The 112,708-nt window shown below is 62.2% G+C and carries 106 protein-coding genes, 2 tRNA genes and 3 pseudogenes (1 of these 111 running past the window's edge); 46 read left to right on the forward strand and 65 right to left on the reverse strand.

Translation table 11 applies throughout. The annotated features are described in order from the left end of the window. Nucleotides 1–53 precede the first annotated feature (53 nt). The 3 genes from FMA36_RS12850 to FMA36_RS12860 all read right to left on the reverse strand — a co-directional run bounded on the left by FMA36_RS12850 (nt 54) and on the right by FMA36_RS12860 (nt 3,432). On the reverse strand, nt 54–434 hold the full coding sequence (locus FMA36_RS12850; protein ID WP_159262753.1) for a hypothetical protein: 381 nt from the start codon (nt 432–434) through the stop codon (nt 54–56). A 111-nt stretch (nt 435–545) separates the two neighbouring features. Then, a complete protein-coding gene (locus FMA36_RS12855) occupies nt 546–2,432 on the reverse strand; it encodes a hypothetical protein (RefSeq protein WP_159262754.1) in 1,887 nt (628 codons plus the stop codon). A 40-nt stretch (nt 2,433–2,472) separates the two neighbouring features. Next, nucleotides 2,473–3,432: a mitochondrial fission ELM1 family protein gene (locus FMA36_RS12860; protein ID WP_159262755.1), complete on the reverse strand. Its 960-nt coding sequence runs from the start codon at nt 3,430–3,432 to the stop codon at nt 2,473–2,475. A gap of 111 nt (nt 3,433–3,543) precedes the next feature. Between FMA36_RS12860 and FMA36_RS12865 the strand changes: the two genes are divergently transcribed. Together FMA36_RS12865 and FMA36_RS12870 are read left to right on the forward strand one after the other, a co-directional pair. After that, entirely contained in the window at nt 3,544–4,659 is a 1,116-nt protein-coding gene (locus FMA36_RS12865; RefSeq protein WP_159263933.1) for a DEAD/DEAH box helicase, read from the forward strand. Between the two features lie 162 nt (nt 4,660–4,821). After that, the gene (locus FMA36_RS12870) at nt 4,822–5,847 is read left to right on the forward strand and encodes a M14 family metallopeptidase (RefSeq protein ID WP_159262756.1); all 1,026 of its coding nucleotides are present in this window, start codon (nt 4,822–4,824) and stop codon (nt 5,845–5,847) included. 36 nt (nt 5,848–5,883) lie between these two features. On the opposite strand, the gene glyA is transcribed toward FMA36_RS12870, so the two are convergent. Continuing rightward, complete coding sequence (gene glyA, locus FMA36_RS12875) at nt 5,884–7,173, reverse strand: serine hydroxymethyltransferase (RefSeq protein ID WP_206065321.1); 1,290 nt, start codon at nt 7,171–7,173, stop codon at nt 5,884–5,886. Between the two features lie 200 nt (nt 7,174–7,373). Between glyA and FMA36_RS12880 the strand changes: the two genes are divergently transcribed. From FMA36_RS12880 to FMA36_RS12890, 3 genes are all read left to right on the forward strand, one after another. Continuing rightward, on the forward strand, nt 7,374–8,843 hold the full coding sequence (locus FMA36_RS12880) for an amino acid permease (protein ID WP_167518033.1): 1,470 nt from the start codon (nt 7,374–7,376) through the stop codon (nt 8,841–8,843). Between the two features lie 80 nt (nt 8,844–8,923). Next, nucleotides 8,924–9,916: a porphobilinogen synthase gene (hemB, locus tag FMA36_RS12885; RefSeq protein ID WP_159262757.1), complete on the forward strand. Its 993-nt coding sequence runs from the start codon at nt 8,924–8,926 to the stop codon at nt 9,914–9,916. 145 nt (nt 9,917–10,061) lie between these two features. Continuing rightward, nucleotides 10,062–10,871, forward strand: a complete 810-nt coding sequence (locus FMA36_RS12890; protein WP_159262758.1) for an arginyltransferase — start codon at nt 10,062–10,064, stop codon at nt 10,869–10,871. A gap of 86 nt (nt 10,872–10,957) precedes the next feature. Here FMA36_RS12890 and parC read toward each other — a convergent pair whose 3' ends face one another. The 4 genes from parC to rpsB all read right to left on the reverse strand — a co-directional run bounded on the left by parC (nt 10,958) and on the right by rpsB (nt 15,870). After that, entirely contained in the window at nt 10,958–13,174 is a 2,217-nt protein-coding gene (gene parC / locus FMA36_RS12895; RefSeq protein WP_159262759.1) for a DNA topoisomerase IV subunit A, read from the reverse strand. A 59-nt stretch (nt 13,175–13,233) separates the two neighbouring features. Next, entirely contained in the window at nt 13,234–14,025 is a 792-nt protein-coding gene (recO, locus tag FMA36_RS12900) for a DNA repair protein RecO (protein WP_159262760.1), read from the reverse strand. A 48-nt stretch (nt 14,026–14,073) separates the two neighbouring features. After that, the gene (tsf, locus tag FMA36_RS12905; protein ID WP_159262761.1) at nt 14,074–14,979 is read right to left on the reverse strand and encodes a translation elongation factor Ts; all 906 of its coding nucleotides are present in this window, start codon (nt 14,977–14,979) and stop codon (nt 14,074–14,076) included. Between the two features lie 105 nt (nt 14,980–15,084). Further along, a complete protein-coding gene (rpsB, locus tag FMA36_RS12910; RefSeq protein WP_061271752.1) occupies nt 15,085–15,870 on the reverse strand; it encodes a 30S ribosomal protein S2 in 786 nt (261 codons plus the stop codon). A 273-nt stretch (nt 15,871–16,143) separates the two neighbouring features. Here rpsB and FMA36_RS12915 point away from each other — a divergent pair, with 273 nt between their 5' ends. Further along, on the forward strand, nt 16,144–16,575 hold the full coding sequence (locus FMA36_RS12915) for an OsmC family protein (RefSeq protein WP_159262762.1): 432 nt from the start codon (nt 16,144–16,146) through the stop codon (nt 16,573–16,575). Between the two features lie 18 nt (nt 16,576–16,593). Here FMA36_RS12915 and aroC read toward each other — a convergent pair whose 3' ends face one another. Further along, the gene (gene aroC, locus FMA36_RS12920) at nt 16,594–17,667 is read right to left on the reverse strand and encodes a chorismate synthase (RefSeq protein WP_159262763.1); all 1,074 of its coding nucleotides are present in this window, start codon (nt 17,665–17,667) and stop codon (nt 16,594–16,596) included. A 19-nt stretch (nt 17,668–17,686) separates the two neighbouring features. Beyond that, on the reverse strand, nt 17,687–18,526 hold the full coding sequence (gene fabI, locus FMA36_RS12925; RefSeq protein ID WP_159262764.1) for an enoyl-ACP reductase FabI: 840 nt from the start codon (nt 18,524–18,526) through the stop codon (nt 17,687–17,689). Between the two features lie 201 nt (nt 18,527–18,727). On the opposite strand from fabI, the gene pdxH reads away from it, so the two are divergent. The 8 genes from pdxH to FMA36_RS12965 all read left to right on the forward strand — a co-directional run bounded on the left by pdxH (nt 18,728) and on the right by FMA36_RS12965 (nt 26,597). Next, entirely contained in the window at nt 18,728–19,333 is a 606-nt protein-coding gene (pdxH, locus tag FMA36_RS12930; protein WP_159262765.1) for a pyridoxamine 5'-phosphate oxidase, read from the forward strand. A 98-nt stretch (nt 19,334–19,431) separates the two neighbouring features. Then, on the forward strand, nt 19,432–20,313 hold the full coding sequence (locus tag FMA36_RS12935; RefSeq protein WP_159262766.1) for a universal stress protein: 882 nt from the start codon (nt 19,432–19,434) through the stop codon (nt 20,311–20,313). A 163-nt stretch (nt 20,314–20,476) separates the two neighbouring features. Further along, entirely contained in the window at nt 20,477–21,181 is a 705-nt protein-coding gene (locus FMA36_RS12940; protein WP_159262767.1) for a phosphoadenylyl-sulfate reductase, read from the forward strand. Between the two features lie 78 nt (nt 21,182–21,259). Continuing rightward, nucleotides 21,260–22,054 carry a sulfate adenylyltransferase subunit CysD gene (cysD, locus tag FMA36_RS12945; RefSeq protein WP_061271758.1) on the forward strand — a complete coding sequence of 265 codons (795 nt, stop codon included), beginning with the start codon at nt 21,260–21,262 and terminating at the stop codon, nt 22,052–22,054. Between the two features lie 24 nt (nt 22,055–22,078). Then, nucleotides 22,079–23,965: an adenylyl-sulfate kinase gene (cysC, locus tag FMA36_RS12950; protein ID WP_159262768.1), complete on the forward strand. Its 1,887-nt coding sequence runs from the start codon at nt 22,079–22,081 to the stop codon at nt 23,963–23,965. 146 nt (nt 23,966–24,111) lie between these two features. Beyond that, nucleotides 24,112–24,441, forward strand: a complete 330-nt coding sequence (locus FMA36_RS12955; RefSeq protein WP_159262769.1) for a DUF2849 domain-containing protein — start codon at nt 24,112–24,114, stop codon at nt 24,439–24,441. Continuing rightward, nucleotides 24,431–26,119, forward strand: coding sequence for a nitrite/sulfite reductase (locus FMA36_RS12960; RefSeq protein ID WP_159262770.1), 1,689 nt, complete (start codon nt 24,431–24,433; stop codon nt 26,117–26,119). The genes FMA36_RS12955 and FMA36_RS12960 overlap by 11 nt, the downstream gene beginning before the upstream one ends. After that, nucleotides 26,106–26,597, forward strand: a complete 492-nt coding sequence (locus FMA36_RS12965) for a DUF934 domain-containing protein (RefSeq protein ID WP_159262771.1) — start codon at nt 26,106–26,108, stop codon at nt 26,595–26,597. Before FMA36_RS12960 ends, FMA36_RS12965 begins: the two co-directional genes overlap by 14 nt. Before the next feature lie 23 nt (nt 26,598–26,620). Here FMA36_RS12965 and pgmG read toward each other — a convergent pair whose 3' ends face one another. The 3 genes from pgmG to FMA36_RS12980 form a co-directional block, all read right to left on the reverse strand. Next, entirely contained in the window at nt 26,621–28,030 is a 1,410-nt protein-coding gene (gene pgmG, locus FMA36_RS12970; protein WP_159262772.1) for a phosphoglucomutase/phosphomannomutase PgmG, read from the reverse strand. Beyond that, nucleotides 28,027–28,896 (reverse strand): UTP--glucose-1-phosphate uridylyltransferase GalU, encoded by an 870-nt coding sequence (gene galU / locus FMA36_RS12975; RefSeq protein WP_110568246.1) that lies wholly within the window; start codon nt 28,894–28,896, stop codon nt 28,027–28,029. The genes pgmG and galU overlap by 4 nt, the downstream gene beginning before the upstream one ends. 423 nt (nt 28,897–29,319) lie before the next feature. Next, nucleotides 29,320–29,405 (reverse strand) — tRNA-Leu (locus tag FMA36_RS12980). Between the two features lie 60 nt (nt 29,406–29,465). On the opposite strand from FMA36_RS12980, the gene lipB reads away from it, so the two are divergent. Then, nucleotides 29,466–30,158 (forward strand): lipoyl(octanoyl) transferase LipB, encoded by a 693-nt coding sequence (lipB, locus tag FMA36_RS12985; RefSeq protein WP_159262773.1) that lies wholly within the window; start codon nt 29,466–29,468, stop codon nt 30,156–30,158. Between the two features lie 20 nt (nt 30,159–30,178). On the opposite strand, the gene FMA36_RS12990 is transcribed toward lipB, so the two are convergent. Further along, entirely contained in the window at nt 30,179–30,805 is a 627-nt protein-coding gene (locus tag FMA36_RS12990) for a LolA family protein (protein WP_159262774.1), read from the reverse strand. After that, nucleotides 30,802–31,116, reverse strand: a complete 315-nt coding sequence (locus tag FMA36_RS12995) for a BolA family protein (RefSeq protein ID WP_159263938.1) — start codon at nt 31,114–31,116, stop codon at nt 30,802–30,804. The genes FMA36_RS12990 and FMA36_RS12995 overlap by 4 nt, the downstream gene beginning before the upstream one ends. Nucleotides 31,117–31,195: 79 nt before the next feature. Between FMA36_RS12995 and FMA36_RS13000 the strand changes: the two genes are divergently transcribed. The 3 genes from FMA36_RS13000 to cobT all read left to right on the forward strand — a co-directional run bounded on the left by FMA36_RS13000 (nt 31,196) and on the right by cobT (nt 34,888). After that, on the forward strand, nt 31,196–31,825 hold the full coding sequence (locus FMA36_RS13000; RefSeq protein WP_159262775.1) for a J domain-containing protein: 630 nt from the start codon (nt 31,196–31,198) through the stop codon (nt 31,823–31,825). Between the two features lie 121 nt (nt 31,826–31,946). After that, the gene (gene cobS / locus FMA36_RS13005; protein WP_159262776.1) at nt 31,947–32,972 is read left to right on the forward strand and encodes a cobaltochelatase subunit CobS; all 1,026 of its coding nucleotides are present in this window, start codon (nt 31,947–31,949) and stop codon (nt 32,970–32,972) included. Nucleotides 32,973–32,989: 17 nt separating this feature from the next. Beyond that, nucleotides 32,990–34,888 (forward strand): cobaltochelatase subunit CobT, encoded by a 1,899-nt coding sequence (cobT, locus tag FMA36_RS13010; protein ID WP_159263940.1) that lies wholly within the window; start codon nt 32,990–32,992, stop codon nt 34,886–34,888. A gap of 51 nt (nt 34,889–34,939) precedes the next feature. On the opposite strand, the gene FMA36_RS13015 is transcribed toward cobT, so the two are convergent. After that, a complete protein-coding gene (locus FMA36_RS13015) occupies nt 34,940–36,373 on the reverse strand; it encodes a pyridoxal phosphate-dependent decarboxylase family protein (protein WP_159263942.1) in 1,434 nt (477 codons plus the stop codon). Nucleotides 36,374–36,470: 97 nt separating this feature from the next. Continuing rightward, a complete protein-coding gene (locus FMA36_RS13020; RefSeq protein ID WP_159262777.1) occupies nt 36,471–37,424 on the reverse strand; it encodes a bile acid:sodium symporter family protein in 954 nt (317 codons plus the stop codon). Between the two features lie 29 nt (nt 37,425–37,453). Between FMA36_RS13020 and FMA36_RS13025 the strand changes: the two genes are divergently transcribed. Next, entirely contained in the window at nt 37,454–38,446 is a 993-nt protein-coding gene (locus FMA36_RS13025) for a hypothetical protein (RefSeq protein ID WP_240906355.1), read from the forward strand. A 143-nt stretch (nt 38,447–38,589) separates the two neighbouring features. Here the strand turns inward: FMA36_RS13025 and mfd are convergent, their stop codons facing one another. Together mfd and FMA36_RS13035 are read right to left on the reverse strand one after the other, a co-directional pair. Beyond that, the gene (gene mfd / locus FMA36_RS13030) at nt 38,590–42,072 is read right to left on the reverse strand and encodes a transcription-repair coupling factor (RefSeq protein WP_159262778.1); all 3,483 of its coding nucleotides are present in this window, start codon (nt 42,070–42,072) and stop codon (nt 38,590–38,592) included. Beyond that, nucleotides 42,069–42,380 carry a succinate dehydrogenase assembly factor 2 gene (locus tag FMA36_RS13035; protein ID WP_130730934.1) on the reverse strand — a complete coding sequence of 104 codons (312 nt, stop codon included), beginning with the start codon at nt 42,378–42,380 and terminating at the stop codon, nt 42,069–42,071. The genes mfd and FMA36_RS13035 overlap by 4 nt, the downstream gene beginning before the upstream one ends. Before the next feature lie 105 nt (nt 42,381–42,485). On the opposite strand from FMA36_RS13035, the gene recG reads away from it, so the two are divergent. Next, nucleotides 42,486–44,633, forward strand: coding sequence for an ATP-dependent DNA helicase RecG (gene recG, locus FMA36_RS13040; RefSeq protein ID WP_159263946.1), 2,148 nt, complete (start codon nt 42,486–42,488; stop codon nt 44,631–44,633). On the opposite strand, the gene acuR is transcribed toward recG, so the two are convergent. Next, a complete protein-coding gene (acuR, locus tag FMA36_RS13045) occupies nt 44,572–45,306 on the reverse strand; it encodes an acrylate utilization transcriptional regulator AcuR (protein ID WP_240906356.1) in 735 nt (244 codons plus the stop codon). The genes recG and acuR overlap by 62 nt on opposite strands. Before the next feature lie 381 nt (nt 45,307–45,687). Between acuR and FMA36_RS19760 the strand changes: the two genes are divergently transcribed. Continuing rightward, complete coding sequence (locus FMA36_RS19760) at nt 45,688–46,371, forward strand: cold-shock protein (protein ID WP_159262779.1); 684 nt, start codon at nt 45,688–45,690, stop codon at nt 46,369–46,371. 238 nt (nt 46,372–46,609) lie between these two features. Here FMA36_RS19760 and smpB read toward each other — a convergent pair whose 3' ends face one another. The 4 genes from smpB to FMA36_RS13070 all read right to left on the reverse strand — a co-directional run bounded on the left by smpB (nt 46,610) and on the right by FMA36_RS13070 (nt 49,724). After that, nucleotides 46,610–47,104: an SsrA-binding protein SmpB gene (smpB, locus tag FMA36_RS13055; protein ID WP_159262780.1), complete on the reverse strand. Its 495-nt coding sequence runs from the start codon at nt 47,102–47,104 to the stop codon at nt 46,610–46,612. Between the two features lie 3 nt (nt 47,105–47,107). Next, nucleotides 47,108–47,986 (reverse strand): 4-hydroxy-tetrahydrodipicolinate synthase, encoded by an 879-nt coding sequence (gene dapA, locus FMA36_RS13060; protein ID WP_159262781.1) that lies wholly within the window; start codon nt 47,984–47,986, stop codon nt 47,108–47,110. Between the two features lie 152 nt (nt 47,987–48,138). Beyond that, the gene (locus FMA36_RS13065; RefSeq protein ID WP_159262782.1) at nt 48,139–48,984 is read right to left on the reverse strand and encodes a prephenate dehydratase; all 846 of its coding nucleotides are present in this window, start codon (nt 48,982–48,984) and stop codon (nt 48,139–48,141) included. Continuing rightward, nucleotides 48,981–49,724 carry a 3-deoxy-manno-octulosonate cytidylyltransferase gene (locus tag FMA36_RS13070; protein WP_159262783.1) on the reverse strand — a complete coding sequence of 248 codons (744 nt, stop codon included), beginning with the start codon at nt 49,722–49,724 and terminating at the stop codon, nt 48,981–48,983. Before FMA36_RS13070 ends, FMA36_RS13065 begins: the two co-directional genes overlap by 4 nt. Nucleotides 49,725–49,861: 137 nt before the next feature. Here FMA36_RS13070 and FMA36_RS13075 point away from each other — a divergent pair, with 137 nt between their 5' ends. From FMA36_RS13075 to serA, 3 genes are all read left to right on the forward strand, one after another. Continuing rightward, nucleotides 49,862–50,368: a c-type cytochrome gene (locus FMA36_RS13075; RefSeq protein WP_159262784.1), complete on the forward strand. Its 507-nt coding sequence runs from the start codon at nt 49,862–49,864 to the stop codon at nt 50,366–50,368. After that, a complete protein-coding gene (locus FMA36_RS13080; RefSeq protein WP_159262785.1) occupies nt 50,368–51,183 on the forward strand; it encodes an inositol monophosphatase family protein in 816 nt (271 codons plus the stop codon). The genes FMA36_RS13075 and FMA36_RS13080 overlap by 1 nt, the downstream gene beginning before the upstream one ends. Nucleotides 51,184–51,276: 93 nt before the next feature. Continuing rightward, nucleotides 51,277–52,542 carry a phosphoglycerate dehydrogenase gene (serA, locus tag FMA36_RS13085; protein WP_159262786.1) on the forward strand — a complete coding sequence of 422 codons (1,266 nt, stop codon included), beginning with the start codon at nt 51,277–51,279 and terminating at the stop codon, nt 52,540–52,542. Nucleotides 52,543–52,708: 166 nt separating this feature from the next. On the opposite strand, the gene FMA36_RS13090 is transcribed toward serA, so the two are convergent. Together FMA36_RS13090 and FMA36_RS13095 are read right to left on the reverse strand one after the other, a co-directional pair. After that, nucleotides 52,709–53,032 (reverse strand): hypothetical protein, encoded by a 324-nt coding sequence (locus FMA36_RS13090; RefSeq protein WP_159262787.1) that lies wholly within the window; start codon nt 53,030–53,032, stop codon nt 52,709–52,711. Between the two features lie 90 nt (nt 53,033–53,122). Continuing rightward, the gene (locus FMA36_RS13095) at nt 53,123–53,449 is read right to left on the reverse strand and encodes a superinfection immunity protein (RefSeq protein ID WP_159262788.1); all 327 of its coding nucleotides are present in this window, start codon (nt 53,447–53,449) and stop codon (nt 53,123–53,125) included. A gap of 148 nt (nt 53,450–53,597) precedes the next feature. Between FMA36_RS13095 and FMA36_RS13100 the strand changes: the two genes are divergently transcribed. Continuing rightward, the gene (locus FMA36_RS13100; protein WP_078523993.1) at nt 53,598–54,104 is read left to right on the forward strand and encodes a hypothetical protein; all 507 of its coding nucleotides are present in this window, start codon (nt 53,598–53,600) and stop codon (nt 54,102–54,104) included. Nucleotides 54,105–54,247: 143 nt separating this feature from the next. Here FMA36_RS13100 and FMA36_RS13105 read toward each other — a convergent pair whose 3' ends face one another. Continuing rightward, nucleotides 54,248–55,609 carry an MATE family efflux transporter gene (locus FMA36_RS13105; RefSeq protein WP_159262789.1) on the reverse strand — a complete coding sequence of 454 codons (1,362 nt, stop codon included), beginning with the start codon at nt 55,607–55,609 and terminating at the stop codon, nt 54,248–54,250. A 181-nt stretch (nt 55,610–55,790) separates the two neighbouring features. Between FMA36_RS13105 and FMA36_RS13110 the strand changes: the two genes are divergently transcribed. Then, the gene (locus tag FMA36_RS13110; protein ID WP_159262790.1) at nt 55,791–56,954 is read left to right on the forward strand and encodes a restriction endonuclease subunit S; all 1,164 of its coding nucleotides are present in this window, start codon (nt 55,791–55,793) and stop codon (nt 56,952–56,954) included. A gap of 164 nt (nt 56,955–57,118) precedes the next feature. On the opposite strand, the gene FMA36_RS13115 is transcribed toward FMA36_RS13110, so the two are convergent. Beyond that, on the reverse strand, nt 57,119–57,334 hold the full coding sequence (locus tag FMA36_RS13115) for a metallophosphoesterase family protein (RefSeq protein ID WP_159262791.1): 216 nt from the start codon (nt 57,332–57,334) through the stop codon (nt 57,119–57,121). 161 nt (nt 57,335–57,495) lie between these two features. Here FMA36_RS13115 and FMA36_RS13120 point away from each other — a divergent pair, with 161 nt between their 5' ends. Then, the gene (locus FMA36_RS13120) at nt 57,496–58,545 is read left to right on the forward strand and encodes an AI-2E family transporter (protein ID WP_159262792.1); all 1,050 of its coding nucleotides are present in this window, start codon (nt 57,496–57,498) and stop codon (nt 58,543–58,545) included. 7 nt (nt 58,546–58,552) lie between these two features. Continuing rightward, the gene (locus FMA36_RS13125; protein WP_240906357.1) at nt 58,553–60,169 is read left to right on the forward strand and encodes a class I SAM-dependent DNA methyltransferase; all 1,617 of its coding nucleotides are present in this window, start codon (nt 58,553–58,555) and stop codon (nt 60,167–60,169) included. 1 nt (nt 60,170) lies between these two features. On the opposite strand, the gene mtnK is transcribed toward FMA36_RS13125, so the two are convergent. After that, a complete protein-coding gene (gene mtnK, locus FMA36_RS13130) occupies nt 60,171–61,403 on the reverse strand; it encodes an S-methyl-5-thioribose kinase (RefSeq protein ID WP_159262794.1) in 1,233 nt (410 codons plus the stop codon). A 165-nt stretch (nt 61,404–61,568) separates the two neighbouring features. On the opposite strand from mtnK, the gene bfr reads away from it, so the two are divergent. After that, a complete protein-coding gene (gene bfr / locus FMA36_RS13135) occupies nt 61,569–62,057 on the forward strand; it encodes a bacterioferritin (RefSeq protein ID WP_078523985.1) in 489 nt (162 codons plus the stop codon). Here the strand turns inward: bfr and FMA36_RS13140 are convergent. After that, complete coding sequence (locus tag FMA36_RS13140) at nt 62,026–62,199, reverse strand: hypothetical protein (protein WP_159262795.1); 174 nt, start codon at nt 62,197–62,199, stop codon at nt 62,026–62,028. The two genes, bfr and FMA36_RS13140, sit on opposite strands and share 32 nt — an antisense overlap. Before the next feature lie 54 nt (nt 62,200–62,253). Beyond that, entirely contained in the window at nt 62,254–62,889 is a 636-nt protein-coding gene (locus FMA36_RS13145) for a hypothetical protein (protein ID WP_159262796.1), read from the reverse strand. 148 nt (nt 62,890–63,037) lie between these two features. On the opposite strand from FMA36_RS13145, the gene FMA36_RS13150 reads away from it, so the two are divergent. Next, complete coding sequence (locus FMA36_RS13150; protein WP_159262797.1) at nt 63,038–63,487, forward strand: Fur family transcriptional regulator; 450 nt, start codon at nt 63,038–63,040, stop codon at nt 63,485–63,487. Between the two features lie 416 nt (nt 63,488–63,903). Here the strand turns inward: FMA36_RS13150 and FMA36_RS13155 are convergent, their stop codons facing one another. Beyond that, nucleotides 63,904–66,387, reverse strand: coding sequence for a TonB-dependent receptor plug domain-containing protein (locus tag FMA36_RS13155; RefSeq protein WP_408885660.1), 2,484 nt, complete (start codon nt 66,385–66,387; stop codon nt 63,904–63,906). Between FMA36_RS13155 and FMA36_RS19495 the strand changes: the two genes are divergently transcribed. After that, on the forward strand, nt 66,278–66,691 hold the full coding sequence (locus FMA36_RS19495; RefSeq protein ID WP_240906597.1) for a hypothetical protein: 414 nt from the start codon (nt 66,278–66,280) through the stop codon (nt 66,689–66,691). The two genes, FMA36_RS13155 and FMA36_RS19495, sit on opposite strands and share 110 nt — an antisense overlap. A gap of 421 nt (nt 66,692–67,112) precedes the next feature. Here FMA36_RS19495 and FMA36_RS13160 read toward each other — a convergent pair whose 3' ends face one another. The 9 genes from FMA36_RS13160 to FMA36_RS13200 all read right to left on the reverse strand — a co-directional run bounded on the left by FMA36_RS13160 (nt 67,113) and on the right by FMA36_RS13200 (nt 74,719). Further along, on the reverse strand, nt 67,113–67,547 hold the full coding sequence (locus FMA36_RS13160) for a VOC family protein (protein WP_159262799.1): 435 nt from the start codon (nt 67,545–67,547) through the stop codon (nt 67,113–67,115). 236 nt (nt 67,548–67,783) lie between these two features. Next, the gene (locus FMA36_RS13165; RefSeq protein ID WP_240906359.1) at nt 67,784–68,731 is read right to left on the reverse strand and encodes a hydroxyacid dehydrogenase; all 948 of its coding nucleotides are present in this window, start codon (nt 68,729–68,731) and stop codon (nt 67,784–67,786) included. A 139-nt stretch (nt 68,732–68,870) separates the two neighbouring features. Next, complete coding sequence (locus tag FMA36_RS13170; RefSeq protein WP_159262800.1) at nt 68,871–69,269, reverse strand: hypothetical protein; 399 nt, start codon at nt 69,267–69,269, stop codon at nt 68,871–68,873. A 2-nt stretch (nt 69,270–69,271) separates the two neighbouring features. After that, nucleotides 69,272–70,618: an acetyl-CoA carboxylase biotin carboxylase subunit gene (gene accC, locus FMA36_RS13175; protein WP_159262801.1), complete on the reverse strand. Its 1,347-nt coding sequence runs from the start codon at nt 70,616–70,618 to the stop codon at nt 69,272–69,274. Beyond that, nucleotides 70,611–71,057 carry an acetyl-CoA carboxylase biotin carboxyl carrier protein gene (locus FMA36_RS13180; RefSeq protein ID WP_240906360.1) on the reverse strand — a complete coding sequence of 149 codons (447 nt, stop codon included), beginning with the start codon at nt 71,055–71,057 and terminating at the stop codon, nt 70,611–70,613. The genes accC and FMA36_RS13180 overlap by 8 nt, the downstream gene beginning before the upstream one ends. After that, entirely contained in the window at nt 71,054–71,818 is a 765-nt protein-coding gene (locus tag FMA36_RS13185; RefSeq protein WP_167518034.1) for a LamB/YcsF family protein, read from the reverse strand. Before FMA36_RS13185 ends, FMA36_RS13180 begins: the two co-directional genes overlap by 4 nt. Before the next feature lie 27 nt (nt 71,819–71,845). Continuing rightward, nucleotides 71,846–72,820 (reverse strand): 5-oxoprolinase subunit C family protein, encoded by a 975-nt coding sequence (locus tag FMA36_RS13190; RefSeq protein ID WP_159262802.1) that lies wholly within the window; start codon nt 72,818–72,820, stop codon nt 71,846–71,848. After that, nucleotides 72,820–73,458, reverse strand: a complete 639-nt coding sequence (pxpB, locus tag FMA36_RS13195; RefSeq protein ID WP_159262803.1) for a 5-oxoprolinase subunit PxpB — start codon at nt 73,456–73,458, stop codon at nt 72,820–72,822. Before pxpB ends, FMA36_RS13190 begins: the two co-directional genes overlap by 1 nt. Nucleotides 73,459–73,462: 4 nt before the next feature. After that, nucleotides 73,463–74,719 (reverse strand): MFS transporter, encoded by a 1,257-nt coding sequence (locus FMA36_RS13200; protein ID WP_159262804.1) that lies wholly within the window; start codon nt 74,717–74,719, stop codon nt 73,463–73,465. 321 nt (nt 74,720–75,040) lie between these two features. On the opposite strand from FMA36_RS13200, the gene FMA36_RS13205 reads away from it, so the two are divergent. From FMA36_RS13205 to FMA36_RS13215, 3 genes are read left to right on the forward strand one after another with little or no spacing between them, the layout of a single operon-like run. Beyond that, entirely contained in the window at nt 75,041–75,889 is an 849-nt protein-coding gene (locus FMA36_RS13205) for a LysR family transcriptional regulator (RefSeq protein WP_159262805.1), read from the forward strand. 45 nt (nt 75,890–75,934) lie between these two features. Then, nucleotides 75,935–77,197: a Zn-dependent hydrolase gene (locus FMA36_RS13210; RefSeq protein WP_159262806.1), complete on the forward strand. Its 1,263-nt coding sequence runs from the start codon at nt 75,935–75,937 to the stop codon at nt 77,195–77,197. A gap of 3 nt (nt 77,198–77,200) precedes the next feature. Continuing rightward, entirely contained in the window at nt 77,201–78,517 is a 1,317-nt protein-coding gene (locus tag FMA36_RS13215) for a CapA family protein (RefSeq protein ID WP_159262807.1), read from the forward strand. A gap of 179 nt (nt 78,518–78,696) precedes the next feature. On the opposite strand, the gene FMA36_RS13220 is transcribed toward FMA36_RS13215, so the two are convergent. Next, complete coding sequence (locus FMA36_RS13220; protein WP_159262808.1) at nt 78,697–79,038, reverse strand: hypothetical protein; 342 nt, start codon at nt 79,036–79,038, stop codon at nt 78,697–78,699. A gap of 264 nt (nt 79,039–79,302) precedes the next feature. On the opposite strand from FMA36_RS13220, the gene pgm reads away from it, so the two are divergent. Then, the gene (gene pgm / locus FMA36_RS13225; protein ID WP_159262809.1) at nt 79,303–80,961 is read left to right on the forward strand and encodes a phosphoglucomutase (alpha-D-glucose-1,6-bisphosphate-dependent); all 1,659 of its coding nucleotides are present in this window, start codon (nt 79,303–79,305) and stop codon (nt 80,959–80,961) included. 132 nt (nt 80,962–81,093) lie between these two features. On the opposite strand, the gene FMA36_RS13230 is transcribed toward pgm, so the two are convergent. Further along, nucleotides 81,094–81,588 carry a YaiI/YqxD family protein gene (locus FMA36_RS13230; RefSeq protein ID WP_159262810.1) on the reverse strand — a complete coding sequence of 165 codons (495 nt, stop codon included), beginning with the start codon at nt 81,586–81,588 and terminating at the stop codon, nt 81,094–81,096. Nucleotides 81,589–81,660: 72 nt separating this feature from the next. Between FMA36_RS13230 and FMA36_RS13235 the strand changes: the two genes are divergently transcribed. The 3 genes from FMA36_RS13235 to FMA36_RS13240 all read left to right on the forward strand — a co-directional run bounded on the left by FMA36_RS13235 (nt 81,661) and on the right by FMA36_RS13240 (nt 82,960). Further along, nucleotides 81,661–81,996, forward strand: coding sequence for a hypothetical protein (locus FMA36_RS13235; RefSeq protein WP_159262811.1), 336 nt, complete (start codon nt 81,661–81,663; stop codon nt 81,994–81,996). 341 nt (nt 81,997–82,337) lie between these two features. Next, the gene (locus FMA36_RS19195; RefSeq protein WP_167370158.1) at nt 82,338–82,484 is read left to right on the forward strand and encodes a hypothetical protein; all 147 of its coding nucleotides are present in this window, start codon (nt 82,338–82,340) and stop codon (nt 82,482–82,484) included. Between the two features lie 125 nt (nt 82,485–82,609). Further along, nucleotides 82,610–82,960, forward strand: a complete 351-nt coding sequence (locus FMA36_RS13240) for a zinc ribbon domain-containing protein YjdM (RefSeq protein ID WP_167518035.1) — start codon at nt 82,610–82,612, stop codon at nt 82,958–82,960. A 424-nt stretch (nt 82,961–83,384) separates the two neighbouring features. On the opposite strand, the gene FMA36_RS13245 is transcribed toward FMA36_RS13240, so the two are convergent. The 3 genes from FMA36_RS13245 to ruvX all read right to left on the reverse strand — a co-directional run bounded on the left by FMA36_RS13245 (nt 83,385) and on the right by ruvX (nt 86,704). Further along, entirely contained in the window at nt 83,385–85,019 is a 1,635-nt protein-coding gene (locus FMA36_RS13245) for a dihydroxyacetone kinase subunit DhaK (RefSeq protein WP_159262812.1), read from the reverse strand. Nucleotides 85,020–85,145: 126 nt separating this feature from the next. Continuing rightward, nucleotides 85,146–86,069 carry an MIP/aquaporin family protein gene (locus FMA36_RS13250; protein ID WP_159262813.1) on the reverse strand — a complete coding sequence of 308 codons (924 nt, stop codon included), beginning with the start codon at nt 86,067–86,069 and terminating at the stop codon, nt 85,146–85,148. Nucleotides 86,070–86,233: 164 nt separating this feature from the next. Continuing rightward, nucleotides 86,234–86,704 (reverse strand): Holliday junction resolvase RuvX, encoded by a 471-nt coding sequence (ruvX, locus tag FMA36_RS13255; protein WP_159262814.1) that lies wholly within the window; start codon nt 86,702–86,704, stop codon nt 86,234–86,236. Between the two features lie 75 nt (nt 86,705–86,779). On the opposite strand from ruvX, the gene gatC reads away from it, so the two are divergent. The 4 genes from gatC to FMA36_RS13275 all read left to right on the forward strand — a co-directional run bounded on the left by gatC (nt 86,780) and on the right by FMA36_RS13275 (nt 90,190). Further along, nucleotides 86,780–87,067, forward strand: coding sequence for an Asp-tRNA(Asn)/Glu-tRNA(Gln) amidotransferase subunit GatC (gatC, locus tag FMA36_RS13260; RefSeq protein ID WP_078527604.1), 288 nt, complete (start codon nt 86,780–86,782; stop codon nt 87,065–87,067). 1 nt (nt 87,068) lies between these two features. After that, nucleotides 87,069–88,553 carry an Asp-tRNA(Asn)/Glu-tRNA(Gln) amidotransferase subunit GatA gene (gene gatA, locus FMA36_RS13265; RefSeq protein WP_159262815.1) on the forward strand — a complete coding sequence of 495 codons (1,485 nt, stop codon included), beginning with the start codon at nt 87,069–87,071 and terminating at the stop codon, nt 88,551–88,553. Continuing rightward, complete coding sequence (gatB, locus tag FMA36_RS13270) at nt 88,550–89,998, forward strand: Asp-tRNA(Asn)/Glu-tRNA(Gln) amidotransferase subunit GatB (RefSeq protein ID WP_159262816.1); 1,449 nt, start codon at nt 88,550–88,552, stop codon at nt 89,996–89,998. Before gatA ends, gatB begins: the two co-directional genes overlap by 4 nt. Before the next feature lie 99 nt (nt 89,999–90,097). Next, nucleotides 90,098–90,190 (forward strand) — tRNA-Ser (locus FMA36_RS13275). 71 nt (nt 90,191–90,261) lie between these two features. Here the strand turns inward: FMA36_RS13275 and FMA36_RS13280 are convergent. Beyond that, nucleotides 90,262–90,516, reverse strand: coding sequence for a tyrosine-type recombinase/integrase (locus FMA36_RS13280; RefSeq protein ID WP_240906361.1), 255 nt, complete (start codon nt 90,514–90,516; stop codon nt 90,262–90,264). Nucleotides 90,517–90,661: 145 nt separating this feature from the next. Between FMA36_RS13280 and istA the strand changes: the two are divergent. Next, a pseudogene (istA, locus tag FMA36_RS19300) lies at nt 90,662–91,296 on the forward strand (IS21 family transposase); the annotation flags it as partial. Then, nucleotides 91,288–91,659, forward strand: a pseudogene (locus tag FMA36_RS19305) (ATP-binding protein); the annotation flags it as partial. The pseudogenes istA and FMA36_RS19305, both read left to right, overlap by 9 nt. Nucleotides 91,660–91,827: 168 nt before the next feature. Here the strand turns inward: FMA36_RS19305 and FMA36_RS13290 are convergent. Further along, nucleotides 91,828–93,234 carry a coniferyl aldehyde dehydrogenase gene (locus FMA36_RS13290; RefSeq protein ID WP_159262817.1) on the reverse strand — a complete coding sequence of 469 codons (1,407 nt, stop codon included), beginning with the start codon at nt 93,232–93,234 and terminating at the stop codon, nt 91,828–91,830. A gap of 100 nt (nt 93,235–93,334) precedes the next feature. On the opposite strand from FMA36_RS13290, the gene FMA36_RS13295 reads away from it, so the two are divergent. After that, the gene (locus FMA36_RS13295) at nt 93,335–93,943 is read left to right on the forward strand and encodes a TetR/AcrR family transcriptional regulator (RefSeq protein WP_159262818.1); all 609 of its coding nucleotides are present in this window, start codon (nt 93,335–93,337) and stop codon (nt 93,941–93,943) included. A 30-nt stretch (nt 93,944–93,973) separates the two neighbouring features. Here the strand turns inward: FMA36_RS13295 and FMA36_RS13300 are convergent, their stop codons facing one another. The 16 genes from FMA36_RS13300 to FMA36_RS13375 all read right to left on the reverse strand — a co-directional run bounded on the left by FMA36_RS13300 (nt 93,974) and on the right by FMA36_RS13375 (nt 111,144). Next, nucleotides 93,974–94,846 (reverse strand): energy transducer TonB, encoded by an 873-nt coding sequence (locus FMA36_RS13300; protein ID WP_159262819.1) that lies wholly within the window; start codon nt 94,844–94,846, stop codon nt 93,974–93,976. After that, complete coding sequence (gene exbD / locus FMA36_RS13305) at nt 94,843–95,358, reverse strand: TonB system transport protein ExbD (protein WP_159262820.1); 516 nt, start codon at nt 95,356–95,358, stop codon at nt 94,843–94,845. Before exbD ends, FMA36_RS13300 begins: the two co-directional genes overlap by 4 nt. A 6-nt stretch (nt 95,359–95,364) precedes the next feature. Beyond that, entirely contained in the window at nt 95,365–96,108 is a 744-nt protein-coding gene (gene exbB, locus FMA36_RS13310; RefSeq protein ID WP_159262821.1) for a tonB-system energizer ExbB, read from the reverse strand. Further along, nucleotides 96,105–96,359: a hypothetical protein gene (locus FMA36_RS13315; protein WP_159263959.1), complete on the reverse strand. Its 255-nt coding sequence runs from the start codon at nt 96,357–96,359 to the stop codon at nt 96,105–96,107. The genes exbB and FMA36_RS13315 overlap by 4 nt, the downstream gene beginning before the upstream one ends. Continuing rightward, nucleotides 96,359–97,594, reverse strand: coding sequence for a PepSY-associated TM helix domain-containing protein (locus tag FMA36_RS13320; RefSeq protein WP_159262822.1), 1,236 nt, complete (start codon nt 97,592–97,594; stop codon nt 96,359–96,361). The genes FMA36_RS13315 and FMA36_RS13320 overlap by 1 nt, the downstream gene beginning before the upstream one ends. A gap of 210 nt (nt 97,595–97,804) precedes the next feature. After that, complete coding sequence (locus FMA36_RS13325; protein WP_159262823.1) at nt 97,805–99,532, reverse strand: cyclic peptide export ABC transporter; 1,728 nt, start codon at nt 99,530–99,532, stop codon at nt 97,805–97,807. Between the two features lie 56 nt (nt 99,533–99,588). After that, a complete protein-coding gene (locus FMA36_RS13330; protein ID WP_159262824.1) occupies nt 99,589–102,174 on the reverse strand; it encodes a TonB-dependent siderophore receptor in 2,586 nt (861 codons plus the stop codon). A 149-nt stretch (nt 102,175–102,323) separates the two neighbouring features. Next, on the reverse strand, nt 102,324–103,301 hold the full coding sequence (locus tag FMA36_RS13335) for a FecR family protein (RefSeq protein ID WP_159262825.1): 978 nt from the start codon (nt 103,299–103,301) through the stop codon (nt 102,324–102,326). 96 nt (nt 103,302–103,397) lie between these two features. Next, the gene (locus FMA36_RS13340) at nt 103,398–103,652 is read right to left on the reverse strand and encodes a sigma-70 family RNA polymerase sigma factor (RefSeq protein WP_159262826.1); all 255 of its coding nucleotides are present in this window, start codon (nt 103,650–103,652) and stop codon (nt 103,398–103,400) included. A 74-nt stretch (nt 103,653–103,726) separates the two neighbouring features. Then, nucleotides 103,727–105,337, reverse strand: coding sequence for an IS66 family transposase (tnpC, locus tag FMA36_RS13345; protein WP_159261355.1), 1,611 nt, complete (start codon nt 105,335–105,337; stop codon nt 103,727–103,729). A gap of 65 nt (nt 105,338–105,402) precedes the next feature. After that, entirely contained in the window at nt 105,403–105,750 is a 348-nt protein-coding gene (gene tnpB, locus FMA36_RS13350; RefSeq protein ID WP_019092242.1) for an IS66 family insertion sequence element accessory protein TnpB, read from the reverse strand. Continuing rightward, complete coding sequence (tnpA, locus tag FMA36_RS13355; protein ID WP_193713759.1) at nt 105,747–106,223, reverse strand: IS66-like element accessory protein TnpA; 477 nt, start codon at nt 106,221–106,223, stop codon at nt 105,747–105,749. Before tnpA ends, tnpB begins: the two co-directional genes overlap by 4 nt. Nucleotides 106,224–106,252: 29 nt before the next feature. Continuing rightward, nucleotides 106,253–106,576 carry a sigma factor gene (locus tag FMA36_RS13360; RefSeq protein ID WP_159262827.1) on the reverse strand — a complete coding sequence of 108 codons (324 nt, stop codon included), beginning with the start codon at nt 106,574–106,576 and terminating at the stop codon, nt 106,253–106,255. A 307-nt stretch (nt 106,577–106,883) separates the two neighbouring features. Beyond that, nucleotides 106,884–109,397 carry a TonB-dependent siderophore receptor gene (locus FMA36_RS13365; protein ID WP_159262828.1) on the reverse strand — a complete coding sequence of 838 codons (2,514 nt, stop codon included), beginning with the start codon at nt 109,395–109,397 and terminating at the stop codon, nt 106,884–106,886. Nucleotides 109,398–109,542: 145 nt separating this feature from the next. Then, entirely contained in the window at nt 109,543–110,535 is a 993-nt protein-coding gene (locus FMA36_RS13370) for a FecR family protein (RefSeq protein WP_159262829.1), read from the reverse strand. Between the two features lie 99 nt (nt 110,536–110,634). Beyond that, nucleotides 110,635–111,144: a sigma-70 family RNA polymerase sigma factor gene (locus FMA36_RS13375; protein WP_159262830.1), complete on the reverse strand. Its 510-nt coding sequence runs from the start codon at nt 111,142–111,144 to the stop codon at nt 110,635–110,637. Between the two features lie 233 nt (nt 111,145–111,377). Between FMA36_RS13375 and FMA36_RS13380 the strand changes: the two genes are divergently transcribed. Beyond that, nucleotides 111,378–112,568, forward strand: coding sequence for a PepSY-associated TM helix domain-containing protein (locus FMA36_RS13380; RefSeq protein ID WP_159262831.1), 1,191 nt, complete (start codon nt 111,378–111,380; stop codon nt 112,566–112,568). Nucleotides 112,569–112,687: 119 nt separating this feature from the next. Here the strand turns inward: FMA36_RS13380 and FMA36_RS13385 are convergent. Beyond that, nucleotides 112,688–112,708, reverse strand: a pseudogene (locus FMA36_RS13385) (IS5 family transposase) (its annotated part continues 351 nt past the right edge of the window); the annotation flags it as partial.

The raw sequence follows: 112,708 nt of genomic DNA on the forward strand, positions 1-112,708 counted from the left end.
AAAATAAAAGTTTTTGGTAAAGCTTTTTACAAAAGCTTTGAAAACAGGCGCCTTTACGGCACCTGCCCTACTGCATCCCGGCATTTGACGTAGGACAGCTTGTCCTGAAACAGGAACAGCACATAGTAATCCAGCGTGCGGCGGCGCTTGCGGGTGGGGTTGGTGTAGAACGGAAATACATCAAACGGCCCGTCATACCCTTCCGGCAGGGGTTCGCGTTCGGTTATGCAGCGCACCCTGAACAGTGGCGCGTAGACAGTAGCATCCGCTTCCGTGCGCCGGACATGAAACAGGTTGCGGCGGAACTTGCGCAGCCGCTCGGGCAGGACAAAGATCATGTTCTGCTCAAGAAAATTCTGCGGCGGGTTGCGGTCGCGCAGGTATTTCATGTCGTGGGGCATGTCACAGAAGAAATTGGTGTCCTGTACGATCATGGTGTGGTCAGTATTCCTCCATGCCGGTCACGGGCCGGTTCATTGCATACAGTCCGGGCAGGCAGATGTAAGCCCCACGCCTGCCCTTTGCCACCTGCTATGACGGCCCGTTCAGAACCCGAACATATGGTCGATTGAAAACCGTCCGTCTGTGCTTTTGCGGCCATGATAGCCAAACAGGCGGCAGGTCGTGTCACGGATGATGACATAGGCCCCCTCCCCCGCAATTTCCAGCGCAGCGCGACCGAATATCTCATGCGGCCAGATTTCGCAGGAGCCGGACAGCGGAATGGCGAGGCGCTCTTCCGCCATGACCTTGCCATGGGCTGCATGGAGCGAAAGCCGCGTATCGGACACCGCATGCCACGGCCCTGATGCCGGATAGATCAGCATGCAGAAACTGTAGGGTTCATGCACCGCGGCGGTCAGGAACAGCCTTGTGGAGAGCCCCGGCGGGGGGCCGGCATAGGATTGCGGCTCACCGCGATAGGTCATGGCGGTGTTGAAGATATGCGCGCCAAAACTGGTCTCGGCCACATGGCCGCTCATGCGGTCTTCATAGCGGATCAGGGCATGCAGCCAGCCATCGGCCTGACCGCCTTCGCGGAAGTCATAGACGAGTTCGGCATGTCCTGCCCTGCCGGCAAGCCCGCCCGCATCAAGCATGCTGGCATGGTCGCGCCCCAGATTGCCCATGAACTGCGTGGCCCCGGCCTGTCCGCGCCGGTCGAAGCTGTCCACGCGCACGGGCAGGCTTGTCAGGCTTTCGGCCATGGGTGCAGGCACGACCAGCGTGCGGTAACGCGTCGGGTCGGGCACGGGGAAAGGCAGCAGATAGCCCCGCCCGAAAAAACGTGGGTCCAGTTCTGCAATGCCGGGATCGGGCTGCAGGTCGGCACGCTGCACGTTCAGGTGCGCGATGCGGGTGCGGGCAGCCCGTGTCACCTCATAGCGCGGGCGCACCACATACCCGCCCGCGCGGAATTCAACCTGCGCGGGCCAGGCCAGATCGGGCAGCATGTCGCGTACATGCACCGCAAGCGTCTGGTACGGGGCCAGCGTCTGGTCAAGGGCCACCTGTTCATCACACCCCATGCGGTTCAGCGTCATGGTCCCTGCGGGAATGGTCAGGTCGTGGCTGTTCTGCACCCACAGCACCACGTCCTCGCCCGGTGCGGGGGCTGGCAGGTTGGCGTAGCGGTTGGCAGGCCAGGCATTGGCATCATGCGTGACCGACAGGCTGGCATTGGCTCCCTTTCCGCAGGTCTCAAGCGCATATTTCACCACATCATGGCCCGCAATGCCGATGGCGTGGATGAAAAGCTGGCCGGTAAAGGCTGGCAGGCCGAAGCGCTGGCGGATCTCGGCGCTATCCAGCACGAGGGCCTGCTCCCCCTTGGGCACGGGCTGTTCCCATGTGTGCAGTATGCCGCCGTTTTCATCAAACAGCCGCAGCCACAACCTGACATCGCGCGCGCCATAGCGGGCCCAGTAATTGGCCGTGACCAGACGGGTGGAGAACGCCTCGGTTTCGCGGAAGAAAGCAAAATTGGTGCCGAAATTCAGCCGGTCAAGATAATGATGCCCGACCGAGAGCATATCTTGCGGCAGGCGTATCGACGCCAGCGTGTGCAGCGTGCCACCGGGCGGCATGAGGGCCGCCAGGCGGTTTTCCATTATGCCGGATGCAAAATCCAGCGCCCACACGGTTTTGGCCGTGCCTGCGGGCAGGTCGGCCAGCGCGCGTAGCGCCTGCCCGCGGCAGGGCTGCCCCACCTTGAGCGAATCATGAGTGTACACTCCCATAACCTGCAGGGGTACGGGCAGCAGGGGCATAATGGTGTCAATCATGCCGTGCGGGTCATAGATCGCGACAGGACCTGCTTCGGTCAGTTCGCGGTTCAGTATAGTCAGTTTTTCAGCGGCGAGCGGATGGGTCAGGGCCCGGTAGGCCATGTTGCCGCCGGTACGCGGGTCAAAGGTGCGAATGCCAAGCATGGGTGCCGTCTGTTCCACTTCGGTGCGGGCGGGAGAGTGATCAGGCTAAGGGTGGCAGGCCACAGTAATGCCGCACGGCCTGCGCCGCCAGTTCGGTATCATCAAGAGGTGTGACCCCCCATGTTTCCAGCCGCCCGGCAAAGGGGCGGATGCGGCCAGCGTGCTCAAGTTCACGCAAAAAATGCCCGATGCGCCGCGACCGGCCCGGCAGTGCGGCCACCATCACGGGCACGGACGTTGCTACCGCCTCTGATACCATGGAAACGCTATCCATCGTCACCACGATCGCATCGGCACAGGCCAGCAGGCCGAGATAGGGGTTGGGGCCGGTCTGGTCCCACACCCATGCATCGGGGCCTGCAAGGGTGTGTTGCAGTTCGCGGCACACGGCGGGGTCGGTGCGGCGCGAGGGCGTGAGCGCAATACCCACGCGGTCACGCCGCATCATGGCCGCCAGATCAGCCGCCAGGGCAGCCCCCTCTGCCGGGCCAAGGCGGAAGCGCCCGTTGCCGCCGCCTACCAGCACCGACACCAGCGGGCGAGGCAGATGTGCCAGCCGGGGCGCCCATTCCGCCCGCGCCTGCGTCAGCAGCGCCGGGGTCACACCATGCAGCGCGGTGCGCGTGAGCACGACATTGGGGCCTTGCAGCCGGTCATGGTGGTTGGCAACGACCAGATCGAAATGTGCGGGCGACAGGCGGGGATTCTGTAGCTGTATTACGCAGGCCCCTTCGCGCCTGAGCGCCGCACCCACCGCGCCGCCGCTGCCGCCTATGGTGATGACCGGGTTGTCACGATACGTATCGGGCAGGCCAAGCGGCTGTATGGCGCGCAGGGGGGCGGGCCACCAGGCGGCGGGCATGTGCCGCCACAGGCCGCGTGATGTCAGGGGGTGCAGTGTGGGCTCAAGGCCCGCGCGCTGGGCCAGGCCAAAGGTTTGCGAACGCATGCCCGCAAGGTCTGGCGCGATAACGGTTGCGGGGCGTAAGGGGGCTTGCATGCCTCCATCTGGCGGGACATGGGGCAGGCCGTCAATGCCCTGCCCCTTTTGTCGCGGCCTTACCCGCGCTATGGGGCAGCAATGAGCGAGACAGAACCGACATTTTCCGGCATGGGGCTTGATGGCCGCGTGGTGGCAGCACTGGCCCGCATGGGCCTGCACCAACCTTCCGCGATCCAGAACGCGGTCATCTCTCCCATCATGGCGGGCCGGGACGTGGAGGCCCTTGCCAGCACCGGCAGCGGCAAGACCATTGCCTTCACTGCCCCGCTCCTGTCCGCGCTGATGCAGGGCGATGGCGTGGATGACAGCGCCGCTAACAGCCGCGTGCGCTGCCTTATCCTTTCGCCCACGCGCGAGCTTGCGGGCCAGACGGCTGGCGTGCTGCGTGGCCTCGCCCGTGGCAGCGGCCTGCGCGCGCTGCAGGCCACGGGCGGCACGGCGCGCGTGGCGCAGGCGAAAACGCTGGCTGAGGGAATCGCCATCGTGGTCGGCACGCCGGGGCGGGTGATCGACCTTGCCCGGGGTGGCGAGCTGGACCTGTCCAGCATTACGCAGTTCGTGCTCGATGAAGCCGATCGCATGCTCGATCCCAATTTTGCCGAGGACATGCTGGCCCTGGCGGCCGCCCTGCCGCCACGCCACCAGACCCTGCTCTTCTCGGCCACCATGCCGCCCGCCATGGCCGAACTGGCAGCCCGTCTGCTGCACAAGCCCGTGCGTGTGAGCATGGAGGCCGAACAGGCCCCCGCGCCCCGCATCGCGCAATATGCCATTTTCGTGCCGATGCGCCACAAGGCAGAGGCCATACTGGCCTGCCTGCGGCAGTATGGCATGCAGCGCGTGATGATCTTCGTGCGCACGCGGCAGGAGGCGGATGCCATTGCGCGCGCGGTCTCGGCGCTGACGCCCGCCGTTGCCATCCATGGCGACCATTCGCAGGCCCGGCGCGAGCGCATGCTGCGTGATTTCCGGCAGGGCCGCGTGGGCGTACTGGTGGCGACCGACGTGATGGCGCGTGGAATCGATATCGATGACATCGCCCTGGTCATCAACCACGATATTCCCACCCCTGCCGAAGCCTATGTGCACCGCATCGGCCGCACGGCGCGTGCAGGCCGGCGCGGCATGGCCGTGGCCCTGTGCGCGCCCGAGGAGCGTCAGGCGCTGAAGGACATTGAACGCCTGACCGGCCAGCGTATCCGTATCGCAACACTGCCGGAGTAAGCCTGCATGCTGTCATGCATTTGTCATGCTCCGGGTGCCATGGTGACCTTGCCGTGGCAGGCGGGCCGGATAAACTGATGGCATGATGAACCGCGCTGTCATGCACGCTCCCGGCCTGCGCCGTGATGGGTCCAGCCTGCGCCACGGCGGGCTGCGCGCGGCATGACATGCGGGCCGGATGAAACGCCGCTGCCGGTGCGCGTGACGCGCTCCACGCTGTTTCTTGACCGGTTGCCGCCTCCCCCCCAGCCCCTGCCCCGATGGCGCGTTGACCTCACCCCGCCTGACATCATGCCATGGCGGAAAGGCAATTGTGGCATACCTGGCGTCATGCATTACGAGGGGCGCAGGCCGGGTCCGCATATCGTGTGTGTCAGCCTGATTCATGGTAATGAATTTTCGGGCGCCATCGTGCTCGACCGCCTGCTGCGCGCGCGCATCCGACCGCGCTCCGGCCGCCTGTCCTTCATATTCGCCAACCCCGAGGCTATGGACCTTTTCGACCCGAGCGACCCCGTAAGGGCACGCTGCGTGGATGAGGACATGAACCGCGTCTGGTCACCCGCCATGCTGGACAGTGCCCGCAACGGGCATGAACTCGACCGCGCGCGGGTGCTGCTGCCCGTTATCCTGACGGCGGACCGGCTGCTCGACCTGCATTCCATGCTGTGGCCGGGCGATCCGCTGATCCTGTCAGGATTTGCAGCAGCAGGGCGGCAGATGGCGCAGCGCATCAGCGGGGTGGAAACAGCCGTAGCCGATCAGGGGCACCGGAGCGGATGCAGGCTGATCGACCATCCCCGCTTCAGCGATGATGGTCCCGCCGCCGCCTGCCTGCTCGAGGCAGGCCAGCACTGGCATGAAAACACGGTGAGCCGCGCCATGCAGGCGGTCATGTCCCTGATCGGGCCATGCTGCGGCCTGTCGTTACCCGCTACCGGCACGCCCGTGCCGCAACGTGATATGGTGGTGACGAATGTGGTGACGGCGCGCACTGGCGCGTTCCGTTTCGTGGCCCCGTTTCGTGGCGGGCAGGTCCTGCCTGCACGGGGCACGCTTGTCGCGCATGACGGGCGTGACGAGATCCGCACGCCCTATGATGGCTGCATGCTGGTCATGCCCAACCTGCGCCCCGCGCGCGGCCATACGGCGGTGCGCTTTGCCCGGACTGCCGGCAGCCCGGGGTAAGCCCGCCCCGTTGCTCGGGGCGGGCGTGCCTCATGCTCAGGCGTAGATGGGGAAGCGGGCGCACAGCGCCTTGACGCGGGCATGCACGGCCTGCTCCGTCTTCTCGCAGCCTTCCTCGCCGGGTGTTCTGGCAAGGGCGGTCAGCACTTCGTCGATCATCAGGCCGATTTCATGGAACTCGGCTGCGCCAAACCCGCGCGCGGTGGCAGCCGGGCTGCCGAGGCGGATGCCCGAGGTGATGGCGGGCTTCTCGGGGTCGAAGGGAATGGCGTTCTTGTTGGCGGTAATGCCCGCGCGCTCGAGCGCACGCTCGGCGGCACGGCCCGTAACACCCTTGGGGCGCAGGTCAACAAGGATCAGGTGGCAGTCGGTGCCGCCGGTCACGATGTCAAAACCAGCCTTGACCAGTGTCTCGGCCAGGATGCGGGCATTGCTGGCCACGGCCTGCTGGTAGGTCTTGAAGTCGGGGCGCAGGGCCTCCCCAAACGCCACGGCCTTGCCTGCGATGACATGCATGAGCGGGCCGCCCTGCAGGCCAGGGAACACGGCGGAATTGATCTTCTTGGCCAGATCGGCATCGTTGGTCAGGATCAGGCCACCACGCGGGCCGCGCAGGGTCTTGTGCGTGGTCGAGGTCACGACATGCGCATGCGGCACCGGCGAGGGATACAGCCCTGCGGCCACAAGGCCCGCGAAATGCGCCATGTCCACCATCAGGTAGGCGCCCACCTCATCGGCAATGGCGCGGAAACGGGCGAAGTCGATGATGCGCGGATAGGCCGAGCCACCAGCCACGATCAGCTTCGGCTTCTCGGCGCGCGCCAGGTGCTCCATTTCCTCGTAGTCGAGCAGGCCGTCCTGCTTGCGCACGCCGTACTGCACGGCGTTGAACCACTTGCCCGAGTAGTTGGGGGCCGCGCCATGCGTCAGGTGGCCACCGGCGGCAAGGCTCATGCCCATCACGGTATCGCCCGGCTTGACCATGGCCATGAACGCCGCCTGGTTGGCATTGGCACCGGAATGGGGCTGCACGTTGGCGAATTCGGCGCCGAACATCTTCTTTACGCGTTCGATGGCAAGGGTCTCGACCTTGTCCACTTCCACGCAGCCGCCATAATAGCGGCGACCGGGATAGCCTTCGGCGTATTTGTTGGTCAGCACGCTGCCCTGGGCAGCCATGACGGCGGCCGAGACCATGTTCTCGCTGGCGATCAGTTCAATCCCGTCGCGCTGACGCACCAGTTCCGCATCGATCATGGCGGCGACATCGGGGTCGGCTTCGGTCAGGGGGGCGCGGAAAAACTGCTTGAGGTCACTCTGGCTGATAGGGTCCGACACCGGTATGGTTCTCCATCAAATTATCGTCTGTCATTTCCGGCTGGGCAAACGGACATGACACCTATGGGGACAGGCCTGCTATGTGCGCCATATCGTGGCGTTTAGACAACGCCAAAATGACCGGGAGAGGCTGATTTGACTGTTGTTCCCCCCTATGCACCCACCTGCGGCATGGCAGGCGTGGTCTCATGAGCACGGACATAAGGCGCGCGCTGCTGCGCAGGCTGCCCGTTGGTGCCCCGGCACGTGATGCGGGGCTGAAACGCGTATTGGGGATTGGCAGCCTGCTGACCCTGGGCGTGGGCGGCACCATCGGGGCGGGCCTGTTCTCGCTGACCGGCATTGCCGCGGGCAACAATGCCGGGCCTGCGGTGATCGTGTCATTCGCGGTGGCGGCCATTGCCTGCGCCTTTGCCGGGCTGTGCTACGGCGAGCTCGCGGGCATGATCCCCTCGGCAGGGAGTGCCTATGTCTATGCCTATGCGGCACTCGGTGAACTGGCGGGGTGGATCATTGGCTGGGATCTGGTGCTGGAATATACGGTCGGCGCCTCTGCGGTATCGGTCAGCTGGGCGCGTTACATGCGCTCGCTGCTGGAAGGGTGGGGCATCCATATCGATCCCCGCTTCATGGCCTCGCCGTTTGAGGTGGTGGGCATGATGCATGGCCAGCCCGTGCATGGTCTGGCCAACCTGCCTGCCGTGTTCATTATTTTCGCGCTCTCCGCCCTGCTCATGCGCGGCATTTCCGAATCCGCGCGGCTGAACGGCGTGATCGTGGTGGTCAAGCTGGTTATCATCGCCGCCGTGATCGGTTTTGGCCTGCCCTATATCAAAACCGCGAACTACGCGCCCTTCATTCCCCCCAACACGGGTGAATTCGGGCATTATGGTCTGTCGGGCATCATGCGGGCGGCGGGGCTGGTGTTTTTCGCCTATCTGGGGTTTGACGCAATCTCCACCGTAGCGCAGGAAACCCGCAATCCCGGCCGGGCCATGCCCATCGGGCTCATGGGCACGCTGGCCATCTGCACGCTGGTCTATATCAGCTTCTCGTTCGTGCTCACGGGGCTGGTCAATTACCGCGATCTTGCAGGTGACGCGGCCCCGGTGGCCACCGCCATCGACCAGACCCCCTTCGGCTGGCTCAAGGCGGCGGTCAAGGTGGGGGTGATCTGCGGGTTCCTGTCGGTCATGCTGCTCATGCTGCTGGGGCAGAGCCGGGTGTTCTTCGCCATGTCGCGCGACGGGCTGCTGCCGCCCATGTTTGGCCGCACGCATGCGCGCTGGGGCACGCCTGTGGCCTGCCATCTGTTCTTCATGGTGGTGACCGGAATCATGGCCGCCTTCCTGCCCATTACGCAGTTGGCCAACATGACCTCGATCGGCACGCTGCTGGCCTTTGTCATCGTGTGTGTGGGGGTTATGGTGCTGCGCGTGCGTGAAGCCGACCGCCCGCGCGTGTTCCGCGTGCCCGGCGGCATGATCGTGCCCGTTGCGGGCATTGCCAGTTGTCTGGCGGTCATGGTCTCGCTCGATGGGCTGACCTGGCTGCGGCTGGTGGTGTGGCTGGCCATCGGGCTGGTGGTGTACGGCCTGTATGGCATGCGGCACAGCAGGCTGGGCCAGAACATGCCTGCCATGCAGGACCGGGAGTAAGTGTTACCGCATCATCATTTGGCAGGGCGCGGCTGGCGGATCATAGTCAGCATCCTCTTACCTCACTGGAGTTGGATTGGATGAGCATCGGTCAGTTTCCCCATGTAAGGCTGCGGCGTAACCGGCACGACCGGTTCACCCGGCGCCTCGTTACTGAAAACACGCTTTCGACCGATAACCTGATCTGGCCGATCTTCGTGACCGAGGGCACCAATTCCGTAACGGACGTGGTCTCCATGCCCGGCGTGCAGCGTGTCAGCCTCGATAAGCTCGCCGCCCATGTGGAGCCTGCGGCAAAACTCGACATCCCTGCCCTCGCCCTGTTTCCGATCACGCCGACGAGCCTGCGTGACGAAGCCGGGACCGAGGCCACCAACCCCGACAACCTGATGTGCCGCGCCGCCCGCCTGCTCAAAAAGGAATTCCCCGAAATCGGGCTGATCGGCGATGTGGCCCTCGACCCCTATACCAGCCACGGCCATGACGGGCTGATCGAGGATGGCTACGTGGTCAATGATCCCTCGGTCGAGATTCTGGTCACTCAGGCGGTCAATCAGGCTGCGGCGGGCATCGATATCATCGCCCCGTCCGACATGATGGACGGGCGCATCGGCTCCATCCGCACCGCCCTTGACGGCAGCGGCCTGGTCAATACCCGCATCATGTCCTACGCCGCCAAGTATGCCAGCGCCTTCTACGGCCCCTTCCGTGATGCGCTGGGCTCGGGCGGGCTGCTGACGGGTGACAAGAAAACCTACCAGATGGACCCCGCCAACAGCGATGAAGCCCTGCGCGAAGTGGCGCAGGACCTGCGCGAAGGGGCCGACATGGTGATGGTCAAGCCCGGCATGCCGTATCTGGACGTGATCGAACGCGTGCGGCGGGAATTCGCGGTGCCGACCTTCGCCTATCAGGTATCGGGCGAATACGCGATGCTGATGGCCGCCATACAGAATGGCTGGCTCGACCGTGACCGCGTGATACTGGAAAGCCTGATGGCCTTCCGCCGTGCGGGCGCCAACGGCGTGCTGACCTATTTCGCGCTCGACGCGGCCCGCCTGCTGCGCGCCTGATCCGGCCGGAAAGCGCCCTTCAGCCACCGCCGGATAGTTGATGCCTGCAACCGGGAAGATATGATAACCGTATAAGCATACGGGCAGTCTGTCTTTCCGGTTTGCGAGGCTGTCTTTTTTCCGTTTTCCGGCAGGTGGAGAGCGCATGACCTACACATCGCCACGGCATCCACAGCTGTTCTATACCACCGCCCCCATGCCCTGCCCCTACCTGCCGGGGCGCATGGAGCGCAAGGTCGTGACCGAAATTGGCGGCCCCGAGGCCGTGCCGTTCCATAACCGCCTGTCACGCGCGGGGTTCAGGCGCAGCCACACCATTGCCTATGCTCCGGTCTGCGCCAACTGCACCGCCTGCACGCCCATACGCGTGCCGGTTGCCCGCTTTGCGCCCAGCCGCACGCAGCGACGCGTGCTCGGGCGCAATAGCGGGCTACGCAGCGCGCGCGTGCCGCCCCATGCAACGCCCGAGCAGTTCAACCTGTTCAGCGCCTATCAGGCCACCCGGCATGACGGGGGCGACATGGCCTCCATGACCTTCCCCGATTACCGCGCCATGATCGAGGATACGACGGTCGAGACCTTCATGATCGAGTTCCGCGACGCGGCGGGCCGTCTGGTCTGCGTGGCGCTCGTTGACCAGCTTGATGACGGGCTGTCCGCCGTTTATGATTTTTTTGATCCCGATATGCCGTCGCATTCGCTGGGCACGTTCGCGGTGCTGCACCTGATCGAATATACCCGCACGCTCGGCCTGCCCTATCTGTATCTGGGCTACTGGATCAGCGAGAGCCACAAGATGGCCTACAAGGCCCGTTTCCGCCCTGCCCAGATCATGACGCGCGGCGTGTGGCATGACCTTGACCTGAGCCAGCCTGATGCCGGGCAGCCGCAGGACAGTGCCTTCCTGCCGGATGACCTGTTTCACCCGCCGCAACCGGATATTGATAAAAAGTAAAAGTTTTTGAACGCCGCCTTCTGTTCAAAAAGGCGGCGTTACCCTGAAGCTTTTTGAAAAAAGCTTCACCAAAAACGTTTTTCTTTTCAGCCCTTTGGCTTGCGGGTGGCCCAGGTGGGGGCCGGTTTGCCGGTATCGGCGCGCTTGCCTAGATAGTCCTTCACATCGGCAAAGGAACGGGTGCGGTTGGGGTCGGGCCATGGCAGGCCGGTTGCCGCGGTGAACACCATCGCATCGCGCAGGCCGCCTTCCTTGTATTTCTGCAAGATCACGCCAAGGCCACGCGTCATTTCCGGCAACTGATCGAGCGGGAAGACGAGCATGCGCCTGTTCTGTCCCAGCACCAGCACATGATCGCCGCCTGCGGGTGCGCAGACCAGCGCGCTTTCATTTTCCTTGAGGTTCAGGATCTGCTTGCCGGTGCGCTTTTCCGCCGTCATGGCCGATTCAGCCACCACCAGCCCGCGCCCGGCACTTGAGGCCAGCAGACGTTTGCTGCTGTCATCCACCGGGAACATCGTGATGATGTCCTCATCATTCGACAGGTCGATCAGCAGGCGCAGCGGCTGGCCATCACCCCGCCCACGCGGCAGGTCGGCCACGCGCAGCGTAAAGGCGCGGCCATCGGTGGCGAATACGCACAGCCGGTCGTTGCTGTGGCATTCCACCGCCATGCCCGGCCCGTCGCCTTCCTTGAACTTGAGGCCCTGCGGGTCCTGTCCGTGGCCGCGCACGGTGCGGATCCAGCCTTTCTGCGACAGGATGACCGTCAGCGGGTCGCGCTCGACCGGTAGCGCCGCTTCCACATCGATCTCGGGCGGCGGTTCGGCCAGCGTGCTGCGCCGTGCGCCAAGCGCCCCACTGCCAAAGTTCTTCTGGATTTCTTTGATTTCAGCCGCGATGCGCTTCCAGCGCAGCCCTTCCTGGCCCAGCAGGTCCTGCAGGGACTGCTTTTCCGCGCTCAGCTTGGCGTGCTCGGCGCGGATTTCCATTTCCTCCAGCCGGCGCAGGCTGCGCAGGCGCATGTTGAGCACGGAATCCGCCTGCAGTTCGGTCAGGCTGAAGGTTGCCATCAGCGCCGCCTTCGCATCGTCCTCCTCGCGCACGATGCGGATGACCTCATCAAGATTGAGGTAGACTGCAAGGAAGCCATCAAGAATTTCAAGCCGCCGGTTGACCGCCTGCAGCCGGTTGGTGCTGCGGCGCAGCAGCACGTCGTGGCGGTGGTCGAGCCAGGCCTGCAGCACCTCTTTCAGGCTGCGCACGCCGGGTACCTGATCGGCGCCAAGCACGTTCATGTTCAGGCCAAAGCGGCTTTCAAGCTGGGTGGCGCGGAACAGCGTTTCCATCAGCACGGCAGCTTCGATACCGCGTGACTTGGGCTCAAGCACCAGGCGGATATCGGTCGTGCTTTCATCGCGGATATCAGCCAGAAGCGGGAGCTTTTTCTGCTCCATCAGATCAGCCACCTGCTCGATCAGGCGCGATTTCTGCACCTGATACGGGATTTCGGTCACTACGATCTGCCACGTGCCGAACCGGCCCTGCTCCACCTCCCACTTCGAGCGGATGCGGAAGGAGCCGCGCCCCGTCTCATACGCGCGGGCGATGGCGTCACGATCCTCAACAATGGCGCCACCGGTGGGAAAGTCCGGTCCGGGCATGTGTTCGAGCAGATCGAGCGTGGTGGTGGATGGCTTGCGGATCAGCGCAAGGGCTGCTGAACAGATCTCGCCCACGTTATGCGGTGGAATGGAGGTTGCCATGCCCACGGCAATGCCTGCCGCCCCGTTGGCCAGCAGATTGGGGAAAGCGGCAGGCAGCACAACCGGCTCCTGCTCCTCGCCATCGTAGGTGGGACGGAAATCGACACTGTCCTCGTCAATGCCTTCAAGCAGGGCCTTGGCCACGGCGGTGAGGCGGGATTCGGTGTATCGCATGGCGGCGGCGTTATCGCCGTCGATCGAGCCGAAATTACCCTGCCCTTCCACCAGCGGGTAGCGCACGGCAAAATCCTGCGCCAGCCGTACCAGCGCCTCATAGACCGAGGCATCGCCATGCGGGTGGTATTTACCGATCACGTCACCCACCACGCGGGCGCATTTCTTGAACCCCGCCGTAGGGTCCAGCTTGAGCTGCTGCATGGCATAGATCATGCGCCGGTGCACGGGCTTCAGCCCGTCACGCACATCGGGCAGCGAGCGCGACATGATGGTCGACATGGCATAGGCCAGATAGCGCTGGCTCAGCGCATCGGCCAGCTTGGTATCTTCAATATGGCCGACTGTTGGGTCCACAGACATGCAATCTTCCTCCCGCAGGTGAACAGATAGCGAAACTTTACGGTTTGTCCAATGGTGTATCAGCCCGGCGGGGTCTGCGTTTCATCCGCGGGCGTATCTGGCGGCGTGATATCGGCCGCGCGCGCGATCAGGTCGAGCAGCCTGAAGCGGGCCTCAGGTACCGGGCGATGGCGCTGGCCAAACGCATCGCGTTGCAGGAAATGCCCGGTCAGGCGCAGGCCGTCATACCAGTCCTGCGGGGTGCCAGTTTCATCAGGATGCAGCACGAAACCGGGCAGTGGCAGCAGGCGCTGGCGCCATTCCCCTGCCCGCGCGTCCGATACGGCGCGCCCCGTGCGGGGCGAGACCCAGCGCAGGTCATCAGCAGGGCCACCAAGGGCGCAGCGACCCAGATCAAGGCCGAAGCCAAGATCAGAGAGCAGCATCAGTTCCCAGCGCACGATTTCGGGCATGGCCTCGGCCACTGCCCATTGTGGGTCGAGGCTGATCCGCGCCAGCAGGCTGGCCAGACCCTGAAAAATGGCGGGATGCGGCTCGCGCTCGGGCAGGCAGCCATCGGCCAGCGCGCAGAGCGAGGCCAGCATGGCCAGCGGCAGCGGGTCATCAAGGATGCGCGCAGCCGAGGCATGCACCACCTCGGCCGAAATATTGCCCAACTGCTCGGACAGCCGCGCCACCCAGCGCGCGCGTAACAGGTTGCCGGTCTGCCAGACCGCACGCCCCCGGCTTGATGAACCGCCACGTGCCAGGCCGTGATAGAGGCCGTGCTCGCTTGTGAGTACATGCACGATGGCGCTGCCCTCGCCATAAGGTGCGGCAGAAAGCACAAGGGCGGGTGCCTCCCATTCCATCAGGAAGCCCCCGCCCTTGTTAAAAGAAAACCGGAAACCGGCAACTGATCAGTTGCCGGCAGCCTTCGCCACTTCAGCGGCAAAGTCGTTTTCTTCCTTCTCGATGCCTTCGCCGAGCTGGAAGCGCTCGAAGCCCTTCAACTTGGCGCCTGCCTTCTCAACGATCTTGCGCACGCGGCTCTCGCCATCATGCACCCAGACCTGCTCGAGCAGCACCACTTCTTCGTAGAACTTGCGGATACGGCCTTCGACCATCTTCTCGATGATGGCATCGGGCTTGCCCGAAGCCTTGGCCTGCTCCACCAGCACCGCGCGCTCACGCTCGAGCGACTGCGGGTCAACGCTGTCAACATCAAGTGCCGCCGGACGGGTGGCGGCAACATGCATGCCGATGCGACGGCCGAGGTCTTCCAGCGCTTCGCTGGCACTCGGCGCCTCAACAGCGGCCAGAACGCCAATCTTGCCCAGGCCGGGGTTGACCGCGCCATGCACGTAGGTGGCGACCACGCCCGAGGGCACGCTCAGCACGCGCGCGCGGCGGATGGACATGTTCTCGCCAATGGTGGCGATCAGGTGCGTCAGTTCATCGGCCACGGTGCGACCGCTTTTCAGCACGGCGCCCTTGAGCTTTTCCAGATCGTCGCCCACGCTCAGGGCGGCATGCGCCACTTCGGACACGAAGTTCTGGAAATGCTCGTTGCGGGCAACGAAGTCGGTCTCGGCGTTGATCTCGACCATGGCGGCCTTCAGATCGGTCTGCGCCACGCCAACCAGGCCTTCAGCCGTAACGCGGCCTGACTTCTTGGCAGCAGCCGAAAGGCCCTTCTTGCGCAGCCAGTCGATCGCGCCCTCGATGTCGCCTTCGGCTTCGTTGAGGGCCTTCTTGCAGTCCATCATGCCCGCGCCGGTCTTCTCGCGAAGTTCCTTGACGAGCGCTGCGGTAATTTGCGCCATTATGCTGATACTCCATCACGACAGGCGCACGCCCCGCAAGCGGGCGGGGCGTGTCCTTGCTGTGTCAGTTGCGCCGGCGGGCCAGGGCCGCGCCGACGCCCGTTTTCATTCCGCGCTAGCGGCGGCTTCCGTCACGGCCGTTTCCACGGCGGGGTCAACCGGCAGTTCCTCGGATGCACCGAAGTCCTCGCCCGAAGCGCCCAGCTCGGCGGAGATGCCATCGAGCACGGCGGACGAAACCAGCTCGCAATACAGGGCGATGGCGCGGATGGCGTCGTCATTGCCCGGAATTGGGAAGGTCACGCCACGCGGGTCGGAGTTGCTGTCCAGCACGGCCACGACCGGAATGCCCAGCTTGTTGGCTTCTTCAACCGCCAGCTTTTCCTTGTTCGTGTCGATCACGAACAGGATGTCCGGCAGGCCGCCCATTTCCTTGATGCCGCCGAGCGAACGCTCAAGCTTCTCGCGGTCGCGGGTGATGTCCAGGACTTCCTTCTTGGTCAGGCCCTGGGTGCCGTTTTCCAGCATCTCGTCAATGCCGCGCAGGCGCTTGATCGAACCGGTGATGGTCTTCCAGTTCGTCAGCATGCCGCCGAGCCAGCGGTGGTTGACGTAATACTGGCCGCAACGCTTGGCGGCTTCGGCCACCTGATCGGCAGCGGCGCGCTTGGTGCCCACAAACAGCACGCGGCCACCACCGGCCACGGTGTCACGGATCGCCTTGAGCGCACGGTCCAGCATGGGAACGGTCTGCTGCAGGTCGATGATGTGGACCTGGTTGCGCACGCCGAACAGGTACGGCGCCATGCGCGGGTTCCAGCGGCGGGTGTGGTGACCGAAGTGCACGCCGGCTTCGAGCAGCTGGCGCATGGTGAATTCAGGCATCGCCATGTCGGCTAAATCCTTATGTCTGGTTTATCCTCCGTGAAGCACGCCCTGTATTGCAAGGACACCAGAGGTCTTGGCTTCACGTGCGAATTGGCCCCAACGTGGGACCGTGGCGGGATATGGCCGTTTTGAGCGCATATTGCAAGACCCAACCGGCGACGAATGCATCGTGATGCAACTTTGGAGGCATAGCCCTGTTGCCCAGTGCTAGGGATAACCGTCACCCCCGGGTGCCGGATGCGCCCGTACCGCAACTGCATAAAGGACTGAACCGCAATGGCGATCACGAAATTTGCGACGGCTCACTGGTCAGGCGGCCTGAAGGACGGCAAGGGCGAAATCTCAACCCAGAGCGGCGTGCTCAAGAGCCAGCCCTACGGCTTCAACACCCGCTTCGAGGACAAGCCCGGCACCAACCCCGAGGAACTGCTTGGTGCAGCCCACGCGGCCTGCTTCGCCATGGCACTGTCGGGCATTCTGGGTGGCGCGGGGCTTACAGCCAGGTCGCTCGATGCAAAATCCGAGATCCTGCTCGACAAGCAGGGCGAAGGCTTCGCCATCACCCATGCCAAACTGACGCTGGAAGCCGAGATTCCGGATGCCACCGAGGAACAGTTCAAGGAACTGGCCGAGAAGGCAAAAGCGGGCTGCCCGGTCTCCAAGCTGTTCAACGCGACCATTACGCTGGATGCGAAGCTGAAAGGCTGATCCGCCCGGGTAGGAAGCCTAGCTTCCCACCTGCCCCCGGTGGCGCAGCAGGTGATCGGCCAGCACGCAGGCCATCATTGCCTCGCCCACCGGTACGGCGCGGATGCCAACGCAGGGGTCGTGTCGCCCTTTTGTCATCACGTCCACATTCTCCCCTTCCCGCGTGACAGAGGGAACGGGTGTCAGAATCGAACTCGTGGGCTTGACCGCAAACCGGGCCACCAGCGGCTGCCCGGTTGAAATGCCGCCGAGCACCCCGCCTGCATGGTTGGAGGCAAAACGGAGCTGGTCGCCTTCCATGCGCATGGGGTCGGCATTTTCCTCGCCCGTGAGGCTGGCTGCGGCAAAGCCTTCGCCAATTTCCACCCCCTTGACGGCATTGATGCTCATGAGCGCCATGGCAAGGTCTGAATCAAGCTTGCCATAGATCGGCGCGCCGAGACCCGCAGGCACGCCCTCGGCCACCACCTCGATCACCGCGCCGATGGACGAGCCCTTCCTGCGGATATCCGCCAGATACTCTTCCCACACCGGTAGCGCCTGCGCATCGGGGCAGAAGAGCGGGTTGGTGTTTACCAGATCCCAGTCCAGCCGCGCGCGGTCGATACCGTGCGGACCGACCTGCACCATGGCGCCGCGAATGCGCACACCTGTGCCAAGCACCTTGCGCGCCACGGCACCGGCCGCTACCCGCATGGCTGTCTCACGCGCGGAGGAGCGGCCACCGCCACGATAGTCGCGGATGCCGTATTTGGTGTCATACGCCACATCGGCATGGCCGGGGCGGTAGCGGGTGGCGATATCGCCATAATCACGCGAGCGCTGGTCGGTATTGCGGATCAGCAGCGAGATGGGCGTACCGGTTGTCTGCCCCTCGAACACGCCGGACAGGATCTCGACCTGATCGGCCTCCTGGCGCTGTGTGGTGAATTTTGACTGCCCCGGCCTGCGGCGGTCCAGCCAGGGCTGGATATCGCTCGCATCCAGCGGGATGCGCGGCGGGCAGCCATCAATCACGCAGCCAATGGCGGGGCCATGGCTTTCCCCCCAGGTGGTGACGCGAAACATGTGGCCGAAGGTGTTGTACGACATGAGGGCAGACTTCCCGCGATCAGTTACCCGCGACCGTAATGTCCGGCGCGGTGGGGTTCTTCATGCCGACAATGTGGTAGCCGGAATCAACATGATGGATTTCGCCCGTCACACCACCCGACAGGTCGGACAGCATGTAAAGCCCTGCCCCGCCCACTTCCTCAAGCGACACGTTGCGCTCGAGCGGGGAGTTGTACTGGTTCCACTTCAGGATATAGCGGAAATCGCCAATACCATTGGCGGCCAGTGTCATGACCGGGCCAGCCGAGATGCCGTTGACGCGGATGCCATCGCTGCCGAGGTCAACCGCCATGTAGCGCACCGAAGCTTCGAGTGCCGCCTTAGCCACACCCATCACGTTGTAATGCGGCATCACGCGCTCGGCACCCAGATAGGTAAGCGTGAGCAGCGAGCCATTCGGGTTCATGATGGCGGCAGCCCTGCGGGCGACAGCGGTAAAGGAATAGCATGAGATGTCCATCGCCTTGAGGAAGGCGTCACGCGGGGTATCGACATAGCGCCCGCGCAGGAACTGCTTGTCCGCCCAGCCAATGGCGTGGACCAGGAAGTCGATCTTGCCCCATTCCTTCTCGATGGCGGCAAAGGTTGCATCCATCGCGGCGTCATCGGTCACGTCGCACGGCAGCACCATTGTCGAGCCCACGGTCTCGGCCAGCGGGCGCACGCGCTTGCCCAGCGCCTCGCCCTGATAGGTAAAGGCCAGTTCACCCCCCTGCTCGGCCACGGCGCGCGCGATGCCCCAGGCAATGGAGCGGTCATTCGCAACACCCATGACAAGGCCCCGCTTGCCTTTCATCAATGAACCCTTGATGGCGATTTTGGGCGCGCCGTCTGACATGCTGCTATCCTTAAACTGGTAAATGACGGATGAAATTTTCGGCCTCGTGGTTGCACAAGCTGCCGTTTCGGACAAGATGCCGAATGCTGTAATTGTAGCTAATATTTGTCACACGGTAACTTACCTTATGTTTCCATATGTTTCGCATCCCGCGGCCCAGCCGGGCGGCGCACGCGAAACGCCCTGCGGAACCCGGAGCCCATGACCTCACCCCTCCTCGATCTTGCTGCCGACCCGTTTGACCTGTTCACGACCTGGATGGCGGATGCCAAGGCCCATGAACCCAACGACCCCAACGCCATGGCGCTGGCCACCGCGACAGCGGAAGGCCGCCCCTCGGTGCGGATGATCCTGCTCAAGGGCGCCGACCGGCGGGGCTTCGTGTTCTACACCAATCTCAACAGCCGCAAGGCAGCCGAGCTGAAGGCCAACCCGCACGCCGCCCTGCTTTTTCACTGGAAGAGCATCCGCCGCCAGATCCGCATCGAGGGACCGGTCGAACCCGTCACCCCCGCCGAGGCCGATGCCTATTTTGCCAGCCGCAGCCGCATCTCGCGGCTCGGTGCGATTGCCTCCAACCAGTCACACCCACTAGCCGACCGCGCCGTGTTTGAAAAAGCGGTGGCGGACCTTGAGGCCCGCTATCCGGACCCTGAAGCGATCATTCCCCGTCCTGCCAACTGGAGCGGCTTCCGCCTCGTGCCGCAGCACTTCGAATTCTGGCAGGACCGTCCCTACCGTCTGCATGACCGCGCCGTGTGGGAGCGCGCGCCGGGCGGGTGGCGAACCGAGCGCCTTTATCCCTGAGAGCAGAACTTAACGCTGCCTGATCCGTTTTACCCAGTGACGGGTGCCGGCAGAACTGCTCATACAGGTTCCCACGAACGGATCAGGAGGCTCATTAGATGTGTGTGCGCAGGATATTGCTGCCGCTTGGTGGTGCAAGCCACGCGCAGAGTGCGCTGCATGTAGGCGGCGCGATCGCGCGCATGTTCGATGCGCATCTTGCCGTGCTGCATGTCGGCACCGACATGCAGGAAGTCGGCCCCCTAGTAGGTGAAGGCATGTCCGGCGTGATGGTGCAGGACATGATTTCCACCGCACTGAAGGAAAGTTCTGAACGCCTCCATGAGGTGCGCGGCCTGTTCGATGCCTTCACGCGCCGTGAGAACATTCCCGTCGTGGCGGTGGATTCTCCCCTTTCGCCGGGCAACATGCATGCGCTTTCAGCCAGTTTCATTGCCCATAGCGGGCATACGCGCAGCGTGGTGTCGTTTCAGGCGCGGCTGTCCGATATCGTGGTGCTGCGCCAGCCCAACCCGGAAGGCGATGTTTCCTCATCCGAAACACTGCACGCCATCCTGTTTGAAAGCGGGCGCGGGGTCATTATCGCCCCGCCCATAGCGCCCCCCACCATTGGCCGACGCATCTGCATCGGCTGGAATGGCACATCGGAGGCCGCATCGGCCATCCATCACGCCCTGCCCCTGCTGCGCCGGGCGGAAGCGGTGTGCATCCTCTACAGCCCAGCCTACCAGCGGCCAGGGCCGGAGGCGCGGCATGTACGCTCTTTCCTTTCGCTGCATGGCATCGAGGCCAATATTCACGAATTCGGGAGTGATACACGCCCCGTAGGCGAGGAAATGCTCGCAACCGCCCATGATTTCAATGCCGATATGCTGGTGATGGGAGCGTATTCCCACTCCCGCCTGCGGCAGATGATCCTTGGCGGTGTGACGCGCCACATGCTTGAAAACAGTGATATCGTGGTGCTCATGAGCCGTTAGCTGCGGTGCCACGCCCCCGGTGCTGCCATGCCGGGGGACATATATGAAATACGCACCAGAATATGTATAAATTATGCCTTTCCCTTGATTTTACACTCCGCCAAGAGTAGGTGTGGCGTGAAAAGAACGCTATGACCTAGTGTAATCGGGTGCGGGGAACATTATGCGTATCGATGCGGATATTGTGGCTGAACTGAAGCAGGCGGGTGAAAACGCATCCGACGTGCTGCGTGTCGCCCTGACGCGGCTGCGCGGCCGGATCGCGCTGGTGTCGTCCTTCGGGGCGGAATCCGCTGTCATGCTGGCCCTTGCGGCTGAAATCGATCCCGCCGTCCCGGTCCTGTTCCTTGAAACGGGGCAACACTTCCCCGAGACACTGGCCTACCGCGAGGAACTCGCTCGTGTTCTGGGGCTGAGCGACGTGCGCGACCTGCACCCCAACCCCACTGCTCTTGAAAAGCGCGACCCCACGGCGGAACTCTGGGCCTTCGACCCCGATGCCTGCTGCGCCCTGCGCAAGGTCGAGCCGCTTGATGAGGCCATGATCCCGTTCGATGCTTGGATTACGGGCCGCAAGCGCACGCAGGCGGCCACCCGGCAGGGTCTGCCCGTGATCGAGGACGCGCCGGGCGGCAAGATCAAGCTCAACCCGCTCATTGCCTGGACGCCGCGCGAGCTGGATGCCGAGATAACGCGCCGGCATCTGCCGCGCCACCCGCTTACGCTGCGCGGCTATCCTTCCATCGGGTGCGCGCCGTGCACGCGGCCCGTGACCGAGGGTGCCGACCCGCGCGCGGGCCGCTGGGCAGGCAAGGCCAAGACCGAATGCGGCATACACATGCGCAAGCCGGCCCGGCAGGGCACATGATTCCCTTTTCCGCTTCCCCCGCGCCGGGGTTGCCGGTTTCTCCCGTTTTCTTTCCTGTTACGGAAGGTCTGTAATTCCATGGACGATCTCGACCAACTCGAGGCCCAGAGCATCTTCATTCTGCGCGAAGCCTATCGCAAGCTGAAGCCACTGGCGATGCTGTGGTCGCTGGGCAAGGATTCAAACGTCATGCTCTGGCTGGCGCGCAAGGCCTTCCTCGGGCGCGTGCCGTTTCCGGTCATGCATGTCGATACCGGCAAGAAATTCCCGGAAATGTATAAATTCCGCGATGAATACACCAAGAAGTGGAACCTCGAACTGCTGCTGGGCGACTGCCCGCCGGTTGAGGAAATCGACCCCACCCTGCCGCCTGCAGCCCGTTCCGCCGCGCGCAAGACCGCAGGGCTTGCCGCGATGATCGACAAATACAAGCTGGCAGGCGTGATCGCGGGCATCCGGCGTGATGAGCAGGCCACCCGTGCCAAGGAGCGCGTGTTCAGCCCGCGTGGCTCGGGTCACAAATGGGATGTGCGCAACCAGCCCCCCGAATTCTGGGACCAGTACGCCACCCCGCATGAGGCGGGCGTACATGTGCGTGTTCACCCCCTGCTGTCCTGGCGCGAGATCGATATCTGGCGCTATATCGAGCGTGAGGGCATTCCGCTGGTGGACCTGTATTTCTCCAAAGAGGGCAAGCGCTACCGCTCGCTGGGCGATCAGGACATTACCAGCCCGATCGAGAGCAATGCCTCGACCGTGGCCGAAGTGATTGCCGAGCTTGAAACCTCGCGCACATCCGAGCGCGCGGGTCGCGCCATGGACCATGAATCCGAGGATGCCTTCGAGCGCCTGCGCGTGGCCGGCTACCTCTGAGCGGACAGGACGGAGTTACAGACAATGAATACAATCCCGACCCCTGCCCCGCAGGACGCCGCCACCCCCATCGTGATCGTGGGCCATGTCGATCATGGCAAGTCCACGCTGATCGGTCGCCTGCTGTATGATACCGACAGCCTGCCCGAAGGGCGCGTGGCGCAGATCATCGAGTCCAGCAAGAAGCGCGGGCTGACGGTTGAATGGAGCTTCCTGCTCGACAGCCTGCAGATCGAGCGTGATCAGGGCGTGACCGTTGATTCAACGCGCATTCCCTTCAAGCTGGGCGACCGCCAGTTCGTGATCGTGGATGCACCGGGCCACCGCCAGTTCCTGCGCAACATGATCACGGGTGCGGCTGATGCCGAGGCCGCCGTGCTGGTGGTTGACGCCAATGAGGGCGCGCAGGAGCAGACCCGCCGCCACGCCATGCTGCTGCGCCTGATCGGCATCCGGCATGTGATCGTGTTCATGAACAAGGTCGATATCTTCAACTACGACCAGAAGAAGATCGAGGCCGCCGAGCGCGACATCACCACGCTTCTGCACCAGCTTGAAATCGAGCCGACCGTGTTCGTGCCCGCATCCGCGCGCGAGGGCGACAACATGGCCTCGCGTTCGGACAAGATGCCGTGGTACAAGGGCCCGACCCTGACCGAGGCGCTGGCCGCCGTCCCCGCTCCTTCATCACGCGCCGACCTGCCGCTGCGCCTGCCGGTGCAGGATGTCTACCGTTTTGACACCAAACGCATCGTGGTGGGCCGCATCGAGCGCGGGCGCATCCGCGTGGGCGATGAGGTGGTGATTGGCGTGCATGGCGCAAAAGCCCGCATCGCCAGCATTGAAAGCTGGCATACCGCCCCGCAGGTGGCCGCTGTTGCCGGCCAGTCCGTGGCCGTAACGCTTGAGCCTGACGTGATCCCCGACCGGGGCGACTTCCTGTTCCCCGCCGACCATGCGCCGCTGCGCGCGGCCCGCATCCGCACGCGTCTGTTCTGGCTGCGCCAGGAGCCGCTGCGCGTGGGCGAGAGCTTCAAGCTGCGCCTTGCCACGGCTGAGCATCAGGTCACGGTTGCCGCCATTGATTCGGTCGTGCGGCTCGAAGACCTGACCGAACACCCCGCCGAGGAAGTGCCACCCGAGGGTTTTGCCGAGATTACGCTGGCCGTGTCGGAAACCATGCTGTTCGACCCGTTTGTGCCGGGAACGGCTGATGGGCGTGGCGTGCTGGTCGACCGTAACCAGCAGATCGTGGGCGGCGCGCCGCTGATCGGGGTGGCCGAGAGCGTTGCAGGCCGCAATGCCATCCACCCCACCGGCAGCGCCGTATCGCTGTGGGACCGCGCGCAGGCCAAGGGGCATCGTGGTGGCGTGTTCTGGATGACCGGCCTGCCGGGTTCTGGCAAGAGCACGCTGGCGCGCGAGGCGGAAAACCGCCTGTTTGCCCGTGGCATCGACGTGTCGGTGCTCGATGGCGATACGCTGCGCGCCGGGCTGTGCGCCGATCTTGGCTTCTCGGATGCCGATCGGCGTGAAAACATGCGCCGTGCCGCGGCCGTCGCCCGCATCCTGGCCGAGAGCGGTCAAGTCGTGATCGTGGCCCTGATCTCGCCCACCGTGGCCGATCGTGAAATGGCGCGCCAGATCGTGGATGAAGGTTTCCATGAAATCTTCATCGACACGCCGCAGGCCACCTGTGAGCAGCGCGACCCCAAGGGGCTGTATGCCGCCGCCCGCGCAGGCAAGATCGAAGGCTTTACCGGCGTGGATGCTCCCTATGAGGCTCCGGCGAAGCCCGACCTGCGGGTGGAGACCACCGATGCATCACGTGATGAGACAGCCGCCCGGCTGGCGACTTACATCACGGATGCCATCCGTCTTGATGCGCCAGCACAGCGCCAGACATCCTGAATGGTGCGACCGGCATGCCCTGTTGCAGGCATGCCGGCCTTGCATTACCGGATTGGAAAAAATGGGTGCACGGGCATTGGCCGCGCACCCATTTACAGCAGTTAAGGCAGTTACATGCCCGTTGCCTGAAAGGGATCGGTTCAGAAGTGGATGTCAGGAACAACCGCCGGGACATGACCGGCGCCAGCGTCATTACCGCCAACCGGCTGCTTGATGGCCGTATCGTGTGGCTTGCGCCGCAGGGCTGGTCGGAGGCGATCAGCCAGGCCCGCGTGTTTGACAATGCAGCGGTGGAAGACGCCATAAAGCAGGCGAAGGCCGCGGCAGATGCACGCACGGTGGTGGGCATCTATGGCGTGCAGCTTGATCCCGATGCCACGCAGATCACCCCCCTGACCGTGCGCGAGCGCATCCGTGCCTTCGGGCCGAGCGTGCACCCCGATTTCGCCCCCGTGGAGACGCCCCATGTCCACTGACACCGTAACCCGGCCGGTTGGCCGCTACGCCTATGACGAGGTGGACCGCACCTTCGTGTCGCAGCGCGTGGCCCAGTTCCGCGAGCAGGTGGGCCGCCGCGTGGCGGGTGACCTGACCGAGGACGAATTCAAGCCCCTGCGCCTGATGAACGGCCTGTACCTGCAGTTGCACGCCTACATGCTGCGCGTGGCCGTGCCTTATGGCATGATGGGTTCGGACCAGATGCGCGAACTCGCCCATATCGCCCGCACGTATGACCGCGATTACGGCCACTTCACCACGCGCCAGAACATCCAGTTCAACTGGATCCGGCTTGAAGATACGCCTGATATCCTCGAGCGGCTGGCAGGCGTGAACATGCATGCCATCCAGACCAGCGGCAACTGCATCCGCAACGTGACATGCGACGAGTTTGCCGGTGCCGCCGCCGATGAACTGCTCGACCCGCGCATCCATGCCGAGATCCTGCGCCAGTGGTCCACGCTGCACCCGGAATTCTCCTTCCTGCCGCGCAAGTTCAAGATCGCCATCAGCGGCAGCCCGCATGACCGCGTGGCCGCGCGTTTCCATGATATCGGGCTCGTCGCCCATCCAGGCCCGGACGGGCGGCCTGTGTTCGATGTGTTCGTAGGCGGCGGGCTTGGCCGCACGCCAATCATTGGCGTTAAGCTGCGCGACAACCTGCCCGAGGAAGACCTGCTGGCCTACCTTGAGGCCGTGGTGCGCGTGTATAACGCCTATGGGCGGCGCGACAACATGTACAAGGCGCGGATCAAGATCCTGGTGCAGGCGCTGGGCGTGGAGCAGTTCCGCGAGAAGGTCGATGCCGAATTCGCCCAGATGAACCGCGCGGATTACCGCCTTGAACCCGCCATTGTAGAGGGCATTCGCGCACGCTTCGGCATTCCTGATCTGGATGCCCCTGCCGATGCGGCGCAGAAGCTCGAAGCTGACCGCAAGGCCGATGCCCGCTTTGACCGCTGGGTGCGCACCAATACCCATACCCACCGGCATGAAGGCTTCATCAGCGCGGTGGTGTCCATCAAGCCCGATGGTGGCATTCCCGGTGACGTCACTGCCGACCAGATGGACCTGATCGCGGATCTGGCTGACGCATTCTCGTTTGGCGAGATCCGCGTTACCCATATGCAGAACGTAGTGCTTGGCCATGTGCGCAAGGACCGGCTGCGCGACCTGTGGCTCAGGCTTGATGGCGCCGGGCTGGGCACGCCCAATATCGGGCTGGTCGGTGATATCATCGCCTGCCCCGGCCTGGATTACTGCGCGCTGGCAAATGCACGCTCCATCCCCATTGCGCAGAAGCTGAGCGCGCGCTTCGCCAACCCCGAACTGCAGGAAAACATTGGCAACCTGCGCATCAACATCTCGGGCTGCATCAATGCCTGTGGTCACCATCATGCCGGCCATATCGGCATTCTGGGCGTGGACAAGCGCGGCGAGGAGTTCTTCCAGCTTACCCTTGGCGGTTCGGCGGAAAATGACGTGGCCATTGGCCAGATCATCGGCCCGGCTTTGCCGGAGGATGAAACGGTCGATGCCATTGCCCGGCTGATCGACACCTATCTTGTGCTTCGCCATGAAGGCGAGGCGTTTATCGAGACTTACCGGCGCCTTGGTGCCGCCAGCTTCAAGGACGCCGTCTATGCCCCTGCTTGAAAATGGTCATGTGACCGAAGACCGCTGGGCGCAGGCCACCGCAGGCGAAGCCTTGCCTGATGGTGCCGTGATCGTGCCTCTTGAACGGCTGGAGGAAGGGCTGGCCCGCCCGAAGGCGGCGCCGCTTGGCGTTGCCATCGGGCCGGATGTGGACGTGGCCGTGCTGCGCCCCGCCCTGCCCCGGCTGGCGCTGGTGGCGGTGAACTTCCCCACCTTTCGCGATGGGCGGGCGTTTACGCAGGCCCGCGCCCTGCGTGAGCATCTGTCCTTTACCGGCGAGATCCGGGCTACCGGCACGCCGCTGCCCGACCAGTACGAGTTCCTGCTCCGCTGTGGCGTGACGACCGTGCAGACCGACCGGGCGGAAGACGTGGCCGTGTGGCAGCAGGCGCATGAAATCATTTCCATCGCCTACCAGCCATCCGTGCTGCATGAGCGCCCGCAGGGGCTGGGGCTACGCCGTTTTCTGGGCAAATAAAAGTTCGACCCGGAGCGATGCTGTTAGTGCGGGGCGGGCGTGCCGGAGAAATCGGGCGCGCTAAGCCCCGAGGCCTCCAGTTGTGCCGTGATCGCGGCCTTCAGCCGCTCAAGTGCTGCCTCATTCGGGCCTTCTGCCCGGGCGACAAGAACCGCCTGAGTGTTGGAGGCGCGGAGCAGCCACCAGCCATCCGGCGTGGTGACGCGCACGCCATCAATGGTGGAGACACGCGCCCCGCTGCATTCCAACCGTTTGGCGATTTCGGCAATAACCGTGAATTTGCGGGTATCGGCGCAGGCAAAACGCAGTTCAGGCGTGGAAACGGCAGTGGGCAGGCCCAGCCGTACATCTGAGAGCGGACCCTTGAGGCGCGAGACAATGCCCAACAGGCGGAGTGCTGCGTATAACCCGTCATCAAAACCGTACCAGCGATCGGCAAAAAAGAAATGCCCTGACATCTCGCCTGCCAGCGGGGCGCCGGTCTCGGCCATTTTCATCTTGATGGGGGAATGCCCGCTCTTCCACATCACTGGCGTGCCGCCAGCGCGGTCAATCTCTTCAAACAGGGTCTGGCTTGCCTTGACATCGGCAATGACCGTAGCACCTGCATGGTCGCGCAAAATGTCACGCGCCAGCACGACCAGAAGCTGGTCTGCCCATAGTACGGTGCCGGTATTGTCCACCACGCCCAGACGGTCGGCATCGCCATCAAAGGCCAGGCCCAGATCGGCCCCCTCTTCCCTCACGGTCGCAATGAGTTGCTCAAGGTTGGCCAGAACGGTCGGGTCAGGGTGATGGGCGGGAAAAGTGCCATCAATTTCAGCATTGAGAATGCGGTGCCGGCCCGGCAGTTTTTTCACCAGTAGCGACAGGATTTCGCCCGCGGCACCATTGCCGCTGTCCCACACGACATTAAGGGGCCGGTCCGTGCCGTCCCAGTCGCGCAGCAGGCGGTCTACATAGGCGGGAATCACGTTTACATCGCGCGTGGTGCCGGTAGCCTCGGCCACGACATCCCCACTTGCGGCCAATCGCCCGAGTTCGCGGATCTGTTCGCCAAAAAACGGTCTGTTGCCAAGCACCATCTTGAAGCCGTTATGGTCGGGCGGGTTATGGCTGCCTGTCACCATAATCGCACCGTCGGCCCCCAGCGTGGTCGCGGCAAAATAGAGCATCGGCGTGGGACCACGCCCGATGCGTAACACGGCCATGCCGGATGCCATGGCCCCTGCCCCGAGCGCGCGCTCAAGGGCGGGGGATGACAGGCGTCCGTCATAACCGATGACGACGGTCGAGCCGCCCGCCCGTGCCACCATGGAGCCGAAGGTGCGGCCGATGGCATAGGCGTCGTCCTGCGTCAGGCTTTCACCCACAATCCCGCGGATATCGTATTCCCGCAGGCTTGTGGGATCGAAATGGTGCCTGAAGCTCATTTATACTTTTTGAGGAATTCCCGCACGTCGCCAGCCAGGTCCTCGCGTGCGAGGGCGAAGGCGATCTGTGCCTCAAGGAAGCCCGGCTTGCTGCCGCAGTCGAAGCGCTTGCCTTCGTAGCGATAACCGTGGAACGGCACGTGACCGATGGTCTTGGCCATGGCGTCGGTCAGCTGCACTTCGCCGCCTGCACCCTTTTCCAGCTTGGCAAGGTGCTTGAGCACGTCTGCCGTCAGCACGTAACGACCAATGACCGACAGGGTCGAGGGCGCATCCTTGGGGTCGGGCTTTTCAACCAGGCCCTTGACTTCAACCGTCTTGCCGTCATCCGCGCCAACGTCGAGGATGCCGTAGCTGCCGGTCTGCTCGCGCGGCACTTCGGTCACGGCCAGCACGTTGCCGCCGGTCTTGTTATAGACTTCAACCAGCTGGCCGATGCAGGACTTCTCGCTCTGCACCACGTCATCGGGCAGCAGGATGGCGAACGGATCGTTGCCGATGAACTCACGCGCACACCAGATGGCATGGCCAAGGCCGAGCGGCTCCTGCTGGCGCACGGACAGCATGGACCCCGGGGTCACGCGCGTGGCTTCAAGCGCCTTCAGCGCGGAGGCCTTCTTGCGGGCCTTCAGCGTGTCTTCCAGCTCATAGGAAATGTCGAAATAGTCAATCAGGGAATCCTTACCCCGGCTGGACACGAGGCAGAATTCCTCGATCCCGGCTTCACGCGCTTCGTCGATGGCGTACTGGATCAGCGGGCGATCGACAACGGTGAGCATTTCCTTGGGCACGCATTTGGTTGCGGGCAGGAAGCGGGTGCCAAGGCCGGCCACCGGCAATACGGCTTTTTTAAGGGGCTTAATCACTAATATTTACCTCAAGATGCATGGCAGAAACAGACAATCCCGGCTGACCGCCCATTTTATAATGATGACAGGGATCAGGGTGTTGCCAGATGAACAAGGATATAGCGTGCTTCATCAGGACCAAACATGATTTAAATCACTATTTCCATGCATCATCGCAAATGATGGCATGATCGACATCATTTGTAACGTACGGGCCAGCCTGAACTGCTGTTCTACGGGGTGTATGACCCTGCGGTAGATAGAGGCATTCAATGAGGAATAATTGTGACTTTTTTATGACATGAACCCGAACGCCCTGCCCGCCAGAGAGTTGCAGGGAGCGGTAATTTTAATCCGGTTTAAATTCCGCGCATGCAAAAACACATCTGCCCCGGTGGGGTGATGTGTTTTATATCGCATCAATTTTCAGAAGAAAATCAGTGGTGCGGCCAAGAAGACTCGAACTTCCACGGGGTTGCCCCCACAAGCACCTCAAGCTTGCGCGTCTACCATTCCGCCATGGCCGCAACGTGACAACGAGCATCGAGTGAGCGATACCGTCATGACGATGAATGGGCGTATAGCTGATGAAAGACGAACGGGCAATGACCGAAAACAAGTTTTTATGGGATAAAGCACCAGAACAGGTGCCCTACCCCGCCGCATTGGCGGAAATGGAGGCCCAGGCCCGCGGAATTCGGGCCGGCACGCACCCCGAGCGCGTGTGGCTGCTCGAACACCCCCCCACCTACACTGCCGGAACCTCGGCGAAGGATTCGGACCTGTTCAACCCGCGCGGCTACCCCACCTACCCTGCCGGGCGTGGCGGGCAGTGGACCTATCACGGCCCGGGCCAGCGCGTGGCCTATGCCATGCTCGACCTGACCCGCCCGCGCGCCATGGTGCCGCCGCGCGACCTGCGGGCTTACGTGCAGGCGCTGGAGGAATGGATCATCCGCACTCTTGCCCGCTTTGGGGTCGCGGGCGAGCGGCGCGCGGAGCGTATTGGCGTGTGGGTGGTCGACCCGGCCACGGGGCGTGAGGAAAAGATCGCGGCGATTGGCGTGCGGGTCTCACGCTGGGTGAGCTGGCACGGAATCGCGATCAATGTTGACCCCGATCTGAGCGATTTTGGTGGAATCGTGCCCTGCGGCATCAGCGAATACGGCGTGACCAGCCTGGCGAAGCTGGGCAAACGGGTGCGCATGGAAGACGTGGATGCCGCACTGGCCGAGACATGGGCCCCCTGTCTCGGCCCGATTCGCGGCGCGCAGGGGTGAAGCCGCGCGCAGCCCTGCGGTCAATTACTGGAGCTGAGGGTAAACATTGTGTCAGGCCAGGCCTGCCCGCTGACCGTGGTATCGGTTAGGTCAAGGCGGATGTGCTGGCGCTCCACATCGGTCATTTCAATGACCAGCAGCGACAGCCTGCCGCCAATATCCGCGAATCCGAGCGTCAGGATGCCCTGCGATTCGCTGTCGCGCCGCCCCAGCGAGACCTGCAGGCTGTTCTGCCCGTGCTGCACCGCTGTCACCGCAATCTGGCCAGACAGGTGCACAGGCTGGTCAAGCAGCAGGCCGAGCGGCTGGCGGCCAAGCGACATGCGGGTAACCGATTCGCGCCGGTGATCGACAAACAGCAGGTGCCCGTTCGCTGCCACCAGCTTCATTGAGCCCGGCGTTGCGTAATCCAGCCGCAGGTGGCCGGGGTCGTAATGCATGACCCCCTGCCCCTTGCCGCCATCGGGCCATGTCTGCACGAAATTGGCCTGCAGCCCGCGTGAGGTGTTGAGATAGGTCTCGACACGGGCGATGTCATCGGCCTGATTGGGTGATGTGGTGGCAGGCGTGCCCGCGCAGGCGGCGAGCAGCGTGAGCAGCCCGCCCATCATCAGCCGCCGCGTGGCGAAGGGAAAGGCGGGCTTCATGCCGTAGCCATCCGCGCCTGCTCGGCGGGCGTGCGCAGCACGAGCGAGAGCGCATGCATGCCGCCCGCGAATTCATCCGCCAGCAGGTCATGCACCAGCCGTGAACGCTGCACGCGGCCCACGCCCTCGAAGGCGGGGCTTACGATCAGCACGTTATAGTGACTTTCACCCGCCTGCACGCCGTTGTCGCGCACATGCACGTGGTGGGCGTGGCGGGCACTGTCATCGTGGATGGTGAGTTCCACCGGGGCGAGGTGTTCGCGTATGATGCGGTCGATCCGTCCGGCCCGGCCGGTTGCGTGCTGTTCCATTGGCGGCTCCATGATAGCGGGATCATTCATTGCACAGCTTCGCTCTTGCACGAAGCATGGACAGGCGCACATAACGGGAATGATGAAGAGAAGGAACACCCGGCACCGCGCCTTTGACCCCGATCCCGATGCGCCGGACCGCTGCTGCGACATGCATGGCTGTGACCAGCCCGCAGGCTACCGGGCCCCGCGCTCGCGTGATGCGCTGAACAAGTATTTCTGGTTCTGCCTTGAACATGTGCGTGAATACAATTCACGGTGGGACTATTACCGCGGCATGTCACCCGGACAGATCGAGGCGCATATCCGCGCCGATGCCTCATGGGACCGTCCTTCATGGAAGCTGGGCCAGGGCAGTGCCGCCCGCGCGTTCAGCGAGGATGACGTGATCGACCCGCTCGATCTGCTCAAGGGGGCCGCCAGGGCGCGCGCGCGCAGCCGCACCCGCCGCCAGCAGGAGGAGGACCGCCGGGCCGACGCGCCGCCTGCGCTGCGCTACCCGCTTGGCGTGCTCGACCTGGGCTGGCCCGTGTCGATGGAGGAACTCAAGACCCGCTACAAGCTGCTTGCCCGCCAGCATCACCCCGATGCGAATGGCGGCGACCGCAAGGCTGAAGAGCGCTTCAAGGGCATCAATATCGCCTACACCACGGTGCGCGCCCATCTGGTGGCCACCAGCGGGCGCGAGGGCGTGGCCCGCCGCGCCTGAAACGGGCCGCGCCATCATATGGCCGATCTGTTACAGATATGTTTATAATCGAAGCCCGATATGCCGCCCTGCGCTGTCATGGTGGGCCCTAACAGACGAAGTGACGGACGAGATAAAGCAGATGAACGAACCAGCAGACCTGACAACTGCCGCCGTGGATGCCAACGGCACGCCACTCCCCGCCATTTCGGCCGTCAATGCGCCAGACCTGCAGGTTTCAGCGCGCGATGTGTTCGGCATCGACAGTGACATGAAGGTACCCGCCTTTTCAGTGCGCACGGATCATGTGCCCGATATCGACCCGTCGTACAAATTCGACCACGACACCACGCTGGCCATCCTCGCGGGGTTTGCCTTCAACCGCCGTGTCATGGTGCAGGGCTATCATGGCACCGGCAAGTCATCGCATATCGAGCAGGTCGCAGCCCGCCTCAACTGGCCGAGCGTGCGCATCAACCTCGACAGCCACATCTCGCGCATCGACCTGATCGGCAAGGACGCGATCGTGCTGAAGGACGGCCAGCAGATCACCGAATTCCGCGAAGGCCTGCTGCCCTGGGGCCTGCAGCACCCCTGCGCGCTGGTATTTGATGAATATGATGCCGGCCGGCCCGACGTGATGTTCGTGATCCAGCGCGTGCTGGAGGTGGAAGGCCACCTGACGCTGCTCGACCAGAACCGCGTGATCCGTCCGCACCCTTCCTTCCGTCTGTTCGCCACGGCCAACACGGTGGGCCTGGGCGATACGACGGGGCTGTATCATGGCACGCAGCAGATCAACCAGGGCCAGATGGACCGCTGGAATATCGTGACCACGCTCAACTACCTGCCTCACGCGCAGGAAACCGCCATCGTGCTGGCCAAGATGGGCATCGACCCCAAAAAGGACGAAGCGGGCCGCAAGCGGGTGGAAAGCATGGTGGCGCTGGCCGACCTCACGCGTTCGGGCTTCATCGCGGGTGACATTTCCACCGTCATGTCGCCGCGCACGGTCATTAGCTGGGCGGAAAACTTCCGTATTTTCAACGATCTTGCCTTTGCCTTCCGCGTTACGTTCCTCAACAAGTGCGATGAGGCGGAGCGTCCCACGGTGGCGGAGTATTACCAGCGCTGCTTCAACGCCAGCCCGCTGGCGCCACGGGGCTGATGACAGGGCAGGCACGCATGCGCGAGAACCGGAAACAGACCCCCACCCCGCAGGCCGAGGACGAAGCCCGCACCGCCGAGCGCTTCAAGCGCGCCACGGTTGGCGCCGTGCGGGCCGTGGGCGGGCAGGCCCAGACCGAGGTCTCGTTCCTCAATGGTCCCGTGCCTTCCGGCGTGTCGGTTACCGGCACGCATGTGCGCCTGCCTCACCCCTCGCGTCGCATGACCGAGGCGGAAATGACCCGCATGCGCGGCGCAGCCGATGCCGCCGCCCTGCGCCTGCGCCACCACAACGCGCTCCTGCATGAAAGTGCCCGCCCCCCCGCGGGCGAGGCGCGTGAAGTGTATGACATGCTCGAGCAGGTCCGGGTGGAAAGCCTCGGCGCGCGCCACATGGCCGGGGTGGCTGCCAATCTCGATGCCCGCCTGGCGCAGGAATGCGCCGATATGGGTCTTGACCGCCTGCCCAGCCACACCAAGCTGCCCACGCCCTTTGCGTTGGGTCTGCTGGCGCGTGAGCACATGTCGGGTCATCCGGTGCCGCAATCCATGCATGAACTGATGGCGCGCTGGGCCGAGGACCTGCCGCCCGCCGCCCGCCGCGCCCTTGATGAGATGGCGGCACGGCAGGAAAGCCAGCAGGAATTCGCCCAGGCCGCGCGCAGGCTGCTCATGGCGTGCGACCTGCTCCAGCAGGAAACCACGCCTGAGGAAGAGGCGGATGACGGCACCAGCGATGCCGAGGCCGCCAGCAGCGACGATGAGGAACCCGCTGACGACACCACCCCTGACGCCCAGGAGGACGGCCCGGAGGAGGACGACAGCAACCAGCCCATGCAGATGTCGCAGGGCACAGGCGCCAGCGATGATGAACCTGATGATGGCGAACAGGGTGGCTCGGCCAGCGGGTCGGAAGAGGCGGGTGGTCCGGCCGAGGATGAAGCGGAGGAAGCGGAGCCGCAGCGCGGCTACCATGCCTTCACTACCGTTTATGACGAGGAAATTGCCGCTGAGGATCTGTGCGACGCGGAAGAACTGTTCCGCCTGCGCCAGACGCTCGACCAGCAGCTTGTCAGCATGCAGGGCGTGGTTTCCAAGCTCGCCAACCGCCTGCAGCGCAAGCTCATGGCGCAGCAGACCCGCGCATGGGAGTTCGACCTTGAGGAAGGCATGCTCGATGCCGGACGGCTTTCGCGCATCGTGGTCAATCCCATGCTCTCGCTATCCTACAAACGCGAGCGTGACACGGACTTCCGCGATACGGTGGTCACGCTGCTGATCGACAATTCGGGCTCCATGCGCGGCCGCCCCATATCGGTTGCCGCCATGTGCGGTGATATCCTGGCCCGCACGCTCGAACGCTGCGCGGTGAAGGTTGAAGTGCTCGGCTTCACCACCCGCGCCTGGAAAGGGGGCCGCAGCCGCGAGGCGTGGGTGCAGGCGGGCAAGCCTGAAAACCCGGGGCGGCTGAATGACCTGCGCCATATCATCTACAAGGCGGCCGACATGCCGTGGCGGCGCGCGCGGCGCAACCTTGGCCTGATGCTGCGCGAGGGGTTGCTCAAGGAAAACATTGATGGCGAAGCCCTGCTCTGGGCCCAGCGCCGCCTTGCCGCCCGCCCGGAAGGCAGGCGCATCCTGATGGTGATTTCCGATGGCGCGCCAGTGGATGACAGCACGCTGTCCGCCAATCCCGGCTCCTATCTCGAGAACCACCTGCGCGAGGTCATTGCCCATATCGAGACACGCACCACCACCGAGCTGCTGGCCATCGGCATTGGCCATGACGTGACGCGCTATTACCGTCGCGCCGTGACCATTACCGACCCCGAGGAACTTGGCGGCACGATGATGAAGAAGCTGTCCGAACTGTTTGGCGAGGAATCAGCACGGGGCGCGCGCCGCCGGAGCCGCTGAAGGCTTCCGGCTCCCCTGCCCCGCGCCATGTGACTGGCGCGGGGCTTTTTTTCAGGCTGCGACCAGCCTGCGGTCGGCGAGTTCGAGCAGCGCGTCGAGCATGCGGTCAACATCCGCATTGGTGGTGCGGTGATTGACAATGGCCGCCCGCACGGCCTTGTGCCCGTTGATGATGGTGGTCGAGGGGGCTGCGATCCCGCTTTCATGCAGGTCTTTCACCACCTCGCCATTGAAGTGGTCCAGATCCTCCACGGGGGCGAGGATGCGGAAACACACGATGTTCAGGGGCACCGGAGCCAGCAGTTCCAGCCGCGGGTTGGCCTCCACGCGGGCGGCAAGGTGGCGGGCAATGGCGCAGCAGTTTGCAATCATGTCGCCCATGCCATCGGCGCCATAAGTGCCCAGCGTCATCCACACTTTCAGTGCCCGGAACCCGCGTGACAGGTCGGGGCCGAGGTCGCAGTACCACGGGCCATTGGTGGCAAGGCCCCGGTCTTCACGCGCAAGATAGGCGCGGGACTGGGCAAAGGCATCAACCTGGGCTCCGGGGCGGCGAACGAGGATGCAGCCCGCATCGTACTGCACCTGCGCCCATTTGTGGAAATCAAACGCCACGCTATCGGCCCGTTCCAGCCCGCGCAACTGCGGCCGCAGCGTGTCGGACAGCATGGCCAGCGCGCCAAATGCGCCATCGACATGGAACCAGATGTTCTCACGCGCGGCGATGTCGGCCAGCGTGTTCAGGTCATCGATCGCGCCGGTATCCACCGTGCCGGCCGTGCCGATCACGATAAACGGCTCAAGCCCTGCGGCGCGGTCACGCGCGATGGCCTGCTCAAGTGCGGGCAGGACCATGCGGTTGTGTTCATCAACCGGGATCACGCGCAGGCTATCCGTGCCCAGACCGGTCAGGTCGAAGGCGCGTGAAATGCAGCCATGCGCGGTAGCGGCGGCATAGCCCACCAGCCTGCGGCTGCCCACGCCTGCGGCCCGCATTTTCAGCCCGTCGGGCACGGCGCGGCTGGCGGTGATGACGGCAATCATGTTGGCCATGGAGGAACCCGTGACCAGCAGTCCCGTTGTCTCGGCCGGGAAGCCGCACATCTCGGCAGCCCAGCGGATCACCTCGCGCTCGATCTCGATGGGCGCATGGTCGCGGCCGCCACAATTGGCGTTCAGCCCGCCCACCAGCAGTTCCGACAACATGCCCACCGCCGTGCCGCCGCCATGCACCCAGCCCATGAAGCCGGGATGCACGTTGCCGGTGGAATAGGGTTCGACCAGTTCCCGAAAGCGGGCGTACAGTTCTTCCGGCGGGGTGGGCGCATGCGGCAGGCCGGTGCGCAACTGCTCGCGCAGGGCGGTTGGCATGGGCTGCCACACCGGGCGCTCGCGCAGGGTGGACAGGCGGTCCATCATGTCATCGACCATCTGGTGCCCCAAGGCCCGCAGCGCATCCCAGTTATCCGGGTCCAGTCCTGTCATCTCTCTCCACCATTTCGTGCGGTTGTCATGCCCGGCGGGCATTATCGGCCTGCCTACATACCGGGCTAGGTCGCCATGCGCGAGGGGGAAGATGGGGTCAATCCGCCTTCTCCGCCCCAAAGCGCCGTGCCAGCGTGGCGCAGGCAAAAAGCTGGATCTGGTGGTAGATCATGAGCGGCAGCACGATCAGCCCCACCTCGGTCGGTGCAAACAGCACGCTGGCAATCGGCACACCCGAGGCCAGTGATTTCTTGGAGCCACAGAACATGATGGCAATCCGGTCAGCCCGCGCAAAGCCGCCCATGCGGCCCACCAGCAGGGTCAGGCCCAGCACCAGCGTCAGCAACCCCGCATCAGCCAGCGCCACGCGGCCAAGCTGGCTGGCTGGCAGGCGGTGCCACAGCCCCTGGGTCACCGCCTCGCTGAAGGCGGTATAGACGACCACCAGGATCGACCCCCGATCAGAAAAGGAAAGCAGCTTTTTGTGCCGGTGCGCCCAGTCCCCGATCCATGGCTGAAGCACCTGCCCCGCAATGAACGGCACAAGCAGTTGCCCCACGATGGGCATGATCCCGCCACTGCTCGCGCTGGCATGGCGGCTGAACACGATGCCCACCAGCAAGGGGGTTATAAAAATGCCCAGTATGTTGGACAGCGTTGCCGAACAGATGGCCGCCGCCACATTGCCACGCGCAATAGAGGTAAATGCAATGGAGGACTGCACGGTGGAGGGCAGGCAGCACAGGAACAGCATGCCCGTCCACATCGGGGCATCAAGCAGGTAAGGAAAGGCTGCATGCAACCCCATGCCAAGCAATGGAAACATGACGAACGTGCACAGCACGATGGCGAGATGGATGCGCCACCCGGTCATCCCCTCCATTACTGCCCGGCGCGACAGGCGCGCGCCCTGGAGGAAAAACATGTTCGCGATCATGATGATGGCGAGGATATTGAACACCCTCACCCCTTCCCCCCGGCAGGGAAGCACGCTGGCCATGCCAACGGTGGCCAGCAGGCATACCAGAAAGGAATCAAGTCTGCGGAGCATGGTGAAGGCGGTAGCCTGATGCTATGGGAATGACGCAGAGATTATACCGGATTGCATCCGCTGCCTATTCACGCCAACTTGTGCTGCAAATGAAGAAAATATTCATCACCACGGTCCTCGCCGCCCTGTCATGCATGGGTACGGCGCAGGCTACAGCCCTGCCCGACACCTGCGCCAGCGCCCGGCTTGCCAGTAGCCAGCCGCATGGCAGCAATACGCTCGCAGGCCATAACTACGACCTGGCCCTGGCGGGAAACGTGCACCAGACCTTTCACGCGGGCGATATTGCGGCCAGCGGCACGGGGCTGGAACCGCAGGCCCTGCGCGATATGGAGGACGTGGCCTCCCTCGTGCTGCTGGCCACCCTGACCGGCCACCACTCGCAGGGTTGCGCGCAGGATTATTTCGTTTCTGCCGCAACCCCCATCATGGACGGGTTGCGCGCGGGCCGCAGCTATGACCTGATCTGGCAGGATGGGCTGCTGAGCAGCGGAGAGACGAAGCTCTCCTTTCACCGCGCGCATCTGCACCTTGCCGGCGCCAGAGGCGACACTGCCCCGGCCACCCTTACGCTTGATACGCAGGGTCTCGGCATAACCGGCTCGCACAACACGCTTCTGGTCAATGCCCTGCCCCAGCAGGCCACGGCGAATGCCTCGGTGCCCAGCGCGTCGCTCGTGCCGCTTGCCGCAGCCATTACCGGCCACCCGACCGAGACGGTCATGGTGCCGCTGCATGTTTCATCGCTGACCGCCCAGCGCGGCACCATGCAGATTACCGGCAATGGCGATGCCAGCCTGACAGGCAATACCGACGCGTCATCCGCCAATGGCCATATCCAGGTACAGAACCTTGATGCCGTGATCGAGACCCTGCGCAACGCGGGCCAGACCCGCGCAAGTGCCGCCCTGGTTCTGGCCAAGCTGTTTGGCCATAAATCGGCTTCGGGCGGAACGGGGTGGGATGTCAGCTGGGAGGGTGGCGTCATGACCGTCAATCACATCCCGCTGCCCATTCGCTGATGGGCATCAAACTCAACCCGTTTAAAAATGGATCAGGAACCTGACAGGCTGCATTGGCCTGTCAGGTTTTTTTGTGAAAGGACTCCACCGGGGCTGACCACAAACGCCGCCCTTGTGAAAAAAGGCGGCATTCAGGCCCGTTTTCAGGCCGAGACGCCTGCTTCCTCATGCACCATCCGCACCAGCGCGCCGAGCACCTTGCGGGCCTGCGTAATGCGCTGGGCGTTGGTCATTTCGCGTATGATCGCAAGCTTGTGGTCAGGCCGCAGGCGCACATTGGCTTCCTTCTGTTTGGCAATCCATGCCACCAACCCGGCAGGGTTGGCGAAAATGTTGCCCCGGAACTGGATGACCATGCCCTTGGGGCCAGCTTCGAGCCGTTCCACCCCGGCCTCGCGGCACAGGCGCTTGAGTGTCACCACTTCAAGCAGATTGCGCACCTCATCAGGCAGCGTGCCGAAGCGGTCGACCAGTTCGGCTTCCATCGCCTCGACCTCGGCATCATTGGCCAGAGCGGCAATGCGGCGGTACAGGCCAAGGCGCACAGGCAGGTCGGTCACGTAGCTGTCGGGTATGAGCACCGGCAGGCCAAGGATGATGTTGGGCGTCCAGTCCCGATCCTGCAGCTTGCGCCGCCCCTTTTCGGTGCGCAGGTCGGCTACTGCATCTTCGAGCATCTGCTGGTACAGCTCGATGCCCACTTCACGGATGTGACCCGATTGTTCATCCCCCAGCAGGTTGCCCGCCCCACGCAGGTCAAGGTCGTGCGAGGCCAGGGTGAAGCCCGCACCCAGCGTGTCGAGTGTCTGCATGACTTCCAGCCGCTTCTGGGCTGCGGCCGAGAGAACATGCGTCTGCGGCCAGGTCAGGTAGGCATAGCCGCGCTGCTTGCCACGCCCCACGCGCCCGCGCAGCTGGTAAAGCTGGCCCAGGCCAAACATGTCGGCGCGGTGGATGATGAGCGTGTTGACCGCAGGCATGTCCAGCCCGCTTTCCACGATGTTGGTGGAGAGCAGGATATCGTATTTGCCATCGCTGAACTCGGTCATCACCCGTTCCAGTTCGGTCGGTGTCAGGCGGCCATGGGCCTGCACCAGCCTTGCGTCGGGCACGATCTCGTGCAGGCGGGTGGCCATGCGGTCGAGATCCTCGATGCGGGGCACCACGCAGAACACCTGCCCGCCGCGGAAGCGCTCGCGCTGGATCGCCTCGCGGATCACCACGCTGTCGAACGGCATGATGAAGGTGCGCACTGCCAGCCGGTCGGTCGGCGGTGTCGCGATCAGGCTCATTTCGCGCACGCCGGTCAGGGCCAGTTGCAACGTGCGCGGCAGCGGGGTGGCCGACAGCGTGAGTACATGCACGTCCTCGCGCAGGGCCTTGAGCTTTTCCTTGTGGGCCACGCCAAAATGCTGCTCTTCGTCCACGATCAGCAGGCCAAGGTCGGCGAACTTCACGGTCTTGGCCAGCAGGGCGTGGGTGCCGATCACAATATTGACCGTGCCATCGGCCAGGCCCTTGCGCACGGCGGTGGCCTCCTTGGCCGTGACCATGCGTGAAAGCTGCGCCACATTGACCGGCAGCCCGGCAAAACGGGCGGAGAACGTGCGGTAATGCTGGCGGGCCAGCAGCGTGGTCGGAACCACCACCGCCACCTGCGCGCCCGACATGGCGGCAACAAAAGCGGCACGCAGGGCGACTTCGGTCTTGCCAAAACCCACATCGCCGCACACCAGCCGGTCCATCGGCTTGCCGGATGCCATGTCATCGAGCACATCGGCGATGGCGCGGGACTGGTCCTCAGTCTCGATGAAGGGGAAGCGGGCGCAGAATTCATCCCACAGCCCCTCTTCGGGCGTCAGCGCCGGGGCTTCACGCAGGGCGCGGGCTGCTGCGGTGCGGATGAGTTCGCCCGCCATGTCGCGAATGCGCTGCTTCATCTTCGCCTTGCGCGACTGCCACGACACGCCACCAAGCTTGTCGAGCGCCACATGCGCCTGATCCGAGCCAAAGCGGCTGAGCAGTTCGATGTTCTCGACCGGCAGGAACAGCTTCTCGTTGCCGTCATAGATCAGGCGCAGGCAGTCATGCGGCGCGGTGCCCACGCCGATGGTCTCAAGCCCGTCATAACGGCCAATGCCGTAATCCTGATGGACGATCAGGTCACCTTCCGCGATTTCGGACGCTTCGGATATGAACTGGTCCGCCTTCTTGCGCCGCCGTGGCGGGCGCGAGATCCGCTCGCCAAGCAGGTCCTGCTCGGAGATGAAGGCGAAATTATCGGCAACAAACCCGCGCTCCAGCCCCAGCGTCAGCAGGCCTACCGTGCCGGGCTTAAGCTTCTGCGCCTCTTTCCATGTAGCAAAGGTCTGCACCGGCAGGCGGTATTCGCGCAGCAGCACGCCAATGCGCTCGCACGAGCCGCGTGTCCATGCCGTGACATAGGCGCGCCTGCCGGTCTGCGCCCATTCCTCAACCCGTGCATGCAGCATGGGGAAGACGTTCTCGCGCCCGTCGGTCACGGTCTTGGCAAACATCTGGCCGGGCCTGCCGCCGGCATCCATGCCCGGCGCGCCATCGGGCTGGGCGAAGGGCATGAACACCACGGCCTTCTTGCCCGCAATCATTGCATCCCACCCCTTGCGGTCGAGATACATCAGGTGCGACGGCAGCGGGCGGTAGGGCACTTCCCCTTCCCGCGTGGGCTGTTTGCGGGCGTCGTAATGATCGGCGATCATTTCCAGCCGGGTTGTCAGCACCTCTTCGGCCTGATTGGCGAGCGAGATGGTCACACCGGGCAGGTAGTCCACCAGCGTTTCCATGTGCTCATGGAACAGAGGCAGCCAGTGCTCCATGCCCGCATGCCGCCTGCCATCCGATATGTGCTGGTACAGCGGGTCATTGGCGGCTGCCGGGCCAAACAGGTCGCGCCAGCCGGTGCGAAAGCGCGATATGGAAGCCGGATCAAGGCTGAAATCAGCCACCGGGCGCATGGTCAGGCTGTCGATCTTCGCTGTCGAGCGCTGGGTGCCGGGGTCGAAGCGGCGGATGTTTTCCACTTCGTCGCCAAACAGGTCGAGGCGCACGGGTTCGGCCTCGCCTGCGGGGAAAATATCAAAAATGCCGCCACGGGTGGCGAACTCGCCCTGTTCCATCACCGTGTCGGTGCGGTTGTAGCCGTGGGCAATGAGCAGTTCCATCAGGAACGGCGCGTCAAGGCTTTCGCCGGTTTTGATGGTGATCGACTGTCCGGCAAAGGCCGCGCGCGGGGCCACGCGCTGGATGGCGCCCATCACCGTGGTCAGCACGATGCGGGGCGTGGTTGCCTTTTCCAGCAGGCGGGTCAGTGTTGCCACCCGCTCCGCGATGATGGCGGGGTTAGGGGAAACACGGTCATACGGCAGGCAGTCCCAGCCTGGAAAGCGGAGGATTTCCGCCTTGGGTGCGACAAAGGCCAGCTGGTCTGCAATGCGCGCCATGGAGGCATCATCACGGCACACATGCAGCACGGGGCCTTCATTCTCGCCCAGGCGGCGGGCGAGCAGAAAGGCGTCATACCCATCCGGCACGCCCCATACGGGAACGGGGGCGCCGGGTGCGAGCGAGAAACCTGCCGTATCGTTCATTTTCCGCCCCGGATCGCGGCAAGGCGGGCGGGATCGGTGGCATCGGCCATGATCTGCTGCATCATGGGCGTATTGAGTTCGGGCGGCACCGGGCGGCGGCCGCTCAGCCAGTCGGCGAGGTCGGCATCGGGCAGATCCATCACCGCTTCGAGCGCGTCCAGCTCGGCTTCGGTCATGCCCTCGAGCCGGGGGGCGACGAACCCGCCGATCAGCACATCGGTTTCATGCGTGCCGCGATGTGTGGCGCGGTAATAGATCTTGCGCCGCCGCGTATCGAGGCGGGAGAGATCAGGCGTTCTGGCTTCCATTGCGTTCCACCCCTGTATGGTTGTGTTTTGTTCCGTAACGCAGGTGTCCTATAGCCCTCATGCGGGCATATGTCAGCCCGCATGACAAGCATGCCACCCCGCAGGATGAACCGCCGCGTGTCCGATACCCCTACCCCGCCCGCCAATTCCCTTCTCGCCCCGCTGCTTGCGGGGATTGAAAGCCTGAAGGGCATGAAACCGGCCACAGCGAAGCTTCTGGCGCGGGTGGCTGGGGGCGGGCGGGTGATCGACCTTCTGTTCCACCTGCCGGAATCGGTGGTGGACCGGCGCTACCGCCCTGCCCTGCGCGAGGTGGAAACCGGGCGGGTGTGCACGCTGCTTGTCACGATCACGCGCGTGGTGCCGCCTGCTCCCGGTGGCGGGCGCGGCAGGCGGCCGTGGCGTGTGGTGGTGAGTGATGGCACGGCGGAGGCGGAACTGGTGTTCTTTTCCCCCCATCAGGTGCGCAGGCTGGCGGCGGGACAGGACATTGCCGTGTCGGGCACGCTGGAGCGCTTTGGGGAGCGGCTGAGCATGGCTCACCCCGATTATCTGGTGCCGCAGGCCAGGCTTGCTGAAATTCCGTTGCTCGACCCGGTCTGGCCGCTCACGGCGGGGCTGTTTCCCAGCCAGGTGCGCAGCGCCATGCGGGCGGCGTTCGATGTGTTTCCCACCCTGCCGGAATGGCAGGATGCCAGCGTGCTGGCGCAGCGCAAGTGGCCGGACTTCGAACAGGCGCTGCGCACGTTGCACCGCCCCTGTGACTTTCCTGACCTGATGGAGGGCGAGGCGCTGATCGGGGCGTCCGAGCGCGCACGGGCGCGGCTGGCGTGCGATGACCTGCTGGCCCAGCAGGTTGCCATGGCGCAGGCCCGCAGGCTCAACCGCCTGCGACCGGGGCGCAGCATTGTGAGTGATGGCAGCCTGCGCGCGGTGGCGCTGTCGCGTTTTGGTCATGAACCCACCACGGCCCAGACCCGCACGCTGGCGGAAATTGATGCCGACCTAGCCGCCCCCCGCCAGATGACGCGCCTTTTGCAGGGTGACGTGGGCGCAGGCAAGACGCTGGTGGCACTGCTGGCCATGCTGGGCGCGGTTGAGGCAGGCCATCAGGCGGCCCTGATGGCGCCGACCGAAATTCTGGCACGCCAGCATCTGGCCACGTTTGAAAAACTCTCCCCCGTGCCGGTGGCGTTCCTTAGCGGCAGCGTGAAGGGCAAGGCCCGGCGCGAGGCCCTGGCCCGCATTGCCGATGGCACGGCCCGGCTGGTGATTGGCACGCATGCCCTGTTTCAGGAAAGCGTGGTGTTTGAGGATCTTGCGCTGGCGGTGATTGACGAGCAGCACCGTTTTGGCGTGGAGCAGCGCGCCATGCTGGGCGAGAAAGGCCGCCAGACCGATGTGCTGGTCATGACCGCCACCCCCATTCCCCGCTCGCTGCTGCTGACCCAGTGGGGCGACATGCTGGTCAGCCGGCTGGACGTGAAACCCGCCGGCCGCAAGCCGGTACGCACCTCGCTGCATGCGCTCTCGGCCATGGATGACCTGCTGGCGGGGCTTGAACGCGCTCTTGCGCGCGGTGCGCGGATCTTCTGGGTGTGCCCGCTGGTGAGCGAGAGTGAAACCGTTGACATTGCCGCAGCCGAGGCCCGGCATCATGCCCTTGCCGCCCATTTTGGCACGGACGCCGTAGGGCTTGCGCACGGGCAGCAGGATATTGCCCTGCGCGAGCAGGCCATTGCCGATTTTGCCGCCGGGCGCACGCGGCTCCTTGTCGCCACAACCGTGATCGAGGTTGGGGTGGATATCCCCGATGCGACGGTGATGGTGATCGAGCATGCCGAGCGGTTTGGCCTGGCGCAGTTGCACCAGTTGCGCGGGCGCGTGGGGCGTGGGCAGGCGGAATCCTACTGCCTTCTGCTACATGATAGCGCGCTCGGCCAGACCGCGCGGCGCAGGCTGGCGCTATTGCGCGAAACGGAAGACGGATTCCTGATCGCCGATGAGGATTTCCGCCTGCGTGGCGGCGGCGACCTGACCGGCAGGCGCCAGTCTGGCCTGCCCGATTTGCGGCTGGCCAGCCCGCTTCATGTTGACATGCTGCTCAGGCTTGCCGCGCAGGATGCCCGCAGGCTGGTCGATACCCCGCCTGACAAGGCATCCCCTGCCCTGCGCGGGCGCAGGCAGGCGGTCAGTTTGCTGCTTGAGCTGTTTGCGCGGGCGCAGGCTGTGCGGGCGATACGCGCGGGGTAGCGGGTGGCTGGCATGCAGGCGGCTTGATCCCCAGGGTCTGCGCTGCCTGCGCCATATAAAATGTGGTGAACAGGTCCAGCGGCTCGGGCGCATGCTCCATGCGGGCGCGCAGCACCGCGCCTTCCCACCCGATCCAGAAATAGCGGGCAAGTTGCATGCAACTGCGCTTCTGCGCGGCGGTAGCCCGCGTGCCAAAGCCTGCAAGCAGGCAGACATTCACCCGCTTTTCCCACCCGTTCATGATCGTGAGCAGGAGTCCATGAAACGAATCGGGCAGCATGTCGATTTCCTGCCCGAGATTGCCGATCAGGCAGCCCCGGCGAAAATCATGACGCTGCATGTTCGCACGCACATCATGCACGAAGTTGAGAAGGCGCTGCAGCGGGGGCGTGTCCGGCTCCTGCAGCCACAGGTCCAGTCTGGCGTTGAGCGACCTGGCGTAGTCCTCGATCAGGACCTGCCCGAAATCTTCCTTGCTGCTGAAGCAGTAATAGAACGACCCCTTCGAGATGCCCGTGGCGTGCAGCACGTCATCGACGCAGGTGGCGGAAAAGCCTTTTTCTGTCAGTAAATCAACGCCTGCGCGGACCAGCATGGCGCGTGTGCCCTCGGGTGCGCGGGCGGTCTTGGGCGGTCGGCCCCGACCGCGCCGGGGGGGAGGTGTATCGGGCATGGCGTTTTTTCTTATCTCGGCAAGGGGGCAGATGAATTCATTAGTATGCTTCGATAATGTGCGACTGCGTCTAGAAATCAAGAACAATCGTGCATTTAATTTATATCTTTGCGTGCCCTCCTTTTTGCATTCCTGCCCCTCACAAACAGGTCAGGATGAAAATTCGTGTGGCAACCAAAGGCGGGAATATGCTTTGGTGTTGTTGATGCCGATGCGATTTATGCTAGGGTCACCGTAGGATGGAAAAAGTTTTCCTGAGCCGCCGCCGCCTAAACCCCGGCCCAAGGTCAGAGCAGGCCAGTCTCCATCCTGCAAACGTGCTTTCATTCGGTGGTGTTCCACAACGGAACATCCGCCACCTAGACCTCGGGATTACGACCGTTGAGAAGTAACAGGACCGACCGCAGCTCCCGCTCCCCGCGCCGCGGCGGGTTTGACGATGATTTCATGTCGTCGCCTTCATTTGGTGATCGCGGCGCCCCGCCGCCGCGCCGCTCCTTTGGTGGTGGAGGTGGTGGTCCCCAGATCGTCGCATCCGGGCCGGAGATCAGCGCCACTGTAAAGTGGTTCAATAGCGAAAAGGGCTTCGGCTTCGTTGAGCTGTCCGATGGTTCGGGTGACGTGTTCCTGCACGCCAATGCCCTGAACCCCACCGGGCATGCCACGGTTGCGCCGGGCACCACGCTGGTTGTGCAGATCGGTCAGGGCCCCAAGGGCCGACAGGTCGCCAGCGTCCTTTCCGTTGATGAAAGCACGGCACAGCCCGAGCGCCCGCGTGGCGGTGGCTTTGGCGCGGCTCCTGGCGCGCGCGCCGGGTTCTCGCGCTCAGGTCGCCCCGCTCCTGACCTGTCGCACGCGCAGGACATGCGCGGCACGGTCAAGTGGTATAACGCGACCAAGGGCTTCGGCTTCATCACGCCCGAGAACGGTGGCAAGGACATCTTTGTTCACGCATCCGCCCTTGAGCGTTCGGGCCTGTCCGGCCTGACGGAAGGCCAGACGGCAAACGTGCAGGTTGTTGAAGGCCAGAAAGGCCCCGAAGCAGCAGCCCTGTCGGTCGACTGAATACTTTCCCCTGTTCCACGCCAGCCTCAGGCTGGCGTGGTTGGGTGAATGAATAAAAAAACAGGGCCATCCCGTAAGGGGCGGCCCTGTTTTTTATTGGGTATCATGCCTGGCATGTTCGGTTTTGGGGCTAATGAATGAGGCCGCGTAAAGGCTGCCTTTTTTAACAGGAAAATGTTTCTTGAAGCTTTTTGAAAAAAGCTTCACCAAAAATTTCTGTTTTTTATCAGGCTGCTTTTTAGTCTTCGCGGCCCTTGTTGCGCAGCAGGCGGGCCTTGTCACGGGCCCAGTCGCGCTCGGCTATGGCGTGGCGCTTGTCTTCCTTCTTGCGGCCCTCACCCACGCCCAGGGTCAGTTTGGCAAGGCCACGGCTGTTGAAGTGAATGTCCAGTGGCACCAGGGTCACGCCGTTACGCGCGGTCTCGCCGAGCAGCTTGTCCACCTGTTTCTTGTGCAGGAGCAGCTTGCGCGGGGCACGCGGCTCGAAACGTGACAGCACGCCGCCCTGATATTCGGGGATGTAGCTGTTGATCAGCCACAACTCCCCATTGCGTTCGCCGGCATAGGCCTCGTTGATGGTGGCGCGCCCCATGCGCAGGCTTTTGACTTCCGGTCCCTTGAGCACCAGCCCCGCTTCCACCGTTTCAAGAATGGAGTAGTTGAAGCGGCCCTTGCGGTTCTGTGCTGCGATCCCGGTCGAGATCATGCCGCTGCCTTTATTTTTGCTGGCCATGGCTCAGTCCAGCAGCCCGACGGCGTCGAGGGCTGCCTTGACCTTTACCCGGCTGGCATCGGCCAGCGGGGCCAGAGGCAGGCGGCAGGTCTCGCCCATCAGCCCCAATATGCTTGCGGCAAACTTGACCGGCACGGGATTGCTTTCACAGAACAGGGAATCATGCAGCGGCAGCAGCCGATCCTGCAGTTCCATCGCATCCATCACGTTGCCATCATTCCAGCTCTGCTGCACCTGCGCACAGAGTGCCGGGGCAACATTGGCGGTAACACTGATGCAGCCATCACCACCAGCAGCGAGGAACGAGACTGTCGTGCCGTCCTCGCCCGAGATCTGGTTGAACTGCTTTTTCACCGCACGGCGCACGAGCAGCGGGCGCAGTAGGTCGCCCGTGGAATCCTTGACCCCGATGATGTTGGGGTGGAGCGCCAGGCGCGCCATGGTCTCGACCGAGATGTCGATGACCGAGCGGCCCGGGATATTGTACAGGATTACAGGAATGCTGATGGCATCGGCCACGGCCATGAAGTGGCGGTACACCCCTTCCTGCGTGGGTTTGTTGTAATAGGGGGTGACCACCAGCACGGCCGAGGCCCCGGCCTTTTGCGCCTGCTGGGCCATGCCCACGGCCTCGGCCGTGCTGTTGGAGCCGGCGCCAGCAATGACCGGCACGCGCCCGGCCGCGGATTTTATGGTGAATTCAACGACTTTGGCATGCTCATCATGAGTCAGCGTCGGGCTTTCGCCCGTGGTGCCGACGGGTATCAGCGCGGATGTGCCCTGCTGGATCTGCCAGTCGATGAAGCGGCCCATGGAAGGCAGGTCAAGCGACCCATCCGTATTCATGGGGGTAATAAGGGCGGTCATGGAACCCTTGAACATGGTTGTTTCCACCTGGATCCTGTGTCTTGGCTATGCGTGCGCCGGTTGTCCGGCACCATCGTTGTCGTGCGCTCTGTCCCGGCGCGGGCAGGCAGGGTATCATACAGGTAATGCGGCATGGGGGGCAAAACATGCCCGCCCTGCCCTGCCCGTCATGCCCCCCGCCGGAAGGGAGATGCGGGATAGACGCCCAGAATTTCCTGGCGTTCCGAAAAGAATGAAAGCTCGCGCAGCGCTTCGGCCAGCGGGGGCGTCTCGGGGTGGCCCTCCACATCCATCAGGAACTGCGTGGCCGAGAACGAACCTTCAAGCATGTAGCTTTCCAGCCGGGTCAGGTTTACGCCCGTCGTGGCCAGCCCGCCGAGTGCTTTGTACAGCGCGCCGGGCTGGTTGTTGACCCTGAACAGCAGCGTGGTCATGAAATCTGGGCCCGGTGGTGGCAGCGTATCGGGCCTGCGCGATGCGATGTAGAAGCGCGTGGTGTTATGGGCGGCGTCCTCCACGTTGCGGCGCAGGATTTCAAGCCCGTTGAGTTCGGCTGCCAGTTCGGAGGCCACGGCCACATCTTCCCTGCGGCCCCATTCGCGCACCATCTCGGCCGCACCGGCGGTATCGAACTCCACAACCGGCTCCAACCCCAGTTCGGTAATCACGCCGCGCACCTGCGCCATGGCGACCGGATGGGTGTGCAGCCGCCTTGCATCACCCAGTTTTGTGCCGGGAATGCCCAGCAGGCAATGCTCCACGCGCTGAAAATGCTCGCCTACAATGAACAGGCCCGCCTGCGGCAGCAGGGCGTGAATGTCGGGCACGCGGCCTGCAAGGCTGTTCTCGCAGGCCAGCATGGCCAGTTCAGCCTGCCCGTCATGCACGGCGGCAATGGTCTGGGCAAAGGTCTGGCACGGCAGCGTGGTCCAGCCCGGCCGGGCGGTGCGGCAGGCCAGGTCGGAATAGGCGCCGGGCCGGCCCTGAAAGGCGATGATGCGTTCTGCGCTCATGCCATGGCTCCCAGAATCTGGCGCGCGCGTTCAAGATCGGCGGGGGTATCAACGCCAAAAGGCGCTGTAGGGATACGGGTGCACCCAATGGTCATGCCAGCCTCAAGTGCGCGGAGCTGTTCAAGCTTTTCGCGTTGTTCCAGCCCGCTTTCTGGCAGACTGACAAAGCGGGCGAGGGCTGCGCGGCGATAGGCGTACAGCCCCACATGGTGCCACAGCGGCCCTGCTCCCCACGGTATGGGCATGCGCGAAAAATACAGCGCGCGCGCCACGGCCTGAGGCGCATCGCTGCCAAAGGCACAGGCCACCTTCACCACCGAGGCGGCTTTCGCCTCTGTCTCATCGCACACGGGTGCCACCAGGGTTGCGATATCCACAGCACTTTCGGCCAGCGGGCGCAGCACGGCGCGCAGGCAGTCGGGGTCGATGCCCGGCAGGTCGCCCTGCAGGTTGACGACGGTGTCATGCACGCCGGTCGGATCGAGGGTGCGCAGCGCCTGCCAGATGCGGTCCGAGCCCGAGGGGAGGTCGGGGTCGGTCAGGATGGCGGTGCCGCCCGCCTGCTCCACCACATCGGCAATCGCGCGCTCGGCGGTGGCAACGGCAACCGGGCCGATGCAGGCAACCTGCGCGCGCTCGAGCACATGCACGATCATGGGACGACCTGCGATATCGGCAAGCGGTTTGCCCGGCAGACGGGTCGAGGCCATCCGGGCCGGAATCAGGACAATAGGGTTCATGGGGTCTGGGTCTGGGCCATCCGTAATCTGTCGCGGCGGCACGGGCCGCCCGCCGCCCGTGCATGCTTCACACAGGGCGCGCGGCAGTCTAGGTAAGGAGCGGTTTACATGCAACCGTGGGAAGGACGCCCGACTTCATGGACAGTACACGCCTTAACCAGATCGGGGTTGCCTGCCTCATTGCCGTGGGGGTGCTTGGCGCAAGCTGGGGTATTGCCCGCACGGCCGTGCCCGAACCCCTGCCCGTGAAGGCTGGCGTGGCCATACCGCACCCGGCAGCCCCCGCGCCGGGCGCCTCCATTGACGATCTCGTAGCCAAGGCCAGCGTGGAAAAGGGTCATGCCCTGGCCGACAGGCAGTGCGCCATGTGCCACAGCATGGCGCCCAATGGCCCCTCCATCATCGGGCCGGGCCTGTTTGGCGTGTTTGGCACGCATGTGGGCGATATTCCCGGCTATGACTTCTCGGACGCGCTCAAGGCGCACAAGGACGAGACCTGGACCAACGCCACCCTTTCCGCCTGGCTCAAGGGCCCTGCCGATTACGCCTCAGGCACCAAGATGTCGTTTCCCGGCATTGCCTCCGAGACCGACCGCGCGGACGTGATCGCCTATCTGCGCTCGCTCAAGCCGGAGACCCCCTGATGAGCGCCCTGCCCGCCGGTTTCCCGCGTGATGCGGTGCTCGAGGCCGCCCTTGCCGCTGCTGATGTGGCCCGCAGCGTGGTGCTGCCTTTCTTCCGCCGTGGGGTCATGGCCCATGACAAGGCCGATGCCAGTCCTGTCACCATTGCCGACCGCACGGCGGAGCGCGCGATTCGGGCGGTATTGTCCGAGCGGCTGCCCGGTTTTGGCCTCATGGGCGAGGAATTCGGCCTTGAAGGGGGCGAGAGCCCGTATCGCTGGGTCATCGACCCGATCGATGGCACCCGCGCCTTCCTGACCGGTCGGCCCACCTTTGGCACGCTCATCGCGCTGCTGCATAATGATGTGCCGCTGCTTGGCATCATCGACCAGCCGGTCACGGGCGAGCGCTGGATTGGCCTGCGGGGCGAGGCCACGCGTTTCATTGCCACCCTGCCTGGCACGCCGCGCACGCGGGCCTGTGCTGACGTGGGGCAGGCTGAACTTTCCTGCACGGCGCCTGAAATTCTTGATGCCCCGCACCGCCCCGGTTTTGATGCGCTGGCGCGGGCCGCAAGGCGCACGAGCTGGGGAGGTGACTGCTATGCCTACGGCCTGCTGGCACTGGGGCAGATCGACATCATTGCCGAATGCACCATGAAGATATGGGACTGGGCCGCACTCGTGCCGGTGGTGGAGGGCGCTGGCGGCTCCATGACCGACTGGGCGGGCAGACCCCTGCGTGCCGATGGCGATGGCACGGTGCTCGCACTGGGTAATGCTGGCCTCCTGCCACATGTAAGCGGCCTGCTTGTGCCGGGGGCGCGTGCAGGCTGACGGTACGAATTCATCTTTCCCCCTAGCGATGGCGCGGCCAATCGGATAGGGACGACCTACCTTCTTGACCGTATCAGAGCGGGAGCACGCGACATGACCAGCCCATCCACCGGCCACCTTTCCCTTCCCAAGGACAAGATCCGCATCCTGCTGCTTGAGGGCATTCATGATAGTGCCGTTAAACTGCTGAAGGAAAACGGATACGAGAACGTCACCCGCCTCAAGACGGCGCTGGAAGGCGAAGCCCTGCAGAAGGCGCTGGAAGGCGTGCATATCGTGGGTATCCGCTCGCGCACGCAGCTCACGCGTGAGGTTATCGAGAAGGCCGACCGCTTGATCGCCATCGGCTGCTTCTGCATCGGCACCAACCAGGTTGACCTCAACGCCGCGCGTGAGGCCGGTATTCCCGTATTCAACGCGCCTTACAGTAACACGCGCTCGGTGGCCGAACTGGTCATGGGCGAGATCGTGATGCTGATGCGCCGCATCTTCCCCAAGTCGGAGGAATGCAATGCGGGTATCTGGAAGAAATCCGCCACCAACAGCTGGGAAGTGCGCGGCAAGACGCTGGGCATCGTAGGCTATGGCTCGATTGGCTCGCAGCTTTCCGTGCTGGCCGAAGCCTTTGGCATGCGCGTGTTCTATTACGACGTGATCGACAAGCTGGTGCACGGCAATGCAACCCCGGTCGATACGCTTGAAACCCTGCTGGCCCAGAGCGACGTGGTCAGCCTGCACGTGCCCCAGACCCCCGAGACCGCGGGCATGATTGGCGAGGCGCAGATCCGCGCGATGAAGAAGGGTTCCTTCCTCATCAACAATGCGCGCGGCAATGTGGTGGACCTCGATGCGCTGGCCGCCGCCCTGAAGGATGGCCACCTGCTGGGTGCTGCCATCGACGTGTTCCCCAAGGAGCCCAAGCAGGCAGGCGAGCCGCTGGAAACCCCGCTGCGTGGGCTGGATAACGTGATCCTGACGCCGCATATAGGTGGTTCCACGGCGGAAGCGCAGGAGCGCATCGGTGTGGAAGTGGCCCGCAAGCTGGTGGACTACTCCGATATTGGCTCCACGCTGGGTGCTGTGAACTTCCCCACCGTACAGCTGCCCGAAAACCCGCACGGCACGCGCTTCATGCATGTGCACCGCAACGTGCCGGGCATCATGCTGCAGATCAACGAGATCTTCTCCAGGGAGTCCTGCAACGTCACCGCGCAGTACCTGCAGACGGCGGGTGAACTGGGCTATGTGGTGGTCGAGGCCGATACCGGCCGTGATGTGGAAAAGGACAACCGCATCCTTGACCGCCTGCGCGAACTCAAGGGCACGCTGCGCGCCCGCCTGCTGTACAAGCAGCAGTAACAGGGCGTTTGAACAGAACGCGTTGACAAGAAATATAAGTTTTTTGGTGCCGCCTTTTTTCAAAAAGGCGGCATTCTTTCAGGATTTTTGAAGAAAGCGCCGTCAGGAGCAGCCTGACGATTGCAGATCAAAGGGAGCACGCCATCTGGCATGTTCCCTTTTTTCATTAGGACCGTACAAGATCAGGGAGCTGGACGAGGCGGCTCTTGGTTTCCGCATCGCCGGGCCTGATTTCAACGCTGCCTTTTGCGCAGAGCGGGTAAGCCTTCACCACAGGCTCGATCAGGCGGAAGAGAAGCTCGGCATCGGGTGCGTACAGAAAGATCTGCGCAGCTTCGGGGCCGAATTCATGGCCGTCGAGCACGCCTGCATCGCCCATCACGTCCTCTATTTCATCTTCAAGGGTGCAGAGATCATATTCTTCATAGACCTCTGGCGGCAGGTCCTTGTTGTTGAGTGTAATGATGACGGCCTGCGTGTTGGAAGACATCGTATTATCCTGCCATGTGTTCAGATGAATATATACAGTATAGAACAATATAGCGGCGGACAAGGATGCTCCCCCCTTCCCTGAGCGATCCTATGGCACGGTCAGGAACGTGGCCGGTTCGCTCCGGCGCAGGCGCGCATGGCGGCTGGCATCGGTCTCGAGCAGGCAGGCCATGAGCAGCGCGATCACCCACCCTACCCCCGTCATGCCCAGGGTGCAGTTCACCACTGCCACGACCGCCGCATTATGTACCTTGCGGCGGCACGCAATGAAGGTTGGCAGCAGGAACAGCACCATGCTGCAGGCCAGTACCAGCACGGCGCCGACAAGCAGGGTCGTGCCGATTTCCAGCCCGGTGCCCTGTATGGACTGCCAGCCACGGTAGACCTCATAGGTGGAGGGGACATGGATATTCATCACGCTTCATGCTAACCCTAAAGGCAGGCGTGCTGCCATATTGCATGGTACGTTGGGAACTGGCATGCAGCCCTTGCATGCTGGATGGCTTTGTATTTGTCAGGGTTTGCTACAGTGCACGGTTATGTGGACCCGCAGGGGGTAACCTGTGATCTGGGGTGATTTCCAAGCGGTGATCCAGCTATCAGCTGGGCTGAACGTGGCCATTCTCAGCTTTGTCGATATCAGCCTGCCCGCCATAAAGGAACGCAGGCGCGTTTTTGCCAAGGCCCGGCAGGAACTCGAACTGCACCGCAGCGGCACTGATCACCAGCATCCCGATGATGCCGAGGATTATGCCGCCGCCGTTCAGGAAATGGACCGCAAGCTTTTCATGTTATGGCAGGAATCCTCCACCTTCATCCGCGAGGAGGAATCCCTCATCCGCTCCACCGGCGTGCTCGGCGTGTTCGGTGCCGTGCTGAGTCTGGGGCTGCTGTGGTATTCAGCGGTGCATTATAGCGGGGTGATCTCGCTCATGGGGCGGGTGCTGATCATCCTGTCCTTCTGTTCGCTGCTTGGCGCGTTCCTGATCAATTTCATGACCGCGTCGCAGGCAGGCGTGTTTACCAAGAAATGCAATTCCATACGTGAGGAAATGCATAAGCGCCTGTAAGAGACTGTTTGAAAAAAGCGCTTTGGAATTAAAAGAAGGTTTGGTGAAGCTTTTTTCAGAAAGCTTCAAGGAGCGCCGCCGTTCTGAAAAAAAAGGCGGCGCCCAAAAACTTTCAGGGACTGGCAGGGCTGGCGGCGCGCTCCCTATCCTTTTCGCTCCGTCCGTTTCATCCGCCACAGGATGCGCGTGCCATGCAGCACGAATACCGTCACCAGCCCGATGCCTATGCCATACCACAGGCCCTGTACGCCCATGCCCTGGTCAAAGGCAAGGAATATGCCGGCGGGAAAGCCGAGCCCCCAGTAGCCGATAATGGCCAGCACCATGGGGATGGTGGTATCACCCTGCCCACGCAGGATGCCCGTGGCGATGGCCTGCAGGGCGTCTGGCACCTGAAAGGCCGCGCCGATCAGCAGCAGCGTGAGCGCCAGTTGCACCGCCTGCGTGTTGTCGGGCAGGGCCGCATCAAGATAGAAGCCAATGATGGTCTGCCGCCCCAACGCCAGGATGAGCGTGGTCACGCAGGCCACCCCCATGCCCAGCACCATGCCCGCACCGGCGGCACGGCGGACCATGGCCGGGTCGTTGCGCCCCGTCCAGTAGCCTACGCGTATGTTGCTCGCCTGCGCCATGGCCAGATACAGCACGAAGCACTGCATGCCGATGCCCAGCATGATCTGGAATGCCGCAAGCCCTGCATTGCCCAGTTTGGCGGCCTCGAAACTGTTGGCCTGAAACAGCGTGACCTCCGCCATCGCGGCTGCCAGCATGGGCAGGCCGGTGCGCAGCAGTGCCCCCGTATGCCCCCAGTCATGCGCGCGCGGGCGCAGCGCCGTGCGTAGTTCGGGCCTGCGTGCCATGAAGGCCAGCAGAATGACGGGCATGCACCACAGGGTAATGACAGTTGCCACCGCCGAGCCGTGCAGCCCCAGCGCGGGCAGGCCAAACCAGCCATGGATGAGCGTTGCGTTCAGCACCCCGTTCACGACCGTAATGCACGGCATCACCCGCATGAGGATGCCCTGCGCCCCCATGACCGGCAGCGCCGTGGTCAGCACGCCCTGACCCAGCAGCGCAGGCGGCACCGCCCACATCAGGATATGCACGAAACCGGTCACTGGCGCGCGGATGGCCTCGGGCTCGTGCAGCCATGCCAGAAGCCGGTCGATATGGTATAGGCAGAACAGTTCCGGCCCGCACAGCATGATGGCAACCACGAGCATGGAGGTGATTATGGTGCCAAGGCTTGCGTGGTCCTGCCGCCCGCGCGCCTGCGAGAGCAGGATGCCGCCTGCCTCGATCATGGCGGCAAGGATGGCGTTGAGCGTGAAGAACGTGCCCGTGGCCAGCCCGCCAATGGCAAGCGCTGCGGCGCCAAGGCTGCCGAGCAGTACGTCATCGGTCAGCCCCATCAGCATCTGGGTGAACTGTGACAGGCCCATCGGTCCGGCAATGGCAAGGATGGAACGGAATTCCGCCCCGAAGGATGTGGTTGGACGCGTCATGAACCCCCTGCTTCACCCATGACCCCGCCGGATCATGATCGTGTGCGGCACGCGGTATGGTGCTTGGGGTGGGGTTTATACGACCCGATAGCGCACGGCCAGCAGCCATGCGGCGCAAATGCCTGTCATGATGTATTTTTTTATGTGGCAGCCCGGCCGGAGCCAACAGTAAGGAGGAGGCATGAAATGCGATGACAGCCTGCCCCCGTCATGGCCCGTGGTGCCGCTTGGCGCTCTGGTTGAATGCCTTGATGCAGGCCGTGTGCCCCTTAACCACGCGCAGAGGGCGCTCCGTCCGGGGCGGGTGCCCTACCATGGGGCCAGTGGCGTGACCGGGCATGTCGATCAGGCACTGTTTGATGGCGCGCTCGTGCTGCTTGGTGAGGACGGCGCGCCTTTTTCCGATCCCACGCGTGATGTCGCGTTCTTTCATGAAGGGCCGTTATGGGCAGGCAACCATGTGCATGTACTGCGCCCGCGCGCAGGCGTGGATGGCCGCTTTTTGGCGCATGCCCTCAATACCCTCTCATACGGTCCGTATGTGGAAGGCGCCACCCGCGCCAAGCTGACGCGTGCACGCATGAACAGCCTGCCCGTTCCGTGCCCTTCCCTTGCCTGCCAGCGCCTTGTAGCCAACCGGCTGGAAGAGCGCCTGCAACGCATTGACGCGCAGTTGCGCCTGCTGGACGGGCTTGACGCGTTGGCACGCGAGCAGGTTCAGGCCGCCATCGCGCAGGCCATGGGGGCAGCATACGGCACGCGGCGGCTGCTGGGACACGTGTTTGACATTACCGGCGGTGGCACACCTGCCACGACCCGGCCCGCCTACTGGGGCGATGATGTAACGTGGCTGACGCCAGCGGATCTGCCGCCTGGCCGACCGGGCTGGATTGCGCGCGGGCAGCGTGGCCTCTCGGCTGCGGGGCTGGCGGCGTGCCGGGCCACCATGGTGCCAGCGGGCGCACTTGTGGTTTCAACCCGCGCCCCTGTGGGCCGTGTGGGGCTGGGGTGCGGTCCGCTTGCGGTCAGCCAGGGGTGCAAGGCGCTGGTGCCGCGCGACGAGATGGACCTGCGCTACGCGGCGCTGGCATTATGGGCGGCAGGGCCGGAACTGCGCCGCCGCGCGGGGGGCAGCGTGTTCCCCGAGGTGGATACGCTTACGCTGGCCTCGCTGGAACTCACCCTGCCGCCGCTGGCCTGCCAGCGCAGGGTGGCGCAGGCGGTCTGGGCACGCCTGGAGCAGGTTACGGCACAGGCTGAGGAACAGCAGCGCATGAGGCGCCTGCTGCGCGAATACCGCATTGCCGCACGGCGGGCAGCGATGGGTACCGGGCCTTATTCATGATGGGCAGGCTGCGTCCGGCGGGGCGTGCGGGCAGCGTCAGTCCACTGATGGTTTCCACAATGTCATTGAACGCCACGGGCCGGTAACCCCAAACGTCCACCCCCACGTCACCAGAAGCCGTTCCATTGCGCGATGGGATAATAAAACAGCACCACCTGCGGCCATCAAGCCTGAGTTCGGCATAGGCCTGCGATCAGACCCAGCCCGGCCCGCATCTTATGGCCCAGCCGGGGCTGGATCGTTTCGGCCCGCTGGGTGCCGTGCACCACGCGGCCCAGATGCCACACATCATCATCGGGGCCGACGGTGGCGTTCGAGTTGCTGACCAGTATTGCATCCATCTTCGCCACCGTTGCAAAGGGGCGCGGGGCATGTTGCATCCGGGCCGGGAAATTGGCGGGTAATAGGCCGGCTTGCGCCTGCAGGGGCAAGATGGATGATGTCTTTTTATAAACCGGGCCTTTACCCTGTGCTGCCATGACCACAGGCGTGGCGTTATATTACAGCCTTTCATGAACCCTAGCAGGATAGAACACACCATATGGAAGAAAACCGGAACCGGACCCAGTATATCGGAACCTTCATATTCGTATGTGCGGTCCTGCTGTTTTCTGCATGGATCGAACAGTCATTTCTGTTTGCCTTCGTGTGGGGAGGGATTCTCACCATCACCACCTTTCCGCTCTATACCCGGCTGGTCGGGCGCGGCATGGGCCGTGGGATGGCAGCAGGGCTGATCGCAGCAGGCATCTTCGCGCTGCTGGCCGTGCCCATGATCGCCATGGCCGTACGGGCAGGGCTGGAAATTCCCTCGCTCATGGCGTGGGGGCGTGCCGCGTTGCATGATGGCATTCCCGTCTCGCCGCAGATTAATGAAATTCCGCGCATTGGCCCGAGGCTGGCCGGGTTGTGGCAGCGCTACCTGTCCGACCCCGATGAACTGCGGCACTGGACCGGCGTTGCATCGCGCATGGTGGCCACTGGCGATGGCCGTGAACTGCCGCACCGCCTCATGGAAATGACCGAGACCTTCGTCATCGCCACGCTGTCAGTCTATTTCTATCTCCATGCCTCGCAAACGCTCATTGCCGATATCCGCGCGGTCGGGCAGCATTTTCTGGGTGGGCGCGCGCGTGATGTGATCCGCAACACCGTGGGCGCCGTGCGCGGCACGGTGGCGGGGCTTGTGCTGGTGGGGCTGGGCCAGGGCGTGCTGGTCGGCATTGGCTACTTCATTGCAGGCACCCCGCACCCTGCCCTGCTCACGCTGGTGACGGCGGTGGTCAGTGTCATTCCGTTCTGTGGTCCGATCCTGCTTTGCGTGACCACGCTCATGACCTTTGCTGCCAATGGCGTCATGCAGGCGGTGATCGTGGGCGTGATCGGCACCATTGCCTATGGCGCAGGCGACCACTTTGTGCGGCCCAAGCTGATCAGTGGCAGCACCAGCATTCCCTTCCTTGCGGTGCTCACGGCCATTCTGGGTGGCCTGCATGTGTTTGGCCTGCTCGGGCTGTTCATCGGGCCTGCGGTCATTGCCGTTGCCCTGTCGCTGTGGCGCACGGCGGCAGCGGAAGAACGCGCCCGTTAACCGGCCCGTGACCGCACCCCTGCTGTCAGCCTCGGCCATATGGCGCATTGCGGGCCAATTGCGTCGCGTATTGCAACCGGTTGAATACGGGCCGGCCATACTGGCCTTTACCGTGTTGCGGCGGCTTGAGCAGGCGCGGCCCTCCACAGGTAGGGGGCTTGCAGCCATTGCCTGTGCGGATGATCCGCTCAGGGCTCTGTCCGGGCTGATCGCGCGCCTGCCCGCTGCCCTGCGCGACATCATGGCGCAGCTTGAGGTTGACCGGCTGGCGCGGCGGCTGGCGGCGGTTGACACGCTGGGCCTGCTGGCCGCGCATTTCGCCGCTCTTGACCTCTCACCCACCCTGTATGGCAGCGAAGCCATGGCGCAGCTGTTCGAGGAACTGGTCAGCCATTTCACCACCACGCAGGGGACCGGCACGCATTATACGCCGCCGGAGGTCGCAGACCTTATGGTCGATCTTGTCTGTGCCGCCGATACCCCCGGCACCCGTCTTGCGCTCTATGATCCCGCCGCCGGAACCGGTGCCCTGCTCGGCCGTGCGGCTGACCGTCTGCACGCGCGTGTGGTCACGGCGGATCTGTATGGGCAGGAACTCAACGCGCAGTCCTGCGCCCTGGCGCGTGCCGACCTGCTGCTGCGTGGGCTCAAACCCCGGCAGATGGTGCAGGGCGATACGCTGCTGGCCGATGGCCATGCCCGGCAGCGTTTTGGCCGCATGCTGGCCAACCCGCCCTTCGGGCTGGACTGGCGTGCCATCAGTGCGTCGATACAGGCGGAACACGCGCTGGGTGCGCAGGGGCGCTTCGGGCCCGGCCTGCCGCGCGTGTCGGATGGATCGATGCTGTTCATGCTGCACCTGCTGGCCAAGATGCGCGCCCCCCGTCATGGGGGCAGCCGGATTGGCGTGGTGACCCATGCAGCCGCCCTGAACGGTGGCGGGGTAGAGAGCGGTGAGTCCGCCATTCGCCGCTACCTTGTGGAGCATGACCTGATTGATACGGTTATTGCCCTGCCGCAGGATATGTTCATCAACACCGGCATTGGCACCTATGTGTGGGTGCTTGATAACAGCAAGCCCGCTGCCCGTCGCGGCCTGGTCAGTCTGGTTAATGCGGCAGCGCTGTGGCGGCGGTGCAGCCGCAGCCATGGCGAGAAACGGCGCGAGATGACGCAGGCCCACGTGGCTGCGGTTGTGCAGGCCGCGCTTGATGGCGCGGAACTGGATCTGGACGTGCAGGATGGGCCGGATGGCGCGCCTGCTTCGTGGCGCCTCGTGCCGCCTGCCGTGGCGGTGCCGCAGGGGCGACGCACCGGTTTTGCACGCCAGGTACCGGCTCGGGCGTTTTTATATCGCAGCCTGAGCGTGACCTGTGCGGATCATGCGGGCGCACCCACACGCACGGTGTTCACCACCAGCATGGAAACCGACCCGCAGGAGTGGTTTGACCGCCTGATCGCTCCCCATGACCCCACTGCCCGGCTGGACAGGGCGCGGGCGGGCATTGGCTGCGCCATTTCATTTGCCCGGTATTTCGATACATCCGCGCCCTGTCGCCCCCTGCCTGAAATCGAGGCCGATCTGCGACAGTCCATGGCCCGTCTGGCAGCTCTCATGCCCTGATTTATATGCCCTTCCTCTCATTCTCGCCCAGGCAGGACAGGAAATCCGCCATCGTGCGCATATCCGCCAGGTGGTCGAGCACGTAATAGGCGAAGGCCAGCGCGCCTGCGCGGCAGGTGGCGCGCAGGCGTGGGTCGGTAATGGTGTCGAAATCCGCTGTATGGGCATAGCCGATGAGGCGGCGGATGATCTCGATGGCGGCAAAGCCGATGGTATCGCCCATCACCTCATCCATGAAAGCCTGCTGCGCCACATGCGCCGCAGGGCCATAGGCCAGCGGGCGCAGGGTGCCGGGCGGCGGGGCGTCATCGGCGTTCCACAGCGCGATGAACTGCTCATGAAAGCTGCGCCAGAAGCTGTCGATATCGCGCAGCACCGCCTGCCGGGCCGCAAGGTCGGGTGTTGCGAAAAAATGCAGCACGAGGTTGCCCACGAACATGCCACAGTCAAACCCGATGGGCCCATAAAGTGCGAACTCGCCATCGATCACGCGCGTATCATCCGCCGTGCTCATGATCGAGCCGGTATGCAGGTCGCCATGCAGCAGCGCCTGTGGTTGCGACAGGAAGCGCCGCCGCAGGTTTTCTACCGCCAGGAGCGCTGCGGCGCTGGTGCGGATGTCCTGCACGATGGGGCTCAGGGCGGGGTCATGCCAGTGGTTGCGCGGGTGGTCGCGGTACGGGTCGTCAAACACCAGATCAAGCGTGATGCGGGTCAGGGCCTGATTGGCGGCAAAGAGGCGGCGGGCATCAAACACATCCTCGAACGGGCGTGCGAGCAGCGAGGTGCCAAAACAGGCCCGGGCCACGAACATGCCAATCCGGGGTGCGACCTCCGGCCAGTCCGCGCCTTCCATCAGCGCCGTGCGCAGCACGGTGTGGCCGGACAGGCTTTCGACCACCAGCACATAGAGCACCGGGTCAAAATGCAGGTATTCGGTGGTCAGCCTGCCTACCAGCGGGCCGACGGCGGAAAGCCATGCGGCCTCGAAATACGTGCGGTCGAGCGGCATCTTCCAGCTCGGATCCACGCGCACATGGGGCAGTGACTGCTTGAGGCATACCTCCCCTGCAGGCCCGGTGATGAGAAATACGTTGTTGAGGTTGCCATCACTGACCTCACGCACCTGCCACTGTTCGGGCGGTCCGCCGAGGCGGGTGGCAATGGCGGACAGACCGGCGAGGAACGCGCGGATGCCGCCTGCATCAAGTGTGCGGTAGCTGGTCTGGTCCATACTGGCTTACCCCCTGCCCTGCCTGGTGATCGTGCCCAGGCATGTGGCCCGGCCGCAGGGTCGCGCGCAGGGCATGGTTATGCAACGCTTTTTTGTAATTGCGTTGCCGCCTGCCACGCAGTAACCCGTGAGGGGTATAATAATTTGCAGAACAGGAACACGGACATGCCCATCAAGGACCCCAAGGTTATCGAGCACCTGAACACGCAGCTGACCAACGAGCTGACGGCGATCAACCAGTATTACCTGCATGCCCGCACGCTGCGCCACTGGGGCGTGACCCTGCTGGGCAAGAAGGAATACGAGGAATCCATTGAGGAGATGAAGCACGCCGACTGGCTGATCGAGCGTATCCTCTACCTTGGTGGCCTGCCCAACGTGCAGCGCTACAACACCATTCTTGTTGGCCAGGATGTTGAGGAAATTCTCAAATGCGACCTGAAGCTGGAAGAAAAGGCGATCGGCGATCTGCGTGAAGGCATCGCCTATTGCGAGAGCGTGCGTGACTACGTATCGCGCGACCTGCTGCTGCGCATTCTGGTGAATGAGGAAGAGCACGAGGACTTCCTCGACCGTCAGTTCGACCTCATCAAGCAGCTGGGCCTGCCGCAGTACATCAAGCTCAACTCCGCCCCTGCCCCCGATCAGGAGTAATCCCGCCCCCCTGCGGGTCCACCGGCCGGTCATGACCGGTGGCGGGCGGCGCGCCTTCCTGCCAGGCAAGGATGTCGAGCAGGTCGAGGAAGGCATTTTCCATGAACCGGCGTGCCCGCCGGATCGATACAATGGGTGGCATTCCTGTCATCCCGCCATGCTGGGGCCGCACGATCGTGTGGCCCCTTTGGTGTTTTTACAGGCCCCCCGTCTGCACGCTCGCAGCAGGGCCGGGCCACATGATCTGCGCGCGGCCCATGTCACCGTGGTGCCAGCGCATGGCAGCAAGGCAACCCGCGCCCACGGGCTGGGCCTGCTGCGCATGGGGCTCGGGTGCGGGGCGCGCCGTAGCGGCCCTTATCTGGCGCGGCTCTGCTACGGGCACCCGGCTGGAGGCCGCGAGCATGTTGCCCCGCCGCGGCAGCCAGTACCCTGCCCCCGCAAGGCACGCGCCGAGTTGCGTAATGGCGGCGGCAAAGGGCGAAAGCACATGATGGTGAACGAAGATGGGCCGCAGCATGCGCCTCACCTCGCCCTCGCGCCCTTCCTGTGCTGCGGTGGCAGCGAGCAGAAAGCGGTTTTCAGTGCCGGTCAGGTGCGTGGCCGAGCAGATCGCCACATCCACTGGGGCGCGCTGGTAGGCCCGCAGGCGGTTCATGGCCATGTGGAACGCCTCGATGACAGCAGCAAAATCAGCCCGGAAGCACGGCAGCGCCAGCCCCGGCGTGCCGCGCGAGCCGTCACCCTGCCCGCTCAGGCGGCGCACGCACCAGACCAGCAGGCGTTCGCTGGATGAAAGATCATTCATGAAAACTGTGGTGTTGGTCATCATCCGCTCGGGCCATGGCGTGACCCGCTCCCTGAATGTGTTGGTGAGACCTTATTAATGAGAAAGATTATCATTTGCAATTAAAATCGACAGCCTGAACCGCGTATCCCTACTGGACCGAGCCGGTCTGTATGCATTATGCTATGAGGCGATGAAAGAGCCGACTTTTCCCGATTCTCCCCTGGCCGATCTGTGCCGTGAACGCGGCCTGAAACTGACAGGCCAGCGCAGGACGATTGCCTTTGTCCTGTCGGACAGTGACGACCACCCGGATGTGGAGGAGCTGTACCGCCGCGCGGTGGAAGTCGATCCACGCATTTCCATCGCCACGGTGTACCGTACGGTGCGTCTGTTCGAGGAAAATGGCATTCTCCAGCGCCGTGATTTTGGTGGCGGTCGGGCGCGTTATGAAGTGGCCGATGGCGATCATGGCGATCATTACCACCTGATCGATGCCGATAGCGGCAAGGTGATCGAATTCGAAAACCCCGAACTCGATGCCCTGCTTGAAAATATCGTGCGCGAGATGGGGTATGACCTTGTCACCACCCGCCTCTCCGTTGTGGGCCGCAGGAAGGCGAAGCCGCGCGGTAATACCTGAAGGCGGTTTTTCGTCCTTCTCTCTGGTGGCATGACTGTCTGCAAAGAATCGAAGCCGCGCATTTGGTGCCGCCGTGGCTTATGTCTGCCTGCCATGTGGCTGAGACGTTTTTATAAAAGCTTCAAAACATATCGATTTTATCAGCGAGATGTTTTCAGACACTCTTTGATTCCGGTCCGCTATTGCAAATCGACATGGCTGAAATGGGCGCCACGTTCCCTGGAACGGAGTTGCATCGATTTCGATAGTACACGCCTTATCTGACCAATCCACAACCGGCATGAACGCATTGCCCGCTCGTGTACAACACTACGCGAGCAGCGCATGTCAGTCCCTTTTCGCCTGCTGGCCTGCAAACAGAAAATGCACCGATCCAGTCAAAAGCTGTAATCGGTGCATGACAGGGTGACTGTATTTTAGAAGTTCAGGGATGTCGACACGTAGTACATACCACCGAAGTATCCATACGGTGAAGAGTTGGGGTATTTATACAGGTTGTTGTTCGAAACGGAAGCAGCTTCCTTGACGCGTGTCGGGTATTTGTTGCCAAGGTTATTCGCGCCAACAGCGACACGCCAGATGGGTGTGATCTTGTAGCCAACTTCCATGTTGGTAATGAAGGCAGGGTTGATCTTGGTCCACAGGTTGTTGGGCAGGCTGGGGGCCGCAATGAACACGCTGGAGCCGTAACGCATTTCCTGAACGGAAACGGACCATTTGCCCCGGTTCCAGTTGACGCTCAGGGTTTCACGGTTCTTGGGGCTGGAATGGATCAGTTCGGCAATCGCGTAGCTGTTGTAGGCGGAAAGGCCATTATTGGCCAGGACAGACGGTGTCTTGTTGAAGCTGCGGATTTCGTTATCCGAGAAGTTTACGCTGAACGCGAAGCGGAACATGCCGAGGTTCCGGGTTCGCAGCGTATAGTCAGTAGACAGGTCGCCGCCCCACGTATTGGTGTTGACCGGGTTTGAATAATAAGAAGCATAGGTTGCATTGCCCATGCCGTTGGCCTGCAGGGTCTGGGCAACAAAGCTGCCGCCCAGCGTTGTGGTGCTGGCAAGGCGGTCGTTGATGGCGATATAGTACAGGTTGCCTGTCAGGTGCCAGTTATCCAGCGGCGTTGCATCCACGCCCACAGAGAAGCTGCGGGAATACTCTCCCTTGAGCTTGCCTGCGCCAAGCGCCTGGGCTGCCGCGTTGTTGTTGGGCAGCGACAGCGTGGAATAGGTCGCCTGCGGCGAGTTGTAATAGTAATAGGTCTGACCAAGCGTTGGCGGGCGGAAACCGGTATTGATATTGGCCCGGATAGCCCAGCGCCTGTTGAAGTTATAGCGCGTGCCGATCGACCCCGTGGAGACGACCGGGTAGTTATGGTACGCAACCGTGCGTCCGCCCAGTGTCCACTCCCATTTTTTCGTTACGAAAAAGTCCAGGTTGACGTGGCCATCAAAGACATCACGGGTATATTTGCCTGCCACATAGGCCGGGTTACCGGCATGCGTGGCAGCGCCAGGCGTGGCCGTGTGCCCGGCATCCGGGCCGGTCAGGATCGGCACATCACCGGCACCGTAGGAGCCGTATTCACCCGCGCCCAGCGTAAAGGTGTCACGGCGGTATTCAGCCCCGAACTCAACCGCGAGCGGCTTGGGCAGGAAACCCGTGTCAATGTTACGCGATGCCTTGAAGCCGGCCGTCAGTTCGCTCGATGCGGCCGAGCCGGTATGGAAGCGGGTCGGGCTTGCCGTGCCGTAGGATGCGTTGTCCGTGTCCTTCAGGTCATAGGACTGCATGTCCTTGCCGTAATTGACGTAGGTATCCCATGCAAAGCCGAGATTGCGCCCCTTGAAGCCGTTATCAACTTCAAAGTCGTTCTGTTCCATCGTGTAGTAGGGCTGCATGCCGTTGGGGTACAGGGATGTAACGGTCAGGTCATCCGCTGCCGAACGATAAGCCTGTCCGATCTCGACATTACGATGCCCGTAGGTCGAGGTGGAATACAGGCTGATCTTGTCCGTCAGGGGCAGGCTCATGTTGGCGGACAGGGTTTCCGTCGTTTCCTTGGGCAGGCCGTTGGAACGCTGCACGTCACGGCTGCGGCTCGACCGCGGATCGCTGCTGCCATCAGGCAGGGCATAATACATGTCGTTCGGGTAGCGGCTGGAGTTCTTGTAGTCACCGTTGCGGAAGGCGGGCAACTGATGGACGATCTGGGCCGCAAGATCCAGGTAACCACCCTTGTGGCCCAGCGCAAACCCCATGTTGGCCGTGCCATCAAGGGTCTGGCCGTCGCCGCCATAGAACCCGCTGTTCTTGAAGTTGACCGAGCCGCCCTTGGTATCGGACTTGAGCACGATGTTGACCGCGCCTGCCAGCGCATCCTGACCGTACAGGGCAGTCGCCCCTTCGGTAATGACTTCGATATGGTCGATCGCCGTGATGGGGATCAGGCCGATATCCGTCGGCTCCGTGCCCCAGTTGGGGCCGGCATTCGCGTTGAAATTGGCGCCGATATGGCGGCGATGGCCATTGACCAGGATCAGCGTGTCATCAGCCGACAGGCCACGCAACTGCATTGTCTGGGTAAAGGCATTGCCGCCAACACCGCCCACGGCAGGCGATGTGATGGAAGGCGAAAGCTGCGCCAGCGCCTGCATGACGTTGCTCTGCCCCGTCGCGGCCAGCGCGGCACCGCTGACTACCGTAACGGATGTGGTGCTATGAACCGGCGTTGAAGGCGAAATTGCAGACCGGCCTACCGGATGCGTACGGACAACCTGGAGCTGTTCGACCTTGTTGCTCTCTACGGAGCTTGCAGCGGCCTTTGATGATGCGGCTGCGACAGGCCGTGCAGCCGTCTTGTTAATGGTGTGGCCTGTAACCTCACCGTTCTGTGGCGTAATTTTCTTGTTGCCTGCTGCCTGTGTTGTTGTCGCGGCGATACAGTTCGTTGAAAAAACAGTGACAAACACCGCAGTGCTGATCCACAGCTTTTTATCAATCGGAGATGACTTCTGTCGCATCAAACAATACTCCATGGGCAGGCAAGAAATCGCGCAACTGCGACGGGAAATGACCGAAAGCGTGTCAGGGCTTCTGAAAACCAGAGGAAATTATGGTGGTCGGAATATTTATGAGGAACGTATCCTGCCCACACGGCATGAATATTTCATGTCTGTCTTCCATCGGCTCGTTTCGAATAAATAATATTCTTCCAGCGCAAATTCAGGAAACGATATTTTTTTAGTCCGAGACATTATTTTTTTGTGCCTCGGGTAACTGACTGTATCATTTCACTATTCCTGAGCACGGAGACAGAGAGTTCGCATCAGGAAAATGCACATTAAAACATTGATATAGTTTGTGTGTTTTTGAACGAAATCGTTTTTTTAAAAAAATGTCTTATTTCCTTTTCCCTTAAAAAATTAGGGCATGTCGTTACAATGTAGGAAATTTTTTTTGGAAAACCGAAAATGGTAAGCCGTTATGGACAGGAGCCCCGGGCGCTTTTCAGCGCGATGCAGGCTACCTGTCCAGCATCTGTTGTTACAATATTCATAACAAGAGATTTTATCAGGACCGGTCCTGGGTCCAGCCAGGGCAGGACAGGCGCAAGGAAAGCCCTGAATTACTTTGCAAACAGATTATCCAGGTTGGCAAATGCCTTGATTTCGATGGCGTTGCCAAAGGGGTCAAAAAAGAACATGGTTGCCTGCTCGCCCGGCTGGCCCTTGAAGCGGATATAGGGTTCGATCACGAACTTCGTACCGGCGGCCTTCAGTTTTTCAGCCAGCTTTTCCCACTCTTCCAGGCCAAGGACCGCACCAAAATGGGGCACCGGCACGGCATGATCGTCCACGCTGCTGTGATGGAGGCGATTTTGCGAGCAGTCAGCCATATGCGCCACGATCTGGTGGCCGAAAAAGTTGAAATCAACCCATTCGGAAGAACTGCGCCCTTCAGGGCAGCCCATTGCTTCACCATAAAAGGCCCGCGCCGTTTCAAGATTGTCCACGGGGAATGCAAGATGGAAGGGCGGAATGTTTTTTGCTGTAGCTGTCATCTATATTTACTCTCACCAGGGAAAGATAAAACAATAAGGTACAAAAACTATTGTGAAAAATGATCTTTTTTTAGGCTAAGATCAAAAAATACAGTTAGTTATCATTGAATGATGACAGGACGCATCACCCTGTCAGACCAACATGATATCTGCCTGTGCTACCGTATTGTTTTATGCCTTTGCCGGGCGGCACGCCGTTAGAGCGGGTCATGGCACATGAACCGCTCTGCCACCCTTCAGCGTGAGACCAGATGCTCCGGTTCCCTGCCGCTCAGCACGGCCAGTACCTGATGGGCGCAGATCAGGGCCAGTTGTCTGAGCGCCTCTTCCGTCGTGCCGCCCAGATGGGGTGTCAGGACAAGATGGGGCGCCTTGAGCAGGGGGTTATCCATTGGCGGTGGCTCCTGCGGCAGCACATCAAGCGCTGCACCGCGGATACGCCCTGTTTCCAGCGCCTGCGCCAGGTCGGCGCAATCCACTGCAAACCCGCGCCCGACGTTGATGAGAATGGCGTGTGGCTGCATATTGGCCAGCGCATCAGCATCAATGAGAGGCCTGTCCGCCTGGCTGCCTGAACGATGGATGGAGACGACATCCGCCATCTGCAAAAGGGCGTTCAGTTCCGTAATGCGTTCCACGCCATGCTGGCCGAAGACCTCGGCTGGCACGCTGGGCGACCACGCCACAACCCGCATGCCCAGGCCAGCCCCGGCAATGACGGCCACTTTCCGGGCAATGGTGCCAAACCCGACAAGCCCCAGCGTCTTGCCGTGCAGTTCCATCCCCCCGGCATTATAGCGGCACTGCCAGTTACCCTGCCGCACAGCCATATCGGCCGTGCAGATATTGCGCGCACTGGCCAGCATCAGTCCAAGGGTCAGTTCAGCCACGGACTGGCTGTTGGCCCCGGGTGCATTGGTGACCGTTATGCCGCGCTCGTGTGCTGCCGCCACATCGATCCGGTTCGTGCCTGCGCCATGGCAACTGATGATCTTCAGGTTGGGGGCCGCTGCAATGGCGTTTCTGTCCAGCCCCAGGTCCCGGGTAATGACGGCATCCGCCCCCCCTATTTCACGTATGACGACCTGCATGTCCGGCGCCGAGGCATAACGCGTCGTGATGCCATGCCTGTTCAGGAACGCAATGGCCGCTTCATGCACGGGCTGGGTTATAAAACATTCCATGATGCTCGCTCCCTTCAGAGAGTGTTATGAAATAATGAATGAATAAAAGAATAACACTTGCATGACATGTTGAAGGAAGGTTCCTGAAACAGTCCCTGTAATACCGAGGCTACGGGCTGGATATCATGTGATCTGGCACTCAGTCGGGCTGGAGACTGAAAACCGGCTGGTGATAGCCCACTGCGCTGCCAACAGGCACCAGGCACAGCATGACCGTGCCCGCAACAGGCGCCTCGAGTGCGAGCCGCAAGGGGCCGACCTCCACAAAGCCCAGAATGGCGTTTTGCGGTACGCGAAGGCCTTCTTCCACCACGGCTTCGGCAAATATCCCCATTTCCGGGCTGAGCGCGTCAATCGTGGCCGGTTCCGCCAGAACTGGAGCCGTGTGGGGCACCGCCTCGGCGATCCGGGGCGGGTGCAGTTCCAGTTTGAGCTGCCCCTCGCCCACGGGTACGTCGCATGATGCCATGCCATGCTGACGCATCAGCGGCACAAGGGTTGTCAGCACGTCAGCAAGTGTATTGTCATCGTGTGGCATGACTATTTCATCAGTCCTTTGTCCAGCGAATGGACGGTTACCGTTCCCGTGCGGAAGGCTTTCGTCTGGAGCACGCGCTGGTGCAGTGGAATGGTGGAGCAGATGCCTCCGATACGTGTCTCGCCCAGTGCGCAGAGCATGCGTTCAATGGCGTCCTCACGCGTTGCGCCACGCACGATCAGCTTGGCGATCAGGGAATCATAATAAGGCGGCACCACGTACTGGTCATAAACATGGCTGTCCATGCGCACATTCGGCCCACCGGCAGGCCACCACTGCGTAATCCGGCCCGGGTGGGGGGCGAATGTATCGGGGTCTTCCGCATTGATCCGGCATTCTATGGCATGCCCGTTGCACTGGACATCATCCTGCGTGAACGACAGCGGCCGACCCAGGGCTACGGCAATCTGTTCGCGTACGATGTCGATGCCGCTGGTCATTTCCGTAACCGGGTGTTCAACCTGCAGGCGGGTGTTCATCTCGATGAAGCAGAAAGCACCATCCTCATACAGGAATTCGAACGTGCCCGCGCCGACATAGCCGATACGCTGGCAGGCTGCGGCGCATCTGGCCCCGAGTGCTGCGATGTCGGCTGGGGGAATGCCTGGTGGCGGGGCTTCCTCCACCAGTTTCTGGTGGCGTCTTTGCACCGAGCAGTCGCGCGCTCCCAGCCACGCCGCCGCACCATGCCGGTCGGCCATGACCTGGATCTCGACATGGCGAGGTGCCTGCAGGAAGCGTTCGGCATAGACATCGTCCTTGCCGAAGGCCAGCGCACTTTCCCGCCGTGCGCTGGAGACGGCCTCAGCCACATCCCCGGCTTTTTCAACAATCCGCATGCCCCGGCCGCCGCCACCGGCAGAAGCCTTGACAATAAGCGGGTAGCCGATGCCATCGCAGATCCGCTGCGTCTCGCCCATGTCATCGGGCAAGGCGCCATCTGAGCCCGGCAGGCAGGGCACGCCGGCTGCAACCATTTCCTGCTTGGCGCTGATCTTGTCGCCCATCAGCCGCATGACCTGCGCGGACGGGCCGATAAAGGTCAGGCCAGCCTGTTCCACGGCCTCGGCAAAGTCCGGGTTTTCCGAAAGGAATCCGTAACCCGGATGTACCATGTCCGCACCACACAGCCGTGCGGCACGCAGGATGCGCTCATGGTCGAGATAGCTCTGCGCGGCGCTGGCCGGGCCGATGCAGATCCGGTCATCCACGTATTGCAGATGGGCAAGCCCGGCATCGGCCTCGGAATAGACCCCGATGCTTTCAAGTCCGAGCAGCCGGCAGGCACGGGCAATGCGCAGGGCGATTTCGCCACGGTTGGCGATCAGGACCCGCATGGGTTTAGTCATCGCGTTTCTCCACGCTGAAAAGCGGCGTGCCCGGCTCGATAATGGCCGCATCCTTGACCAGAACGGAAAGGATGCGGCAGCGATAGTCGGCTTCAAGCCGGGTCAGGGTTTTCATGGCTTCCAGAATGCCGATGGGCTGTCCTTCCTCCACCATGTCACCCGGCTTGACAAAGGGGGGCTCGCCCGGGGCCGGTGCCATGTAGAAAACACCATGCATGGAGGCCGTAAGCTGCAATGGCGGGGCAGCAGCAGAGGGGGCGGGTACCTGTGGCAACGGTTCTGGCTGGCCTGTCGTGGCCGCCGCCACGGGTTCGGGGCCACGGAGCACGATATGCCGCCCGTCAGGTGCGGTATAATCCAGCACGCGCACCCCAAGGTGCTGCATGGTGGACATCAGTTCCGCCAGATCAGTCATGCTGGTGGGGGTGGGCGCGCTCATGCAAAAGCCTTGAGCGTGATGCCTGCCTCTTCCAGCCGTGCGCGCACTGTGCGGGCGATGGCGACGGATTCCGCATTGTCGCCATGGACGCAGATCGTATCCATCGGGGTGGGCAGCATCTTGCCCGAGCGTGTTTCAATCGCACCGGCCCTGACCATGCGGATCACACGCTCGGTCACGAAGTCCACATCATGCAGCACGGCCCCCGGCTCCTTGCGCGAGACCAGATGCCCCTCTTCGGTGTAGGCCCGGTCGGCAAAGATTTCCGTATAGACGGTCATGCCCCGTTCACGCCCCAGGCGCTCCTGCTCGCCAAAAGCCCCCGCAACCAGCGCAAGCGAAGGGTCAACCGCCTGTATGGCGTTGAGCACGGCGGCCGCCACCTCCGTGTTGCGCTCGGTCAGGTTGCCCAGCGCGCCATGGGTCTTGACGTAGGCAATGCGGTGGCCGGCATAGGCTGCCATGGCCTGTGCTGCGCCGATCTGGTAGGCGATCAGGCGTTCCGTTTCCCCTGCCGAGAAGGGGATCTGCCTGCGCCCGAACCCCCATAGGTCCGGATAGCCGGGATGCGCGCCAACGGTCACATTTTTCTCACGCGCGATTTCGAAGGTACGCGCCATCACTTCGGGGTCGCCGCCATGAAAACCGCAGGCCACGTTTGCCGAAGTCACGATATCCAGCATGGCTGCGTCATCGCCGATGCTGTAGTGACCAAAGCTCTCGCCCAGATCCGCGTTCATGTCGATCGTCATTTTTGTCATGATCCTGTTTTCCGGCATGTCTTGAAGCTATTGGGTGATGATGCAGGTTTTCGCCGTGGCGACCTGCTGTGCCAGCGTGCGCATATGCTGGCGGTGCGTCCTGATGCGTGCAAGGGCCTGCGCATGGTCGATGACGCGGAATTTCACATGCGCTCCCGGCGCCATCTGCGACAGGAAGCTCAGGTCGGGCTCGATAATGACCCCGATCTTCGGGTAGCCGCCGCAGGTATTGGCATCCGCCATCTGGATGATGGGCTGACCAGCCGGTGGCACCTGCACCGTACCGGGCATGACGCCGTGGGAAAGCAGGCTCAGTGGCTGCCGGGTGGTCAGCGGCGTTTCCCCCTCAAGCCGGAACCCGACCCGGTTGGCATGGGTGGTGATGCGCCACGGCTGGTTGACCAGACAGGCATGAGCCTGTTCCGTAAACGCGTCATATTCCGCGGCAGGCAGCAGGTGAAGTTCCGGCACTTCCTTGCCCGGCATGGGTGGCCGGAACGACAGGCCCAGCCCGTTGGGGGGTATGGGTGGCAGCCTGACTTTGGCGCAGGGCAGGACATCGCCCTTCTGCAGCCCGCGCCCCTTGAAGCCACCAAAACCGGCCTTGATATCCGTCGACCGCCCGCCCAGCACGATGGGTACGTCCACCCCGCCGGCAAGCGTGAGGTAGGAGCGCATCCCCTTTTTGGGAACTTCGATGATCAGGGTCTGCCCGGCCTGCGCCATCATGCTCCAGCATGGCGGCAGGTGGGCGCCATCCAGCGTAACCTGGGCAGGCGCGCCGGTTACCGCAAAAACGCAGTTCTTGCGAAACCTGACGCGGAAGGGAAAAAACGCGATTTCAATCCCGGCGGCCCCGGGGTCGTTCCCGACCAGAATGTTGCCCAGCATCAGGGCATCCCGATCCATGGCACCCCCGCACGAGACCCCGTACGGCACCGCCGTCGGGCGGCCCATATCCTGCACGGTATTCAGCGGGGCGTTGGTAAGGACTTCCAGCATCACGCACTCACAAAACGGACAATATCGCCCGCCCGCAGCATGCACGGGTCGGCGGCCGTTGCATCAAACAGGTCGGGACAATGGGCTTTTCCAAGAATATGCCAGCCGGAGGGCGCCCGGCTTGGGGTGACACAGGTAAACCCTCCGCCAAGGCAGACGGATTTCGGCTCCACGGCCAGGCGCGGCGTGTCCCTGCGCGGTATGGCAAGTTGGGGCGGCACGCCGGTCAGGTAGCCGAAACCGGGCGAATAGCCGATCATCGCCACGCGGTACATCGCGCCAGTATGCAGGGCCACGACCTCACTTTCGGAAAGGCCGGTGACCCCGGCAACGTATGGCAGGTCCTCGCCCCCTGCCCCGCCATATGTAACGGGCACGACCAGTTCACGCGGCGCGATCTCATCCGCGCTGGCCTCCGCCCATAGCATATGGAGCATGCGGCGGATATCGTGCGCCTCATGGTTTTCGTCATCGAACGTGACCAGCAGGTTGTTGGCGCCCGGAATGACCATCTTGATTCCGGGCTGCTCCGGCAGGATCCGGGCCAGGCTCCAGATGCGTTTCTGTATCGCGTCCTGAAAGGCCCCCTCGGACATGTCCAGCAGGAAGGCATCAGCACCCGCGCAGCTTATGCGCATGGCATTATCCCTTTGTCGTGGCATGAAGTGTAATGGTGGCGCGGGGCAGGACCATGACCGCTGCCGCCCCGGCCATTACCAGGGCCGCCACCATGTAGAATACGTATTCGAAACTTCCCGTAAACTGCAGGATATATCCTGTCACCACGGGCGCCAGGATGCCCATGCCGTTACTGAAGGTCAGCACCAGGCCGTTGGCGGCGCCCAGCGCTTCCTGCCCGACCAGCAGGTCGGCCAGCAGGGCCATGTTCGCACCACTGCCCGCGGTGACAAACCCCATGCTCAGCACAAGGCAGAGCATGGACAGCGCGGTGGAATGGCAGAAAGGCAGGAAGCCGATCAGCGCAACCATGGCAAGGCACAGGGCGACGATGCGCCTGCGGCTGCCCGGTGCGCCCGCGTTCGCGACATGCAGCCCCTCGCCAATCCGGCCGGCCACGAGCGAGATGACCACGGCGCCAGCATAGCAGTAGGCCGTATAGCAACTGGCATCGAACACCGAGAGGTTCATCCGCTGCTTGAGGATAACCGGCAGCCACGACATCATGAGGAAGTTGGCGTAATTGACACAGCACTGGGCAATCACCACGCCCCAGAAGGAACGCGACGCAAAGAACGGCCTGACGGAAAACCGCGTTACGGACTGCGGGGAGCCGCATTTTTCAGTCTGCGGGGGGTAAAGGAAAAACCAGGCCAGACACCAGACAAATCCGATCGCCGCCAGCACGCGGAAGGCCATGCGCCAGCCGTGCTGCTCCACCAGGTAGCCTGCGGCGATGGCGCCGGAGGCAAGCCCGATGGAAATGCCGCTGGTGAACACGGTCATCATCAGCCCGCACCTGTCGGGTGATGACCATTGCCGCATGACCTTGGCGCCAAGGGCAAAGGTGGGGGCCTCCCCCATGCCCAGCACCACGCGCGAGAGCAGGAAGGCGGGGATCGACAGGGCCAGACTGCCCTCGACCATGGCGGCGGACCAGATGGCAACGGCCAGAATGCCCACAACGCGCGGACCCAGCCTGTCGAGCACGATGGCGGATGGCAGGTTGAGGAAGAAATACGACCACAGGAAACTGGAAAGCACCCACCCTGCCTGGCTGGCACTCAGGCCGAAATCGTGCACGATATCAGGCAGGGCGACAGAAAGGGCGGCGCGGTCGCCGTAACAGATCACGCACATCATGACTGTTGCCGTGCATATGGCAAACCTGCGCCACGCCATGCGGCCCGCTACCGGGGATGCAGGCGAAGGAAGGGGCACGTTCTGGTTTTTTGTGCGCATCAATAATCAGCCATTCATGACAGAACAGAAAAACAGCGTGCCGGAAGCCGTATTCAGGCAGTTTTGTGAATGCAGGCAACCGAATATCCGGGCCGGGCCCACAACACCGAGCCCGCAGGGAAGTCCGGGCATCCGGGCAGAACTTACTGATATTACAAGAGGCACTTTAATCTTCCCCTTCTGCGGCCAAAATCTCTTGCATTCCCTATAATTTCGATTATAGAACAAAAATAAGCAACAAAAATATCGTTAATTTTTGCTTCTGAGGCCCAAAAAAAGTGTTGTATGATGATAACGGAATTGCGCACATTCCTGGTGGCCGCCCAGCTTGAAAGCTTTGCCGCAACCGCTGAAAAGGTAGGCCTGACCCAGTCGGCCGTCAGCGCGCAGATCAAGCGGCTTGAACTGGAATTCGGCTATCCTCTGTTCGAACGGACCGGCCGTGCCGTGCATCTGAGCAAGGCCGGGCTGGCTGCTGTCGAGCGTGCGGGGGAGATCATCGCACTGTTCGAGCGCATGCGTGATATCCCGCGTGACAACACCATCAGTGGCACCATCAAGGTTGGTGTCATTTCCACAGGTTACAGTTCCCTGCTGGCCCCCGCCATGGCGGAATTCCTGAAAAGTTTTTCAGATATCCTCTTCTCGGTCAGCGTGGATGTTTCCCTCGCCCTGCTCCAGAAGCTCGAGGCTAGGGAACTCGACGTGGCGATCATGGTCAAGCCGCCGTTCAGCCTCATTCCGCACATGGAATGGGTGCCCCTTATCGATCAGCCTTATGTTCTGGTCATGCATGAAAGCGTGCAGGGAAAGGAATGGAAACGCATCCTCAACCAGTATCCGTTCATCCGCTATGACAGCCGCTCGTTTGGTGGCAGCAGTATCAGCAGCTTCCTGAAAATGCACAGCCTGATGCCGGATGACATTGCGGAAACGGAAGAGATCAGCCTCATTCTGGATATGGTATCCAACAATGCAGGTGTTGCGATCATTCCTTCGTGCCAGCAGATCAGAAAATATAAAAATATAAAATGTATCGATATTCCCGATTTTGTAAAAAAAAGGGAAATAGGTCTTATGGTTTTCAAGGCCAGAAGACAGGAATTTGTTGAAAAATTCATTTCCTTCCTTTCGGGAAAGTCCATCTAGTTCCTAAAATTACTTCACCTTATCAGGACAGAGAGTTTCCGGCCTATGAGTGTCACGTCTTTTCACCAGCAGTTTGGTCAGGCAGTGTTTGATACCCTGCATGCCATGAGCTTCGATGGGCTGGGCATGACCCGTCCCTCCTATAGCGAAAAGGAAAACGAGGCCCATGAAGTGCTCTGCGGCATTGCGCGCGAGCATGGGCTGGAAATCCGCCGGGACTGGGCGTGCAACCTGTTCCTGACCCTGCCGGGACGCGACCGGAGCAAGCCCGCCGTCATGACCGGATCACATATCGATACGGTCCCCTGCGGCGGTAATTATGATGGCGCGGCCGGTGTGCTGGCCGGGCTTTCCATCCTGTGCCGCTGGGTCAAGGATGGTTTCACGCCCGAGCGCGACACGACCGTAATCGTGACGCGGGCGGAGGAAAGTGTCTGGTTTCCCGTATCCTACATCGGCAGCCGGACCGCCTTTGACCTGCTGACGGAAAAAGACCTGCAGGCCACGCGCTTCGATACGGGCCGCACGCTGGCCCAGCACATGGCCGAATGTGGCGGCAGCCCGCAGGCGCCGCATAAGGGTATACTTGACCCGGCCGATATAGACTGTTTTGTCGAGCTGCATATTGAACAGGGACCTGTCCTGCCCAATAATGATGCCGTTATTGGTGTTGTATCGGGTATCTGTGGCAGCCTGCGTTACCGCCATGCCTGCATCTTGGGCGAATATGCCCATTCGGGTGCGACCCCGCGCGCGTTTCGTTCGGATGCTGTCGTTGCCATGGCCGATCTGGTCAACACGCTGCACGCTTACTGGAAAGAACTGGAAGCCGCGGGCAAGGCCCTGACCCTGACCTTCGGCGTGTGCCATACCGATGCCCAGCAGGCGAACTTCGCGGCTGTAGCGGGCAAGGTTTCCTTCGCGCTTGATGTGCGCTCACAGGACACCGCCCTGCTGCATGAAGTAGACGGCCATATTCAGGCTGTAGTGCGCAATATTGAAAAACGCCATAATGTAAAAGTCGAACTGGGTGAACGCACGGGCAGCAAACCCGCGCTGATGGACAGCCAGCTCCAGAACGATACGCTGGCCGTATGCCGCGCGCTGGATGTTCCGGCCGTGACAATGGCAAGCGGTGCCGGGCATGATGCGGCAACATTCGCCCATCAGAATATTCCGACGGAAATGATTTTCGTGCGGAATGAAAATGGCAGCCATAACCCTCATGAACATCTCGAAATGGCCGATTTCGCGACCGCGACCGCCGTCCTTGATGGACTGCTCAAAATCCGTGCAGAAAGGAACTGATCCATGCGTGTAGCCTTGACCGGGGATTCCATTCTTTTCCGACGCCTGAACAGCCAGATCGATCCTGCCATTGCCCCCCTGTTCGATATGATCCGCGCGTGTGATGTCGGTTTTACCAACCTTGAATTCGTTGCCAATGATTTTGAAGGTGATCCGGCGCTTGACCATGGCGGCACGCATTTTGGCGCACCATGCTGGGTGCTTGATGAACTCGATGAAGCCGGCTTCAACCTTTACGCGGCAGCAACCAATCACAGTCTGGACTACAGCATCGCGGGACTGCGCAAGATGATGCACGCGCTTGATGAGCGCGAAATGGTGTATGCCGGCATTGGCACCAATCTCGAAGAAGCACGCAGGCCTGCCTACATCACGACGCCAGCGGGCACTGTTGCCCTGATCTCGTGCACATCCACATTCGCGCGTGGGCAGGAGGCTTCGGCCCAGACGGGGCTCATGGCGGGGCGGCCGGGTATCAATCCGCTGCACTACCATAAATCCTACCAGGTCACGCCGGAGGAAATGGTCCAGCTTCGCGCCATCTATGGCCGCCTTGGCCTGCAGGACATTCTGGAAGAGAAGATCCGGCAGGGCTTTTCCTTCCGCCCGCCTGAAGGCACGCTCCCGTTTGACGGGCTGCAGTTTGCAACGAGCGATGAAACGCGCGTCAAAACCCGCTCCAATCAGCAGGATCTGGCCGAAATCATCAAATGGGTCGAAGAAGCCAGAATGGTTTCCGACGCGGTTGTGGTCAGCATCCATGCGCATGAGAGTGACTACAATGCATCCGGCGTGCCGGATATTGAAGTTCCGGCCGCCTTCCTGCATGAGTTCACCCATAAGGTGGTCGAGGCCGGGGCCTCGCTCGTGGCCTGCCATGGCCCCCATCTTGTGCGTGGGGTCGAGGTTTACAAAAATACCCCCATTTTCCATGGTCTTGGCAACTTCATTGGCCAGAATGAGCTGGTGTCGCGCCTGCCCATGGATTCCTACACCGCCTTCCGCTACACGCCGGACATGACGCCCCACCGCCTGTACAAGGGGCGCAGCGAGAACGACACGAAGGGCTTCCCTTCGGACCAGCGGTTCTGGGACAGCATCATGCCGATCTGCCATTTTGAAGATGGCGCCCTGAAGGCGGTCGAGATCCATCCCGTTACGCTGGGGCTGGGCCAGTCTGCGCATAAACGTGGCGTGCCCTATCTTGCCCAGGGCGCGGATCGGACCCGGATTCACGAAAAGATCCAGGCCCTGTCGCAGCCCTATGGCACGTCCTTTGGCATGGCTGAAGGCAACATGACCCTGACATTCAACAGCTAGACCAGCAGCCCATGAATTCGGCAGCCCCATCTGCCTGAAACATTTCACGGAACCGGGAGTGTCCCCTCAGGCCTCCCGGTTTTTTTTGGCCCTGTGAGACGCCGGGTGTCATGCTCTGCGTCGTGAGTGCTGTGAAGCAGGCGGAAATGCGGCCCTGCATGAGTGGTGGGCTCCCGCCCCTACTTTATATTCTGTTCCGGTGGGGAAGCGGGTGCGAGCCAGGTGGGGTGGCGGCGTTCGATCCATTCAAGCATGCGCGCGCTCAGCCTGCGCAGGAGGGGTACATCCTCCGCCAGCAGGATAATACCGAGCGGAAGCATCCATAAACCCAGCACCGGCAGGAAGCCGAGCACGCCCCCCACGATCAGCAGGCTGCCCATAATGCCGCGCAATACGACCCTGCCGGGTTCAAGCAGCCAGCGCATGGCCTGTTCGCCCCGCGCGGGCAGGCGCCGGATCAGGCGCTCCAGTCTGTCGCGGCGCAGGTGCTCGGCGTGATCGGGTGATGATGGTATGTTCATGCCCTGAGGGTAGGCATGCCCCCTGCCCCACGCAACATGCCCACGCGGGAACGTGATGGGCGGACAAGGAAACGGAAAAGGTCCGGATTTTGATATAGTTCAATGTCATTCGCCCAGAGCGCGCGCCAGTGTCATGGCATGATGCGTTTCCTTACCGCCTCCGGTTCATTTTCCTGCATTGCGTGGCTGGACGCCTGCCGGGGCGGGCTGTAAGAAAATTTGTTGGAATATGCGCTTTTTCATAATGTATTTCGGGAGCAGTCAATGCCCAGCGTAAGCCCTTTTGCCGGCAAGCCGGTCGATCCGGACCGTCTTGTCAATATCGATGCCCTGCTTGATGCCTATTATACCCGCAAGCCTGATCCAGCCATTGCCACGCAGCGGGTGGCGTTTGGCACCTCGGGGCACCGGGGCTCATCGCTCCACACCAGCTTCAATGAAAACCATATTCTCTCGATCAGCCAGGCCATTGCCGACTACCGCAAGAATGCGGGCATTACCGGGCCGCTGTTCATCGGCATCGACACGCATGCGCTCTCGCGCCCGGCGCTGAAGTCAGCACTTGAAGTCTTTGCCGCCAATGGCATTGAAGTGCGCATTGATGACAAGGACGGCTACACCCCCACCCCCGTCATCTCGCATGCCATCCTGACGTGCAACCGTGGCCGTAGCAGCGACCTGGCTGATGGCGTGGTGATTACGCCCTCGCACAACCCGCCTGAGGATGGCGGCTTCAAATATAACCCGCCCCATGGCGGCCCGGCTGATACCGACATCACCAAGGTGATCGAGAACGCGGCGAACGACTACATGGCCAAGGGCATGAAGGGCGTGGACCGCGTGCCGTTCGAGCAGGCGCTCAAGGCCCCCACCACCAGGCGGCATGACTACATCAACCCGTATGTGGATGATCTCGCCGCCGTGGTGGACATGGACATCATCCGTGAATCCGGCATTTCCATCGGTATTGACCCGCTTGGCGGGGCGGCAGTGGATTACTGGCAGCCGATCATTGACAAATACGGCATCAACGCCACCATCGTGAGCAAGGAAGTGGACCCCACCTTCCGCTTCATGACCGCCGACTGGGATGGCCAGATCCGCATGGATTGTTCATCGCCCTACGCCATGGCGCGCCTGGTGCAGATGAAGGACCGCTTTGACATCGCATTCGCCAACGATACCGATGCTGACCGCCATGGCATCGTGTCGGGTAAGTACGGGCTGATGAACCCCAACCACTACCTTGCCACGGCCATCGAGTTTCTGTTCAACAACCGCGCCAACTGGAACCCCGCAGCCGGTGTTGGCAAGACGGTGGTCAGCAGCAGCATGATCGACCGCGTGGCCAAGGAAATCGGCCGTAAGCTGGTGGAAGTGCCGGTTGGCTTCAAGTGGTTTGTCGATGGCCTGTATAACGGCACGCTCGGCTTTGGTGGCGAGGAAAGCGCAGGCGCTTCCTTCCTGCGCCGCGATGGCACGGTGTGGAGCACGGACAAGGACGGCATCATCCTTGGCCTGCTTGCCGCCGAGATCACGGCCCGCACCAGGCAGACCCCGGGTGCCGCATACGAAGCCATGACCAAGCGCCTTGGCACACCGTACTATGCCCGGATCGACGCGCCTGCAGACCCGGCGCAGAAAGCCATCCTCAAGAATCTCTCACCCGAGCAGATCGGCATGAGCGAACTTGCAGGCGAGCCGATTGTCAGCACGCTGACCAACGCACCGGGCAATGGCGCGGCCATTGGGGGCCTGAAGGTCTCGGCCAGGGATGGCTGGTTTGCCGCCCGCCCCTCCGGCACGGAAAATGTCTATAAAATCTATGCCGAGAGCTTCAAGAGCGAGGCCCACCTCAAGGCCATCCAGACCGAGGCGCAGGATGCGATCTCCGCCCTGTTTGCCAAGGCTGCACAGAAGTAAGAGCAGGTAAAAGTTTTGGGTGCCGCCTTTTCTTCAAAAAGGCGGCGTTCACAGTCTTTGTGCCGCGCGCTCCTTACGGAGCGGGCGGCATTTTTGTTTCAGGTGGCGTGTTGTTTTACGCGCCCGCCGCAATCATGCCGTGGGCGGCACGACAGGCAGCGGCCGCCCGTGCCCAGAAGCGCGTTTGCGGGCCTTGACCACGGCGGTATCAAGTGCGGAGAGAAACGTGGAGCGGTCAGCACGGGTAAAGCCGCGATTGCTCTGGGTCACGACGCCGGTATCCCGCAGGTCGGTCATGAGGTTGCGCACGGCCAGCGCCATGCCGATGGCGTTATCATCAAGAATGCGACCCTTGGGGTCGAGCACACAGGCCCCGCGTGCGACACAGCGCGCGGCCAGTGGAATATCGGCTGATATGACAATGTCATGCGCGGCTGCATGCTCGGCAATCCAGTCATCAGCTACGTCCATGCCCTGTGTCACGACCACGCGCTCGATCAGCGGCGAGGCCGGCACGGCCAGCAGGCTGTTTGACACGACAAAGGTCTGCAGCCCGTAGCGCAGTGCGACGCGATAGGTCTCGTCACGCACCGGGCAGGCATCGGCATCAATGAAAATACGGGTCATGGCATGCCCCCTTCCCTCTGGCGGGCGTGAGGGCATATGAAACGGGCGGGGCTGTTGGGCAGGATGCATGGCATGATCTTTTTCCTATGCCTTGGTGCTGGGCGCTGGCAAGGGAAGGCCATAACGTTTTCTCAAAAACGGTTTTCACATTTCAAGCGATTATTTAAAAATAATGTGTTGATACAAAACGATAAAAGTTTGTGTTGTCGCCTGAGTTCAGACCGGCGGTGTTTTTTGAAGCTTTTTGAAAAAAGCCTTACCAAAAACTTCTTTAATGGGTTGTTTGAACCTGTGCAGGCGGAAGAGAAAAAAATCGGCCACGGATGCGCAACACCCGACCTGCCTGTGCGATCAGTTCCATATCGTGAAGAGCGATGTGTGCGTTTTTACTTCCGCTGGCGTGGGTGATGCGTCAGTATGAAGCTGACAAGCCAAATGGAGGAGGCCGTTATGCGTTACCTCATCGACCATACACGCGAAGGCTTTGGCGTCGCGCTGTTGCTTGGCATGCTGGCTGTCGAGCGTTTTTTCCGCAAGCAGGCTGTCCGCTAGGGCAGCCCCGAACAGACGGACAGGCACCGGATGGAATATCCTTCCCTCCAGCACCGCCATCGCTGCTGCATGCGCATGCGCGAGATGTGCGCCGCAGGCCTGCTGGCGCAGCGCTGCCCTGTTTTCATACGCAACCGTGGTGCGGTCCGGCGGTTTACCCCTCTTGAAAGCCAGAATAGCTGGAGAGGAGAAAACCAATGCGAAACCTTGCGCGGATGATGATGGCTGCTGCCGTTCTGACCTGTCTTGCCGGGTGCGACAAACCCAAGCCCGCCGGTGGTGGTTCGGATGGCGGTGGTGGCCCCGGTGTCAGCACCCATGGCGGCACGGCGCCCCAGCAGTAAGGGGCAGACACCCTCTGGCCTGTCGGGGTTGGCTGCAGCCAGAAAAATCACCTCTGCATGATCCATATCCTTTCTGTCAGGGCCTGCGTGCTTTATGGGCGTAGGTCAGGACAGTAAGGATAATTATGGAAAACGACCTCAAATGCCCCGAATGCGGGTGCGAACATGTCTACCCCGACGGTAGCCTGTGGACCTGCCCGGAGTGCGGGTGTGAATGGAACCCGCAGGACAATGCGGCAGGTACTGCGGATGGGCCTGGCGAGATCCGCGATGCCAATGGCAATGTTCTGGCCGATGGCGATAGTGTTACGGTGATCAAGGACCTCAAGATCAAGGGGGCCTCCTCCGTGATCAAGGGCGGCACCAAGGTCAAGGGTATCCGTCTGGTTGATGGCACGGACGGGCACAATATTGCCTGCAAGATTGCTGGTGTTGGCGCAATCAACCTGAAATCAGAATTCGTCAGAAAAGCCTGATTTTCTGACTGGGGTGGTCATGTATTACGATGGGCCACCCTATCCCTTAATGAATAAATTTCTGTTTCTTGTTTTTCTGATATTATTATAAAAAATAACCTATATTAAGAATGATGGTTCAGGCGTTTGTTTTGCCATTTCCATTGATTATGGTAAAAAATACCAATAATCATAAAATAATTAGCGTGCTCTGCAATCTGAAATATTGCAGGTCCGGTTTTTTTTGGCATTGAAATAAAAAGTAAAGTCAAGGCCATCCTTGCCCTTTTTCCTTCATGACAGGGCGCGCATTGTGGGGGGCTGAAAGGGTGCTTGACGAAGAGAGTGTCAGGGCAAGCACGGGCGCAGGCGGCCGGGCCAGCGTCGTCCCCTGCCCCATAGCCCTTGCGCGGGACGATCCTCAAAAGGCGTCCCGCACGGTGTTTCAGCCAGCCGCGAGCCCTTCAAGCAGGCGGGCCACGGCCTCGGCGCCGGGGTCGGGCACGTTGCGTACATGCTCGCTGGGCACGTAGGCGGCGCGGCCTGCGCGGGCGGTGTCCATGGTGGTAGTGGCATCGGCGCCCTTGCGCGCGGCCAGGGCTGCCTGTTTCAGGCCACCATCTGCAGCCAGCGCCTCAAGGGCGGGGTAAAGCGCATCGATCATGGTGCGATCGCCCGGTTTGGCACCGCCGCATTCCATCATATGGGCCAGCCCTTCGCGCAGGGCTTGCTGCCAGGGCTGTTTGCTGCGCCCTGCCGCCGAGAACATGATGGCAAACAGCACCCCGCTCGAGCCGCCGGCATGCTGGGTCAGGATATTGCCGATGGTGGCCATGAGTTGATGCGGGTTGTTCATGGGCAGGCGGTCGCGCACGGCGGTGATGTCACGTGCGGCACTGGCAAAGGTGGAGCCTGCATCGCCATCACCGATCCTGCCATCGAGTTCGTTCAGCGCGGCCTCGTTGGCCACCAGTATTTCAGCCCCCCGCGCCAGCAGGCTGGCTATAGCCGCATCATGGCTGGGCGTGAAGGGAAAGGCATCGGGCATGGCGGGCATGGGGGCCACGCTGGGGCTGCCAAACGTGGCGATGCCGGGCCACGCCCGTGGCTGGGCCGGAGCCCGCAGGGCAGTGGTAATGGCCTCGTCAAGCTCGATCAGGGTAAGCGAGAAGCCGTTCATGTCCAACGCCGTCATGAGCGGTGCCGGGCCGATCACGTGCGAGATGCGGCGGGCAAGCGGCGTGTGGCTGAAGGATTCCAGCAACAGCGCCATTTCCACCTCCGGCACGGTGCCGAGGTTGTTGAGCACAAGGGCGAAGCGGGTATTACGCACGGTGGTGGGAAGGCTGGCCTCCAGCGTGCTGGCGGCCTGTGCCATCAGGTCATTGGCGCGGGCCACGGCAATGCGCTGCGCCCCCGGCTCACCATGAATGCCAAGGCCAAGCTCGGCCTGATCGGAGGCCAGGCGGCTGGCGCGGGCGGGTTCATAGGGGTTGCAGTCCTCCAGCGCCAGGCCGATGGTGCGCATGCGCTTCGTGCCGTCGCGCACGAATTCGGTCACGTGTTCCAAAGACCAGCCCTGTGCCGCACCATAGCCCGCCAGCTTGTGCGCCAGCACCGTGCCCGCAACACCGCGCGGGGTGGCCGAACCCGGCAGGGCGATGTCATCGCCCACGATCACCATTTCCACTTTCTTGCCCAGCGCGCGGGCACGCTCGGCGGCGAGGCCGAAGTTCAGCCGGTCGCCGGTGTAATTCTTGACCACCAGAAGGCAGCCCGCCTCTCCTGTTGTTGCCAGGATCGCGGCCAGGATCGCATCAACGCAGGGAGAGGCAAACAGCGCACCACACACCGCCGCAGTCAGCATGCCATGGCCCACAAAACCCGCATGCGCAGGTTCATGCCCGGATCCACCCCCCGAAATGACCGAAACCTCGCGGCGGTCGATCTCGCGGCGCATGATCACGCAGGTATCGGGGTAGCCATCCAGGCGGCACAGGTGATGGCCCGCGCTTGAGCGCAGGAACCCGTCCAGCGCTTCGGTTACAACGGTTTCGCGCGTGTTGAAAAAACGCTTCATTCTTATGCACTCTCCCTCGGCAGCCCATGGCAGGCATGGCGGCGCGGCACTATGGCCGCTAATCCTCCCGTAGCAAAATAACGGAATATGTCACGTGTGGGTTGCGCCTTGCGCGGGCCTGCCGGTTCAGGCCGGTCCGGCGCCGGGGGGCACATGGTCGGGATCATCGGGGTGGTTGAGCTTGCGGTGCGGATCATCAAGCCCCGGCACGCGGCCATGGTGGCCAAAATTGACCAGACGCGCCTCAAGCAGGTGCAGCTTGCCCAGCAGGTTCATGCGGATCGCCATGACCGCAAGCGACGCCCCGGCAAAGGGTCCTACCACATAAATCCACAACCCTGACCATTGTCCCGCGAACAGTGCCGGGGCCAGCGTACGCGCAAAATTGACGCTATTGCCAGAAAGCCATGCCGTAATCGGGTTAAGCACGAGAAAGAACAGCCCGCCCGACCATGGCGTGATGAACTTCCATCGCGGGTGGGCCGCCAGCCAGTACAGCATGGCGATCAGCGCTGCGGTCACGAACATTTCCGACCACATGGCCCACCAGATCGAGATATGGCCATACGGCACGGTGGCACCATAATGCACCGCTACGGCCATGTTGCCCCACCATGCGATCAGCCTGCCGGCTTCGTACACCACGGCCGTGCCCAGAAAGGCGCCGATCACCTGCGCGATCATGTAGTTCAGCGCATCCACCCCGCCGATGCGTTTGGCGAGCGAGAACGCCAGGGTTACGGAGGGGTTGATATGCGCCCCGCTGACCTTGCCGAACGGCGTCATGGCCGCCGCCGTGCCTGACAGGCCAAAGCACAGCCCGCACAGCGCGGTCTGGATATAGGGATGGTGCATGAGCACAGCCCCGAGCGGGCTGGCCGGCGCGCTGAGCACGATGACCGCGCTCAGGCCGAGGATCATGAGGATGGCGGTGGCGATCGCCTCGCAGAAATACAGCTTCCAGTGAAACAGGTTGTGCGGGTGCGGGTCGCCTGCCAGCGGGCGGTCGTGCACATGAATATGAAGGTACGGCAGGTGTGGCAGGCGCATGGCCGGGCATCCTTGTTTATGCAACATGGGTCCGGCGAAAGAAGCGTGTGGGAGGGGTCACGTCCCGGTGCGCGCCGGTGGTGGGGCCAGCATAGCAGCCCCCGCACCGCCGGGGTCCGGGTTTGGCACAATCCAGTCATGCCATCACGAATTCGAAAGTGCCCCTACCCTTGCGGGATCGACGCATCAAGGGCGGCCTGTAATATGTAAGCCGCCGCCATCTGGTCCACCACCGCGCCCCGGCGCTGGCGCGTCATGTCGGCCTCCGCGATCAGGAAGCGGTTCACGGCGGAGGAAGAAAGCCGTTCATCCCACATGGCCGCAGGCAGTCCGGTCATGTCAGACAGGTTCAGCGTCCAGTCCCGCGCCGCCTGAGCGGCGGGGCCAAAGCTGCCATCAAGCGACAGTGGCAGGCCCACCACCAGGCCGCCCACATCCTGCGCGCGGGCAATCTGGCTGATTTCAGCCGCATTGACCGACAGTTTGCCGCGCCTGAGCCCCATATGTGGGGAGGCCAGCATCAGCCCCACATCGGACAGGGCGATGCCGATTGTCTTTTTGCCGGGGTCAAGGCCAAGCAGGCGCTGGTCGCGGCGCAGGCCTGCGCGGAGATCGGATATGTTGAACAGGGGCATGGTCGGGGGTATGTTCCTCAGCGGTCCTGCGCCGCAGGATATTCTGCCCCTGTTCTGATGGAAAGTTATTGCTTCATGTCGCTTGATCCCGCGACCGTCCGCCGCATTGCCAGACTGGCACGGATTGGTATTGACGAGTCTGATGTTCCCGCCCTGCAAGGGGAGCTTAACGGGATCCTCGGTTGGGTCGAGCAGTTGAATGAGGTCGATGTCGAGGGGGTGACCCCCATGGTCGGCACGGGTCATGCCGCCCTGCGCACGCGCCCGGACGTGGTGACCGATGGCAACTGCCGCGATGCCGTGCTGTCCAACGCGCCTGACGGCGTTGGCCCCTTCTATACCGTGCCCAAGGTTGTTGAATAAAATGAGCCTGACCGAACTGACAATCGCCGATGCCGCCAGCGGCCTGCGTGCGCGCAAATTCAGCGCCGTGGAGCTGGTGCGCGCGCATACCGACGCCATCGCCGCGCTCAACCCGCGCCTGAACGCCTATATCACCACCACTGCCGATGGCGCACTCAAGGCAGCGCAGCAGGCGGATGAAGTGCTGGCCAAAGGCGAGGCCCGCAGCCTGACCGGCATCCCGCTGGGCATCAAGGACCTGTTCTGCACCAATGGCGTGCGGACCACGGCGGCGAGCAATATCCTCAAGAACTTCGTGCCCCCCTACGAAAGCACGGTCACGGCCAACCTGCTGCGCGATGGCGCGGTGTTCGTGGGCAAGACCAACCTTGATGAATTCGCCATGGGGTCAGCCAACATCACCTCTGCCTTCGGCCCGGTTGAAAACCCATGGAAGCGCAATGGTGATGACGCGGCGCTGGTGCCCGGTGGCTCATCGGGCGGATCAGCCGCCGCCGTGGCGGCAGGGCTTGCCATGGGCGCAACCGGCACTGATACCGGCGGGTCCATCCGCCAGCCTGCCGCCTATTGTGGCATTGTGGGGCTCAAGCCCACCTATGGCCGGTGCAGCCGGTTTGGCACCATTGCCTATGCCTCTTCGCTCGATCAGGCAGGGCCGATGGCGCGCAGCGTGCGCGACTGCGCCATCATGCTCCAGTCCATGGCCGGTTTTGACGAGCGTGACAGCACCAGCGTTAATTGCGACGTGCCGGATTATTCCGCAGCCATAGGCCGCAGCCTCAAGGGGCTGAAGGTGGGCATCCCCGCTGAATACCGTGCCGAGGGCCTGTCTGCCGAGATTGAAACAGCATGGCAGCAGGGCATTGAATGGCTCAGGGCGGCAGGCTGCGAAATTGTGGATGTGTCCCTGCCCCACACCAAATATGGCCTGGCCACCTACTATATCGTGGCCCCTGCCGAGTGTTCCTCCAATCTTGCCCGCTACGATGGCCTTCGTTTTGGTGAGCGCGTGCCAGGTGAGACGCTTGATGCCATGTATGAAGCGACCCGCCGCGCGGGCTTCGGCCCCGAGGTGCGCCGCCGCATCATGATGGGCACCTATGTGCTCTCGGCTGGTTATTACGATGCCTATTATCTGAAGGCCCAGAAGGTTCGCACCCTCATCCGCCGCGACTTTACCGAGGCGTTCCAGAAGGTGGATGTCCTGCTCACCCCCACCGCGCCCACCCCTGCCTTCGCGCAGGGTGAACAGAGTGATGATCCGGTCCAGATGTACCTGAACGATATTTTCACCGTGCCCGCCTCCATGGCTGGCATGCCCGCCATGTCCGTGCCTGTGGGGCTCGGTGCGACCGGTCTGCCGCTTGGGCTGCAGCTTATCGGCCGCCCGTTTGACGAGGAAACCCTGCTGGCGACCGGCAGCGCGTTGGAACAGGCTGCAGGCTTCACCCACCGTCCTGCCATCCGTGCGGAGGCCGCGAAATGACCTACACGATCGAAGGCAAGACCGGCGCTTGGGAAATCGTGGTGGGCCTTGAGGTCCATGCGCAGGTCATCAGCCACTCCAAACTGTTTTCCGGCGCATCAGCCTCCTATGGCGGTGAGCCGAACACACATGTGAGCCTGGTCGATGCGGGCTTTCCGGGCATGCTGCCGGTGCTGAACCAGGAATGCGTGGCCCAGGCCATCCGCACGGGGCTTGGCCTGCGCGCGCGCATCAACCTGGAAAGCCGGTTTGACCGCAAGAACTACTTCTATGCCGATCTGCCCACGGGCTACCAGATCAGCCAGTTCACACACCCGATCGTGGGTGAAGGCACGGTCGAGATCGAACTGAGCGATGGCACCGTGCGCCACATCGGCATCACGCGTCTGCATATGGAGCAGGATGCGGGCAAGTCGATGCATGACCAGGACCCTGCCCGCTCCTTCATCGACCTCAACCGGGCTGGCGTGGCGCTGATGGAGATCGTGAGCGAGCCGGATATCCGCTGCCCGGAGGAGGCTGGTGCCTACCTGCGCAAGCTGCGCCAGATCCTGCGCTATCTGGGCACGTGCGATGGCAACATGGAAGAAGGCTCGATGCGTGCCGACGTGAACGTGTCGGTGCGCAAGGCGGGCGAGCCGTTCCGCACGCGCTGCGAGATCAAGAACGTCAATTCGATCCGTTATGTGATGCACGCCATCGAGGTCGAGGCCACGCGCCAGATCGAGGTGTGGGAAGATGGCGGCGAGGTGGATCAGGAAACCCGCCTGTTCGACCCCGCCCGCAACGAGACCCGCTCGCTGCGTAGCAAGGAAGACGCGCATGATTACCGCTACTTCCCCGACCCTGACCTGCTGCCGCTGGTCGTGGATCAGGCCTGGGTGGACGAACTGGAACGCGGCCTGCCCGAACTGCCTGATGACAAGCGCGACCGCTTCGTCAAGGAATATGGCATCCCCCGCTACGATGCCAGCGTGCTGGTGGCCGAGCAGGCCATTGCCGATTATTACGAGGAAGTGGCCAAGGGCCGCGATGCCCGCCTTGCCGCCAACTGGGTGACGGGCGACCTGTTCGGCGCGCTCAACCGCACTGGCCGCGCCATTACCGACAGTCCGATCTCGGCCGCAGCACTTGGTGGCATGCTGGATCTGGTGTCGGACAAGACGATCAATGGCAAGATCGCCAAGGAAGTGTTCGAGGACATGCTCGAGACGGGCGACAGCGCTGCCGCCATTGTCGAGCGCAAGGGCCTGAAGCAGGTGACCGACACCGGCGCGATCGATGCCGCTGTAGCCGATGTGATGGCTCGCAATGCTGACAAGGTAGAAGAATACCGTGGCGGCAAGGACCGGCTGTTCGGCTTTTTTGTTGGCCAGGTGATGAAAGCCATGGCGGGCAAGGCCAATCCGGCCATGGTGAATGAAGCCCTGAAAAAAGTTTTGTAAAAACGGGCTTTAACGCATTTTAGGGCTATGCAGGGCCGCTCCAACACGCTAGAAGCAGCCCTGCAAACGCCGTGTTACTTATAATGCGCGCTCTTCGGCGGAGGGGTGGCCGAGTGGCTGAAGGCGGCGGTTTGCTAAACCGTTATACGATGTCAAGTCGTATCGAGAGTTCGAATCTCTTCCCCTCCGCCAGAACTTATTGAAAAATAAGCAGAAATTACCAATCGCCCTACGGGGCGCTTTGGTCGTTTTGGGATGGTTTTTCAGGCCATTGTGGGGGATTTTGTGGGGACCCCTTCAAAAATCTGCTCAGCCTGGAACTGGACACGCTCCTGTTCCTCCACGGCCAGGAAGCCCAGATAGTTCTGTTCGGTCACCTTCACGGAACTGTGTCCGAGATGCCGGGACAGACGATAGATATTCCTCCCTTCCTTCAGCCAGCGCACCGCAAAGGCATGCCGCAGGCCATGCACCCCGAAGCGCCGGAATAGCGGGTTGTCGCGTAGGATGCGCCGCATAACCTGGGCATGGTTTGATGAGAAATTGGCGAATGTTGATTTTCACTGAGAACTGACCCGGATAGGGCGGAAATTTTCATCGAGATTTGACCCATGCCTTCACACTCCCCGGCAGCATCTGCTGGGGGTTTGAGGAGTGATTGACATGGCGCTTTTGAGTGTGATCCGTCGGTGGCACTGCCGGGATCATCTTCCGATCCGCGAGATCGAACGCCGGACGGGACTGTCACGCAATACGATCCGGAAATATCTCCGGGCAGAGAGTATTGAACCGCGGTTCCAGGTCCCCGAACGTCCCGGCCGACTGGACCCGTTTGCTGACAGGCTGAGGGGCTGGCTGGTCCTGGAAGCCGCCCGATCACGCAGGAACCGGCGCACGGCGCGGCGACTGCATGAGGATCTTGTGGCACTGGTTTATGATGGATTCTACGGACGGGTGGCCGCGTTCATCCAGCAGTGGAAACACGAACAGCACCAGGCACGACAGACAGCGGGTCGGGGTGTTTTCGTGCCCCTGTGCTTCCAGCCCGGGGAAGCCTTTCAGTTCGACTGGGGCGAGGACTGGGCGGTCATTGCCGGGCATCGCGTCAAGCCGCAGATTGTCCACACCAGACTGTCCTTCAGCCGGGCCTTCATACTCAGGGCCTATCCCCTGCAGACCCACGAGATGCTTTTTGATGCGCTTGCCGAGGCCTTCCGCGTACTCGGTGGCGTGCCGCGGCGGGGTATTTTTAACAACATGAGACCGCCGTGGACCGGATTGGCTCGGGCAAGGCGCGCTTCTGGTCAACGGTCGACCTGGTCAATGCGCTCGAACATGAAAAGACCGCCAGCCGCGCCGGACAGATTGCCGACAGGCTGCTCCGCCTGGATCTCGTGATCCTTGATGAACCTGGTTATCTTCCCTTCAGCGCATCTGGTGGCGCCCTGCTGTTCCATCTGCTCAGCCACCTCTACGAGCGCACCAGTGTCATCATCACATTCAGTGAATGGGGCGATGTCTTTGGTGACCCGAAGATGACAACGGCGCTCCTCGATCGGCTGACCCATCACTGTCATATCTCCGAGACAGGAAATGACAGCTACAGATTCCGCGCCAGCACTGCCGCGCCAAAAAACACAAAGGACAGATTCTCTTCGTGACTGCCCGCCCGACTATGCCTGAAACAGCATCTGGCTGGGTCAATTCCTGATGAAAAACCGGGGCAGTTCTCAGTGAAAATCAACAATCCAGCGGCACGAATTGTGGTGCCCAGGCAGGAAATCGCCGCGTCAGCGCCTGATGGGGCCACAGTCTGTAATGTCGCGTCGTCATCGCAGGATCAGATTGGTGATGGTGTCGGTAAACCTGCCGAAGGGTGGCTGAAGCAGCGTTGCCGCATTGAAACGCCCCTGTCGGTATACACCACGGGCATGTGTGAGTGCCATGAAGCCTTCTTTTCCATGGTATGCCCCGATGCCACTATCCCCCACGCCACCAAACGGCAGGTCGTCCTGCACATAATGCATCAATGTGCCGTTGATCGTCACGTTTCCTGAAACCGTGTTCTTCAACACCCTGTCGCGTTCAACGCGGTTGTCGCCAAAATAATACAGGGCCAGGGGGTGGGGCCGCGCGTTGATGAAGGCAATCGCTTCATCAAGGTTCCTGTAGGTCAGCACAGGCAGGACAGGCCCGAAAATCTCCTCCTGCATGACCGCCATCTGGGGCGTGACGTCCAGCAGCAGCACGGGGGCCAGGACGTGATCCGTAGCTGAATCACTTCCCAACCGGATAACCTGTGCCCCCTGAGCTTCGGCATTATCGATAAGACCGCTCAGCCGCTCGTAATGATGCGTGTTGATAATGGCCGTATAATCAGGCGACCCGGCGTAACCGCCCGGATGCAGCTTTTTCACGGCGTCCTGATAGGCTGCGGCAAAAGCGTCCCTGTCGTTTTCATGCACCAGCACATAATCCGGTGCGATGCAGGTCTGCCCGGCATTGGTCAGCTTGCCGAATGCCACGCGGTCCGCCACCCGCTGCATGGAAAAACCGGGCGCGATCACCAGCGGCGACTTGCCGCCCAACTCCAGTGTGACCGGCGTCAGATTGCGTGCCGCCGCCTCAGCAACCTTCTTTCCAATCGCCGTGCTGCCGGTAAACAGGATATGATCGAAAGGCAGGGCCGAGAACGCGGCCCCCACTTCGTCATTGCCAGTCACGACAGAAATCTGCTCCGCCGGAAAAATGGCCCGAACGATTTCGCCGATCACCGCTGATGTAGTCGGTGTGAATTCCGACGGTTTGAGCATGGCTCGGTTGCCAGCCGCAATCGCTGTTGCCAGCGGCACAAGGGCAAGCGAGATCGGATAGTTCCACGGCGCGATAATGCCCACGACACCCACCGGTTGCCGGATCACCCAGGCACGACCGCACTGGAAATAGGCCGAGACGTGGCGGCGCTGCGGCTTCATCCAGCACCCCAGATGGGCGATCATGTAATTGATCGACTGCACTAGCGGGATCAGTTCCACGATGGCGCTTTCCCGTTCCGAGCGCTGGCCGAAATCTGTTTTCAGCGCGCGCACGATCTCGGTGCGCCGCTTCAGGATCTCAGCCTTCAGCCGACGCAGATCGGTCCGGCGCTGTTTTAGGTCGGGTGGCCCGGCATTCAGGAACGCGGCACGCTGCCGATCGAGAATATGGTGCAGGTCAGCTGGGGTGACATTGGACATCACGTCCTCCATGTTTACAGGAGAAACTTATGCAGGCAGGATAGGAAGCATGACGATCTGGTGTCAATGAAAGTTTCTTGTGTAAACATGGATCTCACGAATGAGTGAAACCAAGGACCGCCCCTACCATCACGGTGATCTGCGCCGCGCCCTGATCGACACGGCGCTGGACATGCTGGCCACGGACCAGAACTGGGCCTTCACCCTGCGGGAAGTAGCGCGGCGCACGGGTGTCAGTCATGCAGCGCCCTACAAGCATTTCCGTGATCGTGAGACGTTGTTGCGCGAACTGGCCCGGATCGGCTTTGTCAGACTTGGAAAGAATTTGACCGAGGCCATATCGCCGGACCTGTCTTCCACGCGCGCGCAATTCGTGGCCGCGGCGCAGGCCTGTATCAGGTTCGCCTGCCAGAACCCCGGCCTTTACCGGCTGATGTTCAGTTCCGATGCCGACAAGACGATAGACCCGCCACTGCATGACGCAGCCATGCGCACCTTCGGGATTCTTCTGGGCCTTTTGGAAAGGGGACAACGCGACGGCAGCTTCCGCCCGGTTGCCGTCAGTGCTTTGGCAGCGGCAGGCTGGGCACAGGTGCATGGCCTGGCCATGCTGGCGATCAGTAACCAGTTGCTTGAAGAAAAGGTCGGGTCAGCGCCGGTCCCGGCCGCACTGGACGTGTTGCTGGATGGCATGGGCTGCAGCGATTGATTGAACTAAATGCCTATTATCCATTAATGGTCAGTTATGGTGGAGATAGAATTCCACCGGAACAGTGAGTGTTATGAGTTCGCCTGCGACACTGTCCGGCGGGATGGGTAGCGGCTGGGCACGTTTGGGCAGGGCAATGGCTTCCTGATCCAGCAGCGGATGGCCGGAAGAGCTGGCGAGTGTGACGGAGAGCACATGGCCCTTGCGGTCCATCGAGAAGGTTACGGTGGGCACGCCCTCTTGATGGTCGGCCATGGCGTCGGATGGGTAACGCTTGAACTTTTCAAGCTGCGCCAGCAAAGCCCCCTGCCAGGTGACCGGGTCGTGTGATGCCTTGGAGGACGACGCACCGGGAGCAGGAGCCGCCTGTGTGGGCGCGGGCGGCGCTTCCGAGGACGGCGGTGCGGTTGTCGCTTCGGCGGGCGGCGTCTTGTCCGGGATGGGCTTCTTGAGGTTCGGGACCGGCTTGCTCTTTTTGACGATCTTGCGCGGTTTTTCCGGTTTGGGCACCGGCACCGGCGGATTGGGCGCGGGCGATGGCGGAGCCGTGATCTTGGGCGGCTCGACCGGTGTCGGATCGGGGATGGACTGCGTCTGTTTCGGGCCGATCGGTGCGTCCGTGGGCGGGGTCGGTGTCGAGACGGGTTCCGGGGCCATGTCGATGGCGATTGCGGCAGGCGGCAGTTCGGGCACGGCCATGACCGGCGGCGGCAGGCGCATGACCCACCAGATGCTGCCGCCAGTGACCGCCAGCACGGCAAGGAAGGACAGACCCCAGCGGATGGCGTCATGCCGCCGGGCGAGACGGGCCTGACTTCGCTGCCAGTCGGCGAAGGACGGTGAAACCGTATCCTGCGTGGCGTCTGTAGCCCCTGTCGTCGCCATGTCAGCCGTGCCGCTCACGGTGTCGCTCCGGACGCAGGCGCGGCGGGAGCAGTCGGTGTCGCAGAAGACGCGCCACCACCAGCTGGAACTGGCGTCGTCCCGGCTTCGCTGCCTTCTTCCTGTCCCTGCAGGTTGACGAGCGCGACCTTGAGGTATCCGGCAGACCGCAGCTTATCCATCACCCCCATCAGCGTGCCGTAATCCACCGTTTTGTCGGCACGCAGGAAGATCCGCTCGTCTTTGTTGCCTTTCGTCGCGGTTTCCAGGGCTCCGGGAAGCGCATCGGTGCTGATGTCGTCCTCTCCCAGCGCCAGCCCATGATCGGCCTTGACGGTGAGGAACACAGGATCATCCGGACGCGGCGTCGGCTTTTCGGTCGAGGACGGCAGGTCCACCGGCACGTTCACCGTGGTTAGCGGGGCGGTGACCATGAAGATCACCAGCAGCACCAGCATCACGTCGATGAACGGCGTGACATTGATCTCGCTCGCTTCATGCGGGCTCTCATTGGTGTGGCGCATACGGATCATGGCGGATCACTCCGCCGCTGCCGTGCGGACATCGCGCGCCTGCGAACCAAGCCGCACGATATTGCCCTGCGCCATCAGCATCTGCGTGCGCCCCAGATCACGCGAGACCAGCCGCATCACCAGTGCGGTGAGGTCCGCCACCTGCGCGCGGCACGAGGCGGTCTGGCGGGCGAGATGGTTGTAGATCACCACGGCCGGGATGGCCGCGACCAGACCCAGCGCTGTTGCCAGAAGGGCCTCGGCAATGCCGGGGGCCACGACGGCAAGGCTGGTGGCCTTGCTGGCGGCTATGCCGGTGAACGAGGTCATGATGCCCCAGACCGTGCCGAACAGACCGATGAAGGGCGAGGTCGCGCCAATGGTGGCCAGCACGCCGGTGCCGCGCAGCAACCTGCGGCCCTCGGCGGCCTCAAGGCGTTCGAGATGCAGGACGATCCGTTCCTTCAGCCCCTCGCCGTCATCGGGAATGTCGGCAGAGCGCCTGCGCTCGGTCTCGGCGGCCATGACCAGCGTGTGGGCGATCGACGAATTTCCGCGCGTCCATTCCTCGCCAAGGTCCAGCGTATTGGCGTCTTCCAGCGACTTTTCGGCTTTCTGGAGCTTGAGGCGCACGCGCAGCAGTTCGACCGACTTGGCGATGAAGATCGTCCAGGTCAGCAGCGAAGCTGCGGCCAGCAGGATCATGACGCAGCGGACCACCGGACCGGCATTGAGGAACATGTCCCACGGAGAGAACGAGATCGGGGTCATGACTGACCTCCTTTGACAGACGGCGTACGGCGCCACGCCCGGATCAGGCAGATGACCGTAACGATGAGGGGAATGGAAAGGGCGGCCCATGACAGGGCCAGCCAGATACCGTGCTGGCCCAGCAGGGCGGACAGCAGGCCAAAGGCGGTGAGCAGACCCAGCGCGATCGGCCATGGCCAGACGGCGACGGAAGAACGCGGTGCCGGAACAGGAGGAAATGACATGGGTTGTTCGGGAGAGACGGCATTCATCATGTGCGCTCCGCCAAAGCAGCCACGCCGTCCGCATCATCCAGATCGTAACCCAGCGCCCGCAGGCGGGCATCGGTGGCGATCCTGCGCTTGCCTGCCCACAGCACCAGACCGCTGACCAGCACCCCGATCACCACCACATCGAGCAACGCCCAGAGGATACGCAGCGGCATGCCGCCATAATCACCGAAATGCAGCGGGCGGGAGAATTCGAGGAAGCGCAGATACCACGGCATGGGATACGCCCCGGTCAGCTCGCCCGTGCGTGCATCGATCAGAACCGGTGTAAACAGCCGGGCGCGCAACGGTGTCGCGCCACGGGTCCAGAGCACGTAATGCACCGGGCTGCCGAAGGAGGCGCCGGGGAAAGACAGGCCGGTCACCTCATTGCCGGGAGCGGCTTTTGCCGCCGTGTCGAACGCGGCCTGCACCGAGGACAGATGGTCCTGCGACGGCACCGGCAGGTTGGCGTAAGGGCGCAAAATCTGCCGCACGTCCGTCACACGCCACAGGCCGAACAGCGGGGTCTGAAGTTCGTTGACCAGCCCCGTAAAGCCCACCACCGTTGCCCAGACCAGTGTGGCGGCCCCCAGCAGGTTGTGCAGGTCGAGCCATGTCAGGCGCGAGGCCCGGTCACGCCGGACCGAGCCGAACGGCAGCCGCTTCATGAACCGGCCATAAAGCACCGTGCCGGACACCAGCGAGGCAACGAAGGCACCGCCCATCGCGCCCATGAACAGCGCACCGGGAAGGCCCGCGAACAGGTTCATGTGCAGGCGTGTGCAGGTGCCAAGGATAATGCCGGTCCATGTCCGTGGCTCTTTCGGGGCATCGGTGGGGCGGGACTGCTTGATTACCCCGGCTGTGCGGGCATCGAACTTGATCCAGTGACCGGAATGACGGTCTGGATGGTTCTCGTCGTCCTTCAGCGCCTGCCAGCTTGGGGCCATGGAGATCAGCACAGCCGGTTCATCATCATCGGGTGAAACATTGGTGATGATCTGGCCGGGGTACAGCGCACGCGCCTTCTCCACGATGACGTCCAGACTGGCGTTCGGCGTGCCGGGCGGCAGAACCTCATAAGGTGGGTCATCGTCGCCGACGAAAATGTCCCATATCTGCTCGGAAAACAGCATCGGCAATCCGGTTACGCATACGATCAGAAGGAAGATGGTGCAGACAAGGCTGGTCCACTTATGAACGCTGAACCACCGACGAAGGGCGCGGGGCGTCATGTGAACCATAATTTCAATAATGATTGTGAGAATGAGTTGCAAGTAAATTCTGCACTGACCCCAGCCTGTTTCATTGCGTCGTGCCCCTGACTGCGCCGAAAAAAAATCAGCAGGCGTCCAGTCCTGTTGTCCTGCCAGCGGACCGGCCTGAATGTTGCCTCTGTTATAAGGACGATCCAGCAGCGGATTTTTTCATAAAAAACCCGGTTTTTAATATGATTGGCGGACCATGGTGCCTTTTCCCGATGGATCGCGTCCCTGCGCCCGCATGGCGTGCCTCCCCTGCCCCATTTTGGTTGGGTGGCTGTCGGTCACGATGCGCCCTTCCTCAAGGTGGATGATATGGTCAGCCGTAGCGAAATAATGATCATCATGCGAAATGACGATCAGCGTTTGCCCCGCCGCTTTCAGTTCAGGCAGGATTTCAGTGTAGAAAACACGGCGGAAAACCGGGTCCTGATCGGCCGCCCACTCGTCCAGCATCAGGACTGGCCGGTGTTCGGCAAGCGCCTGTACCAGCGCCAGACGCCTGCGCTGGCCGGTGGAAAGGTCGGTAGTGCTGAAATGACCCTGCTCCAGCCTGACCTTATGGGCAAGGCCCAGCCGTTCCAGCCAGCGTGCTGCAAGGGCCACGGTCCGTGCATCTGGGTGCAGCAGGTCGTCAAACAGGAAATAATCCGTGAACACCGTTGCAAAAAGCTGGCGGTATGCGGCGGCGTTTTCTGCCGTAACCGGAACGCCGTCACACAGCACGGCGCCCTTCGTCGGCGCATACAGGCCGAGCAGCAGCTTGACCAGCGTGGTCTTGCCCGCGCCATTGCCCCCCGTGATGAACACGATTTCGCCATGGCGGATGATCAGGTCCACCGGCCCCAATGTGAAGCCGGGCGTGGCCATGCCGTCAGGCTGGCAGGTCGCGCCGTGCAGGGTAATGGCATGGTGGAAGGCAACCGCATTTTCCGCATTCAGGGCAGGTAGCCTGCCATCGGGCAGGTCGGCAGTCAGCTCGGCAATGCGCTGCAGGGCAATTTCGGTCTCGGTCATGGCTGGTAGCGCCTGCAAGAGCCGTTCCAGTGGCCCGCGTGCATATAGCAGTACCAGCACCGCGCCACTGGCGGCAGGGGTAGACAGTCCCGTAAGAAAACGTGTGCCCAGCAGCAGGGCCACGGTCAGGAAGAACAGGGCTTCATGAACGGAATCAAATAGCCAGAACCGCCGCATGGCCGCGATTTTCAGCGCTGCGATACGGGATGCTGCCCCACCCAGCAGGGTATGGCGCACATGGTCGCGCCGCATGTGATTGAGCTGCAGTTCCCGCGCCCCTTCGGTAATGGTGCGGTACTGGTTTTGCAGCCTGTCTTCCATGCTGCGGATTTCGCGGTAATCAGACCGCCATCGGCGCCGACGCCAGATCGTCAGCGCCACGCCGCAGGCAAAGGACGCGATTACGATCAGGCAGGCTGGTGGCGACAGAACGGCCAGATAGATCACGCAGGCCAGCACCACCGCAAAGGAGACGACATAGCCCGAGAAATTGAAGGTAAACGCACTGACGGTGCTGATATCGCCATTCAGGATGGCCAGCATCCGGTGCGGTTTATGCCGCTCCAGCGTGGCAAGCGGGGTGGCCAGCACGCGGGCTGCAACCTCCTGGCGCAGGTGGGTGATGATTTTCTGCCCCGCAGCGCTGTTGCCGATTCCGGCAAGGGCTGATCCCGCAATGGACAGCACGCACAGCCCCGCAAGGTTCAGCGCCAGGGATGCGTTCAGCCTGTCTGGTGCATGCAGGGCGTTGTTGATCCCGGACAGCAGCCATGCGCTTGCAAGCCCCCCTGCCGTGCCGACAAGCGTCGCCCCCAGTGTTACAGGCCATAACGGGCGTTGCAGACGCCACAGGACACGTAACACGCCAGTATGTGAAGACTGCATGCGGTTCATGACGGGCACCTCCTGCAGGAAATGACGATGGGATGAACCGTTCTTTCAGCCTGTTCTTACCAGCTATAGCTCAGGTTGCCGTAAACACGCCGACCCTGCCCGATATAGCACGAGTAGGTCCCCCCGCATGAGGTGATGTAATATTTGTTGGTCAGGTTGGAGACGGAAAGCTGCCCTCGCAATCCCTTCAGGATGGGCGTGGCCTGCCCGAAATCGTAATGCGCGCCGATATCGAACAGGGTGTACGCGGGGACCTTGAAGCTGTTTACGTCATCGGAATAGGTAAAGCCGTTATATCGCACGCCGCCATTGATGCCGAAGCCCTTGAGGAAACGCGTGGGTAGCGTGTAATCCAGAAAGGCGGAAGCCATGTTGCGGGGAATCCCCTCGCCTATGTATTTTCCTTTTTCTGATATCGTACCGCCTGTGGTGCCGTTGGCATATTCCTGCGTATCGCTCAGGTTGGTGCTGAGATAGGTCGCGGCGTCATAGGTGTAGGATGCCATGAAGCGCAGGTCGCGGGTGAAGTTGGCATTGGCCGAAAGCTCGAAGCCCTGTGAGCGTACACGCCCTGCATCGGCCGAAAAATTCGGGTGGTCGGGGTCGGTAATCAGGTAATGGTCCTCCTCGATCCGGAAAGCGGCGGCCTGTAGAAAGATTTTCTGGTCAGGTGACTGATATTTCAGTCCTGCTTCAAGCTGCTTGCCGGTCAGCGGCGGAAACAGGTTACCCTGCCAGTTGCGCGAACTCTGCGGCACGAAGGATGTGGAATAGCTGAAATACGGCGCCAGGCCGAATTTGAACTGATAGACCAGCCCCGCGCGCCATGTGAAGGCCGCCTGCGGCCGTGGCAGGGCACTGGTGCGGGTATAGGTGTAGGTATGGGTGGCGTTCTCGTTGCTCGTCTGCGCGGTATAGCCATGATAGTTCACCCAGTCCTGCCGGCCGCCAAGGATAACGGACAGCCCCTTGTATTTAAGCTGATCCTGAAAATAGATGCCTTCCTGAAAATAGTTCTGGTGGCTCTGATATCCGCTGACAAGACATTTGGAGGAATGGATGTCCATGCAGGGCACGTAATTGCTCTGCGGATTATAGACATTGACCAGCGTATACCCATCAAGGCCGGGATAGCCGTTATTGCCTGGCGTATCATCGGTGAGCGAACTGTCCCGGCTGGTATACTGCCGAAAATCTGTTCCCACGATCCAGGTATTCTTTACGGGACCGATTGGCAGTTTACCACCCACGCGCGTATCGAGTCCGATGGTGGTGCTGGGCCAGTTGGTCTCGACCGGCGCGCGGGAGTATAGCTGGTCGGTCACCATGCCTTCGCCGCGCATGAGCGTCTTGTTACGAAACTCCGAGCTTTCAAAACGCATGGTCTGGCTGAAATCGATCCAGCGGTTGAAGGTGTGCCTGAACTGGTATTCAAACATCGCATCTGTCTGGCCGGATTCATTCCAGTTCCTGTCACCCAGAAAACGGCTGCGGGGAATGCGGCCATAACCGTTGGTATTGAGCAGCACGCTGGGCGGAAGCTGCGTCATGTTGATGCCATCGCCAGGCGTGTACATATAGCTGCCCAACAGGGTCAGTGAGGTTTTATGGTCAATATCCCACGTAATGGAGGGCAGGACGCCCACGCGGTGGTAGTCGATGTTATTGGTCTGCGTGCCCTGGGTTACGCCAATCCCGGCAATACGGTAGCGCACGTTGCCAGACTTCGTGACCCGGTCGCTGACATCGAACGTGGCCTCATACCGGCCCCAGTTGCCAAAGCCAAGGGTGACATTGCGCAGCGGCGTGTCGGTCGGCTTTTTCAGGGACATGCCGATCAGGCCGCCCGGCGTGGTCTGGCCATACAGCACGGAGGCCGGTCCGTTCATGACCTCGATACGTTCAAGGAACGCGGTCTCCCCCGCGCTGTTGGAATATGACCGGATGCCATCGACAAACTGCGCGGTGGCAAAGCCGCGCTGCACGATACTGCCATTATTGTATCCACTGCCCACGCCATTGGCGAAGCCGCCCAACCCCTCCACATGCACGCCTGGGGTGTAGCGCAGCGCCTCCATCACGTTCTGGGGTTGCTGGTCAATCATCTGCTGTTTGGTGATGACGTGGATCGAGTTCGGTATCTCGATGATGGGCGTGTCGGTCTTTGACCCGGTCAGGGTATTGGTGGCTACGTAGCCTACGCCGGGTCCGGTGGCACTTTCATGCGCCACCGTGCCGCCCACCCGTACGGGGCCCAGCGTAATGCTGGCGATCGCGGATTTCTGGATGTAGAATGCGCCGTCCCGGCTGGAAAATGTCAGTCCTGTCCCACCCAGCAGTCGCCCGATTGCGTCCGGCACCGAAAACGTGCCGTTCAGGGGGGCGACCGTGATATTCGGTATGCTGTCAGCAGCAAAGATCAGGCGTACGCGGGCCTGCGTGCCCAGATCCACCAGCGCATCACGCAGGGGTTTCTGCGCGATGTGGAAGGACAGGACCGTGCTACTGTTGACCCCGGCGGATGGTGCGGCCAGCGCACCCGCACATGTCAGGCTCCCGTGTGTGGAAAGGGCCACTGCTGTCAGCAGGATATGACGGAATCGGTTGCCTGTGGCGGTGGGGGTATCAACGCTTGCTGCCATGGAAATGTTGCCTGCTGTCTTGCAAATGCGAATTAAGATCAATTCGTCTCACAAAACATGACGGCCTACGCCAGCGGAACTTAATAGCGATTGCACGTTCAGGGAATTTTTTGCAGGTCAGGACTGCTCTGTTGGCTGCCCGCGCCGGATCAGCCGGGAAAGCTGATAACCAGAATACGCCCTGCCACTTCGTGCATGGACCCGCCAGAGGACGTGACCAGCATGCGCAGGCTGTCGGCAGGGTGCTGCAGGTCATACACGCCCCCCACCAGCCTGCTGGCGGGTATGGTTCCGCGCACGATGACATAGCCGGGATAATGGCGGCGCAATATACCCAGCATATCCGCGACACTGACCGCACTGGCACCAAACAGGCCTGTATTCCATGACCCGACACTGTCAGGTGAAATGGTGGAGCGGCGCACGGCCCCGGTCTGTTCCGTAATATCGATCTGTTCACCGGCATTGACGGTCTGCTCGGCTGCTATTCCCGCCTGTGGTGCGCGCAGCCCGACCGTGCCCTCACCAACCCCCAGCACGACGTGCCCGGCTCCGCTACGTACGTCAAACACCGTGCCAATATCGCGAGACACCACGCCATCGGCCTCCACCACGAAGGTCCGCCGGGGATCATGCTTTACCTGGAACAGAGCCTCCCCTTTCAGCAGCACGACCCGGCGTGTATCGCCTTGCATGTGCACGGCAATGGCGGATGCGCTGCCCAGGGTCAGGTGACTACCATCATCCAGGGCAATCTGACGCGTCTGGCCTGTTGTCGTGGTGTAATCCGCCTGAAACCACAGGCGCAGCGAAGGCATGCAGGCCATGACAACGGCCGCTGCCGCCGCAGTAGCCGCCGCCGCCACCCGCCATCTGCGGACCGGGAAGCGATGCAGGTTGTCGGGCATGGGCTTTGACGGGGACTGTGCCTGTGTCGCGCCCTGCAGGGCCATCTGGCCAAGCAGGCGGACCCGCAATGTCTGCTGCCATGCCCGTTCATGCGCAGGATCAGCCTGCCGCCATTGCTGGAGTTCAGCCTTCAGGCAGTCATTTTCGGGATCATCCTGTACACGGAGAAGGAACGAAAGGGCCGTATCGGCAGCGTCAGGCGGGGGAATGTCGGTCATGGGCCCATATGCTTTGCAGGCAGGACATGCGCTTTCACATATTCCTTTCTGTCTGACGATTGAACGGCATGGAAATTAACACCGGCAGGTGGGGTTTCATTCTTCACCAAGCTGCTCGGTAATCCGCTGGAAGGCCTGCCGGAGCATGGCATGCACGCGCGGAGAACTGACACCGAGGATCTCGGCCACTTCACGCTGTTTATGGCCATAGAGCTGGCTCAGTTCAAACGCGCGGCGGGTACGCGGGGGTAGGCCGTCAAGGCAGGCCAGCACGTGGCGGAGTTCATCCTGGCTGGCCAGTTGGCGTTCGGGTGTCAGGATTTCGATGGCATCGGGGCGCGGGATATCCACGTCCCCTGCCCCGTGAGTGCATGTGGTTCGCCTGTCGGGAGAACGTAATCATCCGGCGAGAGACGCGGGCGTATTCAGGCGGCGATGGTATTGTGGACCTGCTGGTGGGCTTTCCAGTGCCAGGGCAGGAGTTCATGGAGGCGTGGATTGGGAATGTCATTGATCCGTGCCAGGACATCAGCGAGCCATGCATGGGGATCGACATCGTTCAGGCGCGCGGTGACGATCAGGGAATACATGGCGGCGGCGCGCTCTCCGCCACGATCGGACCCGGCGAACAACCAGGCTTTCCTGCCCAGGGCGATGCCGCGCAGGGCGCGTTCTGCTGCATTGTTTGAGAGGCAGATCCGGCCGTCAGTGAGGAATCGTGTGAATGTATCGGCACGCCGTAGAAAATAGTTCATGGCGTGGGTAACGGGATTTTTGGTCGACATGCGCCGGCAACACTCCCGCATCCAGTCGAACAGATCGTCGACCAGAGGGGCTATGTCTGTTTGACGGACTGCCAGCCGATGTTCTGGGGGCGTACCGTTGATGGTGCGCTCGGCCTGGAATATGGCGTCGATCCTGCCTACTGCCTCTATGGCGAGGGGCGCCTTGTCCCTCTCGGCGATTTTGAACAGCCCTCTGCGTCCGTGGGCCCAGCATCCGGCGGAGACAACCGGCGCGGGTTGGCGTCCCGGTTTCGCCAGAGTATTATAACCCGCATAGGCGTCTGACTGCAGAATGCCGGTCCAGCCGGTGAGATGGTCCGTGGGATGTTCGCCCTTGCGGTCCCGGGAATACCGGAACCAGACGGCTGGCGGTGCTGGCCCACCAAATGGACCATCATCACGCACGTAATTCCACAATCGTCCGGTGACTGTCCGGCCTTTCGCCAGAACCGGCACGGTGGTGTCGTCCGCGTGCAGGCGTTGTGCCGCCAGCACATGCGCCCGGATCAGCGTAGTCAGGGGGGCCAGCGTCGCGGTGCAGGCTCCCACCCAGTCGGCCAGCGTTGATGTGTCGAGATCGATCCCTTCGCGGGCAAAGGCATCGCTCTGGCGGTTCAGCGGCAGATGCTGCAGGAACTTGTCGCACAGGATGGTCGACAGCAGCCATGGGCCGGCGCGTCCGCGCGCGATCGGATGGAAGGGGGCGGGTGGCTGGGTGATGCTCTCGCAGTCCCGGCAGGTGAACTTCTCCCGCACCGTCTGGATGACCTTGAACTGGCGCGGGATCACCTCCAGCGTCTCGGTGACGCTCTCCCCCAGTTTGCTCAGACGATCGCTGCCACAGCACGGACACTGTGTCGGTGCGGGGATGACGACCCGCTCGCGCGGCAGATCGGCACGCAGGGGCTGGCGCCCCCGGTTGCTCCTGGGTGCTGTCGCGCGGACGGCGGGATCCGCCGCATTTTCGGGCGCGTCCTCGGCGAGTGTCGTCTCCAGCTCTTCCAGTTCGAGTTCGAGCTGGGCCAGCAGGCGGCGCCCCCGCTCCGACGAGGCGCCGAAACGGTCCTGGCGCATCCGCGCGATAAGATGTTTGAGATGGGCAATCTGCGCTTCGGCGCTGGCCGCGCGCGCTTCTGCATCAGTGGCCCGGATTTCGGCAGTAGACGCCCGGAGTTCGGCGACCTGGGCACGCGCCTCGGCAGCGGCAAGTGCTGCGCGCAAGGCGATGATGTCGTCCGTGTCTCCCGTCATGAAGGCAGTTGATCACATGGGCGCTCAAAAGGGTACCAGTATATGCTGACCTGGCGCGGTTTTTATTATCCCGCCAGTTCAGGTCTCCATGTTTTCTGCGGATTGCGCCAATCCACACCCTCCAGCAGACAAGTCAATTGTGACGGGGAGAGATGGATCGCTCCGTCCTTTGCCGAAGGCCACAGGAAATGCCCGCGCTCGATCCGCTTCGCATATAAGGAAAGGCCGATCCCATCGTGCCAGATCAGTTTCACCAGGTCGCCGCGTCGGCCCCTGAAGGCATAGACGTCACCCGCGAAAGGGTCACGACCCAGTGCTTCCTGGACCTTCAACGCCAGCCCGGGCATCCCCAGGCGCATATCGGTTACACCGGCCGCCAGCCATATCCTCAGCGTGGAGGGAAGCGGGATCATGATCGTAGTGCGCCCACAATCTCACGCAGACGATCAGCGGACAGCCCTGTGTCGAACTCCAGCCGCACACCGTCCGGAAAGACCAGGCTGACGGCTCGGTCGGACAGCGTTCCCTGTTCTCTCCGACGCTCCAATGGCTGCGGCTCGGGGGCCGGGGCCACCATGACAGGTATGAACGATGTCCCGCCTTTGGCCCGAGCCTCTCGCCGCCAGCGAAACACCAGACTTGGATGGATCCCAAACTGTGCAGCCACCTCCCTTATGGGGCGTCGGCTCTCGTAGGACGCGATGACCACTCGCGCGCGAAATTCAGGGGCGTGCCAGCGGCGGCGATCCGAAACGATCTCGATCCGCGAGGCGCCCGCCAGCCTGTCCCGCTCGCCTGTCTCTCTACCGCTCCTTTGGAGCCTCTCTGCGGTACTACCTGCGACACTCGCAGGTAGTACCGCGTCCCTATCTCTTAAATCGCTCATGCTTCATAGCTGAACCAGACCAGAAGTATTCAGCAAGGCGTCAGTCGCCGGGAGCTTACGGGAGAACTGATGGCCTGCGCATAGGCACGTTCAACGGCTTTTGCCCGGCGTGCATCAATGGCGAGGCGGAAAATCACCCGTTTCAGGTAACCGAGCGGGTGTTGGATGTCCTGTGGCGCGGCTCCGGCGCGGATGATGCGGATATAGGCGTCCTGCACGATTTCCTCGCCCCGCCATGCGCAGCCCACAACCCGTGCCGCCAGCGCGACAAGATGGCGTCTGTTGCTTTCAAGGACTTCCAGAAAAATCTTGTCCGCGTAGGACACGGGCACCGCCTCCAAGGAGATCGACACACGGGGCTTTGCCTTATCGTGCGTCGTATCTCCCGCTGTTTCCATGTCCTGTAATAATAATCATTCGCATGTTCAAGTTGCGTATGATGTGGCCCATGTTTCGTATGTCACCGTCGGGGCACATGCGACCTGCTTTCTGAGTTCTTGGTAAAGTGTAGGTAAATCAATATGTTGCATGAAACCGTCCAAAAATATCGGACGGCAGTTGCCGCGCGCTGTTATTTCCTGCCAGCATGGATCGTCTGTATGGGATACCTTCGCCACATCATGTGAGAATCGCATAACTGGCAGTAAATATTTGCATTCATTACCAGCTATAGGTCACCTTGCCGATCACATTACGGTTCGCACCGATATAGCAGCCGGTATCGGCACCCGCGCAGCTGGGATAGTACCGCTGGTTGAGCAGGTTCTGCGCGGTGACCTGAAACAGCATGCCCTTCATCCGTGGGGCTATGGCATCGAGGGAATACTGTGCCTGCGCATCCACCAGCACATAGCTGGGTGTGACATATTCCAGCGTGTTGTCCACCAGCGTATTGCCGTTGTAGCGCACGCCCGCGCCAAACCCCAGCCCCCGCAGCGGGCCATTGCGCAGGTCATAATGCCCCCAGACCGAGAATGTCTGCTTGGGCACCGCAATCGGGCGTTCGCCGGTCAGGTCGCCGCTGCCGCGCGTATAGGCCACGTCCTGATAGGTATAGGCCGCGATGATGTTCAGGTTGCGGGTCAGGTCCACATGGGCTTCGAGTTCGATCCCGCGTGAGCGGATGCCGCCGGTCTGGGTATAGAAGTCGATATGGACCGGATCGGTGACCAGCACGTTGCTCTGCTTGAGGTCATACAGTGCGGCCGTGAAAAACCCGTTGAAGCCATGCGGCTGGTATTTCAGCCCCACTTCAAACTGCCGCCCCCGGGTGGGCTTGAACGGCGTGCCATTGAAGGACAGGTTATTGGCAGGCTGGAAGGATTCCGCGTAATGGAAATAGGGTGAAAGCCCGATGGGGAACGCATACAGGATGCCGCCACGCCACGTCGTGGCTTGGTCCGACTGGTTGAAGCTGCCGCCGCTATCGGTCTGGTCGCGGGTATCGATGGTGGACCAGTCATGGCGCACGCCACCCTGCACATGCAGGTGGCCCCATGTCATCTGATCCTCGCCATATATGCCTTCCTGGTTGGTGGTGATGCTCTGGGCTTCATATAGGTCCAGCTTGCCGATGCTCTGCCCATAGGTGGGCGCGAAGACGTCGAGCGAGGGCGCATCGCCGTAATACAGGTTGGCGGAATCACGGATATTCTGCCAGTTGCCGCCAATGATCACGTTGTGTTTGACCGGCCCTGTGCGGAAATGGCCAAGGATCTGCTCTTCCACCGTGATCGTGTCGAAATGCTCCTCCGACCCGTAGGCGGCGCGCTCCAGCGTGCGGTTGTCATCATCGAGCATCCCGCCCGAGGACACCTGCTGGAAAAACGCCCCCACATTTGCGTAACGGGCAAATGATTTGAACGTCCAGTTGGGCGCAATGCGGTAGCTCAGGCGGTAGTTCACCGCCGTCTGGGTGCGCTTGTAGGTCTCGAAATTGGGATCGCCGGGGTAAAAGTGGTCCGAAATCTTGCCATTCGGGTTGGGCAGGATGGTGCCCTGCAGGGGGGCAGTATCAAAATTGCCGCCACGCGGGTCACGCTGCCAGAAGGCGGACAGCGTCATGGTCAGGCGGTCATTGGGGGTCCATGTCAGCGATGGCAGGACGCCAAAGCGTTCGTTGCGGGTGTGTTCGTCCTGCGTGCCGGACGTGGTGGCGGTTGCCGCCACGCGATACAGCCACTTGCCGTCGCGGTCGATCCGCCCGCCAAAATCGGCGGTGCCGCGCACGTAGCCGTATGTTCCGCCCTCGACCGAGATGGAGTGGACGGGAGTGGCCGTTGGCTGTTTCGTGGTCAGCACGATGGCGCCCCCGGGATTGGACTGCCCGTACAGGACCGATGGCGGCCCCTTGAGGATGTCGATCTGGTCGAGCAGGTAGGGGTCGATCTGCTGGGTGGCGTAATAGGCACCATTGAACAGGCGCAGGTTGTCAACAAACTCATCCGCGCCTGCGGCACCCTGAAAGCCACGGATTTCAACCATGTCGAACCGCGTGGTGTAACCCGATGCCACATCGCCCGACACACCCGCATTATACCGCAGGGCCTCGGCTATGGTGCGGGCATTCTGCTGATCGAGCTGCGCACGGGTCACGACGGATACGGATTCCGGGGTTTCAATCAGGGGCGTGTCGGTTTTGGTGGCGGCACTCGAATTCTTGGGCACAAGCCCGGCCCGCCCCGATGTGGCGTAAACGGCGATCTGCTCTTCTTTCCAGCCTTTTCTGCCGCCCCCGTTCCCCTGCCCTTCCACCCGCACCGGATCAAGAGTGATGGCGGCTGGTGCGCGGAAGAGCGAGACGGAATGCGTCCCGGTTCTGTGGTAACTGATGCCCGTGCCCGCCAGAAGGTTGGCAAGCGCCTGTTCCGCTGTCATCTGTCCGCTCACCCCCCCTGAGCGTGCGCCTGCTATCGTGGCGCTGTCGAAGGCGATCTGCAGGCCGGTCTGCGCACCAAAGGCGGCAAGCGCGCGGGCCAGCGGTTGGGCGGGAATACTGAAGGGCTGTGCCTGTGATGGCGGGACGGCCACGTTGCCCTCAACCAGGGGTGCCGCTACGGCATGATGGCCCGTGGCGGCCCACATGACGAACAGCAGGGCGGACGTGCCCGTAAGCAGGCTGGATCGGGAAAGCCGGATGCGATTGTGGCGGCACGGCAGAAGAACACACGGCATGGTCGGGTCTCACGGGCGGACGGTTGGCAGAAAATGCAAACGAATTGCATTCGCGTATATCCATGTCCGTTGAGACGATTTATTTTTAACGTGTGGGTGAAACTTTTTTTAGCGGTCCCCTGAAAAAAGTGCTGCGGTGGGTTCATCAGGGGGCTTTGTGGTCCGCCAGTACCAGGGTGAGGCCTGCAGGGAGCGTGACAAGCCTGCTGCCATGCAGCGCGCACAGGGCTTCCAGCGCCTCCCTGGGATGATGCAGGTCATACACGCCTCCTACCGGGATGGTGTCGTGCTCAAGACCATGGGTCACGATGGTACCCGGATAATAGCGCCCCAGTACCGCGACCGCGTCAGAAAACCGTACGTCGTTCAGCACCATCTGCCCTGACCGCCATGAACCGACATCCTCCGGGTCGATCGTGCCGCGATGGGCCTGCCCCGTGTGCTGGTCGACCGCCCATGTCTGGCCGGCGGTCAGGCGCAGGGCGGGGGCGGACTGGCGGGATACGCTCACGATCCCCTCGCGCACGGCAACAGTGACATGGGGCCCGGCCATCTGCACATCAAAGGCGGTGCCGATATCGCGCGTCGTCACATTCCCTGCCCTAACGGCAAAGCTGCGTTTTCCGTCATGCACGATATTGAAAAACGCTTCCCCGGCCAGCAGCGTAACCCCCCGTTCCCGACCCGAATAATGCACGGCGATGGCGGAATGACCTGCCAGGGTCACCGCCGTTCCATCCGACAGACTGACCGTGCGGGTTTCGCCCGTTTTCGTGTAATAATCGGCCTGCAGGCGAAACATGAGGTCGGGCGTGGCAAAGGCCAGCAGGCTCGCCGCCACCGGCAGCATGCAGGCCGCCGCAATCCGCAACGGGCGTGCCCGGGCAGTTCTGCCAGCCGCAGGCCGCCGGGGTGTTGCGGGCCGGTCATGCGGGGGCGTTACGGGAACCATCTGGCCCGTAAGGGCCCAGATGCGTTCCATCCGGCGCCACGCCCGCTCATGGTCGGGGTTCTGGGTGTGCCATGCGGCCCATTCCGCCCGTACCGTTTCATCATCGGGTACCTCATTGAGGCGGATTTTCCAGGTGGCGGCTTCCAGCATGGCACGTTCGGCGCCCGGTGTTGGCTGTGTGTTCATCCGTGCCCATCCCCATTTGTTCCGCGCCAGGGGCGTTGAACGTATTTCCAGGAACAGGGACGGCGCAGGTGCCTGTTTTTTAACGCCAGGGGGAAAATTTTATGGCTCCATGTCTGGCAGGGCGGCGGCACAGGCCACCAGCGCGATCTGGATCATCCTGTGCACACGTGTGGTGGAAACATCCAGAACGGTCGCGATTTCCTGCAATGTGTAGCCACCGATGCGATACATCTCGAACGCGCGGCGGGTGCGTGGCGGCAGGCTGGCCAGGGCATGTGCCACGGTATGCAGTTCCTGCCGGTGCCCGCAATGGGTTTCGGGCGATATGGACCCCGCACCTGTATCAGCCAGCAGGGTATGATCGATCTCGGTCGGGATCTGCTTGCGTGCGGCACGGAGATGATCCAGCGCCAGATTGCGTATGATCGTGGTCAGATACGCAACAGGCTTGAACACGATCCCCTGCCGCCTGACGGATGCGACCTGAACAAACGCATCCTGCACGATATCCTCGGCTTGTGCCGCGCAACCGACCATGGATACGGCGAAGGACACGAAACGCGACCGGTTTGCCAGATAGGTTTCCAGAAGGTGATCGGTCGAGGCCACGGCCTGAAGGTTCCTTGACAGCGTGCGTCAGCGCCCGGACGGGGCACGCGCCTTCCTTATATGAACATAATAATCATTATCAATAATAAAACTGCACTGTGATTTTTCGATACATTCCGGATTGTCAGACATGCCATTCCTCAGCAGTGCGTTTGGGAGAGCGGATGGCCGAATATGCGAACGCGTCTTATTTTCTTTTATTGCCCTGCCCTGATGGGCGTGCCAATGCATGAATGATGGCTGTCCTGACCCTGAAAACCGTTCGTCCGGCCCTTGTGCGCCTGCACCGATATACGGGGCTGCTCCTGTCGGGCGTGCTGTTAATTGCAGGGCTTACGGGAAGCATCAGCGTATTCCGCACGGAAATTGACGCGGCCCTCAATTCTGACCTGTTCCATGCCCCTGCCCCGACACGCCTCCTGCCTGTTTCAACACTGTTGGCGCGGCTGAAGCTGCAGCGTCCTCAAACACAGGTAACTGCCCTGCTCTACCGCCCCCCTGCGGGGCGTGCGATCGAGGTTTATTCGTCCGAAACGGTTACGGGCAGGAAAGATCCGGTTGAAAACGAAATTTTTCTCGACCCCGGCACGGGGCGCATTCAGGGCATGCGACCGGTCGAAGGCTGCTGCTTCAACCGTCGCGTGCTGATGTCTTTTATATACCGCGTTCATTATTCCCTTGATCTGGGCCAGGCGGGCATGTGGGTCATGGGTCTCTCGGCCATGCTGTGGTCGATTGACTGTGTGGTCGGCCTTCTTCTGACCTTTCCGTTGCACCAGCCTGCATGGCGGCAGGCGTTCTGGCGGCAATGGCGTAAGACATGGACGATTGGCCTACGGCGTTCCTCCATACGGATCACGTTTGACCTGCACCGGGCCGTCTCGCTCTGGTTATGGGTTGTCCTACTGGGCATTGCGATAAGCGGGGTGGCGCTGGCGCTTGAGGATGAGGTTTTCAACCCCGTCATCCGGACCATCCTGCCTACCGCGCCGCCCATGGCGGACACACGGCTCCCGGCCCATCCGGTTACGATTGATCAGGCGGAAGGCCTCGCCGCAGGTTTCGTGCAGGCTCATGGCAGCGGCGGGAGACCGGCCGCAGTGCTGCTGGACCCGGATGGTGGAACCGCCATGTTCTACCTTTTCAGCGACCAGGGAACAGAACCCTCCGGGCTGGGAAGTCCCATGGTTACCGTAGATCTGAAAACCGGTCAGATTACGGCAGGTGATATGCCCGGTCAGGGGGCTTCGGGCAATCTGGTCATGCAGATGCAGTTGCCATGGCATAGCGGCAGGATAGCCGGGCTTGGTGGCCGTATCCTCATATGCCTGTCGGGTCTGGCCGTGTGCATGTTGGTGGTAACGGGCATCATGATCTGGCAACGAAAGCGGCAGCCCCGTCAGGCGTCAGGCCAGATAGCCTGAGAAACTGCTACAGGGAGCTGAAAAGTCAGAATGCCGACATTCGGATGCCAGTGTCATCTCTGCACGCTCACGCCTGCCGCATCATGCGGCAGGGTTATGCCGTAGGCTAGGGCGTGTCATCAGTTAATTCCAATAATAGC

This window comes from Komagataeibacter xylinus, assembly GCF_009834365.1.
Classification (GTDB): Bacteria; Pseudomonadota; Alphaproteobacteria; order Acetobacterales; family Acetobacteraceae; genus Komagataeibacter; species Komagataeibacter xylinus_D.

What these genes read in the sequence shown, in the direction of transcription:
- FMA36_RS13065 (WP_159262782.1), bottom strand. Translation starts at nt 48,984, where the DNA reads ATGAGCGCAGAACGCATCATCGCCTTTCAGGGCCGGCCCGGCGCCTAT.
- FMA36_RS13315 (WP_159263959.1), bottom strand. Translation starts at nt 96,359, where the DNA reads ATGAATGCCGTCTCTCCCGAACAACCCATGTCATTTCCTCCTGTTCCG.
- dapA (WP_159262781.1), bottom strand. Translation starts at nt 47,986, where the DNA reads ATGTTCAAGGGTTCCATGACCGCCCTTATTACCCCCATGAATACGGAT.
- FMA36_RS13370 (WP_159262829.1), bottom strand. Translation starts at nt 110,535, where the DNA reads ATGAACACACAGCCAACACCGGGCGCCGAACGTGCCATGCTGGAAGCC.
- FMA36_RS12915 (WP_159262762.1), top strand. Translation starts at nt 16,144, where the DNA reads ATGGCGATCACGAAATTTGCGACGGCTCACTGGTCAGGCGGCCTGAAG.
- exbB (WP_159262821.1), bottom strand. Translation starts at nt 96,108, where the DNA reads ATGACCCCGATCTCGTTCTCTCCGTGGGACATGTTCCTCAATGCCGGT.
- smpB (WP_159262780.1), bottom strand. Translation starts at nt 47,104, where the DNA reads ATGGCCAGCAAAAATAAAGGCAGCGGCATGATCTCGACCGGGATCGCA.
- FMA36_RS13080 (WP_159262785.1), top strand. Translation starts at nt 50,368, where the DNA reads ATGAGCGCCCTGCCCGCCGGTTTCCCGCGTGATGCGGTGCTCGAGGCC.
- gatB (WP_159262816.1), top strand. Translation starts at nt 88,550, where the DNA reads ATGACCTACACGATCGAAGGCAAGACCGGCGCTTGGGAAATCGTGGTG.
- gatA (WP_159262815.1), top strand. Translation starts at nt 87,069, where the DNA reads ATGAGCCTGACCGAACTGACAATCGCCGATGCCGCCAGCGGCCTGCGT.
- FMA36_RS12890 (WP_159262758.1), top strand. Translation starts at nt 10,062, where the DNA reads ATGACCTACACATCGCCACGGCATCCACAGCTGTTCTATACCACCGCC.
- FMA36_RS13110 (WP_159262790.1), top strand. Translation starts at nt 55,791, where the DNA reads ATGAAATGCGATGACAGCCTGCCCCCGTCATGGCCCGTGGTGCCGCTT.
- cysD (WP_061271758.1), top strand. Translation starts at nt 21,260, where the DNA reads ATGGACGATCTCGACCAACTCGAGGCCCAGAGCATCTTCATTCTGCGC.
- FMA36_RS12860 (WP_159262755.1), bottom strand. Translation starts at nt 3,432, where the DNA reads ATGCAAGCCCCCTTACGCCCCGCAACCGTTATCGCGCCAGACCTTGCG.
- FMA36_RS13290 (WP_159262817.1), bottom strand. Translation starts at nt 93,234, where the DNA reads ATGTCCAATGTCACCCCAGCTGACCTGCACCATATTCTCGATCGGCAG.
- FMA36_RS13210 (WP_159262806.1), top strand. Translation starts at nt 75,935, where the DNA reads ATGAGTGTCACGTCTTTTCACCAGCAGTTTGGTCAGGCAGTGTTTGAT.
- FMA36_RS13000 (WP_159262775.1), top strand. Translation starts at nt 31,196, where the DNA reads ATGATGAAGAGAAGGAACACCCGGCACCGCGCCTTTGACCCCGATCCC.
- FMA36_RS13160 (WP_159262799.1), bottom strand. Translation starts at nt 67,547, where the DNA reads ATGACAGCTACAGCAAAAAACATTCCGCCCTTCCATCTTGCATTCCCC.
- FMA36_RS19195 (WP_167370158.1), top strand. Translation starts at nt 82,338, where the DNA reads ATGCGAAACCTTGCGCGGATGATGATGGCTGCTGCCGTTCTGACCTGT.
- FMA36_RS13090 (WP_159262787.1), bottom strand. Translation starts at nt 53,032, where the DNA reads ATGTCTTCCAACACGCAGGCCGTCATCATTACACTCAACAACAAGGAC.
- serA (WP_159262786.1), top strand. Translation starts at nt 51,277, where the DNA reads ATGACCAGCCCATCCACCGGCCACCTTTCCCTTCCCAAGGACAAGATC.
- bfr (WP_078523985.1), top strand. Translation starts at nt 61,569, where the DNA reads ATGCCCATCAAGGACCCCAAGGTTATCGAGCACCTGAACACGCAGCTG.
- FMA36_RS13075 (WP_159262784.1), top strand. Translation starts at nt 49,862, where the DNA reads ATGGACAGTACACGCCTTAACCAGATCGGGGTTGCCTGCCTCATTGCC.
- FMA36_RS13185 (WP_167518034.1), bottom strand. Translation starts at nt 71,818, where the DNA reads ATGACAAAAATGACGATCGACATGAACGCGGATCTGGGCGAGAGCTTT.
- FMA36_RS13220 (WP_159262808.1), bottom strand. Translation starts at nt 79,038, where the DNA reads ATGAACATACCATCATCACCCGATCACGCCGAGCACCTGCGCCGCGAC.
- tnpC (WP_159261355.1), bottom strand. Translation starts at nt 105,337, where the DNA reads ATGACGGGAGACACGGACGACATCATCGCCTTGCGCGCAGCACTTGCC.
- accC (WP_159262801.1), bottom strand. Translation starts at nt 70,618, where the DNA reads ATGACTAAACCCATGCGGGTCCTGATCGCCAACCGTGGCGAAATCGCC.
- rpsB (WP_061271752.1), bottom strand. Translation starts at nt 15,870, where the DNA reads ATGGCGATGCCTGAATTCACCATGCGCCAGCTGCTCGAAGCCGGCGTG.
- tnpB (WP_019092242.1), bottom strand. Translation starts at nt 105,750, where the DNA reads ATGATCCCGCTTCCCTCCACGCTGAGGATATGGCTGGCGGCCGGTGTA.
- FMA36_RS13165 (WP_240906359.1), bottom strand. Translation starts at nt 68,731, where the DNA reads ATGGAATGTTTTATAACCCAGCCCGTGCATGAAGCGGCCATTGCGTTC.
- FMA36_RS12965 (WP_159262771.1), top strand. Translation starts at nt 26,106, where the DNA reads ATGCCCCTGCTTGAAAATGGTCATGTGACCGAAGACCGCTGGGCGCAG.
- FMA36_RS13380 (WP_159262831.1), top strand. Translation starts at nt 111,378, where the DNA reads ATGATGGCTGTCCTGACCCTGAAAACCGTTCGTCCGGCCCTTGTGCGC.
- FMA36_RS13280 (WP_240906361.1), bottom strand. Translation starts at nt 90,516, where the DNA reads ATGCGGCGCATCCTACGCGACAACCCGCTATTCCGGCGCTTCGGGGTG.
- acuR (WP_240906356.1), bottom strand. Translation starts at nt 45,306, where the DNA reads ATGCCCGATACACCTCCCCCCCGGCGCGGTCGGGGCCGACCGCCCAAG.
- FMA36_RS12850 (WP_159262753.1), bottom strand. Translation starts at nt 434, where the DNA reads ATGATCGTACAGGACACCAATTTCTTCTGTGACATGCCCCACGACATG.
- FMA36_RS13240 (WP_167518035.1), top strand. Translation starts at nt 82,610, where the DNA reads ATGGAAAACGACCTCAAATGCCCCGAATGCGGGTGCGAACATGTCTAC.
- mtnK (WP_159262794.1), bottom strand. Translation starts at nt 61,403, where the DNA reads ATGGACCAGACCAGCTACCGCACACTTGATGCAGGCGGCATCCGCGCG.
- FMA36_RS13215 (WP_159262807.1), top strand. Translation starts at nt 77,201, where the DNA reads ATGCGTGTAGCCTTGACCGGGGATTCCATTCTTTTCCGACGCCTGAAC.
- cobT (WP_159263940.1), top strand. Translation starts at nt 32,990, where the DNA reads ATGCGCGAGAACCGGAAACAGACCCCCACCCCGCAGGCCGAGGACGAA.
- FMA36_RS13095 (WP_159262788.1), bottom strand. Translation starts at nt 53,449, where the DNA reads ATGAATATCCATGTCCCCTCCACCTATGAGGTCTACCGTGGCTGGCAG.
- fabI (WP_159262764.1), bottom strand. Translation starts at nt 18,526, where the DNA reads ATGTCAGACGGCGCGCCCAAAATCGCCATCAAGGGTTCATTGATGAAA.
- FMA36_RS13145 (WP_159262796.1), bottom strand. Translation starts at nt 62,889, where the DNA reads ATGATGACCAACACCACAGTTTTCATGAATGATCTTTCATCCAGCGAA.
- FMA36_RS13335 (WP_159262825.1), bottom strand. Translation starts at nt 103,301, where the DNA reads ATGACCGACATTCCCCCGCCTGACGCTGCCGATACGGCCCTTTCGTTC.
- mfd (WP_159262778.1), bottom strand. Translation starts at nt 42,072, where the DNA reads ATGAACGATACGGCAGGTTTCTCGCTCGCACCCGGCGCCCCCGTTCCC.
- FMA36_RS13365 (WP_159262828.1), bottom strand. Translation starts at nt 109,397, where the DNA reads ATGCCGTGTGTTCTTCTGCCGTGCCGCCACAATCGCATCCGGCTTTCC.
- recO (WP_159262760.1), bottom strand. Translation starts at nt 14,025, where the DNA reads ATGGAATGGGAGGCACCCGCCCTTGTGCTTTCTGCCGCACCTTATGGC.
- lipB (WP_159262773.1), top strand. Translation starts at nt 29,466, where the DNA reads ATGAAAGACGAACGGGCAATGACCGAAAACAAGTTTTTATGGGATAAA.
- FMA36_RS12990 (WP_159262774.1), bottom strand. Translation starts at nt 30,805, where the DNA reads ATGAAGCCCGCCTTTCCCTTCGCCACGCGGCGGCTGATGATGGGCGGG.
- cysC (WP_159262768.1), top strand. Translation starts at nt 22,079, where the DNA reads ATGAATACAATCCCGACCCCTGCCCCGCAGGACGCCGCCACCCCCATC.
- exbD (WP_159262820.1), bottom strand. Translation starts at nt 95,358, where the DNA reads ATGATCCGTATGCGCCACACCAATGAGAGCCCGCATGAAGCGAGCGAG.
- FMA36_RS13330 (WP_159262824.1), bottom strand. Translation starts at nt 102,174, where the DNA reads ATGGCAGCAAGCGTTGATACCCCCACCGCCACAGGCAACCGATTCCGT.
- tsf (WP_159262761.1), bottom strand. Translation starts at nt 14,979, where the DNA reads ATGGCGCAAATTACCGCAGCGCTCGTCAAGGAACTTCGCGAGAAGACC.
- FMA36_RS13250 (WP_159262813.1), bottom strand. Translation starts at nt 86,069, where the DNA reads ATGCGCCTGCCACACCTGCCGTACCTTCATATTCATGTGCACGACCGC.
- pgmG (WP_159262772.1), bottom strand. Translation starts at nt 28,030, where the DNA reads ATGAGCTTCAGGCACCATTTCGATCCCACAAGCCTGCGGGAATACGAT.
- ruvX (WP_159262814.1), bottom strand. Translation starts at nt 86,704, where the DNA reads ATGCCCCTGTTCAACATATCCGATCTCCGCGCAGGCCTGCGCCGCGAC.
- FMA36_RS13115 (WP_159262791.1), bottom strand. Translation starts at nt 57,334, where the DNA reads ATGCAACATGCCCCGCGCCCCTTTGCAACGGTGGCGAAGATGGATGCA.
- FMA36_RS12855 (WP_159262754.1), bottom strand. Translation starts at nt 2,432, where the DNA reads ATGCTTGGCATTCGCACCTTTGACCCGCGTACCGGCGGCAACATGGCC.
- FMA36_RS13245 (WP_159262812.1), bottom strand. Translation starts at nt 85,019, where the DNA reads ATGAAGCGTTTTTTCAACACGCGCGAAACCGTTGTAACCGAAGCGCTG.
- aroC (WP_159262763.1), bottom strand. Translation starts at nt 17,667, where the DNA reads ATGTCGTACAACACCTTCGGCCACATGTTTCGCGTCACCACCTGGGGG.
- FMA36_RS13070 (WP_159262783.1), bottom strand. Translation starts at nt 49,724, where the DNA reads ATGAACCCTATTGTCCTGATTCCGGCCCGGATGGCCTCGACCCGTCTG.
- tnpA (WP_193713759.1), bottom strand. Translation starts at nt 106,223, where the DNA reads ATGAGCGATTTAAGAGATAGGGACGCGGTACTACCTGCGAGTGTCGCA.
- pdxH (WP_159262765.1), top strand. Translation starts at nt 18,728, where the DNA reads ATGACCTCACCCCTCCTCGATCTTGCTGCCGACCCGTTTGACCTGTTC.
- FMA36_RS12960 (WP_159262770.1), top strand. Translation starts at nt 24,431, where the DNA reads ATGTCCACTGACACCGTAACCCGGCCGGTTGGCCGCTACGCCTATGAC.
- cobS (WP_159262776.1), top strand. Translation starts at nt 31,947, where the DNA reads ATGAACGAACCAGCAGACCTGACAACTGCCGCCGTGGATGCCAACGGC.
- FMA36_RS13180 (WP_240906360.1), bottom strand. Translation starts at nt 71,057, where the DNA reads ATGAGCGCGCCCACCCCCACCAGCATGACTGATCTGGCGGAACTGATG.
- hemB (WP_159262757.1), top strand. Translation starts at nt 8,924, where the DNA reads ATGAGCATCGGTCAGTTTCCCCATGTAAGGCTGCGGCGTAACCGGCAC.
- FMA36_RS13140 (WP_159262795.1), bottom strand. Translation starts at nt 62,199, where the DNA reads ATGCCACCCATTGTATCGATCCGGCGGGCACGCCGGTTCATGGAAAAT.
- FMA36_RS13120 (WP_159262792.1), top strand. Translation starts at nt 57,496, where the DNA reads ATGGAAGAAAACCGGAACCGGACCCAGTATATCGGAACCTTCATATTC.
- FMA36_RS13325 (WP_159262823.1), bottom strand. Translation starts at nt 99,532, where the DNA reads ATGAACCGCATGCAGTCTTCACATACTGGCGTGTTACGTGTCCTGTGG.
- FMA36_RS13105 (WP_159262789.1), bottom strand. Translation starts at nt 55,609, where the DNA reads ATGACGCGTCCAACCACATCCTTCGGGGCGGAATTCCGTTCCATCCTT.
- FMA36_RS13020 (WP_159262777.1), bottom strand. Translation starts at nt 37,424, where the DNA reads ATGCTCCGCAGACTTGATTCCTTTCTGGTATGCCTGCTGGCCACCGTT.
- pxpB (WP_159262803.1), bottom strand. Translation starts at nt 73,458, where the DNA reads ATGCGCATAAGCTGCGCGGGTGCTGATGCCTTCCTGCTGGACATGTCC.
- FMA36_RS13295 (WP_159262818.1), top strand. Translation starts at nt 93,335, where the DNA reads ATGAGTGAAACCAAGGACCGCCCCTACCATCACGGTGATCTGCGCCGC.
- FMA36_RS13150 (WP_159262797.1), top strand. Translation starts at nt 63,038, where the DNA reads ATGAAAGAGCCGACTTTTCCCGATTCTCCCCTGGCCGATCTGTGCCGT.
- FMA36_RS13230 (WP_159262810.1), bottom strand. Translation starts at nt 81,588, where the DNA reads ATGACCCGTATTTTCATTGATGCCGATGCCTGCCCGGTGCGTGACGAG.
- FMA36_RS12935 (WP_159262766.1), top strand. Translation starts at nt 19,432, where the DNA reads ATGTGTGTGCGCAGGATATTGCTGCCGCTTGGTGGTGCAAGCCACGCG.
- FMA36_RS13035 (WP_130730934.1), bottom strand. Translation starts at nt 42,380, where the DNA reads ATGGAAGCCAGAACGCCTGATCTCTCCCGCCTCGATACGCGGCGGCGC.
- pgm (WP_159262809.1), top strand. Translation starts at nt 79,303, where the DNA reads ATGCCCAGCGTAAGCCCTTTTGCCGGCAAGCCGGTCGATCCGGACCGT.
- FMA36_RS12865 (WP_159263933.1), top strand. Translation starts at nt 3,544, where the DNA reads ATGGGGCTTGATGGCCGCGTGGTGGCAGCACTGGCCCGCATGGGCCTG.
- FMA36_RS13190 (WP_159262802.1), bottom strand. Translation starts at nt 72,820, where the DNA reads ATGCTGGAAGTCCTTACCAACGCCCCGCTGAATACCGTGCAGGATATG.
- FMA36_RS13015 (WP_159263942.1), bottom strand. Translation starts at nt 36,373, where the DNA reads ATGACAGGACTGGACCCGGATAACTGGGATGCGCTGCGGGCCTTGGGG.
- gatC (WP_078527604.1), top strand. Translation starts at nt 86,780, where the DNA reads ATGTCGCTTGATCCCGCGACCGTCCGCCGCATTGCCAGACTGGCACGG.
- FMA36_RS12940 (WP_159262767.1), top strand. Translation starts at nt 20,477, where the DNA reads ATGCGTATCGATGCGGATATTGTGGCTGAACTGAAGCAGGCGGGTGAA.
- parC (WP_159262759.1), bottom strand. Translation starts at nt 13,174, where the DNA reads ATGTCTGTGGACCCAACAGTCGGCCATATTGAAGATACCAAGCTGGCC.
- FMA36_RS12880 (WP_167518033.1), top strand. Translation starts at nt 7,374, where the DNA reads ATGAGCACGGACATAAGGCGCGCGCTGCTGCGCAGGCTGCCCGTTGGT.
- FMA36_RS12995 (WP_159263938.1), bottom strand. Translation starts at nt 31,116, where the DNA reads ATGGAACAGCACGCAACCGGCCGGGCCGGACGGATCGACCGCATCATA.
- FMA36_RS13170 (WP_159262800.1), bottom strand. Translation starts at nt 69,269, where the DNA reads ATGCCACACGATGACAATACACTTGCTGACGTGCTGACAACCCTTGTG.
- FMA36_RS13025 (WP_240906355.1), top strand. Translation starts at nt 37,454, where the DNA reads ATGACGCAGAGATTATACCGGATTGCATCCGCTGCCTATTCACGCCAA.
- FMA36_RS13320 (WP_159262822.1), bottom strand. Translation starts at nt 97,594, where the DNA reads ATGACGCCCCGCGCCCTTCGTCGGTGGTTCAGCGTTCATAAGTGGACC.
- FMA36_RS13235 (WP_159262811.1), top strand. Translation starts at nt 81,661, where the DNA reads ATGATCTTTTTCCTATGCCTTGGTGCTGGGCGCTGGCAAGGGAAGGCC.
- recG (WP_159263946.1), top strand. Translation starts at nt 42,486, where the DNA reads ATGAACCGCCGCGTGTCCGATACCCCTACCCCGCCCGCCAATTCCCTT.
- FMA36_RS12870 (WP_159262756.1), top strand. Translation starts at nt 4,822, where the DNA reads ATGACATGCGGGCCGGATGAAACGCCGCTGCCGGTGCGCGTGACGCGC.